The sequence below is a fragment of the Metabacillus bambusae genome, assembly GCF_017497975.1.
GTDB classification, from domain to species: Bacteria; Bacillota; Bacilli; order Bacillales; family Bacillaceae; genus Metabacillus; species Metabacillus bambusae.
The window spans coordinates 1-115343 of record NZ_JAGDEL010000022.1 but is presented as its reverse complement, the minus strand read 5'-3'; the positions used below and the strand labels follow the sequence as shown (position 1 = coordinate 115343).

General features: G+C 35.5%; 109 protein-coding genes, 1 pseudogene and 4 riboswitches (1 of these 114 running past the window's edge). Of the genes and pseudogenes, 11 read left to right on the top strand and 99 right to left on the bottom strand.

Annotated elements, in window-relative coordinates:
* Both I7822_RS22610 and gltC read right to left on the bottom strand, forming a co-directional pair.
* Nucleotides 1–188: the beginning of a DUF5667 domain-containing protein gene (locus I7822_RS22610; RefSeq protein ID WP_207981336.1), read on the bottom strand. The gene continues 1159 nt to the left of window position 1, outside the view; 188 of the gene's 1347 nt are visible here — the first part of the coding sequence; its start codon is at nt 186–188; the stop codon falls past the left edge of the window.
* Nucleotides 189–273: 85 nt separating this feature from the next.
* Nucleotides 274–359: riboswitch (cyclic di-GMP riboswitch) on the bottom strand.
* Nucleotides 360–516: 157 nt separating this feature from the next.
* On the bottom strand, nt 517–1422 hold the full coding sequence (gltC, locus tag I7822_RS22605) for a glutamate biosynthesis transcriptional regulator GltC (protein WP_207981335.1): 906 nt from the start codon (nt 1420–1422) through the stop codon (nt 517–519).
* 174 nt (nt 1423–1596) lie between these two features.
* Between gltC and gdhA the strand changes: the two genes are divergently transcribed.
* The gene (gene gdhA, locus I7822_RS22600) at nt 1597–2979 is read left to right on the top strand and encodes an NADP-specific glutamate dehydrogenase (RefSeq protein WP_207981334.1); all 1383 of its coding nucleotides are present in this window, start codon (nt 1597–1599) and stop codon (nt 2977–2979) included.
* Nucleotides 2980–3564: 585 nt separating this feature from the next.
* On the top strand, nt 3565–4026 hold the full coding sequence (ndk, locus tag I7822_RS22595) for a nucleoside-diphosphate kinase (RefSeq protein WP_207981333.1): 462 nt from the start codon (nt 3565–3567) through the stop codon (nt 4024–4026).
* 95 nt (nt 4027–4121) lie between these two features.
* On the opposite strand, the gene I7822_RS22590 is transcribed toward ndk, so the two are convergent.
* The 3 genes from I7822_RS22590 to I7822_RS30320 form a co-directional block, all read right to left on the bottom strand.
* On the bottom strand, nt 4122–4631 hold the full coding sequence (locus I7822_RS22590; protein ID WP_207981332.1) for a hypothetical protein: 510 nt from the start codon (nt 4629–4631) through the stop codon (nt 4122–4124).
* A 60-nt stretch (nt 4632–4691) separates the two neighbouring features.
* Nucleotides 4692–6743, bottom strand: a complete 2052-nt coding sequence (locus tag I7822_RS22585; protein ID WP_207981331.1) for a molybdopterin-containing oxidoreductase family protein — start codon at nt 6741–6743, stop codon at nt 4692–4694.
* 88 nt (nt 6744–6831) lie between these two features.
* Nucleotides 6832–6957: a hypothetical protein gene (locus tag I7822_RS30320; RefSeq protein WP_279382011.1), complete on the bottom strand. Its 126-nt coding sequence runs from the start codon at nt 6955–6957 to the stop codon at nt 6832–6834.
* A 68-nt stretch (nt 6958–7025) separates the two neighbouring features.
* Here I7822_RS30320 and glsA point away from each other — a divergent pair, with 68 nt between their 5' ends.
* Complete coding sequence (gene glsA / locus I7822_RS22580; protein WP_207981330.1) at nt 7026–7955, top strand: glutaminase A; 930 nt, start codon at nt 7026–7028, stop codon at nt 7953–7955.
* 299 nt (nt 7956–8254) lie between these two features.
* On the opposite strand, the gene tenA is transcribed toward glsA, so the two are convergent.
* Nucleotides 8255–8938, bottom strand: coding sequence for a thiaminase II (gene tenA / locus I7822_RS22575; RefSeq protein ID WP_207981329.1), 684 nt, complete (start codon nt 8936–8938; stop codon nt 8255–8257).
* 250 nt (nt 8939–9188) lie between these two features.
* A riboswitch (TPP riboswitch) is annotated at nt 9189–9297 on the bottom strand.
* A 352-nt stretch (nt 9298–9649) separates the two neighbouring features.
* Here tenA and ilvD point away from each other — a divergent pair.
* A complete protein-coding gene (ilvD, locus tag I7822_RS22570; RefSeq protein WP_307847852.1) occupies nt 9650–11332 on the top strand; it encodes a dihydroxy-acid dehydratase in 1683 nt (560 codons plus the stop codon).
* Nucleotides 11333–11485: 153 nt separating this feature from the next.
* Here ilvD and I7822_RS22565 read toward each other — a convergent pair whose 3' ends face one another.
* From I7822_RS22565 to I7822_RS22535, 7 genes are all read right to left on the bottom strand, one after another.
* The gene (locus I7822_RS22565; protein WP_207981328.1) at nt 11486–11659 is read right to left on the bottom strand and encodes a DUF2187 family protein; all 174 of its coding nucleotides are present in this window, start codon (nt 11657–11659) and stop codon (nt 11486–11488) included.
* 313 nt (nt 11660–11972) lie between these two features.
* Nucleotides 11973–12476 carry a DinB family protein gene (locus I7822_RS22560; RefSeq protein ID WP_207981327.1) on the bottom strand — a complete coding sequence of 168 codons (504 nt, stop codon included), beginning with the start codon at nt 12474–12476 and terminating at the stop codon, nt 11973–11975.
* Between the two features lie 515 nt (nt 12477–12991).
* The gene (locus tag I7822_RS22555) at nt 12992–13303 is read right to left on the bottom strand and encodes a DUF3892 domain-containing protein (RefSeq protein WP_207981326.1); all 312 of its coding nucleotides are present in this window, start codon (nt 13301–13303) and stop codon (nt 12992–12994) included.
* A 121-nt stretch (nt 13304–13424) separates the two neighbouring features.
* Nucleotides 13425–13838 carry a GNAT family N-acetyltransferase gene (locus tag I7822_RS22550; RefSeq protein ID WP_207981325.1) on the bottom strand — a complete coding sequence of 138 codons (414 nt, stop codon included), beginning with the start codon at nt 13836–13838 and terminating at the stop codon, nt 13425–13427.
* A 167-nt stretch (nt 13839–14005) separates the two neighbouring features.
* Nucleotides 14006–14221: a twin-arginine translocase TatA/TatE family subunit gene (locus tag I7822_RS22545; RefSeq protein ID WP_207981324.1), complete on the bottom strand. Its 216-nt coding sequence runs from the start codon at nt 14219–14221 to the stop codon at nt 14006–14008.
* 50 nt (nt 14222–14271) lie between these two features.
* Entirely contained in the window at nt 14272–16029 is a 1758-nt protein-coding gene (gene phoD, locus I7822_RS22540; RefSeq protein WP_372442206.1) for an alkaline phosphatase PhoD, read from the bottom strand.
* A gap of 389 nt (nt 16030–16418) precedes the next feature.
* Nucleotides 16419–16934 carry a GNAT family N-acetyltransferase gene (locus tag I7822_RS22535; RefSeq protein ID WP_207981322.1) on the bottom strand — a complete coding sequence of 172 codons (516 nt, stop codon included), beginning with the start codon at nt 16932–16934 and terminating at the stop codon, nt 16419–16421.
* A 216-nt stretch (nt 16935–17150) separates the two neighbouring features.
* Here I7822_RS22535 and dat point away from each other — a divergent pair, with 216 nt between their 5' ends.
* Nucleotides 17151–18017: a D-amino-acid transaminase gene (dat, locus tag I7822_RS22530; protein WP_207981321.1), complete on the top strand. Its 867-nt coding sequence runs from the start codon at nt 17151–17153 to the stop codon at nt 18015–18017.
* 103 nt (nt 18018–18120) lie between these two features.
* Here the strand turns inward: dat and I7822_RS22525 are convergent, their stop codons facing one another.
* From I7822_RS22525 to I7822_RS22485, 9 genes are all read right to left on the bottom strand, one after another.
* Nucleotides 18121–19476 carry an aspartate aminotransferase family protein gene (locus I7822_RS22525; protein WP_207981320.1) on the bottom strand — a complete coding sequence of 452 codons (1356 nt, stop codon included), beginning with the start codon at nt 19474–19476 and terminating at the stop codon, nt 18121–18123.
* Nucleotides 19477–19497: 21 nt separating this feature from the next.
* Complete coding sequence (locus tag I7822_RS22520; protein ID WP_207981319.1) at nt 19498–20964, bottom strand: CoA-acylating methylmalonate-semialdehyde dehydrogenase; 1467 nt, start codon at nt 20962–20964, stop codon at nt 19498–19500.
* Between the two features lie 144 nt (nt 20965–21108).
* The gene (locus I7822_RS22515; protein WP_207981318.1) at nt 21109–21324 is read right to left on the bottom strand and encodes a hypothetical protein; all 216 of its coding nucleotides are present in this window, start codon (nt 21322–21324) and stop codon (nt 21109–21111) included.
* A 45-nt stretch (nt 21325–21369) separates the two neighbouring features.
* Nucleotides 21370–22854: an NCS1 family transporter gene (locus I7822_RS22510; RefSeq protein WP_207981317.1), complete on the bottom strand. Its 1485-nt coding sequence runs from the start codon at nt 22852–22854 to the stop codon at nt 21370–21372.
* 152 nt (nt 22855–23006) lie between these two features.
* On the bottom strand, nt 23007–24425 hold the full coding sequence (gene hydA, locus I7822_RS22505; protein ID WP_207981316.1) for a dihydropyrimidinase: 1419 nt from the start codon (nt 24423–24425) through the stop codon (nt 23007–23009).
* A 13-nt stretch (nt 24426–24438) separates the two neighbouring features.
* On the bottom strand, nt 24439–25725 hold the full coding sequence (preA, locus tag I7822_RS22500; RefSeq protein WP_207981315.1) for an NAD-dependent dihydropyrimidine dehydrogenase subunit PreA: 1287 nt from the start codon (nt 25723–25725) through the stop codon (nt 24439–24441).
* Between the two features lie 29 nt (nt 25726–25754).
* A complete protein-coding gene (locus I7822_RS22495) occupies nt 25755–27119 on the bottom strand; it encodes an NAD(P)-dependent oxidoreductase (protein ID WP_243459616.1) in 1365 nt (454 codons plus the stop codon).
* Nucleotides 27120–27310: 191 nt separating this feature from the next.
* Nucleotides 27311–28201 carry a nitrilase-related carbon-nitrogen hydrolase gene (locus I7822_RS22490; RefSeq protein WP_207981314.1) on the bottom strand — a complete coding sequence of 297 codons (891 nt, stop codon included), beginning with the start codon at nt 28199–28201 and terminating at the stop codon, nt 27311–27313.
* Between the two features lie 747 nt (nt 28202–28948).
* On the bottom strand, nt 28949–29464 hold the full coding sequence (locus tag I7822_RS22485) for a DUF3189 family protein (protein ID WP_207981313.1): 516 nt from the start codon (nt 29462–29464) through the stop codon (nt 28949–28951).
* Between the two features lie 584 nt (nt 29465–30048).
* Between I7822_RS22485 and I7822_RS22480 the strand changes: the two genes are divergently transcribed.
* On the top strand, nt 30049–30603 hold the full coding sequence (locus I7822_RS22480) for a DUF3231 family protein (RefSeq protein WP_207981312.1): 555 nt from the start codon (nt 30049–30051) through the stop codon (nt 30601–30603).
* A 509-nt stretch (nt 30604–31112) separates the two neighbouring features.
* Here the strand turns inward: I7822_RS22480 and pepF are convergent.
* From pepF to I7822_RS22370, 22 genes are all read right to left on the bottom strand, one after another.
* On the bottom strand, nt 31113–32900 hold the full coding sequence (pepF, locus tag I7822_RS22475) for an oligoendopeptidase F (protein WP_207981311.1): 1788 nt from the start codon (nt 32898–32900) through the stop codon (nt 31113–31115).
* A gap of 380 nt (nt 32901–33280) precedes the next feature.
* Nucleotides 33281–33922: a HoxN/HupN/NixA family nickel/cobalt transporter gene (locus I7822_RS22470; protein ID WP_207981310.1), complete on the bottom strand. Its 642-nt coding sequence runs from the start codon at nt 33920–33922 to the stop codon at nt 33281–33283.
* A 160-nt stretch (nt 33923–34082) separates the two neighbouring features.
* Nucleotides 34083–34895 carry an urease accessory protein UreD gene (locus I7822_RS22465; RefSeq protein ID WP_207981309.1) on the bottom strand — a complete coding sequence of 271 codons (813 nt, stop codon included), beginning with the start codon at nt 34893–34895 and terminating at the stop codon, nt 34083–34085.
* Nucleotides 34892–35509 (bottom strand): urease accessory protein UreG, encoded by a 618-nt coding sequence (gene ureG, locus I7822_RS22460; protein WP_207981308.1) that lies wholly within the window; start codon nt 35507–35509, stop codon nt 34892–34894. The genes I7822_RS22465 and ureG overlap by 4 nt, the downstream gene beginning before the upstream one ends.
* A gap of 42 nt (nt 35510–35551) precedes the next feature.
* A complete protein-coding gene (locus I7822_RS22455) occupies nt 35552–36238 on the bottom strand; it encodes an urease accessory protein UreF (protein ID WP_207981307.1) in 687 nt (228 codons plus the stop codon).
* On the bottom strand, nt 36231–36677 hold the full coding sequence (gene ureE / locus I7822_RS22450) for an urease accessory protein UreE (RefSeq protein WP_207981306.1): 447 nt from the start codon (nt 36675–36677) through the stop codon (nt 36231–36233). Before ureE ends, I7822_RS22455 begins: the two co-directional genes overlap by 8 nt.
* A gap of 10 nt (nt 36678–36687) precedes the next feature.
* The gene (gene ureC, locus I7822_RS22445) at nt 36688–38394 is read right to left on the bottom strand and encodes an urease subunit alpha (RefSeq protein WP_207981305.1); all 1707 of its coding nucleotides are present in this window, start codon (nt 38392–38394) and stop codon (nt 36688–36690) included.
* Between the two features lie 2 nt (nt 38395–38396).
* On the bottom strand, nt 38397–38714 hold the full coding sequence (gene ureB / locus I7822_RS22440) for an urease subunit beta (RefSeq protein WP_207981304.1): 318 nt from the start codon (nt 38712–38714) through the stop codon (nt 38397–38399).
* A 30-nt stretch (nt 38715–38744) separates the two neighbouring features.
* Entirely contained in the window at nt 38745–39047 is a 303-nt protein-coding gene (locus tag I7822_RS22435; protein WP_207981303.1) for an urease subunit gamma, read from the bottom strand.
* A gap of 12 nt (nt 39048–39059) precedes the next feature.
* Nucleotides 39060–39761 (bottom strand): urea ABC transporter ATP-binding subunit UrtE, encoded by a 702-nt coding sequence (gene urtE, locus I7822_RS22430; RefSeq protein WP_207981302.1) that lies wholly within the window; start codon nt 39759–39761, stop codon nt 39060–39062.
* A 1-nt stretch (nt 39762) separates the two neighbouring features.
* Nucleotides 39763–40506: an urea ABC transporter ATP-binding protein UrtD gene (urtD, locus tag I7822_RS22425; RefSeq protein ID WP_207981301.1), complete on the bottom strand. Its 744-nt coding sequence runs from the start codon at nt 40504–40506 to the stop codon at nt 39763–39765.
* Entirely contained in the window at nt 40481–41485 is a 1005-nt protein-coding gene (gene urtC, locus I7822_RS22420; RefSeq protein WP_372442205.1) for an urea ABC transporter permease subunit UrtC, read from the bottom strand. Before urtC ends, urtD begins: the two co-directional genes overlap by 26 nt.
* A gap of 83 nt (nt 41486–41568) precedes the next feature.
* Nucleotides 41569–42471, bottom strand: coding sequence for an urea ABC transporter permease subunit UrtB (gene urtB, locus I7822_RS22415; protein WP_207981299.1), 903 nt, complete (start codon nt 42469–42471; stop codon nt 41569–41571).
* A gap of 132 nt (nt 42472–42603) precedes the next feature.
* A complete protein-coding gene (urtA, locus tag I7822_RS22410) occupies nt 42604–43848 on the bottom strand; it encodes an urea ABC transporter substrate-binding protein (RefSeq protein ID WP_207981339.1) in 1245 nt (414 codons plus the stop codon).
* Nucleotides 43849–44162: 314 nt separating this feature from the next.
* Complete coding sequence (locus tag I7822_RS22405) at nt 44163–44942, bottom strand: aminoglycoside adenylyltransferase domain-containing protein (RefSeq protein WP_207981298.1); 780 nt, start codon at nt 44940–44942, stop codon at nt 44163–44165.
* Nucleotides 44943–45018: 76 nt separating this feature from the next.
* Nucleotides 45019–45915 (bottom strand): AraC family transcriptional regulator, encoded by an 897-nt coding sequence (locus I7822_RS22400; protein ID WP_207981297.1) that lies wholly within the window; start codon nt 45913–45915, stop codon nt 45019–45021.
* A 204-nt stretch (nt 45916–46119) separates the two neighbouring features.
* Nucleotides 46120–47139 carry a Gfo/Idh/MocA family protein gene (locus I7822_RS22395; protein WP_207981296.1) on the bottom strand — a complete coding sequence of 340 codons (1020 nt, stop codon included), beginning with the start codon at nt 47137–47139 and terminating at the stop codon, nt 46120–46122.
* An 84-nt stretch (nt 47140–47223) separates the two neighbouring features.
* Nucleotides 47224–48630, bottom strand: coding sequence for a sulfatase family protein (locus I7822_RS22390; RefSeq protein ID WP_207981295.1), 1407 nt, complete (start codon nt 48628–48630; stop codon nt 47224–47226).
* 6 nt (nt 48631–48636) lie between these two features.
* Nucleotides 48637–49461 (bottom strand): sugar phosphate isomerase/epimerase family protein, encoded by an 825-nt coding sequence (locus I7822_RS22385; protein ID WP_207981294.1) that lies wholly within the window; start codon nt 49459–49461, stop codon nt 48637–48639.
* Nucleotides 49458–50480, bottom strand: a complete 1023-nt coding sequence (locus tag I7822_RS22380; protein ID WP_207981293.1) for a Gfo/Idh/MocA family protein — start codon at nt 50478–50480, stop codon at nt 49458–49460. The genes I7822_RS22385 and I7822_RS22380 overlap by 4 nt, the downstream gene beginning before the upstream one ends.
* 75 nt (nt 50481–50555) lie before the next feature.
* A complete protein-coding gene (locus I7822_RS22375) occupies nt 50556–50921 on the bottom strand; it encodes a sensory rhodopsin transducer (RefSeq protein ID WP_207981292.1) in 366 nt (121 codons plus the stop codon).
* A 223-nt stretch (nt 50922–51144) separates the two neighbouring features.
* Nucleotides 51145–52038 (bottom strand): helix-turn-helix transcriptional regulator, encoded by an 894-nt coding sequence (locus I7822_RS22370; protein WP_207981291.1) that lies wholly within the window; start codon nt 52036–52038, stop codon nt 51145–51147.
* Between the two features lie 117 nt (nt 52039–52155).
* Between I7822_RS22370 and I7822_RS22365 the strand changes: the two genes are divergently transcribed.
* Nucleotides 52156–52959: a phytanoyl-CoA dioxygenase family protein gene (locus I7822_RS22365; protein WP_207981290.1), complete on the top strand. Its 804-nt coding sequence runs from the start codon at nt 52156–52158 to the stop codon at nt 52957–52959.
* 96 nt (nt 52960–53055) lie between these two features.
* On the opposite strand, the gene I7822_RS22360 is transcribed toward I7822_RS22365, so the two are convergent.
* The 5 genes from I7822_RS22360 to I7822_RS22340 form a co-directional block, all read right to left on the bottom strand.
* Complete coding sequence (locus I7822_RS22360; RefSeq protein WP_207981289.1) at nt 53056–53883, bottom strand: carbohydrate ABC transporter permease; 828 nt, start codon at nt 53881–53883, stop codon at nt 53056–53058.
* A gap of 20 nt (nt 53884–53903) precedes the next feature.
* Nucleotides 53904–54851 (bottom strand): carbohydrate ABC transporter permease, encoded by a 948-nt coding sequence (locus I7822_RS29995; protein WP_207981288.1) that lies wholly within the window; start codon nt 54849–54851, stop codon nt 53904–53906.
* Nucleotides 54852–54925: 74 nt separating this feature from the next.
* Nucleotides 54926–56425 carry an ABC transporter substrate-binding protein gene (locus I7822_RS22350; RefSeq protein ID WP_207981287.1) on the bottom strand — a complete coding sequence of 500 codons (1500 nt, stop codon included), beginning with the start codon at nt 56423–56425 and terminating at the stop codon, nt 54926–54928.
* A gap of 174 nt (nt 56426–56599) precedes the next feature.
* Nucleotides 56600–57979, bottom strand: a complete 1380-nt coding sequence (locus tag I7822_RS22345) for a sulfatase family protein (RefSeq protein WP_207981286.1) — start codon at nt 57977–57979, stop codon at nt 56600–56602.
* A gap of 336 nt (nt 57980–58315) precedes the next feature.
* Nucleotides 58316–59428, bottom strand: a complete 1113-nt coding sequence (locus I7822_RS22340) for a GNAT family N-acetyltransferase (RefSeq protein WP_207981285.1) — start codon at nt 59426–59428, stop codon at nt 58316–58318.
* Between the two features lie 240 nt (nt 59429–59668).
* Between I7822_RS22340 and I7822_RS22335 the strand changes: the two genes are divergently transcribed.
* Nucleotides 59669–61030 (top strand): MATE family efflux transporter, encoded by a 1362-nt coding sequence (locus tag I7822_RS22335; protein ID WP_207981284.1) that lies wholly within the window; start codon nt 59669–59671, stop codon nt 61028–61030.
* A 238-nt stretch (nt 61031–61268) separates the two neighbouring features.
* On the opposite strand, the gene I7822_RS22330 is transcribed toward I7822_RS22335, so the two are convergent.
* The 6 genes from I7822_RS22330 to I7822_RS22305 all read right to left on the bottom strand — a co-directional run bounded on the left by I7822_RS22330 (nt 61269) and on the right by I7822_RS22305 (nt 67626).
* Nucleotides 61269–63392: a transglycosylase domain-containing protein gene (locus tag I7822_RS22330; RefSeq protein WP_207981283.1), complete on the bottom strand. Its 2124-nt coding sequence runs from the start codon at nt 63390–63392 to the stop codon at nt 61269–61271.
* Nucleotides 63393–63453: 61 nt separating this feature from the next.
* On the bottom strand, nt 63454–63684 hold the full coding sequence (locus I7822_RS22325) for a hypothetical protein (RefSeq protein ID WP_207981282.1): 231 nt from the start codon (nt 63682–63684) through the stop codon (nt 63454–63456).
* Between the two features lie 277 nt (nt 63685–63961).
* On the bottom strand, nt 63962–64291 hold the full coding sequence (locus tag I7822_RS22320) for a hypothetical protein (protein WP_207981281.1): 330 nt from the start codon (nt 64289–64291) through the stop codon (nt 63962–63964).
* Nucleotides 64292–64441: 150 nt separating this feature from the next.
* On the bottom strand, nt 64442–64687 hold the full coding sequence (locus tag I7822_RS22315) for an HPr family phosphocarrier protein (RefSeq protein ID WP_207981280.1): 246 nt from the start codon (nt 64685–64687) through the stop codon (nt 64442–64444).
* A gap of 445 nt (nt 64688–65132) precedes the next feature.
* Nucleotides 65133–65984: a sugar phosphate isomerase/epimerase family protein gene (locus I7822_RS22310; RefSeq protein WP_207981279.1), complete on the bottom strand. Its 852-nt coding sequence runs from the start codon at nt 65982–65984 to the stop codon at nt 65133–65135.
* A 208-nt stretch (nt 65985–66192) separates the two neighbouring features.
* Nucleotides 66193–67626, bottom strand: a complete 1434-nt coding sequence (locus tag I7822_RS22305) for a pyridoxal phosphate-dependent decarboxylase family protein (protein WP_207981278.1) — start codon at nt 67624–67626, stop codon at nt 66193–66195.
* A gap of 224 nt (nt 67627–67850) precedes the next feature.
* On the opposite strand from I7822_RS22305, the gene I7822_RS22300 reads away from it, so the two are divergent.
* Nucleotides 67851–68072 carry a hypothetical protein gene (locus I7822_RS22300; protein WP_207981277.1) on the top strand — a complete coding sequence of 74 codons (222 nt, stop codon included), beginning with the start codon at nt 67851–67853 and terminating at the stop codon, nt 68070–68072.
* A gap of 235 nt (nt 68073–68307) precedes the next feature.
* Here the strand turns inward: I7822_RS22300 and I7822_RS22295 are convergent, their stop codons facing one another.
* On the bottom strand, nt 68308–69561 hold the full coding sequence (locus tag I7822_RS22295) for a SpoIID/LytB domain-containing protein (RefSeq protein ID WP_207981276.1): 1254 nt from the start codon (nt 69559–69561) through the stop codon (nt 68308–68310).
* A 172-nt stretch (nt 69562–69733) separates the two neighbouring features.
* Between I7822_RS22295 and I7822_RS22290 the strand changes: the two genes are divergently transcribed.
* A complete protein-coding gene (locus I7822_RS22290) occupies nt 69734–70438 on the top strand; it encodes a DUF421 domain-containing protein (protein ID WP_207981275.1) in 705 nt (234 codons plus the stop codon).
* 272 nt (nt 70439–70710) lie between these two features.
* Here the strand turns inward: I7822_RS22290 and I7822_RS22285 are convergent, their stop codons facing one another.
* The 9 genes from I7822_RS22285 to I7822_RS22245 all read right to left on the bottom strand — a co-directional run bounded on the left by I7822_RS22285 (nt 70711) and on the right by I7822_RS22245 (nt 81707).
* On the bottom strand, nt 70711–70908 hold the full coding sequence (locus I7822_RS22285; protein ID WP_207981274.1) for a tetratricopeptide repeat protein: 198 nt from the start codon (nt 70906–70908) through the stop codon (nt 70711–70713).
* 66 nt (nt 70909–70974) lie between these two features.
* Nucleotides 70975–71223 (bottom strand): tetratricopeptide repeat protein, encoded by a 249-nt coding sequence (locus I7822_RS22280; protein ID WP_207981273.1) that lies wholly within the window; start codon nt 71221–71223, stop codon nt 70975–70977.
* 51 nt (nt 71224–71274) lie between these two features.
* Nucleotides 71275–75474, bottom strand: coding sequence for a DUF4062 domain-containing protein (locus I7822_RS22275; RefSeq protein ID WP_207981272.1), 4200 nt, complete (start codon nt 75472–75474; stop codon nt 71275–71277).
* Nucleotides 75475–75485: 11 nt separating this feature from the next.
* Complete coding sequence (locus tag I7822_RS22270) at nt 75486–76418, bottom strand: single-stranded DNA-binding protein (RefSeq protein ID WP_207981271.1); 933 nt, start codon at nt 76416–76418, stop codon at nt 75486–75488.
* A 103-nt stretch (nt 76419–76521) separates the two neighbouring features.
* Entirely contained in the window at nt 76522–77574 is a 1053-nt protein-coding gene (locus I7822_RS22265; protein WP_207981270.1) for a DUF4145 domain-containing protein, read from the bottom strand.
* Nucleotides 77540–78652, bottom strand: a complete 1113-nt coding sequence (locus I7822_RS22260; protein ID WP_207981269.1) for a hypothetical protein — start codon at nt 78650–78652, stop codon at nt 77540–77542. The genes I7822_RS22265 and I7822_RS22260 overlap by 35 nt, the downstream gene beginning before the upstream one ends.
* Nucleotides 78653–78872: 220 nt before the next feature.
* Nucleotides 78873–79439 (bottom strand): Pycsar system effector family protein, encoded by a 567-nt coding sequence (locus tag I7822_RS22255; RefSeq protein WP_207981268.1) that lies wholly within the window; start codon nt 79437–79439, stop codon nt 78873–78875.
* 104 nt (nt 79440–79543) lie between these two features.
* The gene (locus I7822_RS22250; RefSeq protein WP_207981267.1) at nt 79544–81016 is read right to left on the bottom strand and encodes a tetratricopeptide repeat-containing protein; all 1473 of its coding nucleotides are present in this window, start codon (nt 81014–81016) and stop codon (nt 79544–79546) included.
* A 271-nt stretch (nt 81017–81287) separates the two neighbouring features.
* Nucleotides 81288–81707, bottom strand: a complete 420-nt coding sequence (locus tag I7822_RS22245; RefSeq protein WP_207981266.1) for a hypothetical protein — start codon at nt 81705–81707, stop codon at nt 81288–81290.
* Between the two features lie 327 nt (nt 81708–82034).
* Here I7822_RS22245 and I7822_RS22240 point away from each other — a divergent pair, with 327 nt between their 5' ends.
* Nucleotides 82035–82793 carry an MBL fold metallo-hydrolase gene (locus I7822_RS22240; protein ID WP_243459621.1) on the top strand — a complete coding sequence of 253 codons (759 nt, stop codon included), beginning with the start codon at nt 82035–82037 and terminating at the stop codon, nt 82791–82793.
* A 59-nt stretch (nt 82794–82852) separates the two neighbouring features.
* Here I7822_RS22240 and I7822_RS22235 read toward each other — a convergent pair whose 3' ends face one another.
* The 34 genes and pseudogenes from I7822_RS22235 to I7822_RS22075 form a co-directional block, all read right to left on the bottom strand.
* The gene (locus I7822_RS22235) at nt 82853–84436 is read right to left on the bottom strand and encodes a TIGR02710 family CRISPR-associated CARF protein (RefSeq protein WP_207981264.1); all 1584 of its coding nucleotides are present in this window, start codon (nt 84434–84436) and stop codon (nt 82853–82855) included.
* Nucleotides 84437–84687: 251 nt separating this feature from the next.
* Complete coding sequence (locus I7822_RS22230) at nt 84688–84852, bottom strand: hypothetical protein (RefSeq protein WP_207981263.1); 165 nt, start codon at nt 84850–84852, stop codon at nt 84688–84690.
* Between the two features lie 72 nt (nt 84853–84924).
* Complete coding sequence (locus I7822_RS22225) at nt 84925–85221, bottom strand: hypothetical protein (RefSeq protein WP_207981262.1); 297 nt, start codon at nt 85219–85221, stop codon at nt 84925–84927.
* 379 nt (nt 85222–85600) lie between these two features.
* Nucleotides 85601–86395 carry a peptidoglycan-binding protein gene (locus I7822_RS22220; protein ID WP_207981261.1) on the bottom strand — a complete coding sequence of 265 codons (795 nt, stop codon included), beginning with the start codon at nt 86393–86395 and terminating at the stop codon, nt 85601–85603.
* Between the two features lie 391 nt (nt 86396–86786).
* Nucleotides 86787–87215: a bifunctional adenosylcobinamide kinase/adenosylcobinamide-phosphate guanylyltransferase gene (locus tag I7822_RS22215; RefSeq protein ID WP_207981260.1), complete on the bottom strand. Its 429-nt coding sequence runs from the start codon at nt 87213–87215 to the stop codon at nt 86787–86789.
* Nucleotides 87170–87793: a histidine phosphatase family protein gene (locus tag I7822_RS22210; RefSeq protein ID WP_207981259.1), complete on the bottom strand. Its 624-nt coding sequence runs from the start codon at nt 87791–87793 to the stop codon at nt 87170–87172. The genes I7822_RS22215 and I7822_RS22210 overlap by 46 nt, the downstream gene beginning before the upstream one ends.
* Nucleotides 87745–88530 carry an adenosylcobinamide-GDP ribazoletransferase gene (gene cobS / locus I7822_RS22205; RefSeq protein WP_207981258.1) on the bottom strand — a complete coding sequence of 262 codons (786 nt, stop codon included), beginning with the start codon at nt 88528–88530 and terminating at the stop codon, nt 87745–87747. The genes I7822_RS22210 and cobS overlap by 49 nt, the downstream gene beginning before the upstream one ends.
* A complete protein-coding gene (locus I7822_RS22200) occupies nt 88518–89051 on the bottom strand; it encodes a bifunctional adenosylcobinamide kinase/adenosylcobinamide-phosphate guanylyltransferase (protein WP_207981257.1) in 534 nt (177 codons plus the stop codon). The genes cobS and I7822_RS22200 overlap by 13 nt, the downstream gene beginning before the upstream one ends.
* A complete protein-coding gene (locus I7822_RS22195) occupies nt 89048–90133 on the bottom strand; it encodes a pyridoxal phosphate-dependent aminotransferase (RefSeq protein ID WP_207981256.1) in 1086 nt (361 codons plus the stop codon). Before I7822_RS22195 ends, I7822_RS22200 begins: the two co-directional genes overlap by 4 nt.
* A gap of 20 nt (nt 90134–90153) precedes the next feature.
* Entirely contained in the window at nt 90154–91107 is a 954-nt protein-coding gene (cbiB, locus tag I7822_RS22190; protein ID WP_207981255.1) for an adenosylcobinamide-phosphate synthase CbiB, read from the bottom strand.
* Entirely contained in the window at nt 91104–92570 is a 1467-nt protein-coding gene (locus tag I7822_RS22185; RefSeq protein ID WP_207981254.1) for an adenosylcobinamide amidohydrolase, read from the bottom strand. Before I7822_RS22185 ends, cbiB begins: the two co-directional genes overlap by 4 nt.
* Nucleotides 92563–93636 carry a FecCD family ABC transporter permease gene (locus I7822_RS22180; RefSeq protein WP_243459613.1) on the bottom strand — a complete coding sequence of 358 codons (1074 nt, stop codon included), beginning with the start codon at nt 93634–93636 and terminating at the stop codon, nt 92563–92565. The genes I7822_RS22185 and I7822_RS22180 overlap by 8 nt, the downstream gene beginning before the upstream one ends.
* Nucleotides 93599–94582 (bottom strand): ABC transporter substrate-binding protein, encoded by a 984-nt coding sequence (locus tag I7822_RS22175; RefSeq protein ID WP_207981338.1) that lies wholly within the window; start codon nt 94580–94582, stop codon nt 93599–93601. The genes I7822_RS22180 and I7822_RS22175 overlap by 38 nt, the downstream gene beginning before the upstream one ends.
* Before the next feature lie 153 nt (nt 94583–94735).
* A riboswitch (cobalamin riboswitch) is annotated at nt 94736–94930 on the bottom strand.
* A gap of 56 nt (nt 94931–94986) precedes the next feature.
* Nucleotides 94987–96063 (bottom strand): nicotinate-nucleotide--dimethylbenzimidazole phosphoribosyltransferase, encoded by a 1077-nt coding sequence (gene cobT, locus I7822_RS22170; protein ID WP_207981253.1) that lies wholly within the window; start codon nt 96061–96063, stop codon nt 94987–94989.
* Nucleotides 96064–96249: 186 nt separating this feature from the next.
* A pseudogene (locus I7822_RS29990) lies at nt 96250–96437 on the bottom strand (nucleotide-binding protein); the annotation flags it as partial.
* A gap of 22 nt (nt 96438–96459) precedes the next feature.
* Nucleotides 96460–97002 carry a cob(I)yrinic acid a,c-diamide adenosyltransferase gene (locus I7822_RS22160; RefSeq protein WP_207981252.1) on the bottom strand — a complete coding sequence of 181 codons (543 nt, stop codon included), beginning with the start codon at nt 97000–97002 and terminating at the stop codon, nt 96460–96462.
* A gap of 315 nt (nt 97003–97317) precedes the next feature.
* Nucleotides 97318–97522, bottom strand: a riboswitch (cobalamin riboswitch).
* A 123-nt stretch (nt 97523–97645) separates the two neighbouring features.
* A complete protein-coding gene (locus tag I7822_RS22155) occupies nt 97646–98050 on the bottom strand; it encodes a DUF1761 domain-containing protein (RefSeq protein WP_207981251.1) in 405 nt (134 codons plus the stop codon).
* 151 nt (nt 98051–98201) lie between these two features.
* Nucleotides 98202–98660 carry a DUF3052 domain-containing protein gene (locus I7822_RS22150; RefSeq protein WP_207981250.1) on the bottom strand — a complete coding sequence of 153 codons (459 nt, stop codon included), beginning with the start codon at nt 98658–98660 and terminating at the stop codon, nt 98202–98204.
* Nucleotides 98661–98801: 141 nt separating this feature from the next.
* Nucleotides 98802–99695 (bottom strand): phosphogluconate dehydrogenase (NAD(+)-dependent, decarboxylating), encoded by an 894-nt coding sequence (gnd, locus tag I7822_RS22145; protein WP_207981249.1) that lies wholly within the window; start codon nt 99693–99695, stop codon nt 98802–98804.
* A 62-nt stretch (nt 99696–99757) separates the two neighbouring features.
* Entirely contained in the window at nt 99758–101266 is a 1509-nt protein-coding gene (gene zwf / locus I7822_RS22140) for a glucose-6-phosphate dehydrogenase (protein ID WP_207981248.1), read from the bottom strand.
* A gap of 607 nt (nt 101267–101873) precedes the next feature.
* Nucleotides 101874–102050, bottom strand: coding sequence for a hypothetical protein (locus tag I7822_RS22135; RefSeq protein ID WP_207981247.1), 177 nt, complete (start codon nt 102048–102050; stop codon nt 101874–101876).
* Nucleotides 102051–102356: 306 nt separating this feature from the next.
* Nucleotides 102357–103526 (bottom strand): phosphoribosylglycinamide formyltransferase 2, encoded by a 1170-nt coding sequence (purT, locus tag I7822_RS22130; RefSeq protein ID WP_207981246.1) that lies wholly within the window; start codon nt 103524–103526, stop codon nt 102357–102359.
* A 373-nt stretch (nt 103527–103899) separates the two neighbouring features.
* Nucleotides 103900–105714: a LysM peptidoglycan-binding domain-containing protein gene (locus tag I7822_RS22125; RefSeq protein ID WP_207981245.1), complete on the bottom strand. Its 1815-nt coding sequence runs from the start codon at nt 105712–105714 to the stop codon at nt 103900–103902.
* A 208-nt stretch (nt 105715–105922) separates the two neighbouring features.
* Nucleotides 105923–106705: an enoyl-CoA hydratase gene (locus I7822_RS22120; RefSeq protein WP_207981244.1), complete on the bottom strand. Its 783-nt coding sequence runs from the start codon at nt 106703–106705 to the stop codon at nt 105923–105925.
* Nucleotides 106706–106722: 17 nt separating this feature from the next.
* Nucleotides 106723–108066, bottom strand: coding sequence for an acetyl-CoA carboxylase biotin carboxylase subunit (locus I7822_RS22115; protein ID WP_207981243.1), 1344 nt, complete (start codon nt 108064–108066; stop codon nt 106723–106725).
* Between the two features lie 18 nt (nt 108067–108084).
* Nucleotides 108085–109224, bottom strand: a complete 1140-nt coding sequence (locus I7822_RS22110) for an acyl-CoA dehydrogenase (protein WP_207981242.1) — start codon at nt 109222–109224, stop codon at nt 108085–108087.
* 61 nt (nt 109225–109285) lie between these two features.
* A complete protein-coding gene (locus I7822_RS22105; protein ID WP_207981241.1) occupies nt 109286–109945 on the bottom strand; it encodes a CoA transferase subunit B in 660 nt (219 codons plus the stop codon).
* 31 nt (nt 109946–109976) lie between these two features.
* Nucleotides 109977–110666: a CoA transferase subunit A gene (locus I7822_RS22100; RefSeq protein ID WP_207981240.1), complete on the bottom strand. Its 690-nt coding sequence runs from the start codon at nt 110664–110666 to the stop codon at nt 109977–109979.
* Nucleotides 110667–110702: 36 nt separating this feature from the next.
* Complete coding sequence (locus tag I7822_RS22095; protein WP_207981239.1) at nt 110703–112232, bottom strand: acyl-CoA carboxylase subunit beta; 1530 nt, start codon at nt 112230–112232, stop codon at nt 110703–110705.
* A gap of 41 nt (nt 112233–112273) precedes the next feature.
* A complete protein-coding gene (locus I7822_RS22090) occupies nt 112274–113185 on the bottom strand; it encodes a hydroxymethylglutaryl-CoA lyase (RefSeq protein ID WP_207981238.1) in 912 nt (303 codons plus the stop codon).
* Between the two features lie 29 nt (nt 113186–113214).
* On the bottom strand, nt 113215–113427 hold the full coding sequence (locus I7822_RS22085; protein ID WP_207981237.1) for an acetyl-CoA carboxylase biotin carboxyl carrier protein subunit: 213 nt from the start codon (nt 113425–113427) through the stop codon (nt 113215–113217).
* A 231-nt stretch (nt 113428–113658) separates the two neighbouring features.
* Nucleotides 113659–113820, bottom strand: coding sequence for a hypothetical protein (locus I7822_RS30855; RefSeq protein ID WP_504739661.1), 162 nt, complete (start codon nt 113818–113820; stop codon nt 113659–113661).
* Nucleotides 113821–113913: 93 nt separating this feature from the next.
* A complete protein-coding gene (locus I7822_RS22080) occupies nt 113914–114348 on the bottom strand; it encodes a YueI family protein (RefSeq protein WP_207981236.1) in 435 nt (144 codons plus the stop codon).
* Between the two features lie 60 nt (nt 114349–114408).
* Nucleotides 114409–115026: a YitT family protein gene (locus I7822_RS22075; RefSeq protein ID WP_207981235.1), complete on the bottom strand. Its 618-nt coding sequence runs from the start codon at nt 115024–115026 to the stop codon at nt 114409–114411.
* Between the last annotated feature and the right edge of the window lie 317 nt (nt 115027–115343).

Sequence of the window (115343 nt, the reverse complement as noted above, 5' to 3'; positions counted from 1 at the left end):
GAATCGATTGATGTATCAACTAATTGGTCTTGTTGAACAGTCTCTTCTATTAGAGAGTCTGTTTGTGATTCATCGTTATCAGCCAAAGCCTGTCCAGATCCAAAAGAAAAAGCGAAAGCCGATGCAAAAACACTTGTAGCAAGAACATTGCGAACATTTTTGATAATTGTAAAATACTTTTTTGACATTAAAAAAATCCCTCCAAAACAATTTTCTGTAAAGGAAGAATCTTGAACTAACTCTATTAATATTGAGTCTTTTCTCGATTCTTCATTTGGTAGCCCAGCCATCAATAGTATTGATACCTTAGATCTGTGACTTTGCGTCTCTACCTTTCAGTAGATTTGCCTTTTTCAAATGAGAAACGAAAGCTCAATTAATTCGTTCATCATTATTAAATTAAATATACATTAAAAATCAACGAATGAATATTATAATTTTTTTCCAGAATAACACTTTATACTTACTGTTTAATTAGTATCAAATTAATTTTAATAATTATCTCGGAATAATAAATTAATTTTTAAAATGATCTAATCTAGCAAAAAATTCTTGTACAAAATTGTAAAATAACTCTTCTGTAGGAAGTAATACACGTTGTTTCGGAGTGATGACTCCCACACTTCTCGTAACATTTGGTTCGATCAATGGAATTTTTACTGTTGAGCGTGGAATGTTATCAACTAATGTGACTTCTGGCATTAGTGCTACCCCAAGTCCCGCCGAGACTAGCCCTTTCAACGCATCAATATCGTCCCCTTCGAAAGCAACATGTGGTGAGAAGCCTAGCTCAGCACATGCATTAATAACGATTTCTCGAAAAACAGTGCCGTTTTGTAGTAAACAAAAAGGGTCATCCTTAAGTTCGCGCAACTTTATAGTCGACCTTTTTGCAAGCGGATGATGAATTGGCAAGAGGGCAACAATATTTTCCGTGAATAATATTTTACGCTTAATCTTCTTCTCATCCATTGGCAATGGACCAATTAAAGCAAGGTTAAAATCCCCTTTCACCACTCCATCTATTAAGTCGTGGTATAGAGCTTGCTTCAGTTTAAATTTCGCCTCTGGATAGTGCATACGAAATGCAAATATCACAGTTGGTAACGTATAAGCTGCCAAACTAATCGGAAAAGCTATTCGAATCGTCCCTTTTTGTGGATCTAGATACTCTTCAACTTCACGTGTCGCATCATCGATCACATTCATTGCATGTTTCATCCGTTCTAAAAACACTTTTCCAATTGGAGTTAATTTGACTCTTCTTCCTTCTCTAATAAACAAGTCAACACCTAATTCGCTTTCTAAATTAAAAATCTGTCTACTCACAGAGGATTGTGCCACATGCAGAGCGTCTGCTGCTTCTGTAACATGTTCTCGCATAGCAACTTCCATAAAATATCTTATTTGTCTAATTTCCACAGTTGTTCCCCCTGATCATTCATGCGTTAAACGCATTAACTTTATCGTTTCTTTATATTGATTGGATTATTATTTGATTATAAAATACAGCTTAACAGTAAATCTAACAAAAATTAAAATATTTCAGTCAATATACCATTTTTATTTATATTGACACATAGGAGAATGAGAAGGATGAAAACAATCGAAAAAATAGAACAATCATTTACAGATAATGTGAAAGAATATGTCGATCAAGTTTACGCAACTGTAAAGAAACGTAATCCACATGAAAGTGAGTTTCATCAGGCTGTAAAAGAAGTTTTTGATTCTTTAGTTCCTGTTCTCGCTAAAAATCCACACTACATCAAGCAAGCCATTCTTGAAAGAATTGTTGAGCCAGAAAGAGTCATCTCATTTAGAGTTCCTTGGGTTGATGATCAAGGAAATGTGCAGGTTAACCGTGGGTTCCGTGTACAATTTAACAGTGCTATTGGTCCATATAAGGGCGGTTTAAGATTTCACCCTTCTGTAAATGCGAGTATTATTAAATTTTTAGGCTTTGAGCAAATTTATAAAAACTCTTTAACTGGCCAACCAATTGGCGGCGGAAAAGGCGGAGCTGATTTTGATCCTAAAGGAAAATCAGATGCAGAAATCATGCGATTTACACAAAGCTTCATGTCTGAACTTAGCAAGTATATCGGTCCTGATATCGATGTTCCAGCTGGTGATATCGGTGTCGGCGCTAGAGAAATTGGCTATATGTTTGGTCAGTATAAAAAAATGCGTGGTGGCTTCGAAGCTGGCGTATTAACAGGTAAAGGCCTAGGTTACGGCGGAAGCTTAGCACGAACTGAAGCAACTGGATATGGAACAGTGTACTTTGTGGAAGAAATGTTAAAGGATCATGGCCTAAGCTTCAAAGGAAGTACTGTTGTTGTATCAGGTTCAGGTAATGTTTCCATTTATGCTATTGAAAAAGCGATGCAGTTAGGAGCTAAGGTGTTAGCATGTAGTGACTCAACTGGTTATGTATATGACAAAAATGGCATAGACCTTTCAACAGTAAAACGCTTGAAAGAAGTAGAAAACAAAAGAATAAGTGAATATGTAAACGAACATCCAGATGCTCATTATGTTGAAGGCTGTTCAGGGATCTGGACGATTCCTTGTGATATCGCTCTACCATGTGCAACACAAAATGAAATAGATGCACATGCCGCTGAGCTTTTAGTTTCTAATGGTGTGAAAGCGATCGGTGAAGGTGCAAACATGCCTTCTACACTAGAAGCAGTCGAGATATTCTTGAGAAATAAGGTGTTATTTGCACCAGCAAAAGCTGCAAATGCAGGTGGCGTTTCAGTCTCAGCATTAGAAATGGCTCAAAATAGTGCAAGATTGGCTTGGACATTTGAGGAAGTTGACGCCAAATTACATGATATCATGAAAAACATTTACAATGAAAGCATGAAAGCAGCTCAAGAGTATGGTGCACCTGGAAATCTTGTCGTTGGTGCTAATATTGCTGGATTTGTTAAAGTTGCAGATGCTATGATTGCTCAAGGAATAATTTAATTTATTAACTATTTTCCGCTATAAGCATTCTATATTGTTTATCTATTCAATGGATGAACTGAGAAATCTTAAGTAAACTAGGAGGAAATGTCCTCCTAGCTTTTTCATTGATAAGAATAGGCTTCTTCATCAAATTATCCTCTACTAAAAAAATACTTTCAAAACAGCATCTTCAATTCAAATTCCTATTTTAATGGCTATTTTCAAATTATTTTTTTGAAATATTAAATATACTTTTTTACGGTTATCCCCTACCTTCTTGCTCATATCTCTTCTTCAAGTAAGTGTTTATTAAACCTTCCAAAAGATTCTACTATTTTTATTAAAACCATCGATGAACTCTTTTCCCAGACTATATCCTGCTCTTTCTCCATTTTTAACAACAGTATGTAAAAAAGTAATTTGTAATAGATAGAGTGTTTTTTATTTATTGAATTCACTTAAAGCATGACTACTTTTTTCTAGCAACCTGTTATATAAATGAGAAAAATTGTCATAATGTATACTACAAGTTTTAAAACCATCCTAGTACTCTGATTTTTCGATTACTATGTTTCATTTATTTCATTTAAAGAGGTGATGAATATGCCGATACAGCGTACGTTTATTATGGTGAAGCCTGACGGTGTAAAGCGAGGTTTAATTGGAGAGATTATAAAACGTTTTGAGCAAAAGGGGTTCACATTGTTAAATGCAGAGCTTATGACTATTAGTCGTGAAAAAGCTGAATATCATTATATGGAGCTTCAGGATAAACCATTTTTTGGTGAGTTGGTAGACTTTATTACATCAGACTCTGTTTTTGCAATGGTTTGGGAAGGCGAAAATATTATCGAAGTTTCTCGGAGCATGATTGGAAAAACAAGTCCTTTAGAGGCACTACCTGGTACGATTCGTGGGGATTTTGCATGTTCCAAAGCGGAAAATGTAATTCATGGCTCAGATTCTCTTTTAAGTGCAGAAAGAGAAATCGCAAACTTTTTTGACCCACTGTCAATACGTCCTATAAATAAAGATTTTCCTTATGACGAACGTAAATCAGTTTGAGTAACTTACACAGGTGAAAAGTTTTTTTAATAATGTCTTTAGTTGACCACTTGTTAGGATTAGCCAACTAAAGACATTCTTTATGTTTATTTTTCCTAATACAAGCTAAGGGTTTGTAAGAGATCAAACCATTTCGTAACTGATTTTGGGAATTTCGTAATTTTCCCATCTTCCGATATAAAATAATTATTATCTTTCAATGTAATGCTAAACTCCTGACATATCTCATTAATTACATAATCCAATGTAACCGTATTGCCTACATGTCTGGAAGTAATATCATATTCTATAACATCTTTCACTTTCCCCCAGATCTCATCTTCAAGCTTATAAAGTTTATAGTAATCTAGGATATAACCAGTTGTACAAAGTTTTTCTACAATATTATCATTGTCTACACAATATATATTCGTTCCACAGAAATCACATTGAATTGTACCTACTTGACCATAACGTGAACCCATATGTTCATATAATTCAGGTAATTGTTTATTACATTTCACACAGAATATTGGCGTTATGCTTACATCCAATTGTGTACCCCACTTATCACCTCTCACGATTATGTTAATATTCCCATCATTAATTGCTTTTCTTATTCCCAATTTTTTCATTCCTTTCATTTTTATTTGAGATAAAAACGATAATAATAGAAAAAACTGGTTTTAAACCATTTCCTTCTGATTAATTACTTCTACATTTACACGGCCAGAAAAAAATGTAGCACCTCCACCCATATCGGAAACTCGATCTGGAGTTAAGGAATTGACTAAGTGTTTTTTACCCGTGAGGTCTGACCAAAGGCCTTGGCTTACGACTACTCCTGGTAAAACTTGATTGCCTACAGAAACTGTGAGCTCACATTCTCCACGATCATTCCAAATTCGGACAACCGTTCCATCTTCAATTCCTCGTTTATCTGCATCATGTTTATTCATAAATAATTTAGGTGCTTTTTCAAGTTTGATATGTTTATCATTATTAGAAAAAGTTGAGTTTAAAAAGTTATGATTTGGTCCAGGTACATATCGAAAAGGATAATTTGACTCTTCTAATAAAGGTGTATGGGTTGGGAGCCCCGGGTGACCATCTAATTCCATTTTTTTAGAAAATAACTCAATCTTACCACTAGGTGTATTTATATTTTTTAATAAATCACTTGTGTTTGCTTTCAGATAGCGATCTATTTTTAATTTCTCATAGCAATTGTCTGGTAAAAAAGGTGTCGATAAATTGCTTAAAGCTTGTTGAATTAATTCTTCATCTGAATCCTTAAATGCTTGTTCATCATATCCCATTGCTTGAGCAAGTAGTCTGAATACCTCTGTATTAGATTTACTTTCTCCATATGATGAAATGACAGGTTCCTGCAAATGGATATAGTGATGCCAGTAAGACGTATAAAAATCAGTATTTTCAAAAGCTGAAGTTGCAGGTAGAACGATGTCTGCAAACATTGCTGTTTCTGTTAAAAAAAGGTCGTGAACGACAGTGAATAAATCTTGTCGAGCTAATCCCTTACGCACATTAGTAGCATCAGGAGCCACAACAGCAGGATTGCTTCCATAAACAAACAATGAACGAATAGGCTCCACTTGTTTAAGCAATGCTTTACCTAATTGGTTCATATTAATTGTGCGTGTTTGTTTCTTTTGTAGATCAGGGCGTTGTAATGCATTTGTATTATGGGCTAAAAAGGCTGAATTAGATTTCAAAGCTCCCCCACCCTTCAGAGTCCACTGTCCTGTTAATGCAGGTAAACACGCAATTGTCCTAACAATCATTCCTCCATTATCATGATGCTGAAGTCCATTTCCAATTCTTATCATCGAAGGAGAGATCTCTCCGTACATCCGAGCTAATGTATAAATGTTCTCTACAGAAACTCCTGTAATATCTGAAACCATTTGTGGATCATAATTACTAACATGTTCTTCTAGCACTTCATAACCAACTGTATACACTTTTAAAAATGATCGATTAACAAGCTTTTCTTTGTATAAAACATGCATAATCCCTAATGCTAGCGCTCCATCCGTACCAGGGAGAATCGGAATAAACCAATCTGCCATTTTGCCAGTTTGATTTTTATGGACATCAATGACTACAATTTTTGCTCCGTTCTTTCTAGCCTTTTGGGCGATCGTCATTTGGTGCATATTTGTACTAACAGCGTTTATTCCCCACATTATAAATAGCTTAGTTTCCGTCATCTCCTCTGGATCAGTGCCGTAACTTCCCCCCATTGTGTAACTATAACCTTTCGAACCAGCAACTGAACAAATCGACCGGTCAAGTTGACTTGATCCTAAACGATGAAAGAACCGGCGATCCATTCCTTCTGCATTAATATTTCCCATATTCCCATAAAAACTGTAAGGTAGAATTGATTCTGATCCTTTTTCTGAGATAAGTTTTTTCCATTGATTTGTAATCGTTTCGATTGCCTCTTGCCAGCTAATTGGTTGAAATTTGCCCTCTCCCTTTTCACCAATACGTTTCAAAGGTGTCTTAATTCTTTTTTGATCATAGATTCGTTCACCCATGTTCCTCACCTTATTGCAAATATTCCCTTTGGTCACAGGATGATCAGGATCACCTTCAATTTTTACAATTTTTCCGTCTTTTTTATGTATTAGTAATCCGCATTGATCTGGGCAGTCAAGTGAACAGACAGATGGAACGACACCATTTTCTACATTAATATATGATTTCATAACTAGTATCCTTTCATGAAAAAATAGCTTTATAGATTATACCATATACATAGAACCAATCTTTTGAATGTTTTGAAAATCGATCGATTTAGTCAGCAGCAAAATTTACAGCACTTTCGTCTTGGTTTCTAGATGTTTGTTTTGAAGCAATTTGTTCTAAGCGTACAATTTTGATTGGCCAAAAGGATAAAGAATTGTAACTCCCCTTCCCCATCTTTAATATTACCCTTAATACAATGATATAAAAAAATAGTTTGCACATACTATAATCGGTGATGAATAATGCCTTGTCGATCAAGTGATGAATTAAATACATTAGTAACAACAGCAAAAAAGTGCACAAAAAGTGGAAAAGTTGCAGATTATATTCCAGCACTCGGAAAAGCTAACCAAGATGATTTGTCGATTGCCATACATTATCCTGACGGACGATGTATCTCAGCTGGATGTATTGAAAAGCGGTTTACCTTACAAAGTATCTCAAAAGTAATCTGCTTGGCCCTCGTTTTGATAGATAGAGGCTCTAATTATGTGTTTGAACATGTTGGTATGGAACCCACAGGAGACCCCTTCAATTCAATTGCAAAATTAGAAACAATGTCTCCCTCAAAACCTTTAAATCCTATGATCAATGCGGGTGCACTAGTTGTTACTCATTTGATTAAGGGGAATTCTGTTGAAGAGAGATTTCAACGTCTCTTATCTTTTATCCACAAATTGACAAACGATTCAACAATTAATTATTGTGAGGAAGTAGCACGCTCCGAATTTGAGACGGCACATTTAAACCGAGCTTTATGCTATTTTTTAAAGCAACATAATATCATTGAAGAGGACGTAGAGCATTTAATGGAGTTATACACAAAACAGTGTGCTATTCAAATGAACGTATTAGATTTGGCGAGAATTGGACTAGTTTTTGCGTTGGATGGAGTTGATCCTCTTTGCGGCAAACAAATAATGCCTCCAGATGTCGCTCGAATTTGTAAAACGTTTATGGTTACATGTGGGATGTATAATGCCTCAGGAGAATTTGCGATCAAAATTGGCATACCTTCAAAAAGTGGAGTGTCAGGTGGAATAATGGGTGCAGTTCCCGGAAAATTTGGTATTGGGATTTTTGGGCCGTCTTTAGATGAAAAAGGAAACAGTATTGCAGGTATAAAATTATTAGAATTATTATCAAAAAATTATAAGCTAAGTATGTTTTAAAATGGCTGTTTTTGCAAACTTTGTTGCTATATAACAAGTATTAGGGAATGGTTGACTTCCGTTCCAATCAACCTTAAGCAGTTTTGGTTTTAAAAGTAACAATCCCTTAGAAAAAAGCCTTAAGAAAAGAGTCTTTAAATTAAACCTAACTTTGAAACTCTCCTAAAGACCTATTCAGGAGGGTTTCAAAGTATGTATAATTGGTAATGCCATGCCAAAATTAAAATTAGAGTAATATGTGTTGTCACAAATAGCTCTGTTTAATCCTTTTTGCATGTTATGCTCTATATACCCTTAAATCAAATTTTTTCTATTGTTTTTTCAACTGGCCATTTCTCTAATTGATAGGCCATTTCCCAAAAAGCATATTCATATTCACTGCTAATAATAAAATGCTCTTTCATTCTTTCTCTATCTATATCTGTAACTTTATCAGCTATTTCATCAAAACGATCTATTTGTTCTTCCACAAGTGTTCTAAACCATTCTCCACCATAAGCTCCAATCCATTGTTGATAGATTGGTTCATCTGGCGTAGAGTCTTTCAACCTTTCACCTATTTCGTAATACAACCAATAGCAAGGTAAAATAGCTGCAATAATATCACCTAAATGTCCAGTATATGCTGCTCGGTACAGATGAGATGTATATGCATAAGCTGTTGGAGCTGGTTTAAAATTTATTTTTTCTTCCTCTGTTATACTTAAAAGTTTGGAAAAGTTTTTATGCAAGCCAAGTTCAGCCTCATACGTTCCTATAGTATGTGAGGCCATTCGATTTGTAGTATGTAAATCTAGAGCCTTTGAAGCACCTAATGATTGAACTCTAGCAAAGTGTGATAAATAATACGAATCCTGCATTACATAATAACGGAAATGCTCCAATGGCAAAGTCCCACTCCCAATCCCTTTAACAAATGGATGATTAAAGCTTGCTTGCCAAATATCTTCTGCTTCCTTCCTAACAATCTCTGAAAACTTCATTCTTTTACCTCCCTTTAGAAATCACATGAACATTAATCACTGCCCTAATTTCTTAAAACAAGGCTCTGTTAAAGCCCACTGTTGATTGGAACGCATACGTGAAGCCTCCTGCAGGAGGCTCACGGACCGCCCGCGGAAATCAACAACCAAGTTTAATTAGAGCGTAAAACAAATAAACCACATTCCTTTAACGTAAAGAAAGTGGTTTATTGGAACTTATATAGATACATAATATATATGTAAATTAACTTATTCCATTATTCCACTTCCCTACGCTGGCATAAACCAGATCAGGTTCAAAGAGTCTTAAAGTTTCACTTTAATCTCAGCCTCTATAAGAGACACCCCTAGTGAATCGATATTCACATGTAAATTCGTCCTTATCATATCATGCAACATTTTTATGTCAAGATTATTCCATAAACTCGTTCCGCCATTTCTAACTTTGTTCCAAACGGTAGAAGAGAAATGGTAAAGGTTATTTTTCATGTACACTTAAATACTATTTTAATATAAATGAACTCTCTATTATTTTCATTTTTGTTTATTTAAAATATTAACATTATATACAGAACTGAGAGATTGAGAAATATTAATTTTTGGTAGTAAAGATATCGTCTTTCATCTATGATAATTTTTTAAATAATGTTACAATAAGAAATATTAAAATTTTCAGAAGAATTTTAATTGAACTGTTAACTGGAGGGATTTATTTTGGCTGAACAACGTAGTAATATGATTAAACAAGGAATTGACCGTGCTCCACATAGAAGCTTACTTCGTGCTGCAGGTGTAAAAGAAGACGATTTTGACAAACCGTTTATTGCGGTTGTAAATTCATATATTGATATTGTTCCAGGACATGTACATTTACAAGAATTTGGTAAAATTGTTAAAGACGCAATCCGTGAGGCGGGCGGTGTTCCATTTGAAATGAATACAATTGGTGTTGATGATGGTATCGCGATGGGACATATCGGAATGAGATATTCATTACCAAGTCGTGAAATCATTGCTGATTCTGTAGAAACAGTTGTTTCAGCACACTGGTTTGATGGAATGGTTTGTATTGGAAACTGTGACAAAATTACCCCAGGAATGTTGATGGCGACACTTCGCGTGAATATTCCATCAATTTTTGTAAGTGGCGGACCGATGAAAGCTGGTACAGACAGTGCTGGTAATGCACTTAACTTAAACTCTGTTTTTGAGGGTGTAGGAGCATACCAATCTGGTCAAATTGATGAAGCAAGATTAAAAGAGATTGAGTCAGTTGCATGCCCTACATGTGGTTCATGTTCAGGAATGTTTACAGCAAACTCTATGAACTGTTTGGCAGAAGGTTTAGGACTTGCCCTTCCTGGTAATGGTACTATTTTAGCTGTTGCTCCAGAACGTAAGGAATTTGTTAAACGCTCTGCTAAACAATTAATGGAGCTTATTGAAAAGGATATTAAGCCTCGTGATATCGTAACTATCGATGCGATTGATAACGCATTTGCTTTAGACATGGCTATGGGTGGGTCAACGAACACTGTTCTCCATACTTTAGCATTGGCACATGAAGCGGAAATTGAATATTCATTGGAACGTATAAATGAAATTGCAAGTCGTGTTCCACATCTTGCAAAAATTGCTCCAGCATCCGACTATCATATTGAGGATGTTCATAACGCGGGCGGCGTAAGTGCAATCATCAATGAGGTTCTTAAAAAGCCAGGTGCTATTAATGGTGATTGTCTAACTGTTACAGGAAAAACATTACGAGAAAATGTGGCTGGAGCAGATATTTTGGACAAGAATGTAATTCGTCCTTTAGACAACCCACATTCTGAGCAAGGTGGTCTTGCTGTATTATTTGGTAACTTAGCTCCAGATGGTGCGGTTATAAAAGTTGGTGCAGTCGACCCAGCTGTCGGCGGTTACCATAGAGGTCCAGCGATTTGTTTTGACTCTCAAGAGGAAGCACTTTCTGGAATTATAACTGGTGAAGTTAAAGAAGGCGATGTTGTTGTTATCCGCTATGAAGGTCCTAAAGGCGGACCTGGTATGCCAGAAATGCTTGCCCCTACTTCACAAATTGTTGGAAGAGGCCTTGGAGCTAAAGTTGGTTTAATTACCGATGGACGTTTCTCAGGTGCATCTAGAGGTATTTCGATCGGTCATATTTCTCCAGAAGCAGCAGAAGGCGGCCCAATCGCATTTGTTGAAAATGGTGACATTATTGAACTGGACTTAAATAATCGTTCAATCCAACTAGAAATTTCTGATGAAGAATTTGAAAAACGCAGAGCTAACTGGAAAGGCTTTGAACCAAAAGTTAAAAAAGGTTATTTAGCACGTTATTCTAAGTTAGTTACATCCGCTAACACTGGTGGAGTTATGAAAATATAATTAATAATGAAACCTGCCAAAAGTCAAGTAATTAAAGGCTTTTGGTGGGTTTTTATTATTTTTTTATTGAACTGACAAAAAATCTCTAATCGTGAAATCAGAGGTTTTTTGTCCGATTTTTTTAATAAATACAGATTTAAACTCATCAAGCTTCTAATTTTTTATTTTGTAATTTTTATGATTAACAATTGTTTTAAGTGGTTCATCTTTTGCTGAAGTACCGTATTGAACCATAACGGAATTTTCCCTAATACCAGAAACAACACCTTCAATGGACTTACCTTCCCTTTTAAAGGAAATTACATCGCCAATTTTTGCAATGGCCATTCAATCACCTCGACTTATATAATGTCCAATATACCTGAAAAATACTTTTCTTCTTGTATCAATTTATCAGTAATTTTACTGATAAATCGGAATGATTTTCCATTAAAAAAACTATTGTTTGTGCTTTACAACTTAACTTTAATCGGAATGAAGAAAGGTATATTTGGAAAACTATCTATAAGGTTTAATCAAGATAAGGTATAAAAAGCCGCCCAGGTATATTTTAACCCTAGCCGGCTAATTCATGATTATTTAGTGTGTTGTATGACAGGATCTTCAAACTTTCAACTAGATGTTTAGAATAATAAAACTATTATAATGTAGGAGCTTCCATTCCCATTTGGCTCCATTCTTCTCTTGATGGTCCATACACTCCTGGAACGTTCAAGCCTGCTTGGCGCATGAGAACCGTTAGTTGACCACGATGATGAATGATATGCTTAATGAGTAGTGAAAGTGTTACAGCTTTTGGCATTTCCCTCCCAAACACATTTTTCATTTCACTTAACGATTGGTCAGTCCACTGCTGCTTTATAGCGTCACTAGTGTCGGCACTTACTCTTCGAAATGTCTCAGCGATTTCCATAGCTGAGGATGGTATGGAGTTTGAGTCTTTTATTTCTTCAACCGTAATACCAAACTCAATTAGCATTCCTGGTGTACTTGTTACAATATGCCAGGCAATTGCTCCTAAAGTACGGTCTTCAGGTGAAACCTCTTGTTGAAGAGAAGGATCAGTCAATGCATCCAATACCTTTTGCGTTGAAGCAGCCTCATGATTCCATTCTTCGATAAATTCAGTTATAGAAGTATACATATTTTTGCCTCCGTGTTCTGTTTTTTTAATTTTCTATTAACGTGCATAGTATAGCACTTTTTACCAAGATTACAACGTTCCTTTTACAAAATTTATAGTAAATTTAATGTTCCACTATTAAAAGCAGTTCACATAAATTCGATGAACTGCTACTATTATAAATCTTAATTTTATTGGCTTTTAAATGGTATTGTTTAGTTTATAGCTCACTCTACTTTACGATTGGCTGTTTTCGCAAACTTTGATGCTATTTCCCAAGTAATGCGGTGAGGTTGATTTCCGCTACAGATGCTCGTTTTCCGCGGGGCGGGCGGTGAGTCTCATCGGCGTAAACGCCTGCATGAATCTCACCTGTCCCGCTACTCCCGCAGGAGTCTCGCAATCCGTTCCAACCAACTTGAATTAGTTTTTGTTTTAAAAGCAACAATCTCTTAGAAAAGAGCCTTACGATTTATACTAGAAAGAGCCACTTCCATTGAGTCTATTTAAAACAAATTGGATCGGCTTAGTATTTATTAAAACTCTGGTAACGAATTCAAGTTATTTTCCTTGATTCCATCAGGTTCACTGCGCAATATATCACGTCCGTATTTATGAAAAACATCTACATGAGCTAGTTTTCCTGCCTTTGCTTCGGAAAGAGCTTCTAGATAATCTAACTCTCTCCCAGATTCTGTTTGAAAGCCAATTAAATCACCATCATCATTCTTTCGAACTGCTATTATTTTTTCTTGATTTGGATTGCTATTAGTTGCATTTTCTTCGTTAATCTCGTTTACATTTGATTGATTTTGATACTGATCATAAGCTTGCTTAAAACGGTCCATATTATCACCTCGTAATTTGTATTTCCTCAAGTGGTGTGTTTTATGCCACTTTTATCAAGTTCTTGTGTAGTCAAAAAAAAAAAACAAAAAGCTCAGTGAAATATTTTCTCCACTGAGCTTTTCATATAATGAGTGTCATACCTGGGGCATCAAGTTCTCTTTCCTCAAAGCCTAATTTTTTATAGAAATGCTGTTTTCCTTTTGCTGAAAAAAGTTGAATAGATTGAATTCCACTTTCTTTGCATTTCGATAATAGTTCTTCAATAATTTGTTTGCCTAGGCCTTGCTTTTGATAAGATGGATCAACCATCACATCGCAAATTAACGCTTGATAGACACCATCAGAGATCATTCTACCAAAAGCAATAAGTTGGTCTTGATCGTAGATTGAAATATGATACCAGCTGTTATTCGCTGCTTGATATAATTGTTCTCTTGTATAGCATCCCTTTTTACTTTTTATTAACCCACTTGCTTCATGAAGGTTGACAAATTGTTCAAATGTTGGAAGATTATCTGATATATAGGAATTCATTAGTATCACCTTTTAAGTATTTGATATTTTATCTATAACTATATTTATACAACATGATGAATAAAAATTCAATATTAAATAAAAATAGTATGTTAAATTTAAACGTATTTTCTTGGTTTGAATTTTTTCACATAAAAAATAGACGGGTTGCCCCGTCTACAGATTTATTAGGAAACTGCTGATTTATCTTCATTCTTTGCAATCGTTTTTAACTCAGGCTTTTTCTCTTCCTCTTCTGAAACTAATCCCTTTGTCGCGCTTTTGAATTCTGTTAGCGTACGGCCAAATGCTCGACCAATCTCCGGAAGCTTAGAAGGCCCAAAGATAATCAACGCTATTACAAGGACTAAAATTAAGCCAGGAATTCCAATGTTTGAAATCAAAAATATCAACTCCTAAATATGATTTATGTAATGTATGAAAAAATGTCGAATTAATGGTTTACCTTTTCTCGTTTTTTCTCCAGCTGTTTTTCATGTGCACGGCCATGCGCTCTGTTTCGGTCTTCTTCCACTTCCTTAGAAACTTTTACACCTTGTGGAATCGCATTTGCTTCCACTTCTTTTAATCCCTTTCCGTCTCTTTCATAAACAAAAGAAGCTCTTGTTGAAATGTCGGCACCCGGTTCTGTTACGAGTGGAACAACACGGTAATCAGCCTGCCATTTTTCCGGCGTGACTGTGCAGCGAACATAGCCACGATAATCGTTAAAGAATTTGATATGAGGATTTCTTGCTAAAATGCGGTCAGTATCGGCTCTTTTATCAGCACCGTTTCCACCAGATGTAATAGAAGTTCCCACAAACTCCGCCCCAACTATTTTAGAACTATTATTATTATAGTCAGTCATTAAATTAGATGCCCAACTTGCATGCACATCCCCTGTCAGGACAACCAAATTTTTCATGTTCTTATTATTAACAAAGTCTGTAATGCGCTGGCGAGTTGCTGGATAACCGTCCCATGAATCCATACTAAACGTTGGCGTTGTATCTGTGCCAAACCTTCTTTGAGCAAAGAAAATTTGTTGTGCTAAAACATTCCAATGAGACTTTGAATTTCCTAGGTTTCCTAGCAGCCATTCTTCTTGTTTTTTTCCTAAACTGCTGCGGTTTGGATCCAATGATTCTTCCGTATGGGCTTTCGTCCCGTCTCCGTTTGCTTGATCATCACGGTATTGACGTGTATCAAGTACAAAGAAAGCTGCTAAATTGCCATATGTAAAATCTCGGTATAATTGCATATCTGCCCCGTTTGGTAAAGATGTTCTACGGAGTGGCATGTGCTCATAATAAGCTTGATATGCTGCTGCACGACGTTTGATAAATGCTTCAACCGATTGTCCTTTTTCTGGGATAACATTTGCGTAATTGTTTTCTACCTCATGGTCGTCCCAAGTTACGACCCATGGAAATGCAGCATGGGCTGCCTTTAAATTCGCATCAGAACGGTATTGGGCATGACGGTTTCGGTAATCTTCAAGAGTGATAATTTCTGGACCACTGTGTGTTCGTACATTTCCTGTTCCTGCAACATATTCATTTGGGCCGTACTCATAAATATAGTCTCCAAGGTGAAAAACAAGGTCGAGTTCTTCTTTTGCCATATGTTCATAAGCTGTATAGTAGCCATGTTCATATTGTTGACAGGAAGCAAATGCAAATGTCATGCTGGCAATGCTCTCACCTGCTGTTGGGAGGGTTTTTGTTTTTCCTACTGGACTTAATTCATGACCAGTTTTAAAGCGATAATAATAAATCGTGTTAGGTTCAAGTCCATCAACCTCTGCATGAACTGAATGAGCTAGTTCAGGTCTCGCTATTTCAGTTCCTCGTTTGATAATATGACGAAAGTGCTCATCTTTTGCAATTTCCCATTTAACAGGTACTGATTGAAGTTGCATTCCTCCACCATTAAGTGGGTCTGGAGCAAGCCTTGTCCACAAAACAATACTGTCTGAAAGTGGATCACCTGAAGCAACACCGAGTGTAAAAGGATAGCTTTGGAATTTCGGTGCAGCATTAACCCTTGATTCACCTAACCCCATAGAATTAACAATTGTAAGCCCTAGAGATAGTCCTGCAATTTTCCCAGCTCCATGAAGAAAGTTACGACGATTAAATTCCTTCTTTTCAAAACTATCATTTGTTAACTTCTTAATTAATTCATCAATCGATCGTTCGGTCATTATCATTTTCCCCTCTCAAATAAAATCATGAATCGACATTTATTATAGGGATCTTTTGTTAATGAATAATAAAGAAATGTAAAGGGTTGAAGAAATGCACTTACGGTACATTGAGTAATATGTAACGTTTCTTTTTAATCAGTAAAAGATAATTGGATGAAAAAAGTATGGTAAATATACAAAAAAACTATTAATTACGATAAATAGTGACAATTCACCTATAGATTCAGGGTCTTATTAAGACTAGTTTTTTTAACATTTTCTTTAAATAAACATAACAATTATTTATAGGTAGTTTCGAACGATGGTGTAAACATGTTGAAAATAATTAACAGATAAAAAACAAAGGGCCATTTGGAGGTTCTTTCCCTTGTTAACCTTTTCTACACACCTTAGTATATTAATTTTACATTTAATACCATCAAATCCTCATCAAAATACTTCCCGTTAAATTTTAGGGCATTTCGTTCTACCCCATAAACCTCAAAACCCACTGATTCATATAATTTTTTTGCGGAATCGTTGTCAGATACAACTGCTAAGTTTATTTGTTCCAAACCATCACAATTACTTGCCTTTCTTATTAGTTCAAGCATTAGCGCTTTCCCTAAACCCTGTCCGCGACTTTTTGGCGCTACATACATACCGAATACATTCCCTTTATGATCAGTTTTAAGGTTATTTTCACGTATAAATGTAACCATGCCAACTAATGAACCACTGTCATCAAAAGCACCTAAAACAAATTTGTCCTTAGTTGGTTTTAATCGCTCTACAATAGTTTCTATTGAGAATCTCACTTCTCTCTCATATGTTGAGCCAAATGCTTCTGGATTGATTTTTAATGCATTCAATCGTAAGTTTTGGTACAACTGAGCATCAGACTCATTCAAAGTTCGAATATTCATTATCTATTTCCTCATTTCCTTTCGTTTCACTTTTTACATACAAAATTCTTTAAAATAATATTTAGAAAAAAGCGACTTTCGAACCAATTACTAAAAAAAATCATTCGAACAATACTTCACTAAAGATATAAGATTGTCTTTATGTTAAAATATAGAAATTGGTAATTGACTCTAAGTGTAAAAAAATTTAGAAACAAAAAATGGGAGTTGTTCTAGATGGAAAAAGTAATCTTTAATGGTAGCATAACAGAAAGATCACAATTAAATATTGACATAGAAGACCGTGGTTACCAATTTGGAGACGGTGTTTATGAAGTAATACGTGTTTATAATGGCTCATTGTTTACTGGAGAGGAGCACTTGCAAAGACTTATTAAAAGTGCTGAAAGTATTCAGATTAAAATTCCTTACTCGATTTCTGAAATGAAAAATCTGCTTTTGAAGCTTATAGAAGAAAATAATCTATACTTAGGAATTATTTATCTACAAATTACAAGAGGTGTGTCACAACGAAACCATTTGTTCCCGAGTGCAGATGTAGAACCGTCTTTTGTTGCTTATACCCGTGAATTACAGAGCCCTACTGAAGCGATGGAAAAAGGCGTAACAGCTATTACAGTGGAAGATATTCGCTGGCTTCGCTGTGACATCAAAAGCCTAAACTTACTGCCTAACCTGCTTGCAAAGCAAAAGGCATCTGAAGCAGGCTGCTTTGAGGCACTTCAACATAGAAGTGGTGCAGTTACGGAAGGTAGTTCTTCAAATGTTTCAATCGTTGCAGATGGCAAAATTAAGACACATCCAGCGACGAATCTAATTTTAAATGGCATTACACGACAGGTATTATTAGATATTAGCCGTAAAAACGGATTGGAAATAATAGAGGAAGCATTTTCGGTTGAAGAAATGTTACAGGCAGATGAAGTCTTCTTATCAGGAACGACAACAGAGATTATGCCGATCATCGAGATTGATAAACAAAAAATAGCGAATGGCCAACCAGGTCTAGTAACTAAGCAACTTCAAGCTTTATTTAATGAAAAGATTAAAGAACAATGTGGTTTGGTTTCTAAAACTGTATAATACTTATTTTCCCGGTACAGCTATGCTGTCCGGGAAAATGCTACTTACTTTTTATCTTCATTATTTTATTTACCTTAAGCTGTTTACTCGATCGGATATCACTTTATTTTATTTGATTGAGGGAATCGATTAATGTTTCAATGACATAGTTTAAATCATTTTCTTCAATAGTTAATGGTGGTGAAAGCGTCAATACATTATTAAAACCCGCAACAGTCATGCCATTCTTACCTATAATCACACGCTTTTCTTTACAGCTATTAATTACTTCGTTTACTTTACCGACATCTAGTGGGGCTTTTGTTTGCTTATCACTCACTAGTTCTATGCCAACTAACAAGCCTTTTCCACGGATATGACCAACATATGGGTGGTTTTTCAGCCGATTCTTTAAAATAGTTAAAAGGTTTTCACCAAGCTTTTGAGAACGTTCAAAGAGATTTTCTTTTTCCATAATCTCAATATTTTTTAATGCCAATGCACATGCAGCAGGATTTCCTCCAAATGTATTAATATGACGGAAAAATTCATATTGCTCAGTGCCTTTAAATGCCTCATATATTTCTCTACGAACTGCTGTAGCGGATAACGGCAGGTATGCACTTGTTAAGCCCTTTGCCATCGTTATAATATCTGGCTTTACCCCATAATTCATAAAGCCAAAAGGTTTTCCAGTACGACCAAATCCACAGATAACTTCATCAACAATAAGAAGTGCCCCGTGCTTTTCACACACGTTCTTAACACCCTTCATATAATGATCATTCGGTACTAAAATTCCCCCACCTGTAATTATTGGCTCCATAATCATGGCTGCAATTGTTTCACTTTGCTCCCAAGTCATGATTCGATCGACTTCTTTTACAGAGCTTAACTCTTGTGGATTTGTTATATGTTCATCATCATCACGATAAACATCAGGTGGTTTCACATGAAGAAATCCTGGTGATAAAGGCTCATATTTATATTTACGTTCAGCTTGACCAGTTGCGGCTAGTGCGCCCATCGAACTTCCGTGATAACCACGATATCTAGCGACAATTTTATAACGGTGGTGGTCACCACGCTGCTGATGGTATTGTCGTGCAATTTTAAAGGCTGCTTCATTTGCCTCTGACCCACTATTGGAGAAAAAGATAACATACTCTTCACCGAGCATTTCGTTTAGCTTTTCCGCTAATTGAATAGCTTTTACATGGCTTTGTGTTAATGGAAAATACGCCATCTCTTTTAATTGCTCATATGCTGCATCAGCTAATTCCTTTCTACCATATCCCACATTTACACACCACAAACCAGCCATAGCATCAATATATCTTTTTCCATCATAATCTGTTACCCATGGGCCCTCAGCCTTTGTTACTACCATTGTGTTTGCTGGGCTATATGGCTTCATTGAATGCCATACATGCTTTTCATCATTAGACAATAGCGCTTCCTGCTGTTCTGTACGTGACATTTTTATCCCTCCTTTGTTCTCTTAAAAATCAAAACGCGATGTGATCATTTTCTTACGAGTAAAAAAGTTAATCCCATCTTTCCCATTAACATGTAAATCACCATAGAAGGAATTTTTCCATCCTGAAAATGGGAAGAAGGCCATTGTAGCTGGTACACCTACGTTTATACCAAGCATTCCAGCATCTGCATCTTCACGGAATTGTCTAATTGCTTTTGCATCCTTCGTATAAATCGTTGCCCCATTCCCATAACGAGATTTACGAAGATGCTCTAATCCTTCCGCTAAATCTTTCGCACGAAGAAGACTTAAGACAGGTGCAAAGATTTCATCTTTTGCTATCTTCATCTCTGGAGTAACATGATCAAATATCGTCGGGCCTATGAAATTCCCTTTAGACATTCCATCCATTTCTTTCCGTCCATCTCGAATAAGCGAGGCCCCTTCTTGGATTCCTTTTTCAATGTAACCAACAACTTTCTCCATATGGTCTTGACGAATAACCGGGGTTAAAAGAACATCTTCATCCATCCCACTGCCAATAATCAATTCATTTGCCTTTTGACGTAGTTTTTCAACAAATTCATCATTCTCACCAATAATCACTACTGCACTACAAGCCATACAGCGCTGTCCTGCACTTCCAAACGCGGAGGCGATGATATGTTGAGTAGCTTTTTCAATATTGGCATCTGGCATGACAAAGTGATGATTTTTCGCGCCAGACAATGCTTGAACTCGTTTCCCTTCAGCAGCAGCTCTTTCGTATACATATTTGGCGACAGGCTGAGAACCAACAAACGATATGGCTGCAATGTCTTCATGTTCCAGTAGCCCATTCACTACATCATGTGCCCCATGAACGACATTTAGGATTCCAGCTGGTGCACCTGCTTCTGTGAACAGTTCCGCCAGTCTATTTGCTAAGATAGGTGTTCGCTCAGACGGTTTCAGTACAAATGTGTTACCACAAGCAATGGCAAGGGGAAACATCCATAGAGGCACCATCATTGGGAAGTTAAACGGAGTAATCCCTCCAACTACACCTAATGGATAACGAAACATTTCTGAATCAATCTCCTCAGCTATTCCTGAAAGTGTCTCTCCCATCATAAGGGATGGTGCACCTGCTGCGAACTCAACACATTCAATTCCACGTTGTACCTCACCATATGCTTCTTTATACGCCTTTCCATTCTCTTGAACTATTAATCTTGCTAGCTTCTCATGGTTTTTGGTTAATAAATGATGAAAGGTAAACATAATTCTAGCGCGTTTCGGTACTGGGGTATTCTTCCACGAGTGAAATGCCTCTTTTGCAGCTCTTACTGCACAGGCAACATCTTCTTTTGTTGAAATTGGAACATTTACAAGAGTTTCATTAGTGGCGGGATTTAAAACCTGTAATGACTTTTCACCCATGGAATCAACCATCTGGCCACCAATATAATTTTTCAACAAGAATGTGTCATTTTTAGTAAGAGACATCTTAATTCCCCCTTAGAGTCGTTCTATTCTTCTATTAATCTTCTTGAATGGAGATACTTCTTCAATCTTTATTTCTCTTTGCAAGGGCTTAGGAAAAAGGATCGGCCTTAAAAAGGCCCATCCTATGCTTGACCTTACTTGCATTCAGAGCTTTTGCTTCAACATGATAACTGAAAAATACTTTCTTGCTTCAGCGGTCAATATGTGTAGGGTTTCTGTCTCTTTTTCTTCATTTTCCCCTTTTTCAAATTGTAAATAAGCACCACTTAAATTTTCTAAAACCCCTTTTATGCAGTAGCCCTTTTGGATTAAATAATCTATTTTCTCTCTCTCAGTTAAATATTGTTGATAGTCAGACACCGTTTTCTCCCCCTACTCCTTACATACTAGTTCCTTCGCTATTTCTTAGGTTGTAACAGAAGGATCATCAGTAACTGGAGTATCTAATGATGAATCAACCGCAACATCATCAATCACCCAATCACGCCCAACTGAAAGTCCTAAATACTTTTCATCACTTGGATCTTCAATTTCAGCTTGCTTGTATTTAACAAACCACCAATATTTTGCTAGTAAATAATAACAAACCGCCCCTACGACGAACCCAACTAAGAACGAATAGCTAGGAACAAAATAGGATGAGACTGCTCCAGCGATCCATGCAATAAACCCTGCTACATTAACGCCATACATATATTTATATTGACCGTTTGATTCGTAAAGATCGGGTACATTTACCCTGCGTTTACGAATCAAATAGTAATCTGCAACAAGAATCCCAACAATGGCCGAAAGAATTCCTCCAATAAATAACAAAACTGGAATGATAACCCCGAACAAGTTCCAGGGTTGAACGATGGTTCCCACAATCCCTGCGGTCACCACTCCCGCCCAGAATGGAAATCTTGGTCCACCAACGTTTGAGAAAATAGTAGCTGCTGGAACAATATTGGCTGAAATGTTTGTTGACCATTGCGCTAACACGATCATAAGCAGAAGAATCCCTAATACAAATCCACTCGCTGCTTCTTGCAAAGCAATAACAGGATCATAGTTCATCACAGCAATATAAGCGACTCCACCTATAACTACCATAAAGGCTTGGGTTAACGGTAAAGCTATTAAATTACCAATTAATGCGTGTTTATTACGCTTTAACCAGTTTTTCTCGTTTTTAGGTGCTTTTATAAAGCGAGATATTGAAGGAATATCTGCTGAAAGAGTAGCCCAAAATCCCATGTTACTAAAAATTACAACTAAAAAAGCTGTAAACGCTGCTCCACCTGTCACTGGATTCTCAACCCAACTCCATACCTCTCTTCCGCCTGCAGATGCTGTATCTGATAATGAAACATACATCCAGCAAGAAATTAAGATAATAATCGGTGCTGCTAAATCTGCAAACCTCTCAACTGCTTTAATTCCAAGCGCTGTGTTAAATAACTGTAAAATGGCAAATAGCAAGAAACAAACAAACCAATTATCAAAGCCAGCTAAAATCGATAAGATTCCATTCATTGCTGTAGCTCCAAAATACGTATTTATCCCAAACCACATAGATGCTGCCAAGCCACGGACAACTGATGGTATATGAGTCCCGACTGTTCCGAATGGTGCTCTCATGTAAACAGGAAAGCTTAGCCCATGTTCAATCCCAATATCACCTGTTAAAGAGATGAAAAAACCAATTGCCAATGAACCAATGATTGTTGCTAATAATACAAGTGGCAAGGGTAATGAAATAACACCTGCACCACCAATTGCAAACGTTGCTAATACAACAACCATCCCTATCCACATAAAAGAATAACCTATTGGAGTAATCTTTCTATCTTTCTCTGAAATTGGCAATAGATCTGGTGATTTTAAATAAGATTGCTTCTTACTCATGTGAACACTCCCTTTTTCGTTTTAAAAATGGGTGATTTATATAAAACAATTGCTTGCCTTAAAAGAGCAAGCAATTTTAGGAGTTGTTCAGATCGATGAGTGCAACATTCTGTGGGATAACTATTATTAAAATTAGTCGAGATTACTTGTTGTTATATGGTTTGTCTTTCATCTTGATCTGAAGAACGTAGCATACCGTACTTAGCTCGTTTTAAATATTGACCAGAGCCAGGGGTTCCCACGAATTTCTTATTACGAACAACAAACTCACCTCGAACTAATACAGATATTGGTTCTCCTGTCACTTCCATTCCTTCAAATGCAGAATAATCAACAGCCATATGATGAGCTTCAACAGACAAGGTACGCTGAACGTTTGGATCAAAAATGACCAGATCTGCATCTGCTCCAATTGTGATTGTTCCTTTTTTAGGGAATAAGCCAAACAACTTCGCTATTCTTGTTGAAGTGATGTCAACAAATTGATTTAACGTAATTCTTCCTTTTTTCACACCTTCAGAGAATAAAATGGAAAGACGATCTTCAATTATTGGTCCACCATTAGGGATTTTTGTGAAATCACCACGACCAAGTTCTTTTTGCCCTTTAAAATCAAAGGAACATTGATCAGATCCTATTGTTTGTAATTGTCCTGTTTTTAGTGCATTCCATAACACATCCTGATTCCACTTTTCACGTAAAGGTGGTGACCAAACATATTTTGCCCCTTCGAAGTTTGGTTTTTCTAGATAGGTTTGATCAAGCACTAAATATTGTGGACACGTTTCTCCCCATACATTAAACCCTTTATTTCTGGCCTCTGTTATTTTCTGTACAGCTTCAGCACATGAAACGTGGACGACATATAATTGAGAACCAGCCAATCCTGTTAATGTCGCTGCTCTTCCAGTCGCTTCACCCTCAACTTCTGGAGGTCTAGTCAAGGCATGATAAATTGGGTCTGTATTCCCATCCTCCAATGCTTTTTTCGTTAAATAATCAATGACATCGCCATTTTCCCCATGAACCATTACCAAAGCACCTAGCTCTTTTGCAGCAATTAAGGTTCTAAAAAGCGTCTCGTCATCTGCTTGTAAGACATTTTTATAAGCCATAAATACTTTAAAGGAAGTGATTCCTTCTTCGTTAATTACACCATCTAGTTGTTTTAGTACCTCATCATTCATTTCACCGATCATTAAGTGAAAGCCATAATCAATCACTGCTTTGTCTTTTGCTTTATTATGCCATGTTTGAATAGATTGACTTAATGGAACCCCTTTGTTTGATAAACAAAAATCAATAACAGTTGTTGTTCCACCAAAAGCAGCTGCGATTGTACCAGATTCAAAATCATCCTTTGTAATCGTTCCGCCAAATGGCATATCAAGATGTGTATGTGGATCAATTCCTCCTGGAAATACATAGCACCCATTCGCATCGATGATTTCCGCTCCATGGGTAGGTAAATTCGTCCCGATCGCAGTGATTTTTCCGTCTTCAATTAAAATTTCTGCTTTATAAATATCAGTTGCTGTCACGATTGTTCCATTTTTTATCAGTTTTAACATACTTTACCCCCTGTTACTTTTTCACGATTGTAACTTCGCATCCAGTTGATTGAAGGACAGCTTGACGCTCATTCCATGTCATTGGTGGAAGTTCATTTGCAATCTCAACCATGTCAATCGCTCCATCTACAGGACAAACAATCGAGCATAAATTACAACCTACACAATCCTCTTCTCGAACCTTTAAATAATCCTTGCCATTTGGACTTTTCACCATATCTATACATTGATGTGATGTATCTTCACAGGCAATATGGCATTTGTTGCAGTTAATACAAACGTCGGTATTGATGCTGGCAACGACTTTATAATTAAGGTCTAAATTTCCCCAGTCTGAGAATTTTGGAACAGCCTTTCCAACAAGATCAGAAACAGATGCAATCCCTTTTGCATCTAAATAGTTATTCAATCCATCGATCATGTCCTCTACAATTCTAAAACCATGATGCATAGCTGCTGTACAAACTTGTACCCCTCTAGCCCCCATCAGCATAAATTCTACGGCATCCTGCCAATTTGACACTCCGCCCATACCCGAAATCGGCACATTTATCTGTGGATTTCTTGCGCATTCTGCGACCATATTTAAAGCTATCGGCTTTACAGCAGGTCCACAATAACCTCCATGGGCACCTTTTCCAGCAACGTGTGGAATCGTATTCCACGTATCAAGATCTACTCCAGCTAAACTATTAATCGTGTTGATCATACTCACAGCATCTGCCCCACCGCGAACCGCAGCTTCAGCTGTCACAGTAATATCAGTAATATTTGGTGTCAGCTTTACGATAACAGGAGTATTGGCTACTTCCTTTGCCCAATACGTTTGTTTTTCAACAAGCTCTGGCACTTGCCCTGAAGCTGATCCCATTCCCCGCTCAGCCATTCCATGTGGGCAGCCAAAGTTTAACTCAAGTCCATCTACTCCAACATCTTCAACACGTTTAACAATTTCATGCCATTTTTCTTGCTTTGGTTCAACCATTAATGAAACCACAATTGCATGGTGAGGAAATCGCTTCTTTGTTTCATAGATTTCCTTTAAATTCACTTCCAACGGGCGATCTGTAATCAGTTCAATATTATTAAATCCTGCCACTCGCTGTCCGTTAAAGCTAACAGCTGCAAAACGTGAGGAAACATTTAAAATTGGATCACCTAAAGTTTTCCACACAGCACCTCCCCAGCCTGCCTCAAATGCACGTTGCACTTGATAGCCTGAGTTCGTCGGTGGTGCTGATGCAAGCCAAAATGGATTAGGAGACTGAATTCCTGCAAGATTAATCGATAAGTCAGCCATTTCTCTCTCCCCTTTCAAATAACAAATGTTTAGACTGTTTTTACTTGACTTGTCTGTTTATGAATGGAAAGGGCTGTTAGCTTACCTTGCTGGGCCGCTGTTACAACCATTGCTTCTCCGTGGCCTTTTCCGAAAACAACATCACCACAGGCAAATACTTTCGGATTTGATGTTTGATAGGATTTTTTATCAACCTTTACAACACCACCCACGTGCTCTAAACCAAATTGCTCGATTAAGGATAAATGTCTTGCTTGACCGATTGCCTTAATAACAGCGTCTACTTCTATAACAAACTCTGAATCTTTTACTGGAATTGGTCGACGGCGACCATCATTACCTAATTCACCAAGTTCCATCTTTATGCATTCAATTCCTGTCACCTTGCCATTTACTAAGACAATTCTTTTAGGTGCCGTTAACCAGCGAAATTCTACTCCATCTTGTTTAGCAAAGTCATACTCAAAATTGTAAGCTGTCATTTCTTCCTGTGATCGTCTATATAAAATTTTGACATTATCCGCTCCTAGCCGAATTGAACATGTGGCAGCATCAATTGCCGTATTTCCGGCACCAATGACAGCTACTCTTTTACCTACAAATTCATTAGTTATTTCTTTTATTTTTGTCTCTTTTACAAACTGAATGGCGTCATAGACGTATTCATTGTTTTCCCCTGGAATGCCTATATTCGGTACATTTGCCATTCCAACTGCTAAAACAACGAAGTCAAAACTATCTAAGATCTCGTTTGCTGTAATATCTTTCCCTACACATGTGTTGATACGGATTTCTACATCTAAAGCTTCTACTTGCTTGACTTCCCAAAAAGAAATAGCTTGTGGTAATCGAAACGACACAATTCCGTACGTATTTAAACCACCTGCCGCTTCTTCCGCTTCAAAAATAGTCACTTTAAAACCAAAAAGGGCAAGCTCTCGTGCCGTTGATAACCCTGCTGGTCCTCCGCCAATAACAGCTACTGTTTTGCCATTCCTTTCTCCTGCTTGAAATAGCATTTGTTCATTATGAATCGCCCAATCTGTTGCATATCGCTGAAGGTTTCCAATCATAATAGGCTTGGTAGAATCATTAAGAACGCAAGCACCTTCACAAAGCTCTTCCGTAGGACAAACACGCGAACAGCTAGCTCCGATTGGATTAGCACTCATGATTGTCTTCGCTGATCCTTTTAAATTATCCGAAGCAATTTTTTTAATAAACGATGGAATATCTATTCCAGTTGGACAAGCTTTAATACAAGGAGCATCATAGCAATATAAACAACGATTTGCTTCTTCAATTGCCTCTCTCCTTGTGAGTCCTTGATGAAATTCTTGAAAGTTTTTTGGTAAGTCGGTTAAAGAAATATGAGAGCCTTTTATTTTGGTCAATACAATGCCTCCTTTTCTTTAATCAAGCAATCGTAAAGGGAGGCTGATTATAAGGCTATGACCATCCCATCAACATATACATATACATATACATATAAAGCTTTAAGAAGGCCATATACTAGCGGATAGTGTAGCCAAACCCTATATTTTTGTATCAGCCTCTCTATTTATTATGAGTTGAAATAATTCACTTAAGGTAATAATGAAGTCATTTCATTATATGTTTCAGGGCGACGATCACGATAGAATTGCCAGACATCACGGACTTCTCGAATTAACTTTTTATTCATTTCGCCAATGATCACTTCATCCTTATCACGACTTCCCATTACTACAAAGTCTCCTCGAGGATCTACTAAATACGATTGACCGTAAAACTCACCCATATTCCATGGCCCTTCATACCCAACGCGATTAATTGCTCCTAAATAATACCCATTGGCTACTGCGTGTGCAGGTTGTTCTAGTTTCCAAAGGTACTCAGATAAACCTGCAACTGTGGCTGAAGGATTAAATACAACTTCAGCCCCATGTAAACCTAGTAATCTCGCACCTTCTGGGAAATGACGATCATAGCAAATATAAACGCCAACCTTCGCATAGGCTGTGTCAAAAACAGGGTAACCAAGATTACCTGGTTTAAAGTAATACTTTTCCCAGAAGCCACAGCCTTCATTCCCCACTCCTACATGTGGGATATGTTGTTTTCTATATTTCCCAAGGTATGTTCCATCTGCATCAATGACAGCAGCAGTATTGTAGTATGTAGCAATACCTTCTCTTTCATAGATTGGTAGAACAATGACAACACTTAATTCTTTTGCAAGCTCTTGAAATAACCTTGTTGTCGGACCATTCGGAATTTCTTCTGCAGAGTCATACCATTTTGTATTTTGTTCAGCACAGAAATAAGGTCCATAAAATATTTCCTGTAAACAGATGATTTGTGCACCTTTTTCAGCAGCTTCTCTCACAAGTTTTAAATGCTTTTCTATCGCTTTTTCTTTATGAACCTGAATCGGTTCATGACCATCCACATCATTTGATGCTTGAATTAGACCAATTTTCACTAAATCTGACATATTTCATCCCCCTTTAGTAGCTTTTATATACAGTGTGTTCGCATGATAAAAAATGTATAAGCAGACGAACATCACATGTTTATTAATAGAAAAAAACCTAAACTAGATAAGGAAATTAATAACTTAATGATGATTTATAAAAGTGAAAAATAGAATAATACTAAAATGTTGGAAAGTGTGAAGTCTATTATTATTTTAATAGGTAAAAATAAGCTTTTCTTATCCAGGATGGAAAATCCTGTAACTACCTTACGTGACATAATGTAAAATAGAATAAAGCTTGCTTGGATGCCTTGTAGATAAATTACGCAGATTGAATTAAACGTTAATTGGAAAAGTGAGAGGGCAAAATAGGAATATTGATTGCTTGACCATTAGTAGCTGTAGTTGTAGTGACAACTTAAATTCGAACCTTAGAGACTGGTAATATGAGTAGTTTATTTTTCCTCTTAATGGAACTATAGCTATTATTTTAATATAGTCTACTGGGAAAATCGTGTAAAAATTGGTCGTCCTAATAAAGAAACTATATTATTTCAGAATAACATATAACAAGAAGAACACTTTCTTTCCCTAACACTAATACACTATATCTTAAATCACCAATTCAATTTCATTCAGAAAAGATGCTTTCTCAATATAATTAACTACAAATAAATCGTTCGACATGTATAAATGAACCTTTCATTTCTTTCGTTATTTTATCCATCAATAGCATTTTTAACATTGGTGAAAAATTAAAAATCATCACGCTTGAAAATTTTCATTCTCAAGCGTGATGATTTTTTCTACAGTCGTTTCTTTGGCAATTTGTTTTGTATTTTCAACTAACTGATAAACGTGTTCACAACATTGCTGTGCACCTTTTACAAGTAAAGGAACACCAATGAAATCAATTCCTAATCCTCTTGAGAAAAAACCCCCTATTGTCATAGCAAGAGGTACTGTTGGAGAAGTATTTGAGAAAATAATCTTTTCTTCAAGTTGATATCTATTCTGTAATAATAAACATATGTTTTTTAAAGCTGGTACAACCAACTTGGAAGATCTTCTACCGATAGTATAGACAGAATGGCCTTCATCATCTATTCCATGAAAAATTATTTTTCCTGCATCCTTTTTTGTTAATTTATTAAAGAAGGGAACAGCTAATATTTCTTCCTTTGTTAGCATTCTTGAAGGTGGTTTCAAAAGTTTTAGATGGTAGGCAGCTGCTAGTGATGTTGTATGTGTTCCACCATAATCATTGTAAATATAAATCATAGGATCATCCTTTTTTCAAGGTTCTTTTAAATGTATTATATCCATATGTACAATCATTTAATTTACCCTTAATAAAGAATAAAAGTTAATTTCTTAAGGCTGTTCTCGTAAACTTTGTTGCTTTTTACCAAGTAGTGCGGTGTGGTTGATTGCAGCCAGAGTTGCTCGCTTTCCGCGGGGCGGGCGGTGAGCCTCCTCGGCGTAAACGCCTGCGGTGTCTCTCCTGTCCTGTTGCACCCGCAGGAGTCTCGCAATCCGTTCCAATCAACCTGAAATAGTTTTTGTTTTAAAAGCAACAATCTCTTAGAAAAGAGCATTTCTTAAAAAAGATTACGACAAAGAAAGATTTGTAGATGATTCTTAAAAATCTCGACAAACTCGCTTTTTACAATATAAAACTTACTCCTATAAATCATAATTCTCCCCTGGTGTATATTAATGATGCTTTATTGTAATAATTCCCCATTCGTAGATAAAACTATTTAATTTCAACATTCCCTAATTTGTATTATCAACTTTTGAATAAAAAATCTTATGGGACAAACAATATAAAAAGTAAAGCTACAAAATCAGGAGGGAATCTCATGGTAAATGTATGGGAAACAGTTATGGATGCCATGAAATCAATGACAGTTCAAGATGAAGATCAACCTCTTCATGTCGGAGAAGTTATGGCATGTTGGATTTACTTGGCAGGTCTTGAATTAGCCAAAGTATCAGTTCAATCAGCTATAAATACCACGGATGATGATGAACTAAAAGAAATTCTTGAAGAAGATATGAAACTCGGGACCAGTCAAAGGAAACGACTCCATGATTTCATGATTAAGGAAGGAATTACATTACCTTCTTCCCCTGAAGATATGCCAATATCAGATTCTAACAGTATTCCTCTTGGTGTTAAATTAACGGATGATGTGATTGCAAACGAATTATCTTTAAAAATCATTAGTTTGATTATGAAAGCAGCTAGTGCCACTACTGAGTCTATTCGTACAGATGTTGGTTTATTGTTTGTTCAGTTTCAAGCAGAAAAAATCGCTTTTGCGACTAGATTAAAACATTTAATGCGTAAACGCGGATGGATTAAGATACCACCGTTTTACGTCCCACCTGGTTCTCAAAAACCATTAAGCTAATACTTTTATTGTGCTACCTTCGTAATGAAGGTACAAACTAAGCAGAGCAAAAACAATCTATATCCTTTGCAATATTAAGATTACATAAACAAACCTATAGAAAGGTTTGGAGTTTGTTTATTTTTTATCGTTTATGCATAATTCTCAACTTTTCGGCTGTTAGCTGCCATTTTGAAGAATAAGAAAAAGTATTATTACTAAGATGAGCAATTTTGCATACTTGTCCTTAAATTTTGTTCAGTTAGGTATAACAGGCTCAGAAACTACCAATATAAAAATAAAAAAGGATACCATCTGCAATAAGCCAAATGGTATCCCTTCAAACAATATCAATTTTATCCTTCTCCTCGGCCAAATGACTTGCTTTTATTAGTCTCAGAAACTAAAAATAACAAATGGTCAGAACCTCCAACATACTATATAGTTTCTTTAAAAAGTCACTATATAGTATGTTGGAGGTTAGACTTATCGGAGGTAACTCATTACAATTTTGTATCATTGATTTTTCTTTATAATCTCGAAAACTCATCTACCAAATCTCGAAATCGATTAAGTGAATTTTCAATTGGGTATGGAGTCGTTAAGTCAACTCCAGTCTTTTTCAACAATTCGAGTGGGTAATCAGAGCTTCCACTCTTTAAAAATTCCAGATATGAGTTCAATGTGGCTTGATCCCCTTCAAGAATCTTTGTTGCAAGATGGATCGCTGATGCAAATCCTGTAGCATATTTATAGACGTAAAACGGACGATAGAAGTGAGGAATTCGTGCCCAACCATATTTCACTTCATCATCAAATACAATTTCTTCACCATTATATTCTCTGAATAAAGCCTCGTAGATTTGATTAAAAACATCTACATTTAAAGGCAACCCCTTCTCTACCATTTCGTGTGTTTTCTTCTCAAACTCCGCAAACATTACTTGAGTAAAAAACGTGCCCTTAAATTGGTCTATAAAATGATTAAGTAAGGATTTTCGAATTTCAGGATTTGTTTCATTGTTTAATAAATAATTAATTAACAGTACCTCATTAACAGTTGATGCTACTTCTGCAACAAAAATACTATAACGCGCGGTAATTTGTGGTTGATGTTGTGAGCTTAACTTACTGTGAACACCATGGCCACATTCATGTACCAACGTAAATAAACTGTTTAAATCATCCTGATGATTTAAGAGAATAAACGGATGAACACCATAAATACCTAAGTTGTAAGCACCTGATCGCTTACCAGGTGTTTCCCTGACATCTATATATCTTGAATCTTTAAATTCTTTTAGGATGCTTATATACTCTTCTCCTAAAGGAGATAAGGCCTTACACATTGTTTCATATGCTTCCTCAAAAGTAATTTCCTGCTTTACTCCACTTACTAGAGGTACACTTAGATCATACTGACGAAGTTCATCCACTTTTAACTTTTCCTTACGAATCCTAGTATAATGATGATATGGAGCAATATTTTTTTTGGTTGTAGTAATGAGATTTTCATACACGTCTTTAGGTACATTATCACCAAATAACGCTTTTTCCAGCACTGAAGGATAATGGCGAATTTTAGCCAGAGTAACATTATTTTTTATAGCTGCCGAAAGTGTTGCGGCAATTGAGTTCTTTAATTGTAAGTAAGGCTTATAATATGCCTTATACGCTTCTTTGCGCTTTTCGCGGTCTTCGTCTTCAATTAATTTCGCATACATTCCCCTAGTTAACTCTACCTGTTCACCATTGTCATTTGTAACTTCTCCAAATTTAATATCCGCGTTATTCATCATGCCATATGTATGGCCAGGAACGGACATTGCTTCCCCTAATTGTGATAAAACTTCTTCTTGCTCTTTACTTAAAACGTGTTTTTTGTAACGGAATGACTCTAATAAATCATCTTCAAAATAAGTTAGGCGCTCTTCTTCAGATATGTATCCTTTTAATACCTCTTCTTCTAAGCTAAGCAAATAAGGCATGAAGAAGGAAGTTGCTGCACTAGCTTTCACATTAAGTTGTTTTGCACGATCTAACAAGGATTGCGCTTGTGTTTCCCTCGTATCCTCATCCACATTTAACATGGCAAATGCATATATTTTGTTCATCAAAAATGATAGCTCTTCACTTTGTTTGAGGTATTGATACAGGGAATGTCCGTTATGAATGTCACCATCAAATTCTTTTAACTTTTCTGCGATTTCTTCAATAAGCTTGTAATCTTCTTCCCATTTGCTCTGATCAGAATAAATATCTGCTAAATTCCATTTTTCATGGGTTGGTATCTCTTTTCTTGAAGTATATGTCTTCATTAAAAAACCCCTTTATCCAATTATTTATTACTATATATTCTAATTAAATCCTCTTTAATCCTTTATTATTTGGAGAAGAAAAATAGGCTTCATTTTTAGATAGTCATTTAGGGAATTAATTACTTACAATTAACTTTGGAACAACGTCTATCATCGAGGTCGATTTAATTTGAAGAATCCTTGATAGCAGTTTTAATTTGAGGGGGAGTATTTGTGGAAGTTTTATAAAATCGTTAGAAGGGAAAATGAGATCATTTTCCCTTCTAACGATTTTTCTACATATTCTAAAACCAACTTATCGGGTTACTTTAAAGAGTGATGGATAAATTGGTCATCAAAAAGAAAATCCCCACACTTTTCCTAACATACTTTGTTACTTGTTAAAACCATAATGCAAATAAACCCTCAGTTACTCCTAGATTGTATATATAAAAAATACCAAATACAGTACTAATGCCACCAGTTAGTTGCACGAGGTTTTTATGAATCAATAAGCGATCTTTTGCAACATTGAATGGGATTCCCAATAAACTAGTAAATAGCATCATTCCGATACATGTGCCAATGCCGAAGATGATAATATAAACTGCACCTAGCCATAATGTATCAATGGTATTCATAGTTAGCAGCACCATTGCCGAGCTTCCTGCTAATCCATGGATAAATCCAATAAACGCTGATTTTAAATATGTTTGCTTTTCAGAACGATGTTCATGAAATGTTGTCGTTCTAGATAAAATTGCTTTTATTCCTAAGTAAACTAACATGAAACCAACAAGCATCTCTAGTGTTAATGCCCACTTTTCTGATAAAGCAACTTTAAACCCTATAAGTAGTAGTCCCACAATAAATAATGTTGCTGTATGACCGATCCCCCAAAAAATACCTGTTAGGGACGTACTCCACAGTTTCTTTGTTTTACTTGCCATCGTTGAAACAGCAATCACATGGTCAGGTTCAATTGAATGCTTGATGCCTAAAACAAAGCCTATGCCTAATATCGTTACTAGATTTATATCCATGAATTTCTCTCCGTTCAATGCTAATCTTTTTATCTACAAATCACTAAATAATCACCATAATTTATAATTATTTCGCTCTGTTGATTGGAGCGAACACCTACATTAGAAATCAATCAACCAAGTCTAACAGAGCCAATAATTTAATGAGTATTGCTACTATTTATCCTTTTCTCCACTCAATGATTACCTCGTTATTTAAGAGTCCTCTTAATAAACTATCACATTTAGTAAAAAAGGATTCAATGATCGGTGTACTATTGGCTAATATTCTTACAGACATACCCTTTACGTTAAGTATGCTTATACCAAAACGAACCTTTTTATAACATATTAATTCTTCTCGTAATTCTTCAATAATGCGCTCATTTATTTGTGGATGGAGAAAAAACATTGTACCAATATGTGTATAGCCTTCTAAATACAACATTTTTTCAAGCTGTTCACACGGCTGTAATAGTTGATGATCAAAAACGGCTAATTCATCATCAACATAAATTTTCATCTTTGAAGCAACCTTTTTATATTGAAAATGTTTTCCATCCTCAGACCAGCCTGGTGTTATGATATCTGTATAATAAAATACTGCAGATGAACTCATGTACACATTTGTATTCTGAGTGAAATTTGCGTCTTTATAAGGAATTAAAGAATCTTGCTTTATATACAGTTCACTATTTGGTTTCAAAAAATAATCCATCGATTGGTTAACACCAAAACGAGGTGATTTATATACCTTTGTTGATGCTTGTGTTGTAAGTGCTAGCCGTGAGGATTCATGCATAATAACCTCTGTTTTGTATGTGTCCCCATCAACATAGCCACCACCAACATGGATAAGGGTTAGCAATGGAAGTCCTCCATCTAAATAGGTAGGTCGTGTTATTTTTAAGACTCCATCAAAAAAACTGTTTGTAATAACTGATCGATCCTGTTTTTTTCCTACCTCTAGTTCAAGGTAGCCTGTGTAAGTCATGCTTCAAGTCCAACCAAAAATGCTTCACGCTTAATCCAATTAACAACATCGGGAACTCCTGTACCATCCTTAAGGTTTGTAAAGATATAAGGTCTGTCTCCACGGGATGCAAGAGTATCTCTTCTCATTACTTCTAGGTCTGCACCCACATATGGTGCTAGATCGATTTTATTAATGATAAATAAATCAGATTTAATCATACCCTGTCCGCCCTTTCTCGGTATTTTTTCACCTTGGGCAACATCGATAATATAGATTGAAAAATTGACTAGCTCAGGACTAAACGTTGCAGCAAGATTATCCCCACCGCTTTCAACAAAGATTAAATCAAGATTAGTATGTCGGTCAGTTAATTCTTCAATTGCAGCGAAATTCATTGATGCATCCTCACGTATTGCAGTATGTGGACACCCTCCTGTTTCAACACCAATAATTCGATCCTCTGGCAGTGCTCCGCTCTTTATTAAAAATTGGGCATCCTCTTTCGTATAAATATCATTTGTAATGACCGCAAGCTCGAATTCCTCCATTAATTCACGAGTTAGTTTATCAACTAAGAGTGTTTTTCCTGCTCCAACAGGACCTCCAACTCCAATACGTATAGGCTCTCCCATTTGAATCATCCTTTCTTAGATTAATAGATTTATTAAGTGCAATTATGACATAAATAAACGTACTGATAGCTGTTCGTGTATCATTTGGGCAATTTCTAATCCTGGTGCTCCTGCGCCAAATTCATCCTCTGAAAGGTTCAATATCTCTTTAACTAGATCTGCTAAAAACGGTTGAATTTCTATTAAAAGTCTTTGACCATCAGTTTGACCTAAAGGTATCCCCCTTACCCCGTTTTGAATGAGTGAAGAGGTAGTAGAGAATAGGTAACTTGAAAGAGTTGTTGCTAGATCTATGGTTAATCCATGACAAATAATCGCAAAAACGATTGCGCTATGGCCATGGCTTTTTTTTGCTTTAATTCTAGATTCATACTCTTTAAGCAAACCATTGCTATATAATTGATTCATTACTTTAACTAACTGACGGCCGATTCTCTTAGTACCTTCACGAGTTTCTTTTGCATTTGTAAGAGCATATAATTCTTGATCAAGCTGCCAGCATGTTTCAATTTTATTTTCCTCTATTGCTTTAAACGCTATCCGACAAGCTAAGCCATCCGTATATTTACACTGCGAATGCAAGTATTGTCTAATAGCAACTAAAAAGGTTTCTTTATTTATCACTTTTTCTTCCTGTATGTACGTCTCAAGCCCAAATGAATGAGAAAACGCACCTGAAGGAAAATTCGAATCACATATTTGAAGCAGATGGAACAATTGATTAGTCATGAGAATGTCCGATATGTTTGAATGCTTCGTTCATTTTTCTTTTTTCTCTTGTAAATGGAACAGCAAGTTCAAGTAGTAATTTTTCAACTAAGTAATCATACAGGACAATCATTTCGTTATTTTCAAATTGTGCAGGAAGATGACGGTTTCCTAATTGATGAGCAATTTCTCCCATTTGCAAAAGACTTGTTGGCTGAATCACAATGACATCATCTTCAATTACACTTATCACAATTGAATTTTTCTCATCTTGAAAGAGAATATCACCGTCCTTTAGCTCTTTATTTCCCGTAAGGCGGATACCTAGCTCTTTTCCATGATCTGTTTTTACTCGTTGAATTTTCTTCAATAAATCATCACTTCTTAAATAAACGCGCTCAATATGAGCAGGTGTTTTTTCTGAATGTTTTACATTTCCAATAATTTTGTCAATGATCATTTCCTTCACCTCAAAATAAAAAGTATCGTTGTGCTAAAGAAACCTTTTCATCTGGTTCACATGTGATCAATTCACCGTTCACCTTTACTTCATATGTCTGTGGATCAACTTCGATTTCGGGTGTTTCACCGTTATAGATCATATCCTTTTTCGTTAAATTACGAATATCTTTTACAACACGTATCTTTTTTTGTAGACCAAGCTTTTCATGAACACCATGCTCAAATGCTGCTTTTGAAATAAATGTTAATGAAGTGGAGTATTTGGCTTTACCAAAACTTGCAAACATTGGACGATAGATCGCAGGCTGTGGTGTTGGAATAGAAGCGTTTGGGTCCCCCATAACACTCCAAGCAATCATGCCACCTTTGACGATCAATTCTGGTTTTGCACCGAAAAAGCCTGGATCCCAAAGCACGAAGTCAGCAACCTTCCCTACCTCAATGGAACCCACATAATCAGAAATGCCATGAGTAATCGCTGGGTTAATAGTGTACTTAGCGATATATCTTTTTACTCTTTCATTATCATTTTCTTCACCCGCAACCATCTCTCCACGCTGACGCTTCATTTTATCCGCTGTTTGCCATGTCCGTGAAATGACCTCGCCAACTCTTCCCATAGCTTGAGAATCTGAGCTGATAATACTAAACACGCCAAGGTCATGAAGAATGTCTTCAGCAGCGATTGTTTCTTTACGGATTCTTGAATCAGCAAATGCTAAATCCTCTGGAACAGATGGATCTAAATGGTGACATACCATTAACATATCTAAATGCTCAGCAATCGTATTGATTGTAAATGGTCTTGTCGGATTTGTTGACGATGGAAGAATATTTGGATAAGAAGCTGCCTTTATTATATCTGGTGCATGACCACCACCAGCCCCTTCAGTATGATAGGTATGAATCACACGCCCATCAATTGCCCGAAGTGTATCCTCTACAAAGCCACCTTCATTCAGAGTATCTGTATGTATAGCAACCTGAATATCAAACTTGTCGGCCACTGTTAACGCTTTATCAATATTGGAGGCTGTCGTACCCCAATCCTCATGTAGCTTTAACCCAATTGCTCCTGCCTCAATTTGCTCAATCAGTGCTTCTTCACTAGATGCATTCCCTTTCCCTAAAAAACCAATATTCATAGGAAATTCTTCTGCTGCTTTTAACATGTTATGGATATTCCACGCACCAGGTGTACAGGTTGTTGCATTCGTCCCTGTAGCTGGACCTGTTCCGCCACCAATCATTGTTGTGATGCCAGATTCAATCGCTGTTTGAATTTGCTGAGGACAAATAAAATGGATATGTGCATCAATACCACCTGCTGTCAAAATCATACCTTCACCAGCAATAACTTCAGTTGATGCCCCGATTACTATATCAACTTTATCCATTAATAATGGATTTCCAGCCTTACCAATCGCAGCAATGACGCCGTCCTTTACACCGATGTCTGCTTTATATATCCCTGTGTAATCAACAATTAACGCATTTGTTACAACAAGATCGACTGTCTCACTTCTCGTCGCTAATGGATGCTGCCCCATTCCGTCCCGAATAACCTTACCTCCACCGAATTTTACTTCATCACCATATGTTGTATAATCCTTTTCAACTTCAATAAACAGCCCAGTGTCCCCAAGTCTTACCTGATCGCCAACAGTTGGCCCAAACATATCTGCATATTGATGTCGAGACATTTGAAAACTCATTGTTACACTCCTTTATCTAGAAAAGCATTTGTTAAGTTGTTTAGACCAAATACCTTCCTTTCACCATAAAACGGTATAAGCTCAACCACCTTACTATCACCTGGTTCAAAACGTACAGCTGTACCAGCTGGGATATTCAATCTTTTCCCAAAGGCTTTAGTTCGTTCAAACGCTAGCAATCCATTAATCTCATAAAAATGAAAATGTGAACCAATTTGAACTGGTCGATCCCCATTATTTATTACCTCTATCTTTGTTGGCTGCTTTCCTACATTACATAAAATAGGTTCTTTTTTAAGCTTGTATTCTCCTGGTATCATGCTTTACCCTCTTCTCATTCATTCTTTCGATTATTGGATGGGTTCGTGGACCGTCACGAGCTTCGTGCCATCAGGAAAGGTTGCCTCAACTTGGATATCATGTATCATTTCAGGTATTCCTTCCATGACGTCCTCTCGTGATAAAATCCTTCTCCCATATTGCATCATCTCAGAAACAGATTTACCATCTCTCGCTCCTTCCATTACCTCATAAGTAATAATTGCAATTGCTTCTGGGTAATTCAACTTAAGTCCTCGTTGCTGTCTTCTTCTTGCTAAATCCGCAGCTACGACAATCATGAGCTTATCTTGCTCACGTGCTGTCAGCTTCATCTAATCTCCCCCTTATACTGCTAAATGCCTTTGAAGATCATCCTCATTAATTTCATTACAGTTACCATTCATCACCATTTGACCTTTATCAAGAATATAAAACTGATCCGCACAAGCTAACACTGCATCCAGATTATGCTCAACTAATAAGATCGACATTTCTTTTTCACTGGATATTTTCACTAAAACATCCTGGATAAGCTGTACGATATTTGGTTGAATTCCCTCCATTGGTTCATCAAGTAATAAAACCTTCGGATTAGAAATAATCGCACGTGCAATCGCAAGCTGCTGCTGTTGACCACCACTCAAATCCCCACCTTTGCGGTCAATCATTTCCTCTAAAACAGGAAACCATTGAAAAATCTCCTGAGGAATGGACGTTGACCGCTGTGATTTAGGAAGAGCTTCCATTCCTAAAAGAAGGTTTTCTTTTATTGAAAGATCTGAAAAAATCTCTCTTCCTTGTGGAACATAGGCCATTCCTGCCCTTGCCCGAGCCTCAGGCCTTTCCTTCTTCCATTCGTTTTCTTCAAATCGAATGCTACCGTTTGTAACAGGTATAAGTCCCATTAGTGCTTTAACTAGTGTTGTTTTCCCAACACCATTTCGTCCTAAAAGACCAACGATTTTTCCTTTAGGTAGTTCCAGATGTACATTTTGTAAAATCATGGTTTCATCGTATCCAGCTTGGAGATTTGATACCAGAAGCATATTATCCACTCCTTCCTAAATAAACGTTCTTTACTTCTTCGTTTTCTTGAATATCCTGCATAGCTCCTTCACAGAGCACCTTCCCCTCATGCATCACCACAACCTTCGTCGAAAACTTTCTGACAAAATCCATATCATGCTCCACAATTAATACCGAGCATGTTTTTGCAATATCTTCGATTAAATTACCTGTTTTTGTACGTTCTTCACCTGACATACCTGCAATAGGCTCATCTAAGAGCAAGAGTTTTGGTTCTTGAATCAGCTGCATCCCAATTTCGAGCCATTGTTTTTGACCATGTGACAACGATTGTGCGAGCTCGCCACGAACTTCATACAATCCAATCTTTTTTAATAACTCATCAATTTTCACTTTTTGAGAAGCTGACATTTTTGCAAATAAAATGGAAAACAAATTCTTTTTTTGCTTCATGGCAATTTCTAGATTTTCAAAAGGTGTCAATTGTAAAAAAATGCTCGGAGCTTGAAATTTACGCACAATTCCTTCGTGAACAATTTTCTGTTCAGGAAGTTTTGTTAGTGAAATGTTTCCATCAAAAATCACTTCACCATCGGTGGATCTTGTTTTTCCACATATGACGTCAAGGAGTGTTGTTTTCCCTGCCCCATTAGGTCCAATTAAAAATAAAATCTCTCCACTTTCAACTTGTAAATCAACGCCTTGAAGTGCCTTGAAACCAGAAAAATCAACCATCACATTACGACACGAGAGAATCGGCTGCATCCTTTTCCGCCTCCTTTTTCTCTTTTTTGAAGAAGCGAACCTTAAACTTCTCAACAATACCAACTAAACCATTTGGTAAATATAAAACGACTAAGAGAAATAATCCGCCCAAGAAGATCGTCCAGAATTCAGGATAGGTTTCACTTAAAAAGCTTTTAGCGCTATTTGTTAAGATCGCCCCAATTGCAGCACCTAAGATTGAATGCCTTCCTCCAATCGCTACCCATAATACCATTTCAATAGAAGGAATAATTCCCATCATTTCTGGTGTAATGATCCCAACTTGCAATACAAACAGTGCTCCAGCTATCCCTGCAAAGGCTGCTGATAATGCATAAATAAAAACTTTAAATATGGCTGGGTTATACCCTAAAAATCGAAGACGATTTTCACCATCTCTAATCGCTATGAGTAATCTTCCAAAGCGTGTTTTTGTTAAAATGAGAGATATCCCCATCACAATTGCTAATAAACTAACTGTTAAGAAGTAAAGAAAACTTTTTGTCCCTGGATCTGCTAACGGTACATGAAACACCGTAAAAAAGTTTGTTAAACCACTAGTTCCCCCTGTAATTTGCTGGCTACCAATAAATAATGTAACTGTAACAACAACTACCGCCTGTGATATTAAGGAGAAGAAGACTCCTTTAATTCGATTTTTAAACGTAACGTAACCAATAATCCACGCAATCAAAAATGGGAGTAAAATGGCAGAACAAATTGCAAAAATTGGATTTTTAAAAATAGACCATATAAAAGGAAGTTCTGTAATTCCATTCCACTCCATGAAATCTGGCACTCCACTAGTTGAAGCCTCAAGTTTCAAGTACATCGCCATACAATAGGCTCCTAATCCAAAAAAGACCCCATGCCCCAAACTCATAATTCCAGTAAAACCCCATATTAGACTTATACCAACAGCGATAATTGCAAAACATAAAAACTTAGCTAGCAAACCAATTCGAAAATCTGAAAGCATCAAGGGGGCAATTAATAGGAAGAGAAAAAACACCCCGTAAATGGTTCCTCGACTATATTTTTTTAACAATAACAGCACCTCCGTTAATCTAAAGCTCTCACCTTTGCACCTACGAGGCCAGTTGGTTTCCATTGTAAGAAAATGATTATTAATGCAAAAACGATTACCTTTGCAAATGTTGCACTTGTTGATAACTCAACAAATGTACTTAAAACCCCTAACATTAAAGCAGCAAAAATGGTTCCTTTTAATTTTCCAATACCACCTAATATAACGATCATAAATGCATCAACGATATAAGATGACCCTAATGTAGGACCGATAGAACCAATCAATGTTAAGGAACAACCAGCAATTCCTGCAAAGCCACTCCCTATAGCGAAAGCTGTGCTATCAACCCTTCTTGTCGAGACACCTAAGCAAGAAGCCATGTCACGATTTAATGTAACAGCCTTCATCCTTCTTCCCGAAGGAGTTTTATAAAGATATAGAAATAATAAGAAAATACATAGTAACACTAATGCAACAATAAAAAGTCGTTTATATGGGAATGTCATACCCGTTAAAGTAAGTCCACCGTTTAACCATTCTGGAGCAACAACTGCAACATTCGGTGCACCGAAGATCGAACGTGCAACCTGTTGTAAGATTAAACTCACTCCCCATGTTGCTAGTAAGCTATCAAGTGGGCGTTCATATAAAAATCGAACAACCGTCTTCTCCATTAATAACCCCAATAATGCTGCTACAAGAAAAGATAGTGGAATTGCTAGGATAAAATAATAGCCAAAGGCTGCTTTAGGAAGATATTGAATAAATACTTGTTGAAGAACATATGTAGTATAAGCTCCCATCATAATTAATTCTCCGTGAGCCATGTTGATAATATTCATAAGCCCGAATGTAATCGCAAGACCTAAAGCAATTAACAAGAGGATGGAACCGAGGCTAACTCCATTAAATAGTTGTGTTACGATTATCGACAAGGATGTTTCCTCCTTTTCAATGCGAATCCTTCTAGGAACTATTTTTTTACAATAGTTTCCCTTTTCGTTCTAGCATTCTAGTAATCTCTTGCAGAACGAAAAGGGGGCATATTACAAATATTTATAAATCCATTAATTAGCTTGTTGACTTAACCCTTCTGCCCAATCGTATGTTTTTAAATATGGATCTGGCTTGACTTGCTCACCTGAGTTCCACACTTCTTTAAATTGTCCATCAGCTTGCACCTCACCAATACGAACCGTTTTATAAATATGCTGTGTTTCACCATCAATTTTCACAACTCCCTCTGGAGCCTTAAACTCAACACCATCAGCTGCTTCCTTCACTTTTTCAACGTCGAAAGAGCCTGCCTTTTCCACAGCTTCAGCCCATAAATAAACGGCAATATACGCTGCTTCTATTGGGTCGCCGGTTACACGATCCTTACCATATTTTGATTTATAGTTTTCTACAAATGTCTTATTCTCTGGAGTATCGGTTGTTTGGTAATAGTTCCATGCAGCATAATGACCTACTAACACATTTGCTCCTATTCCTCTAATCTCTTCTTCTGCAACACTTACAGAAACAACGGGAATGTCCTTAGCAGTAATTCCTGCATCTTGTAGTTGTTTAAAAAACGCAACATTACTATCACCATTTAAAGTATTGAAGATTACATCCGGTTTAGCTGATTTGATTTTATTAATAATCGTGTTGTAGTCTGTGTGTCCAAGCGGTGTGTATTCCTCTGCAACAACCTTGCCACCTTTTGCTTCTAACTGTGCGTTTACAATCTTATTTGCTGTACGAGGAAACACATAATCTGAGCCAATTAAAAATATATTTTTACCTACGTTTTCTAACATCCAATCAACTGCAGGTACTATTTGTTGATTTGTGGTAGCTCCGGTATAAAAGATGTTAGGAGATTGTTCCATTCCTTCATATTGCACTGGATACCAGAGCAAACCATTGTTTTGTTCAACGACTGGAAGCATTGCTTTTCGGCTAGCTGATGTCCAACCTCCAAAAATAGTTGCTACTTTGTCCTGTTGGAGAAGTTTTCTAGCTTTTTCAGCAAAAGTAGGCCAATCTGATGCACCATCTTCTATAATAGGTTTAATTTGTTTTCCAAGTACTCCTCCAGCAGCATTGATCTCATCAATTGCCATCATTTCTGCATCACGTAAGGAAACCTCACTTATTGCCATTGTGCCACTTAATGAATGGAGAATACCAACAGAAACTGTATCTCCTTCTACAGTGCCGGAACTTGAATCTGATGTTGTTCTTTGAGCTGGTTTATTTGTCTGTGACGAACACGCTCCAAGGAAAAGCACCATCATCAGTAATACTAAAAATCCTCTTCTCATTCTCAATCTCCAACACCCCTTTATGTATTTTCAGCATTAGAATGTCATACATCCATAAAAACCCGTTACCATAAGTAACATTAGATGTAAGGAAAACTAACACCATCTACACTTCATATTATACATAATCTTCCTCTTTAAGCAAATTATTTTTTCAAATATTTCGAAAATAACCATTTTATAGGGATAATTACGACAAATTAGACAAAGAAGCGTTAGGTTTCCTCACAATACATCATAAAAACCACAAAAAAACTAGGCTTAAATTACGACCTAGTTTCTTCAAAAATTTATATTGTATTAAGTATGTCTCTTTAACATGACTGAGCTTTAAGTATGGTAAACTTGATGAATTTCTGTGATTCTTTTATACGATCAAGGTTCACACCATCATGCCAATCTTTAGCTTCTTCTATTAAGCCACTCCATTCTTGGAATATTTCCTGCGCCCAGCTTGCTGCATCTTTTTTTGATCCAACAATTCCATAATGCATCGTAAATAAAGCTCTACACATTGTAAGAATTGCATAGGCTTGATAAACACTAGTAGTTAATCGATGGGAATCTTCAAGCTGGGGTGCCCACCAATCCTTTAATGTATTCCTTTGCGCATTCCGTAAGTCATTTGAGGAAATGGGGTCAATAAGCATTTTCGGATTAGGGCCGGCCAACGTTATGCCTTTTTCTCTAATAATATATCTTTGTATTACCCATTCATCCCAATGTCCGTCTAAACCGAATGATCCATCTGAACGTATTACTGGATGAATAGCATTTGTTGGATCATAACGACGCAGTGCGATTTTATCAATATATGAGCCTTCAAAATTTGTTTTCCACTGCAAATCACTCAATAATATACGTGTATGTAAGGACTCTAGTTTAGATATTTTTTCTTTTGAAAGGGCATCTGTTGTCACAACGAGATAATCTATATCACTCCTGATTGGATCAAAGTCGAAAAGAGCAATTGAACCATGTAAATACATTCCCACAAAAGAATCTCCCAGAATGTTTTGTACATTCAATAAAATTTCTTCTAATAATTCATTAACATCTGAATAAGGGGTAAACTGTGAATCATTATCAATCAATTACACACCTCCCAGCTTAACATTTTAACGATGATGTTCAGAAACTTTTTTACGATCATTTGGCTATTAATCTTGATTAACCCATTGCTTTGTATTTACCTGGGGAACACCCAACAACTCTTCGGAATAGCCTACTAAAAAAAGCAGGATCATCATAACCGACCTTCATGGCAACATTAATTACCTTATCGTCAGACTCAATAAGTAATTGTTTGGCCTTTTCAATTCTTATATTGTGAACCATTTCCACGACTGTCTGTCCTGTTTCCTGCTTGAAAAGTCTATTTAAATGGCGTGGGCTTATGTTAAATAGATGACAAAGGGTCTGAATGGAAATTTTTTGATCATAGTTTCTTGATAAATAACCACATATACGTTGAATCAGTATATAACTATCATTTACAATCTTATAAGACGTACTGCTTTTCGAATTTCTTTCATTATAAATCCGCGATAACAGAATCAATAATTCTACTAATTGCAGTCGAATTAAGGTTGAAAAGCATGAATTCTCCTTGTTGTATTCGTACATCATTCCTTCTAATAAATGTGAAAATCTAATTGAATAATTCCCATCCAAATTTAGAAGATGATGAAACCGTTCATTTTTATCTAAAAATGGATGAATATAAAAATAATCCATTGACTGAGATACTCCTAGCTCCTTTAACCATGAATCTTGAATTAAACTAGGTAGAAATAAACAATTAATAATTTCTAATGTCTGCTCTTTTTCGATCTGAAAAGTGTGTGCTTCGCCAGGGTTTATTATAAACACGTCATTCGTTTTAATCGTATATGATTGTCCTTCAAATAAATGTTTTGCATGACCTTTTACTACATATACTAATTCAATGAATTCATGTGAGTGAACTGGTGGTATGTTTAAAGAATCGTGATGGAAGCGTTGGATCCAAAATGGAAATTCTTTTGTTTTCATATAGTCACAAGATTGATATTTTGTAGCAGTCATTTATGTTCCTCCCCTAGATAAAAGATATGAGTAAAACTTCTCTAGGTAGTCGAAAATAAATCTCGTTTAAAACTCTACATTCCAAATGCTTCTCAATACCCCAACATCCTGTCTTTGTCGGAACTTTATAGATAGTTCTCCCCCACCTATCTTCATTACTCCCAATTAAAATTAGGATAAAATTGAAACTCTAGTTGTAAGTGCTTACATTATTTTCTTGCCCAATAGCTTTGGTATTTCTATGACAGCACCGTTTTCATTCTGAGAACGAATTGCTGCCTCAATTACTTCTTGAGCTGCTAATGCATCCAAACCTGATCCAGCAACATGTTCTGGTTTGATTGATCTTTTAATATCACTAATAAACGAATTAATTCTATTTTTAAATGTATCGTTGAAGCCACTCACTCCATTTAAAACTGAATTACGAACAACCTTCATTTCTGAACTTTTATGTGGATAAAAGGTGAGATTTTCATAGACGTTATCAATGATCAATCTTCCCTTATTTCCTGCTACTTCACAATTTTCAATCGGATGATTATTATCCATATCATAACTACCAGTTAAGTGACCTACTGCACCTGATTCAAATTCTAGATTAATAGAAGCAGTTGACCAAACAGTTCTTCCAGGTGCCTTCGTCATAAACGCTTGCACACGGCGAATATCACCAGCAAAATAACGAATAACGTCAATTGAATGCGGATGAAGTGCTCTTAAATGGATCCAAGGGCTTGACTCATTTGGGTTACCAATTGTTAATTTCATATTTATGAAAAGCAGTGTTCCAAGATCTCCTTTATCAATCCACTCCTTCGCAAGATGAGCAGCCGGTACAAAGCGGTGATTAAGATTGGAGGCTAACCTAACATCTTGTAACCGAGCATACTCAACCATTTCCCTCGCTTCCTTTATGCAGTTTGATAATGGTTTCTCAACTAAAACATCGATGCCAGCTTCAATTGCTATCATAGCAGGTTCATAATGATGTGATCCATTTTCTTTTCCACCCGTAGCGATACTTATCACATCAATTTCTTCATCTTTAAGCATCGTTTTCAAATCCGTATAAGCGTTGATTTTACATTCGTTAGCTACAGTTTTTACTAATGCCTCATTGAGATCACAAACAGCTACTAATTGTACATCCTTATGTTCTTGATAATAGCGACAGTGGATTTTCCCGATATGATTCACACCAACGACAGCAGCTTTTAGCAAAACACTCACCCTTTCAATGTATAAATGCTTCGGAGAAGACATATCCCCGAAGCATTTATTTAGCTGAAGATGCTCTCTCCTTATTTATTTCTCTACTTGTTCTTCTTTTTCCTTCTCCTGTAGTTGCTGTGCAGTATTTATTGATCCGATATACATTGAATCATATGCTTCCTGTGATGTTTCGAATGGCCCTCGTTCCATCCCATGCCAATTCAAATTCGTGTACATTGGATTTGTCCGACCTGTTTCACGCTCACGTTTTGCTATATAAGCGTCCATTCTACCTAATAATAAATTGACGATTTGCGGTTCTTGATCTGCAATATTATTTAGTTCTTCAGGATCTTTAATAATATTGTACAATTCAATTTCAGGTTTAAAATGAAAATCAGGCTCAAGTGCACGTATTAGCTTCCATTCAGGAGTACGCCAGCCATGCTTCCGCATCCAAGTGCATTCTGTAATATAAAACTCTGACTCCTGTATAAACCCTTCAGCTTCCCCATTTATTAGGGGCATTAAGTTTCGTCCATCAAATGAAGTTTCTGACTTAATACCGATTAGATTTAATAGTGTCGGCATGATATCTTTTATGAAAGAAATATCGGAAAATCTTTTTCCTTCAGGTAATTTTCCAGGATATTTTAAAATTAATGGCACAACTAAATTATGCTCATAAAGACTATGGTGATCATACCAACATTGATGTTCATTCAAGGTCTCACCATGATCAGAAGTTATAATAATTAACGTCTCTTCCTCAATACCAAGAGATTCAACGGTTGTTAAGATGTTTTGAATACATGCATCCATATAGGCTATCGCACCATCATACTGTGCATCCACATAATTAGAGTCAGTGCAGCCCTCTGGAAGCCATGAGGTAAGGAAATCAGCAAAAGGTTTAAATTTCTTCATTTCATTTAATGATTCATTTGCAGGATCAAATTCATTTCCATCATAAAACATTCTTTCGTAAGGTTTTGGCGGTAAGTACGGTGAATGTGGATCCATATGTCTTAAGAATAAGAAAAATGGTTGCTCTTCTTCTGCAAGTCTTTTTAATTCTGGAATTGTAACATCATTTAAATTTTGAGCCTTTGGACAACGTCCGGAATCATCTGGTTGCCATGCTTCATAATCTAGATATTTTTGAAATCCACGTGCAGATGGATTTCCGGTAAACCCTACACATGTTGTGTTATAGCCATTTTCTAAAAGGAGCTCTGGTAGTGTCTTTACATGATCACCTAATGGACCACTATGTCTAAGTGCTACTACATCTGTGCCAAAGCAATCCATGCCAGTTAGCATTGAAGCATAACCAGGTGTAGTCGGGATACTAGGGCTGAAATGATTTTCAAATAACACACCCGCTTCAGCAAATTTATCGATATGTGGTGTTGTTAAACGATTATACCCATACGAACTCATCCGGTCTCGTCTAAGACTATCAATACCAAAAAGAATCACATTTGTTTTCTTTGCCATTATCTATTATCCTTTCTGAGCAAAATTTGCTTCTCTTGCACCTAATGCCTTTAAGCAAGCATTTAAATATCCATAGCTTTCAGCTGCAACAATGGAAACGTCGGCTAATGTGTGTTGGTTTGCTCCGATAACCTCCAAACAAACTGGACCAGAATAATGAGCGTCAACCATTGCTTTACAATAAGCGAAAAGATCAATATCTCCTCGTCCACATGCTTGATTTTGAATGTCACCTGGACCCTTCGTCCGCCCTTTGCAATCTCTTATATGAATATGTTTTACTCGTTCGATCACTCTAGCTAACTCTTCTTCTGGATTTTCATTCCCTCGATAAATATGGCTCGGGTCCATATCGATCCCAAACGCCTCCGAGGAAATCTCACTCATTGCTCGCAATGTTGTTGGTGTATTATAGATTGCATTTCCAACATGGGCTTTTACACAAAGTGTAACTCCATATGTCTCTGCCTTTTTCGATAAACGATAAAGGGTTTCAATAGATTGTTGAAGATCACCATCATCTCCTGATTTCCCACCAGGACCTACGTTTATGATAGGGATTCCAATTTCTGCTCCTGCTTCAAAAGCTTTTGTCAACCTATCTTCATCAAGTGATGCTACTTCCATTGAAAGGAATTCAAGGCCATTCGCTTCAACTATAGCTCTTAATTCAGGTGCTTGTTCCCTCCAGCGGTCTAATTCTAAATGCTCACACATTCCTTTAATTGCAGAAATTTCGACTCCATCATACCCACATAATGCAATTTGTCTTGCTGCAGTTGCAAAATCAAAATCCTTAAATAAAACAGAGTTTACACCAAGTTTAATCATTTTACCCCTCCTGAAATAAGTTCTATATCCTTCACATCAACAATTGTTCCTGTTTCAAATGACCTGATGGCAGCTTCGATAATTTGCTGAGCCTTAAGGGCATCATCACCAGATCCATCCACTTGATCATACGAGACCCCAGAAATCAGTTGATCTACAAAAGCATGAATTCGGCTTTTAAATGTTTCAGGGAATGATCTCATACCGCCAAGATAACTGTAGCTTTCTGTCTCAATGCTTGTTCGTGGGTAAAAGGTTAATTGTTCGCAAGCATCTTCAAGGACAAATCGGCCTTTAGAACCGACAACTTCACAAAGCTCAAGACCATAGCTTGCCCCGGCATCATAGCTGCCCACTAAATTTCCAATTGCACCATTTTCAAACTCAAGAATGATTTGGGTATTTGACCAGATTTCCCGTCCTTCACCCTTCATCATAAACGCTCCAACTCTTTTTACATCTCCACAGAAGTATCTAATGACATCAAAGGAATGTGGATGCAATGCTCTTAAGTGGAACCATGGTGAACTTTCAACTGGATTGTTAATCCACATTCTCATATTTATCATGTGAAGCTTGCCAAGACGTCCAGCATCTACCCAACCCTTCGCTTTCTCTGCAGCAGGTGTAAAGCGATGATTGAGGTTGACCGCATAGGGGATTTTATTTTGACTGGCAAGTTCAACCATTTGCCTTCCTTCTTCAACATTATTTGAAATCGGCTTTTCGCCAAGAACCGGGATTCCTGCTTTTAATAATTCCATTGTTGGCGCAAAGTGCTCACCACCGTTTTCTTCTCCTTTTGTACAAACACTTACAAGATCGAGTTTTATACCACTCGCAAGCATTTCACTTACACTGTAAAATGCTTTTCCACCAAACTTAGTTGCTGCGTTATCAGCCTTGATCTTAACGATGTCACATACAGCTACAATTTCAGTGTTTGGATGGTCTTTATATACAGAGGCGTGAATACTACCAATATTACCAACCCCGACTATGGCTACTTTTAAAGTCATTTTTTCATCCCTCGCATTTTTAATTATTTTCCTTAGCGTTTTTTATTGAATAGTTCATATAAAGTATCTATCTCTCTATTCTATTGGATAGCCCATTGTCGTAAATAGGGCAAGTGCCTCTTGAGAAGTATCTAATCGGCTATGCTGCACAATAATCGGCACAGTACTATCGACTTTAATCGCATAAGGCACATTTCTTGGAACTTTATTTCCATCACGATCTTTCAATTTGTCTAAACGAACATGATGAGTCCTTTTTGAACCACATTCTGAGATGAACGTTTCCATTGGTTCACGATCTTCAAAATAGAAGGTCAGTTGTATTTTTGCGTTACTTTCCGTTACATTCAAGACACAAACAGCCTCATGACTAATTTGATCTCCGGTGCTTTTCGGTTGAAGAAACCCATCTGGGATAATCCAAGTTTTTTTCCCTATCAATTCACATCCCCCCAAATCACTTAAATGTAATCGCTTTCTAGATTATTTTTTTAACAGATAATTCCTTGTTGGTTTAATTAAATAATAGCTAAAACCTTTAAAATCATCATTGCCCATTCTGCCACCTTAATGGTGGATTCGGCCATTTTCCTAAATTCCCTATATTCCTAACCTTTAAATCTTTGTCTTTAATTCCACAATACAATTTTAATAGAGATGTATTTTACGATTTAGACCTAAACCAATTTCGGTACTTGGATGGAGACATATTTGTATATTCTTTAAATGTTCGATTAAAATGACTTATATCTTCAAAACCAACTTCTGATGCAATGAAGATAATTTTTTCGTTAGTATGTGCTAACATATTTTTTGCTTCATTTATTCGGATTTCGTTGCGATATTCGATAAAAGTATGACCAGCAATTTCCTTGAATTTAGACGTGAAATTTGATTTACTCAACCCTGATAATTTACTCAGCTGTTCAAGTGTTAAAGGGCGATTATAATGATATGTGATAAATTTGCAGATTTGGTCTATTATTTCTTTGTATTCACAATCTATGATGATCTTTTGAGTTGAAGTATTTTCATAGTAACGACTTAATAAAATAAATAGTTCTAACATTCTTGTTTTGATCAGAATTTGATAGCCATTTTCCTTATGTTTATATTCTTGCGCGATTTTTTGTAGAAGTATCATCATTTCCGATTGTTGATAATATGTTAAAATCAAATGATCTTTGAAATGAACAGTCTCTCTTAAAAAAGGTTCAACATAGAAAAAAGATAAAAAAGACTCCAAATGAGATAGTGATTCTATTTCTTGTTTTAAGAATTTGGGTTGAAATAATAAATTGTATACCTTTAGATTTTCATAGTTTCCAACCTCAAATCCATGAATCTTTTCTGGTTCAATAATAAATACGTCACCCGCATTTATGGTAAAGATTTTCTCTTGGTAAATGTGGGAACCACTTCCCTCTATTACATACACTAATTCGAAAAATTCATGTGAATGCTGTTCAATTATTTCGTTACTGTTGATTGTATATGGAGCGATATAGAATAAGAACTCTTCACTTTCAAAAAACTCCGCTGATTGTAAATAAATCAAAAATATCCCCACTTCCCTGGAAGATTAACCAAGAATCTCAGCATATTTACCAAGATTAATAGAACTTTCCACAATACAATTAATTTTATAATCTACTTTTTGAAATGGGAGGTAATTATGAAACATTTGCTGAGTAAAAATCTACTCTCAGAAGATAAAATTACGTTTTACAGAGTAAATGGATTTGTTCAAATTGATAACGTTTTAAATCTAGAAGAAATTTCAGAATTAAGAATGTATCTTGATGAAGTGATGGATGAAAATAATGGGTTATCGATTCAAACAGATACAAAAGGTGGTGCCTACTATAAGGTGCTTAACCAACGAGTCAATACGTGGCGTGATCATGCAGGTATGGCAAGATATGTGTCACATCCTCGTTTTGCGAATATTGCCCTTCAATTAAGTGGTGTCAGTGGGGTCAGACTTTTTCATGACCATGCACTATTAAAAATGCCTGGTGATTCGAAACCAACTCCTTGGCACCAAGATTTTCCTTATTGGCCACTTAATAGAGAAACAAGTAAAAAGACACTTTCCATTTGGATTGCATTGGATGATGTAGATGAAAATAATGGCTGTATGATGTTTTTGCCTAAATCTCATGAGGTCGGGCAATTAAAACCGATTAATCTCGTTGATCCTGAAGATATATTTGACTACACGAAAAGCTCTGAGATACATGACAAAACACCAGTAATTGTAAGGATGAAAGCCGGTAGCTGTACGGTCCATTCTGGATTAACATTTCATCATGCTCATGCGAATAAAACAAATAAGCCCCGAAGAGCACTTGTTATTATTTACATGCCTGATGGAACGACTTATAATAATAAGCCTCATGTCATTACAGATCCTCTAAATTTAGCTAATGGTGAAAAACTTCAACACGGGATATTTCCCCTATTAGCTTTTAGATAATGGTTAATGTTCGTATGATTTTAGAGGCATCATTTATTCACATAATGATACCTCTAGTTTTAAAAATAGAAGTAATAAACTTCATGTTAGAACGTGCTAAATTTTCACTGCACCAGATGTTAACCCTTTCATGAATAATCGCATCGTAAATAAAAACAGGATTAGTAATGGTAAAGATGCGATGGTGTAACCAGCAAACATCGGTCCGTACAATGTTTGTGAAACAAATTGACTTTCGAATTGTATTAATCCCACTGTAATTGGAAATTTATCAGGGTTGCTCATTAATACAAGCGGCATCATATATTCATTCCAGATAGCAAGTAAATTCCAAATGGCCATGGTTCCTATAATTGGTTTTGATAAAGGTAGGACAATTTGCCAAAATACACGAAGCTCGCCGCAACCGTCTATACGTGCTGCCTCAAACAATTCCTCAGGTAATGATGCAAACGATTGACGGAATACAAATATTGTAAAAGCCTGACCACCTGCTGCAAATGCGATAATCAGTCCTAAATAAGAATCTAGCATTCCAAAACTTTTTATTAAGAGGAAAAGGGGAATTAACGTTAATAAGCCTGGAATCATTAATAACGCTACAACTGACATGTACAGGAAGTTCTTCCCTTTAAACCGCAACCGAGCAAATGAATATCCAGCTAAGGCTGAGGTAGCAATGATGATTAACACACTAGCAATCCCAATAAACACGGAGTTAAAAATGTATCCACCGATTGCTTCCCATGCAGTAGCATAATTTTCAAAATGTAATGGAAAGGTTATACCAAAAAAGTTACTATAAAATTGTCCATTTGTTTTAAACGAGGTAATAATCATATAAAAAAACGGGTACAGTGCGACAAAGGCTAACAAAATAAGCAATAGATGACTCCATATATCCTGCTTTATTGTTTTCAGCATTGTAATCTCCTTTCTGGTATTTATGCTTTGTATTCAGTACTTGGATTGATATATTTCATTTGAATCCAAGTTAAAATGAGAACGATTACAAATATAATCATTGAAACTGCCATTCCTAAACCAAATTCACCGTTTTGGAATGCAAGGAAATACATATAAAGTCCTGGTACATAAGATGAATAACCTGGACCTCCATTTGTCATAACGAGTGGTAATGTTACGTTTTGAAGTAATTGGATAACAGTAAGGATTAAAATTAATTTTACTTGTCCCATAACTAATGGAATCTCAATTTGAAAAAATCGCCTTACTTTTGTAATTCCATCTAGTTTCGCTGATTCATAAACACTTTCAGAAATAGACTGTAGTCCTGCAAAAAAGATTAATAGATTAAATGGAACGACAAATGGGAAGCCGACGAACATCAAAGAATATAGAGCAATATTTGGATCTCCAAGCCAGTTTTGGATAATTCCTTCAAGACCCAATGTTTTTAATAACGTATTAAGAACACCTACGTTTGGATCATAGATAAAACTCCAAATCATAAACATAACAATTCCTGGTACAACAACCGGTATAACAAATAATACCCGATAGATATACTGCATCCTCTTGCTTTTCAAATGAAAAATCATAACTGCAACAATTAATGGAACTAATAATTCGACAATCACTTTAACAACTGTCCATATTCCAACATTTTTCATTGAAATCAAGAAAATCTTGTCTTTGAATAAGCTTATATAATTTTGAATCCCAGTAAATTGTGGTTGATTGAACCCGTCCCAATTCGTAAATGAAAAACCGATCGCGATCAATGCAGGATAATACATAAATGTAATTAAAAGAATGAAGGACGGTATCAGCATTCCATAGCCGGATTTCCAATTAAAACGTAATTTACCTGATTTTTTATTTCTCTTTACTATTTCGTTGTTATCGATTTGTTGGACTGTTTCAGGCACATGCACCTCTCCTTTCATTTAGGAAAGCGGGTTATTTTAGAAGTATGTTCCTTTAATAACCCGCTCTTATTTATTTACTCATCCAAATATTCTGATAAATCCCAGTTATTTTGTTGTATAAGGGAATCTGCTGTTTTTTCCATCTCTGTATCAGCTACTTTAGCAAATTCCTCCAAAGTTGTTTCTCCAAGAATATAGCTTTGGAAAGCACGATAAATGGCATCTAATTCTTTCTTTTCTAGATTTATTCCTCCAAACACACTTTGTAATGGCTGATTCGCAAGATCAGATAAGCCACTAAGTTCTTCTATCGGCTTTGCACCTACGACAGTCGGAACATTTTCTCCTAATTCATTTACGATTTCCTCATTATGCTCAGGAGTTGTGATATACATTAACCAATCCACAATAGCTTTTTCCTTAGCTGGAGTTAATGAATTATTCGCTTGTTTAGATGGTACCGCATATTGGAAAGAGGAACTTGGGCCACCAATCGCTGCAGATGAATCAAAATCAGTCGCGAATTCTGAAACACCCTTATCAGGATATGGATTTTTAAAGGACGACCACTCAAAATCAGGATTCGCTGATTTTATTTGCTGTGATGCCCAAGAGCCATCGAAATACATTCCAACCTCACCTGTTAAAAAGGCAAGCATTGTTCCTTGTCCATTTGAATCACCACCTGTGAAGTCAGGCTGCCAATATTGTGAAAACTCCTTTAAGATTGGCCAAATTTCCATCCACTTTTCATTTTCTGATCCATACACTCCCTTTTTAATTGCGATAACCTGGTCTTGGTTGGTAATTCCTTCATTACCTGTATATCTTAAATCGTCATATTCATCTGCAAAGAAGTTAGTAAAGAATAATCGAGTTAACCATGTAATCCGATCCGTACCAGTTGGAGTTGAAGCGAGATTCCAAGCAAAGGGAATATACCCTGCATCTTTTAACTTTTTGGATGCATCAATAAATTCGGACCATGTTTTTGGAAGCTCCTTAATACCGGCTTTTTCAAATGCTTCTACATTATAGTAGGTAGCTGTTCCAACATAATCACCATTGATTACATACGTGCTTCCATCTGCAGATTTCGTATCAGAAATAATTTGTTTATTTAATAGTTCATTCCAAGGTTTGTTTTCAACATAAGGATTTGGCTGATCTAAATACTTTGACAAATCTGTAAGTGTACCTTTTGCTAAAGCTGTGTTTGCATCATACCATTGAGACCAAATGATATCTGGGAGCTGTCCACCTGAAGCTTTTGTTCGAACCCATGTCATATAATCCTGATCAGCAGGCAGGCCTTTAATGAATTCAATTTTAACGCCAGTTTCCTTCTCGTACTCTTCAGCTAATTTTTTTAACACAGTTGCTGGCTTTTGGTTTGCATTTAATACCCGGTTCGGACTATAGGTACCAGCATACATTTTAATTGTTCCTTTAAATTCTTCGTCTGTCTCCTCCGTTTCTTCTGGAGAAGAGCTTGGAACGATACATCCTGATAACAATGATGTCATTAGAACAGCGATAAATGATATAATCCATAATTTCTTCAAGCTTTTCATCTTCTTAATCCCCCCACTTTTTAAAAATTCTCACCTATAAAAAATAAGTGCTAAAAATGATTAGTAAAACTTATGAAAGATCAAGATGAATTTACACTTTTCGACAAATGATTCAGAATATTCAGATATATTAATTCATACTTCCTGGAATTGTAGGAAGCATTGTTATAAAGATTAATTTCTAACATGTAAATCAATTTTTTCTCGCCTTGGATTTGCTTTCCATTCATCCCAAGTCAGACCGTAATCATGGAGAACTTTTTCAATCCTTTTTCTAAAAGGTAAGCCCTCTTCTCTCAGCACCACTTTCAATGGATCCTCTCGATCTCCAAGTTTCGATTCTACCCAATTATCTAACTTATTTTTGTATTTTTCCACTTGCTCAGGTAGAAGTTCAGCAAGATTTGTTTCTTCATTTGGATCAATTAGTAAATCATACAGCTCACAAGGAGGTCTAGTAAAAGGACCCGAATCATATGTTTCAATGTATTTATAACGTTCGGTGCGGATACCTCTGGATGCTTGCCATGCACATTCGCTTAAATAAATATCTGAATGAATAGGATCTTTTTTCCCTTGAATGTATGGCCATAGACTTTTCCCATCTAGTTCGTCTGGGATTTCTAAGCCAATTGATTCTAAAATCGTTGGCATCAAATCAGCATGTTGTACTAACTGATTGATTCTTAAACCTTCTGGAATCATTCCTGGCCAACGGATAATCAGTGGAATATGGACAGTTGCCTCATATAGGCCACAATGATCCCAGTAAATATCATGCTCTGTTAAGCTTTCACCGTGATCTCCAACTAGGATTAGCATGGTGTCTTCTTTGATTCCTTGTTGCATTAAAAACTCATCTAAATCTTTAAGCATATCGTCTAAATATCTAATCTCAGCATCATATAAAGCGTTTACATAATTTGAATCAGTAATATTACCTAGCAAATCATAATGATGATACTTAAAAAACGGATATGCCGGATGATTAAATGCAGATTCCATACTTTTATTAGTCGGGTCATAGGGGTCCTGATCAGATTGATAAAACTGTGGGATATATTCTTTAGGTGGTAAATAAGGCGTATGTGGATCCCAATAGTGAAGAAAAAGAAAGAAATCTTCCTCTTTATGCTCTTTTATCCATGGCTTTGCAAGATCATTAATTGATTGACCATCAATCCACCTTGTTTTGCCAATCGTATTCATGTAGTATTGATACCCTCTAGCAAACCATTCCTTTAAATGATATAAATTATCTACTGCAGCAGTAGTATACCCAGCTTTTCTAAGTATTGTTGGAAGCCACTCATTTTCTTTAGGTAAATACGTTGATGGCGATCCATGGGAAACAACTCCTGTTGTTAAACCGACCTTCCCAGTAAAAATACTCGTATGAGCAACTTCTGTTGGAATATCGGACGCGTAAGCGCTTTCGAATATTACCCCCTGTTTTGCAATTTTATCAATATACGGGCTAGTGGGAAGCTGGTAACCATAGCATCCTAGTCGCTTTGCCCTAAGTGTATCTAGTGAGATAAAAATTATTTTCACTATTATCCCCCCTTTTTTGTGCATTCTAAAAGAATGTGTTACTTCTATTCTTCTATATTTATCATACTTTTTAGCAAGGACAAATTCATGGTCGTTAAGGACATGTTATTGGTGGATTCAGCCAAATGTGTTGAATACTTGGTAGGAAAGGAGTAAGCATAGATGTGAAGGAAATAAGTAGTTATATATAATAGAAAGGTCAAATGAGCATTTAAAAGTTTTAGTAAAGGATTCAAAGTCTGGCAAGAGAAGAGAATACCTCATTTGCACCATTCTCTCCTCTTCCTTTGTTGATATTTTGCGTAAATTCTTAGTCATTTAACCTCTAAATCTTTTTTATATAAAATTCAAACCAGCTGTATATGGAAAGGGTATTGGGAATATATTCCCAATACTTTTTTGAAGTTCCAAAATTTCAGAGTCATTTGATTGTGAATCAAAAACGAAGGAAACAAAATCCTTCACTTGTAGTGTTGTTGTCATGTTTGAAAAGGTTACTTGAATATGTTCACGATCGGTATATTTACATTCAAATGATTCTAGGTGTCTGGATTTTATATAAGGATTTAGTTGCTTTAAAAATCGTTTAGGATTAATGATATAAACGGTCCCTTCATTTTTTTCAAGAGTAAAAGTTGAACCATTCAATTCATTTTCCAATAAATGTTCATGCCAAGGGACTGCAACTTCTATTTCTTCCAACTCATATGCTTTGATTGCATAGGATAATAAGTGTTTAATCTCGTTTGGTTTACCTGCCCACTCAATCATCTTCCCCTTTTGTTCTTGTCTTTTACGATGTGGTACCCCGAGGACTAAGAAGCTACTGACCTTATTATCCTTTTCAACGATTAAGGTTTTATGTGTTAGATTCAAACAACTAGCATAAGCTTCAGCATGGATCAATGATTGTAGATCTGACACACTTTGATCATATGTAATAAGTCTTCGTTGAGCAATTTGATTCATTTGGAACAAATCTTCTTTTCGCATTTCTCTAATTTGACTTTCACTATTTTTATGAACATTTTCAAATTGAACATTAAATTTTGATATATTTCCGAAATGACAACAGTTTACACGTGTGTATAACGATCGATCGCCTGATACAAGAAGAATTGATGCATCTGAGCAATCTAAAAAATCGAATACTCTTTCTAAAATTTGACTAGCAATCCCTTTTTCTCGATAATCCTCTGCTGTACAAACAGAACCTAGTGAATATACATTTAGCCTCGCTTCACCTATTTTTATTATAGATGGTACTAACCCCATAAAAGAAACTAACTCTCCATTGTGAAATGCCCCAAACGATTGTCCAATCGAACTCTGTGAAAACATAAATGGGAACGCCTCTCCCATCGACTTTTGTTCATGATTTCGAAATGTTTTATCTGATAGCTCAATCGCAGCTTGTCTTTCATGTTCTTCTAATTGACGAATTTCCATCTTAACATCCCCTTATCCTAGTTTTCTAGAGTTACTAAAAAAACTCACTTCTCTCTATAATACTATAATTCAACCTTTAATTTGACAACGTTTACAAATATTGATAGACAAGAAACAATTTTGTCATTAAAATAATTATTACTATGAAAATAAAAAGAACCTTTATTACAATCATTAGCTATCTGAAGGTGGTTTTAAATGTTTCATAAATTTCTATAACATTGATTAGGGGATACAAACATGTTAAAAGACTGGAAAAAGATTTTACTGCTTGCAATTCCTTCAATCGCATCATTTGCATCTATGACTCTTACAGGAACAATAAATCTGATCTTGGTTGGTCAACTCGGTGCACTTGCAATTGCGATTGTCGGGGTGTCAAATATTATTATGTATAACGCATGGGCGATCTTTTCGGGAATAGGTCATACAGTCAATTATTTAGTCGCTCAAAACTTTGGATCAAATACGATGAAAAAAGGTGTTGAGCGCACCTATATCGCCTTTTATTTATGTACAATTGCATGTGTAATCGTTTTTCTTGTCGGTTTATTTTTTCCGGGTGATATTTTTAAAGTAATGGGAAGCTCAAGCGAAATGATTGATCAAGGAAAAGATTATTTAAAAATTCGATTTTTCGCTATGATTTTTTCAATCTTCACCTTTGTTTTTCATGGATTTTTCCGAGGAATTGGTGACACAAAAACACCAATGATTAGCTCTATCATTGGAAACTTGATTATGATTTTTTTAACTTATGGTCTAACGTACGGGAATTTCGGATTTCCAGAAATAGGTCTGTATGGCGCAGGGCTTGCTCTGTTTATAGGTGAGGTTGTTACCTTTCTGTTTTGTGCCTATGTTTATTTCATCCGTCTTCATGCCAAGTTTGAAACGCGCACAATTGTAGCCTTTAATCGTTCTGAGTCAAAACTCATTTTTGGAGAAAGTTCTAAACTTGGGATTCAGGAGTTTTCAATGAGTATGGCTATGTTTGTTTTTACTGCATTTGTGACGAGATTAGGTACACATGCTTTGGCTGCAAATGAAGTAGCCTTAAGCGTCATGAGCCTTGGATTTATGCCGGCGTTTGCCTTTGGATCAACTGCAACCATACTTGTTGGTCAGGAAATTGGTAAAGGCAGCGCAGTTGAAGGAAGAAAGGCTGGTACAAATACAGCAATATTAGGATCGATTTTCCTCTTTATTCTAGGCGTTATCCAGTTTTTACTCGCAGAACCGATTGCTAAAATTTATACGGATGATATCATGGTTTACCAGCTAGCCTCTAGATTAATCATGATTTCTGCGTTTTTACAGCTTTTCGATGGACTATTAAACTTCTATGCTGGTGGACTTAGAGGAATTGGAGATACTTCATTCCTTTTAAAAACATCGCTCATTTTAGGTTGGTTATTGTTTATTCCTTTAAGCTACGTCTTGACGTTTGTCCTTGAGCTATCAAGTGTTGGTGCATGGATTTCTTTATATACGTATTTAACTGTGTTTGGTGTTAGTGTTATGGTTCGGTTTTATCGCACTGATTGGAGTTTAATAAAGTTAAAAACAGTTCCAACTGAAATCAAAGAAAATATAGGTTAAATCATTTAAGTTAGTAAATATTGAATTTTAACAAACAAGCCAGGTCACTAAGAAACTTGGCTTGTTTTATTTTAGTTAATGCAGTATTCTCTATAATTGTTGTTTTCGTACATATCCCTACTTCTAGGATTTAGCCTGTCCTTGTGCCCTTTTCACTATTTATTGATATTCTCTCGAAATTGTTTGTCGTTAATTAAAGCAACAAACTTTTCAGTGAAGTCAGTAATAAAAATCCAAGTTATTCATTTTTATCTTTTTTTTCTTTTTCCTTTTCTTTTTCCTTTTCTCGCTTTTTATTTTCCTTTTCGATTTCCTTTTCTCTCTTTTTATTTTCTTTTTCTCTCTCTTTCTGTGCTTTCATTTTCTCTTTTTTGGTATCTTCTTTTTCATGTTGATTGTTATCATCATCTTTTTCATCTTGTTTCTTACTTTTTTTATTTTGCTTATATTTGTTTCCAAGTAATGCTAAATCAAATTCTTTTATTGACATTTCATTCTCAACTTTAGTTAGAATTTCTTTAAAAATAACCGTCGCAGTTCCACTACTAGACGATGAAAGATAATGATTTTGATCAGTTTTGTCATACCCTAACCATACAGCTCCTACAACTTGAGGGGTGTATCCTACAAACCAATGATCTTTTGCCCCATTATCTGTTGGAAAAGAAAGTTGAGTAGTACCCGTTTTTCCAGCGATTTCTCTACCAGTAATCTGTGCTTTTGATCCGGTTCCTTCTTTTACCACACCTTTGAGCATAAATGTCATTTTTTGTGCGATTAAAGGTTCTGTTACCTTTTGTTCCTTTTTTTTCCACTCTCCAAGTATTTCGCCATCCGCGTTTTCAATTCGTTGGATTGAATGAGCCTCTACCATTACTCCATTATTTGGGAAAGTAGTAAACGCTTGTGCCATTTTTAAGGGAGAGGTTCCTTCATTCATCCCACCTAAAGCCAAACCAGGAATGCGATCCTTTTCTTCTAATTTAATCCCAAAACGTTCTACTGCATTGGCTCCAACTTCTATACCAATCTTTTGTAGCAATGAGACTGCGGGAAGATTATAGGAGTGAATAACAGCGTCATACATAGACACTTCGCCACGGAATTGTTTATCATAATTTTGAGGTTGATATCCATCAATATTAATCGGTTTGTCTTCTAACCTATCATAAATATCATAGCCTTGTTCCAAAGCAGGAGTATAAACTGACAAAGGCTTCATAATCGATCCCGGCTGTCTTTTTAATTGTGTCGCTCGGTTAAACTGACGGAAGGTATGCTCACCTCGTCCACCTACAAGTGCATTGATTTCTCCAGTAGAAGGATTGATAAATATTGCTCCACTCTGAATCAATTGATCCAGCTTACTCTCTGGGAAAAATTGATCATCTTTATAAACTTCCTCAACTGCATTCTGAATGGAAGGATTGAGTCCTGTATAGATATGAAGTCCACCAGAAAGTACTTCATTTGGTGTTAGCTGATATTTATTAATTGCTTCATCAATAATATGATCTACATAATGAGGATACTTTCCTTTGTATTCTTTCACCTCATTCGTTGCTAACTTGATATTTTGATCCCTTGCTTCTTCAAAATCACTTTGGCTAATATGCCCTTCACTTTTCATTAATGACAAGACAAGATTTCTTCGTTCAATTGCTTTGTCATAATTTTTAAATGGAGACAGATTAGAAGGTGCTTTGACCAAACCTGCAAGTAATGCTGATTCACTTAAGGTTAGTTGACTTACATCTTTTGCAAAGTATGTTTGAGATGCCCTCTGAATCCCCCAGGCACCTTCTCCAAAATAGATTTGATTTAAATACCGTTCTATAATCTCATCCTTTGTATAAGTGCGTTCAATTTTTTTGGTTAGAATTAGCTCCTTAAACTTTCTTGTATACGTACGCTCTTGAGTTAGAAATGCATTTTTAGCTAACTGTTGTGTAATCGTACTTCCTCCAGCGACAACCCCCCCACTCGTTACATTCAAAATCATCGCTCGAGCAATCCCCAAATAATTTATCCCATGATGGTGATAAAAACGCTGGTCCTCGGTTGCTACAAAAGCATTTATCACATCTCCTGGAATTCTCTTTATCTTTACACCGTCGATAGTAGAATTTGATATCTTACTTGCTACCTCTCCCTTTTGATCATAGATAAACGTTGGCTGTGGAAGAGGCTCATCTAATTTACTTACATCACTAGTCCAAATGAAGATATTCAATATAAATAAACCAATTACACAGAATACAAATACTAATAAAATAATCTTTAATAGAAAGTTTTTGGGATATTCACGGTTCCATATCCTCTTTAAGAGTGTTCGTTGCTGTCTATTCTTGAATCTTCCCATTTTTTGTTACGTACCACCTTAGATAAAATCTATTTAAACTATATTTTTAAGTTTATTCTAGTTAATTAGCTATTTCATACGTATTATTTTCAAAAATACGTACATATCGGATGGAAGAAGTATGAATAGTTTCATATGCTTCATTACTTTTCACTGTATAAGTAGTACTATTAGCAACTCTTTGTAATACTTGTTCTAAAATATCCTTAGCGTTCGTATCTGATTGTTCTGTTATTTTCTCCCACTTCACATCCGCTTCGAGAGTATAACAAATACTGAATTCTTTTAACACAATTAAATGCCCCCTACATTGTTTATCTGATCAATCGCTTCTCTTTTTACGATTGGAATTACATACACATTTTATATACTTTATTAAATTTCGATAAAATTTGCTTAATTAAGGGGGTTAATTAGAAAATTTTTATATAAATTTGATACAAAAAAAAATCAACCCAATTTTGAATTGATTTTTTTCGTATTCCTTTTTATTTAAGCTAATGATAAAACAAGCCATCATCGTCGTCTGCTTGATTTAATAAGGTTTCCAATTCGGTTATAAATAACATCTAGTCTTCATTTAACTTTGTATTAGGGGTTTTAGGTATAGCAAGTTCTTTATCTTTATCCCGCTCCTCTATATTCAATTGGACATATAAAGGTTCTGCTACCCCTTCTAAAAAACCTCTCCAAATATGTAAGGAATTCTCTTTCGAACCTTTTATTATTGGTTCCTTTTCTGAAAAAACAATTTCCTTCCCATATCTCTTCTCTAAGCCTTCTACAATAGATAGCCCATCTGAAAGAGCATCAAAAATCGAATCAAAATAAGTTTTAGGATTTCCCATTACTACTTGATTAATGGGATCACCTACCTCAACCGAATAAACGATTGCCATGCTTTCACCTCAATTATTTTAACTTCTTTCCATTTTTCTCGATAAAGCATCTTTTTAAACTTTATGAGCATATTTTTTCTGTTACCAATAAAAATGGCAAAAAAAGCACAGCTGCATTCATTACAGTTGTGCTTTAATACCTTCAATCTATTATTCTCCCAATGTTGATTGGAGAGCTTCTATTGCTAATTTAGAATCATGCCCTTTTGCATACAATCTGATGTTTCCTAAAAAGTCATGAAGCTCGCTTGTACTTAAATAGCTTTTAGCATTTAATGACTTTTTTCCAAACTCAATTAAGATATAGCTTTCAAATTGGTTTGCTTTTGAAACTAAACTGATGATTTTTTTATGATCTATTTTGTTTTTAAGTAAACAGTTCACAGAAAAATTCACTTGAATCTCCCTCCCTCATAAACAATTTGTAAGACATATCCATATGGAGTATTTAGGTTTCCTAATGTCAACATGTGAGTTATGAATGATAATCAACTATTCAGAAACAAATTTGATTTAAAGGAAGATGTTTTATAAGAAAGGGCAAGTAATAGAATCACCTAATCAGTCTAAGCTCCATATGAGCAATGAGAATTATTCGTATTCTTAGCATACTACCTGTTTTTTTTAGTTACTACTGATATGTAAAGTTATATAACACACAATTTGTAAGTTTTCTATTTTTTTCGTAAGAAATAGTTACATATACAGGCTATATATAGAAAATTCAATAAAAAATACAACGCCTATTTAACGACGTTGCTTTCTTTAACTACTATTTATCTTTACAGTTTCACCAATCTTATGGATTACAAAGATAGCCTGTCTCTACAATATTCTTTATCTACAATTTTGTTCTAATTTCTTTATTACAGTATTGCTCAACAACCGTTTTAATTCGATTGATTCCATCCCACAGATTCCCCGGTCCATCATACACTAACGTAATCGGACCATTATAATCACTATTAGCTACAAGGTCTAATGATCTTTTATACTCCTCCGAATCGATATGACCCTCTTTGTCATAGTTCGCTTTTGCATGCACTGATTCTGCATAAGACATAAGGGTTTCAATTGAATGATATTTATGTTCAGGAAGGAAGTTTCCAAAGTCAACAGTTAAGCCAATTTCACCTTTAGAGGAATTCAGTAATTCCAAGCAGTTTTCTTTTGTGGAAGCAAGTTGTTTAAAGTTTTCAGTTACTACTCTTACCCCTTTTGGCTGTGCATATTCTACTAATTGTCTAAAACCCTGTTTCGCTAATTCTAAAGCTGTTTTGTTCCCAGGATTAGCTTCACCTGCAATCACACGAACACTTTTCGCACCAACAGTTGCTGCAACATCGATCCATTTCTTTATAAATTCGATGTCAGAGTTTCTTCTGTAAGAGTCTTCATTGCTAATATCACCATAATCAACTAAAAGACAATGGAATGTAATTCCTGACAATTCAAATGCTTCCTTAAGTTGTTGTAAATATTCAGCTTCTGTGCTCGGAAAATGAAAGTGACAAATTTCTAATGAACGAAAATTTTGTCTAGCTAATTCAAATGGTAATTCTAATAAGGTGATATTTTCAGGTTGTTCTTCTACCTTTGTTTGTTGACTTTTTTGGACTTCATCCCAATAAGTCCAATTTAATGGTCCAAGCTCTCGGTGAAGACTCCAAGTAGTTAATGATAAATATGGCATTTACTAAACCTCCTTTATACGTTATATGTAAGTTCAACGAGAAAGCTTTTTGTTCCTTCTTTCTAATTAAAAAACGTGAAAACTATTTTCAGTTCCACGTTTTTTCGCTTCCCAAGGGCGATCCGGGATGCTAACCTTTTTTTAGCGGCTAATTGCCTACTATTCAAGCCACTCGAACATTCGTTATTGAATTATTTTAAATAAATCGTCAGCTTTTACTTAATTCCACACCATATTTTTCAAGACGAAGGATTGTTTTTTCAATATCATTTTGTGTAGTTCGAGGATTAATTGTACACATACGTAGTACAACCTTACCGTCTAAAACTGTTGAACTTAATAATGCATATCCTTCTTTAATAATTTCACTAATAATTTGTTCATTTAGCCTATCAATCGTGCCTGTATCATAATTTAGTTGGATATAACGGAAGGTAACAATCCCAATTTGAGCAGGAGTAACAATTTCCCAACACGACGATTCGCGTAGCTTCTTTTCAGCGAATTCAGCCAGAGTTATTCCTGTTGTAATCGCATTTTGAAACGTTTGAATGCCAAAATATTTCATCGACATCCATAATTTTAGTGCTCTAAAGCTTCTTGTTACTTGTATCCCATACTCACTAAAATTTATTTCTTGCTCTATTTTACAGATATCTCTTAAACAATCAGGAGTTATTCGGAATGTGTCTTTTAAGTATTTACGATCTCTTACAAGTACACATCCAATTTCATATGGTTGAAACAACCATTTATGTGGATCTAATACCAATGAATCTGCCAATTCAATTCCTTTTAGAAGGCTCTTACTTTTTTCGCTTAATAAAGCAGGTGCTCCATATGCTCCATCTACATGAAACCATAATCCTTCTTTTTCACAAAACTCTCCTATTTGTTGTAATGGATCAATCGCACCACTATTCGTTGTGCCGGCATTGGCAATAACACAAAATGGGATTTTTCCTTCTGCTCGATCTTTCTTGACTTCCTGTTGTAATCTTGGTAATGCAATACGAAACTGTTTATCTGTTGGTATTATTTTTATTTGCTTTGATTTAAAGCCGAGTATACCTAGTCCTCTGATAATTGTTAAATGGGTTTGATCTGATGTATAAATAACTGTATTCTCAGTTTGATCTAGAAGTTTTATATGACGTGCTACTGCTAGTCCTGTCAAATTTGCCATTGACCCACCGCTCACAAATAATCCTCCTGCTTCTTCTGGAAAATCATAAATTTGACGCAGCCAATCAATCGTAACCAATTCAATGTTTGTAACACCTGGTCCCATTGATGACGCTCCTGAAAATATATTGAGTCCTGATACTAAAGTGTCAGCCATTATGCTAATAAAATTATTCGGACCAGGAATATAACCAAAGAAGCGAGGGTGGTCAGCATGTGTTAAATTGGGTAATATATCTGACTCAAACTGATCTAATAAATGAGTATGACAATTACCATGTTCTGGAATGGATTCGTTACGAAGCTTCTCTAATATTTGAAAATCTGTTTTTTTAGCTATAGGTTTATCTTGTAAGCTTTCCATGTGTTCTACAATCATATCAATTACCCGGTATCCTAACTCCTTCATATCTTTGGGTGAAAGGCGTAAATCATTATTTACATCTTCATTTGTCATGAGTACTCTCACTCCAATATTATAGTTAATACATTATATTTATGTATCATTGGATTGTACTACTCCAGAAATTCCTCGACATTCAACACAAGCTGGATATCTACAGCAATACAATATAACCGAACTCCATGAATTTTTTCATAAATAATCATGTGAGGTAATATTCTTTTGATTTTCAACAAAATATAGTAAGGTCTGTTAAAAATGTTGGGAGGAAGAAGGTATTGAAGAATTTTAGATATTTAATAAGTAGAGAATATGAAGCAGATAGTATTGCAGAAGATTTACGTTTACAATTGGAAATCAATCGTTTTAATCATGTAAATGTTAAATCTGTTACAATGCGAAACGAAGTTCTTGTCCAAGTTCCTGATGCAAATGATTCCATTGAAGAGGTTGTTGAAAATTTCATGCACAGCTACCAAACGGGAATAATACTAGAATAATCAAGTGAATTAAATAAGGACCAAAAATAAACACCGTTCAATAAATGAATGGTGTTTTTGTACAAATTGATTTTGTATTATGCTTTAGAAGAAGTTTTTGACCATTTCAGAGGTATTTTCACAATTCAAACATTGGTAATAAATAGATAATATATCTTCTGTCACTTGATGTTTTGTTTCTTGAGCACAGTTCTCACAGTATTTTTCTTCATAAACTCCCATTCAAACACCTCCGTTACTTTGTAAATGTAGTTATTAATGTTCCAGGATAATAAAACTGGATAATCTCTTTATATGATTTACCCGATTCTCCCATGAAATTTGCTCCCCATTGACTCATCCCGACACCATGACCGTAACCTTTTCCTTTCATTGTATAAATATCTTCGTTACATTTGAGGGAGCTTATCAAATAACTTTTAAACTGATTTCCACCGATCATCGGACGAATCTGATTTAGTCTAACATCATCAAGTGTGAACTGTTCGAATAATACAGTACCATCTATTAATCGATGTAAAAACTCTACAGTGATTGAACCTTTATCCGTCCGTTTTGAATTAAGCTGTTGTTCTGATAACTCAAATCTAGGAATTGATACTATTTTTATGTCACCTGGATAACCATTATTTTGAAGCCACTTCTTCATAGATAAAGTGATTTCTTCATCCTTTTCCTTTACATCATCCCACCAATTTGAATTGTCCCAATTGATGTCATTCATCGAAATTTGTGTTCGATGAATCGTAAATTCCCATGGGTGTGTCGGATCAAATGGATCCTTTTTTATCGGAAAATAAGACATTGCCTCCCCACCCCAAACATGTGCATTATTCTCGGTTACACCACCATTACTAGCAGAATAAAATGCGTCTATTAAGTGATTATCGAATGTTATTACCTCACTACTTGTTTCCTCTACTGCTTTCGTAGTGTTCTCATTCCAATTATATCCACCGTATACTTGAAAATGAATCGTATCATCCATTTCTTCCTTAGTATGTGAATAAGCATACGTACGTGCAGCTAACGATTGTGCTTTCAATGCTTCTTGATGCCAAGATGGAAAGACTTCAAAAGGCACTACACCCTTTAAATAATCTTCTATAGGTAGTTGATTAATTGGTCGAATTACGTTTTCTTCTATTCTAAATTCCATTGCACCTAAATAAGGTCGATTGTTAACATAAATAGCATGATCACGGTCATAAGTTTCAGGAAAAAGAACTAAAGAACCATTTAACTTTTGTTTCTCACCTTCCCCATGCAAATACAATGAATCATTCTTCACTGTTACATGATAATCTACCCCTTCTTTTAAGGAAAGAGTAGGGTCAAGTGTTTGATAGCCTCCTTCTAGAAGAATATTTAATTTGTCGGTATCTCCTATATAATTAACTAACTTCACTTTTATCATTTCTTCTGCTTCAAATTGTTTTGGAAATAAAGTTGTAAATAGAATGGCGATTATTAGAAAAAAGTATCTCATATTCCTATAATTCCGAGTTGGTAAAGGAATTATTCATCGACGAAATCACGGGGATTGACAATTTTTCTTTCATTTAATACATATCAACTTTTCGAATGGAAAGAATAAGCAATTAGTAAACGATATTTTTTCTAAGAATATAGGTGTTTGCGAATACAGGAAGTGAATTTTAATGGATTTCATTAGTAGTCAAGAATCACTTAGCGCTCTAGAGTGGGCTTTACGAGCAGTAGTAGCGTTTTTCTTTTTATTAGTAATAGCAAAAATAATGGGTCAGCGTTCGATATCACAGCTGAGGTTCCTAGACTTTGTTATCGCTTTACTAATTGGTAATATTATTGCCCATCCTTTGTCAGATGAGCAATTAGAGTTAAAAAGTTCAATGATAACGATGACGGTTATAGTACTTTTATATGTTACTGGAGTATATTTGAGCTTAAAATGGAATGGGTTAAGAAATATCTTTGATCCTCAACCTATCCCTCTAATAGAAAACGGGCAAATTAATTTTAAAAATTTAAATAAAGCAAGGATTACAGTTGATATTCTTCTATCTGAATTGCGAAAAGAAAAAACGGATGATATTCAAAAAGTAGTACTTGCATTTTGGGAACCTGGAGGAACGATATCGATATTTTTATATCCTCAGTATCAGCCAATTACACCTACTGATTTAACACTAGCAATAAAGCCTTTTGATTTTCCTAGGACAATCATAAAAGAGCGTAAAATTGTTTACGATGTGTTACAACATCTTGGTAAAGATGAAAAATGGATATTGAATAAACTTAAAACAACCCACAACATACATGTAAAGGATGTATTACTGGCGACTATTGATTCTAGTGAAAATTTAAAGGTATTCTTGTATAAGTAATCGTTTGATAATATAAAAATGCCTGAAAAAGCACACTTGCTTATAAATTAGCAGATGTGCCTTTTCCTGTAGTACCAGAAAATGATAAAATTGGATACCGTTTATTCATTCTACTCCAGCGCTAAATCAGAAGTGATTTTCACACTTCTCTTTACATTACTAAACAGGCGCATATACTTTTATTTAATAGCGATATCGATTAACTAACCTATTTACATTTCTAAAAGTACTTTTCGATATAGCTGTGGGAGATTTTCTTTTTCAATTAAACCTTATATATATATTTCCATTTCCTTATTAACTGGATTATCAGAACCTATACGTGCTTTACGTGTTTTGTATGCCTCTAAAAATAAATCCATCGCTTCTTTCATTTGCTTATTTTCATATTTTAACTTGGCCATTTCGTACAAACATACTGCGGTAAAATCATTATCAACACCAAGAGTACTTTTACTACTTTCGATCACATTAGCAAGAGTTTTACCTGCTATTTTAATATTTCTTCATTTTTCTATATAATTTCCCGATATTTTTTAATGCGTGTAAATTATACGTATGGTTGATTTGCTGACTTTTTCTTGGATTTTATTAGATTGTAAAAGTAATAGTTCTGCTTCATGATATCTGCCCATATCACATAAGGTTTCACCAAGGTAGCTCATAATATAACCTGTATTAGGATGTTCTTCCCCTAAAGTATTCTTATAGTTTTCTAATGTAAATTCAAATAATTGTTCAGCTTCTTTGAATTTACATTGCTGTACAGAGCTTTGTATTTTCATTTACAAAGCTCTGTACTTTCATTTAACAATCTACACTTCGTTAAAAGGGAATTAAAATTTTAATCTCTTCCAAATTTCCTCTTCGCTTGTTGCTTCCTGCATCTTATCAATAAAACTAATTGAGATGTCTACTAAATTGCTTGCATTCTTAATTTTCTTATACTTCTGTTTAAGCCATTTATAAAATTCAATAATTGCTTGTTCATGTAAAAGTTGTTCGGTCTTTGCTACTAAATAGAAATGATTCGTCTTATTATGCAAATAATCTAAGTGGTCTGACATTTCATGCAAATTATTATGGTCAACACAAATAATATATTGTATGGATGAAGTGTTTTTTATTTCAACTATTTGCCTCTCCTCATCAACAAGTACATGATTATCATTTAGATAGTCTGGCTTTAGGACTGCAACTATTGTATCTGTTATCCGTTCCTTTTCAAATAAATCAGCGGTTTTAACAGATTCTTTTTTAGAATGAACTTTATTACTAATTTCTCCTGTCATTTCTAAAATTCGATCCAACCCAAAGTCTGATACTTTATAGACCGTTTTAATTTTTCCTTCGATTCTATTTTTAAATGAGAAAATTAAGGCTTTTTTCTTTAAAATATATAATAGCTTTTGTAATTCCTTTTTAGTTACATGCTCTTGATCATCAGAATTCACTAAATTTATTAATGGTTCAAAGACGATTTCATCATTTTCTTCAATGATTTTTAACACAACAACTTCCAATGGAGAAATGCTATGCAAATCCATAAATTCTTCATCGTCATGCTCAGGACCATTTTCTATAATTTGTTTTATCTTCTCCTGCTTGAGGAGTGTGTGATTTAAATTTTTCTCATCTAGTACCTTTTCTTGACATTTCTCATATAAGGAAAGTGCTTTTTCATAATCAGCTTTCATAGCAAAAATGTTAGCTTGTTCATAAAGCGCTTGACAGTAACCCTCTATAAACTCTAATTCTATTGCTAATTGTTCTTGCTTCAAATTATAATCTAATGCTTCATCCAATTTCCCAAATCTTTTTAAAATCCATGATTTCATACCATAGGAATAAAACAATCCTCGCTTAATTTCTAAACTCTCACAAATTTCTTCCTGTTCAGTTGTATATTCAAGGGCTTGATAAATTTGTCCAAACTGTTTTGCTATCATTGCTTTATTACCAAGTGAAATTTGTAAGCCCATCAAATAACCATGTGTTCTACAAATTTTTTCTTGTTCGTTTAACAAATCCAAAGCTTTATCGTATTGATTTTTATTTTTTAAGATAAATGCCTGTCTACCGAGACATTCTTGTAAAGATAACTTATTATCTAGTTCTCTACAAATCTTCTCTTGCTTTTTTAACATGTTCAAAGAGCTCTCAGAGTTTCTTGGTAGTAATCTAGCAAGTAAGCCGTAATTAGACTGTAAGCCATCTTTATGATCGATATAATAACAAATTAATTCCTGCTCTCTAAGAATTGCAATAATTGCTTCTTTATTCGTAGGACTCTTCTGATAAAGTGTAGCAGCTTGGTTACTAAGGCAGTCTTGTAGATCTTTCATATTACCGATGCTTCTACTGATTTCTTCTTGAAGCTCGAATAATTCTAGAGCATCGTCTAATTTATTTTGCGCCTTAAAAATTAATCCCCTTTGGCCAATTGCTTCTTGTAAACCACCCTTATTGTTCGTTGCCTGACAAATTCTTTCTTTTTCATTAAGTAGTTTTAGACCTTCCTCGTAATCCATTTGATAGTACTTAATTCTCGCTTGATTACCTATAGATTGCTGTAACCCAAATTTGTTATCTAATTCAAACCTACAAATTTCTTCCTGTTGTTTTAGAAGGAGCATAGCTTGGTCATACTCTCCCCAATACGTAAGAATCTCCGCTTGGTTTCCTAATGATGACTGAATCATCTCAACTACATTTTTTTCTCTTGCTATCGTCTCTTGCTCTTTCAATAGCTTCATAGCTAAATGATATTCACTTTTCATTCTGTATAGGTTTGATATGTTTTCTTGACATTTAAGTAGATTACTTACTTGCCCATGCTCCTCAAAATAATTTCGCATATAATTTTGCAGAACAAGCGCTTCATCAATATATTTTCCTTCTAAAAGCTTGGCAACCAATTTTATTTCTTCGATTTTAAACAATTCTGGGTAATCAATTACCTGTCGATATGCCTTTAGCATCGTTAATTCTTCTGTAAAGTTTTGTTTCCAAGGTTTTGTATTTTCTTCGATACTAGCCCAGTAGGATTTAAGCATAAAAGGGTCATACTTCCATAAAGCTAGTAAGAAATTAAAATCTTGAAATAAGTGAAAAAGCTCTTTCCATTCCCCAGCTTTTGTCCATTGCCATGGTAACTCTTGGAGCACGCGATTCTTTAACGTATCCTTTTCTTTAGAAAAATACTCTGCAATCTTTCTATGGTTTGCTTTTCTAGCTTCTTCTGAAGACAAGTACTTCTTTTCTACCGCATCTCTAAAAAACTGATGGAATAAGCAAATAAATCCAGTATTCACAACAAGATTGCTTTCCATTGCCAAATAAAATGGTGACCAAATTGAACTAGCTACCTTTTCCTCCTCTGTACCAAGTAAATCAGAAATTTCAGATTCAGATAAACCTACACGTGCTCCCCATAATAAAGAAAGCGCATCTTTAACCAATCCTTCTTTCTCGTGACCATAATCTGTTTCTATCCGCTCTATTTTCTTTAGAAATAAATCCTCAATTGATACCGAGTTAACATAACTTAAAACCTTTTCATATAAGCCTTTATCTCCATCTACTCGGATTTCATCTAGTAAGGTACGAAGAAATAAAGGATTACTACTTAGTGGGTGATATAGGATTGATTCTAAAATATGTTGTTCTAGATTCTTTCCAAATGCTGAAAAGTAGTTATTAATAATTAATTTTCTTTCTTTTTCAACAAGTAAATCTAACTCTAAAATAGTCCATTCGCGATTAATAAATTCTTGAAGCTCTTCACCTTTGGTTGTTGAGAGGATTAAACGGATATTGGCTGGTATTTTTGTTGGCAACCAAAATAAATCCTTCGATTCTGAGCTGTCAGTTAAATTTAATTGATCAATAGAATCAAGAACGATAATTACTTTCCCATGTTCAGCTGCAAGATCTAGAGATAATGCAAAGGCTTCTCTTAGCTCATCTAATTCAAAAGGAATCTCCATACCTAAATGAAATTTTCTATTTAACTCCATGATCATTCTTCTCATTAGATTAGAGATATCACCATTAACAGAACCAGCACCAATAAAGTGCATAATTGTAGGAATGTGGGTTCCCTCTAAGTTTTGAGCTTGATTCAAAGACCAATAAGATAGCAAAGAAGACTTACCTGAACCAGAATCTCCAGTAATAACTAATGGAGAATTGTCATCTTTATATATGTACTCTGTCATTTTTTCTAAATACTTTTCTCTGCCAACAAAGAACTTTGCTTTTGTTAACGCAAATGTTTCATGTTCATTTGCTCTTCTTTCTAACTCATCTTCTGGGATATGCTTCGGAAACAATTCATCAATAAGCTTGGACATATCAGAAAACACCATATTACCTAGCTCTTTTGAGTCAGAAAAATTTTCTCCAAGGTAATAGCCACTATTTCTAATTCTATTCTTTAAATTTTCTAGCTTGCCCTTTCTCTCACTTAATTCTTGTTCAATTTCCTCTTGAGATAAGTATTTTGCTGTATCACTTTCTATCGTTTCAAGAAAATCTACATGCTCTTCTTCACTAAGGGTATTTATGTAATCAGGACTTCGGAAATAAAAAAAGGCATTCATATGTTTGTTTTCATGTAAAAGCGCCCCCTGTAGAATTTCTAATTCTGTTACGGACTTTCCTACATGCTTATCTAACCAAGGATATTTCTGGATTAATTCAGATGATATTTCAGGAATCCAACCATATCTTTCACCTAGTATCCCAATAAAAAAAGGAAGACAGTTTTCAATTTCAGCTAAGCAGATAGGTAAAACCTGTCCATCAGCGCTTTGCTCATTTGTAACCCCCCAACGTAAATCAACTTCACTCCAATTCACGCCTCGTTCTTCACACATCTTTCTAAGTTCAGGGAATGTATATTTAATTAATTGATCTCGCTCTTTTTTCATATCCTTAAAAGTAGAAGATATAAACACTCTTATTACTCTATTCTTTTTAATTGCCTGAAAATCAACCTTATCCTTAACAGTATCACCTAAATAGAAACTCATCGAATCAATCCTTACTTATATTTATTAGATAAAGTGTAATTTGAAATTGATATTTCTCTTGTAGTAAATGTTTTCAAGATGATTAACTTCTTTTTATTACCTGATAGAGTTTTTTTTCGAATACTTATTTCCTTCGTATAATCCCTGCTCTGCAACCGCCCTTTTAACGAAATACGATCATTTACCTGAATCTCTTTACTTTTTGATAGTTTTTCATATTCCCAAATAAATGCATTACTGTAAAAGGTTCGATTCGGTAAAATTGTGCTTTTTGTTTCTACATTTATTGAAGTACTATAGTAGTTTGAGCGATTTTTGTAGCTATTTTTCTTTGTAACTCTTCCAGTTAATTCAGCGATATTAAGATCACCCTTATCGATATTTAACGGGACTTCCAATTTCTCATATCCTTTATCAATAATTACTTCATAAGCTACATGTTGGGTTTCCTTATAAAGAATCATATCCTTATCTATTCGATAGACATATTTGTCTTTACTTTCACTTGATTTCTGGCCATTTTCAAGAAATAGTGAATCCTTAGGTATAGTAGGTATTAAACCAGTATCAATTAAGTGAGACCATTCAACCATTTCCCTTTTTTTGTTCATCGGTACTTGCCTGCTAGGAACATTTTCAAATAAATCCACATAATTTGTAACCGCGTTTTCTAGCTGTTCATTAACTGCATAATTATCAATTGTATAATTTCTACTTTGAAGCTCACCTATTACTTTTAGTCGATCACCGTTTTTAAACTTTTTATGAAATTCCTCGTCATTAAATACAACAATTGGAACAAGATCAAATTTTGGTTCAATTTCATTTTTTTTCTTTCTACGAAACACTTGTAAATCAAACGTTACGATAGGATTAGGAATATATTTACAGAAATTAGCCATGTTCATTATCGTTCCTGTTAATGTAATTTTATTTTTATTCATTAGTTCCTACTCCTTTTTATTTTTCAATGAGCTCAAATCAGATTCCTCTGAAATATTTGTTGCTATGAAGATCAGCTAACATTAAATTTAGGTAGAAATTTGATTATTCTAGAACTCTATTGAGCACAAGTATTTCTTCATACTTGATAAGCAGTTTCTTCAAAATAAATAATAAGATTTTTAAATCCTCAGCAATGATCTTATCTGTTCCAAAATTTGGTCTAGAGCGATGTATGGATGTATTTCCAAACGCTTTAATCTGATACAAACATTGAATAAAGATCGGATCAATATTGCCATTTTTCTTGAGAGTTGAAATATTTGTATCAAATGACACATCATAATGATTTGTTATCAATTCGCATAAAGATTCTGCAAGCTTTCTACTAAAAGCAGCAACGATTTCAGGACTTATCTGATCACGATTTAAAGCATTTTGAAGTGGGATAAGTGTATCATGGTAAACACTTTCCTCTTTCGGAAAACTATAAATAAGCCCCAAAATATAGTATCGTAATATATTTATTTCATTTTCTTTTGCATATACTATGCTCCTACCTAAAGAGTACTCAATCGCTTTGTTCCAAAGTTCTACCTCGTCATGGTGGAAAACATAATAACGGATTGTATTCGTGTGTATTGATTTTTTTAACCACTCGACAGCATATTTGATCAATACTTCTGCAGCTTCATTATAAATCCCATTTAGGCCTTTTCGTAATAACACTGGAAAAGAAACCGATTCAAATTTATATCCAGTAAGTTCTAAAGAAGTTAAAGCTGAAAACAATCCTTTTATTAAGCTTTCGTAAATCGATCTGTTAATTGCTTTTCCTTCTTCTAGCTTAGAGTGAAGAATAAGGATCATCCTTTTATCTAATCCTTTATTAGTAAGGGTTTCTACTAAACTAATATATCCACCGTTTTCAAGAAAAAAGACTGGTTTTTCCTTTATAAAATCTACATCAAAATGTATATTTAATAAATCGACAAAGTCCCCTGTTGTTTCTCCGTATTCATTTTCATATGAGTTTACTACCATTAAGTTTCCGTCATCTAGCAATAAATCTCCTTCTACTAGAAAGAAAGAACGTTCACCATGGTTCGTTTCAATTATGACCCTATTCCTTAGAGTATTTTCCTTTGACGTTTCCACAAACTTTCTCCTTCGTTTTATCTTGATAAAATTGTTTAAAAAAATCGCTGTATAGAGTCAACACTCTATGGAGAATTGAAAGAAATAGGATGATTTCGTCCATATTTTTTGATAAATCTGAAGAACGAAAGTAATTTCGATCCTTTAGTTGTCTTATCATGATGAGGTAATTAAAATACCAATCTGAAATAGGTTTTTGCCTTTGTAAACTTGCAACCTCCTGATTAGTCAGTCTGAATGTAGAAATTGAACTTGGGATAGAGACCTCAGGTAGTTTATAGAGGTCTTTTAATAATAAATTAACTAGCTCATCAGCTTTTATTAAAAGATGGTTATAATTAGTTTGAGTATCCTTTATAAGTTCTTTGCTTATTTCTATTAATATATTTTTAAGTACTGTTCTATCTGTATATGGAAAGCTATCAATTAAGCTAACAATTTTTACTTTAGTGTTTGAAATCATCTCTTTTGTATTTGGTTGGTTTACATGATTTCTTGGGAAAAGAGTGTTCATTGCACTTTCCCAAAACGGAACATCCTCTTCAACATTGACATAGTACTTAATTGTTTTTGTCGTATCTGTATACTTTAAGTATTTTACTGCATTATGTATTAAAGTTTGTAATGATCCCTTATATTCATTAGGATCAAGCCCTTTTTTCCCGATAACGGGTAAGGAAATTTCCTTAAAAGAATATCCTTCATATACTAAAGCTGCCATTGCCGAGAAGGTAGACTGTATAATTTGATTAAACTCTTCATTTCCAATGACTGACCCTTCAAGTCGATTTAGATGAACAGTTAATATGTGTTGCATTGGATGTTGAATAAATCCAATAAATCCACCATTATCTAATGGAATTATTTTTCGTTCGGCATATTCTACAAGATTTAGCTGTTTTTTAATAGAATTGAACAATTCGCCATCGTTGGAATTATAGACTGTTGTAACCAGTAAGTCGGTGTTAGCAGATAGTAAATCTCCATATAACAATTCAAAATACCGATCACCATTTCTTGTATCAAGTATTAATTGTTGGATAATTTTTGCTTGTAATTGAAAAATATCTTTACTCATGATATCTCCTGAAATTTTTTTAGTTTGAATGAATGATTGAAATGGTACAAAAATTTATAGTAATAACAAAAGATTAAAAGATAAGTAATACTTCCTAGTATAATTATATTAGCACCCATATTATTCATCAAGATTTTTACATAAATAAGGGTCATTTTACTTATTAATATTCAAAATAAAAGTGGCTTAGACGATTTCCTTATGTCCATGCCACTTGATTTTAGAATAATAGGATTAGGGATAATACTGATAAAATAACAAATCCGACCATACTACTTAAAAAGGCATAATGTAATAGGTTGAATTTTCGGGTCAGAATTCGAGCTTGAAAATAGTTGTTTTCCATTGAACGTTTTAGTAACTCTTTTACCTCCATCGCTTCAATCGTTTCCACATATTCGTCTAATTCCATTTCATTTATGTTCTCCCAATAAATAATCCCTTTTTTCTTTCTGTTTAATTTCTTAGGGAAAACGACATAAACGGATAAGATAATACCTTGTATTAGAAAGGCAAGCCCTAAGACATATAATAATTTAATATAAGTAGTCGTTTCAGTGGAAAAAAAATCAAATGCAAATTTTGCAATTAATCCGTTTACAGCAACTAATGCACCAGCCTTTGTATCAGCGAATCGGATTGAATTATTTAAGTACGTGTTTTGAGTATTAGTAAAATTTAATTTAAAAAAACCTTCTCGTTGGTGTAATTCAACTTTTACTTTCCCATCACTTATTGCATCTTCTAATGTCTCTTTTTGTTCCCTAAGAGATAGTTGGTCTTCCATTAATCATAATCCCCCTATAAAACTCCATATAAATCAGTGGTTGCAGCTCTCACATTTTATGAAGAAAAGCCCTATGCTTAGCAAAGCAAAGCTGTAGGACATATTTAACTTAATCTATCTAATAAATTTTTAATATATTCCTGTTCTTTATCCGTTGGTTTTTTTATCTTTTCACGCTTATTCATAATTTCGATATAACTTTCAATTTGATCCTTTGTTGCATGTTTTTCAAAGAATTTCGGTTTGTGTTGTGCAATTGCCCGAGTCATTCTGTTATATGCGAATTTGAACTCACCTAAAAGCAATTGTGTTTCTGCAAGTGTACTATCGATCCACCAGTCCTTACCGGTATCTTCACTCCATGTATTAAAAATATATGATGATAAATGCCATCCATCTGAATGTCCAAGAATCTTTTGAATATATGCAGCATTTATAGCTGGATAATAATCCCCCTGTTTTCGAAAGGCTTCGAGATAAAGATGCAATGATTCAGTTAACATTTCAGTATCTAAATGGAATTCATCATCTTTATTCGTAAAGGCCTCCCTTTTTAATTGAGCAGCTAAACTACAAATCGTATCATTATCTTCAGGGTTAGACTGGAGTAAACCATAAAGAATTTTCTTTGCATCCACATACTTTTTGTTTTTCGATAGACAATGCGCTTTTAATTTCAATATATCTGGATTTTCTTTTAATGGAAAAATCTCAATCTGATCTTTAATTACTTTTCTCCATTTTTGAGCTTCTTCGATTAGTTTAATTGCTTGTTCATATTCCCCAATATCAATATAGACTCTTGCAAAAGCAATTAATTGAGGTCCAGATTGCTGATCAATTTTATTAATTTCAAGATGTCCATTCAAATGATTCAAAACTTCTTCTTTTGAATTCATTTGTTTAAGTTGACTAATGATAGGAGCTTTATTTGCAGCTTTAATTTCGGCATTAACATCTAACTGTGAAAACAGATCATCCAACGTTTTGTTTTGTTTTTTTATAAATAATTCATTAATATTCCAAGCTTCTTCTTTAATATGAAAGAGTCGATAAAGATGAATGATACCGTGATTTTTAGGTAAATCCCATTCAAGTAAATCATGAAACCCAAACTCGTAATAGGGGTCTTTAAGTTTTGCCCCATCTTTTTCTTCAATGAACATACGCTTAAAATCTTCGCTGACGTATATTTCTCCAGGAAACGTAATCGGTTCAATTCTTGCAGCAGTATTCACACTTTTTCCAATAACGTTTTCAGTATTGTTTAACATAGGATCATTAAAAATTAACATGTTACCATGATGACCCGCAATTCTCGGTTCTAGTTGCAATGATCTATTTTTACGAAAAAAGTCTCTATAGGTGATCATAAGATTAACAGCATCTATACCATCTTTAAATACAGCCACTAGTGCATCTCCCCATGTATTCCAAACTCTTGCTTTTGTTTTATATTCAGAAAGCTCATGTGATAGTGGCCGTAAAGTATATTCAAAGGATTCAAATCCTTCAATCCCCATACTAGAAAACCCTTTTAAGTCTGCAAATATAATAAATCCATTAAAATCTCTCATGATTAATTATGTACCTCCAACTCTTGTTAACTGTAAGTACCTTTTTTGTAGGGAGTTATGTAAATCAATTTTGCATTTAATACAAATTGTGTATATTTACCTATTTTAAATTGTACAATAATCTTACTTATATGTGAATATATTTCCCTATATTCATAGACCGAAGCTTTTAATAAACTGATAGTTTTTTAGCGATTAATGATATATACAAAAAAAAGAGATCTGAATAACTCAGATCTAAGTAGAGAAATTAACAATATTCAGCTATTCATTAAATAATAATATACGATTGTTCAAAAACTTTTCCATCAACTGCCCACATTTTGTCAGGTGATTCCATCACAATATAGTAACCAGGTTGAAAATCTAATATTTCCCCTTGAGCAGTTTTTACTTCTCCTTTAAAATCTACCTTATACACATACACAATTTTTTTCTTTTTTTTGTACATATTAACACCTGTCTCAAAGTCAGGTTCGTAATCATTAAATACTGTTGCAGGAATCGGGTATTTTTCCCCTTTAATCCCTGAAATTATGTAATCACCTGGACTTGCAATTTGATTTTTATTTTCCCATGTACTGATGACTTTTTCACTTTGTACGGGACCTTCAATATGAACAGAAACTGGTTTCTTATAAGCTTTTTTAGCTTTATTAAAAATTTCTAGTGCAATATCGTTAATTCTCATGCTAGCTCCTCTCAACCCATTGCTCTAATTATATGTAAAAGAATCCGCCTTTATTTTATAGCAATTATACTACGTCTATAACATCTGGCAAAAACCTATAAACATAAAAAGTTAGATAATCCTTGGAATCATCTTGGCGTTATATTATAAGTAAAATACCTTTAATTATTTAAACAAATAAGTTAATTATTATTATACACTTGACATTTCTATATTTACTAGCTTATTTAAGAAAATTATTTAATACCCTTTACCGCTATTATCTGCTTCAAACCACGTATATTAAACAATTTAATCGTCACAATAGGAGGTACTTAATTGATTATTATGCCACTTGGTGTAGGAGGAGCATTTACATCTCGCTTCTATCACAATAACTACATTTTTGATTTAAATGGGATTACACTGCTTTTGGATGCCGGAACAACATTACGGGATAGTTTAGGAGCATCTGATATCGAAGTATGTGATATTGACTATGTTTTCATCACACATTTTCATTTTGATCATGTTGGAGGATTAGAGGAATTACTGATGAAACGTTACTGGAGGTTTGTTGATAATGAACACGCACCTTTAAAATTAAATGTAATCGTACATGAGACGCAGGTTAATCTTTATCACATGCTTTTACAACCAGGACTGTCTAATCAAGGATTAACCCTTAACGACTATTGTGAGTTTATCGTTTTACCAGAAAGTAATTCCCTTCATTTAAATGGATATGAAATTTCACTAACTGACATATCCGATTTACACGTAAAAGGGATGAAGAGTTTTGCCGTAAAAATACTAGAAACGAACAGTAAAAAAAATATATTATTTACATCAGACATAAAGTTTCTTACTAATAGTAATTTTATAGAACAAATAAATGAAAATACATGTGCTATTTTTCAAGATATTAGCTTTACAGAAAATCAAGCACATAGTACTTTGAATGAGGTTTTATCATACTATCCGAAAAGATTTCATAATAAAATTTATGCTATGCATTATTGTGATGATATTGAAAGCTACACTTATGTAATTCAACAGGCAAATATTAATATTACAATACAAGGTAAGCCTATATTAATTGAATAACGAAAAAGGAGGATCTTAAATTAAAAGATCCCTCCGGATAACTATAAAGTAAAACGATATTACTTTAACGTAACACTTTTTGAGATATATGGGAATTTGAATTGATTTAAATAAGAGATACAATCACCATTATAGAAGTTTTGATCTTTCTCTACATTCCAGGCTTGCATTAGTAGCCGTTTCATTGTTTTTTCAAAGCCATCAACTTCTTTTTGGGTCAATATTTTTATTCCATGAGCGAAAATACTTTCATTTCTAGTATTCACCTGTGCAACGATTTGTTTTAAGTCTTCCCCTTTAAATACGGGATCACCTAAGACACATAAAAAGATTAATCCATTCATTAGTGAAAATTTATTCGGTATATTCTCGATCATTCTATAATTGGAACCATATACCTTTTGTCCTATGTCATTCATTCCATTAATAAGATCTTTGTTCATAAATGGTAGTAAAGGAGATAAATAGTCAGGTAGAGATTCATTTTTTTCTTGCTGGTCTTCAAATAGATGTGCTATTTCCACATTACCTGCATCGATTTTAAGTAGGACTAATCTTCTCTGAATGATCATTTCGAATATTCGATAAAACAACAAGGTAGCCATGTCATTTCTTCCTTGCAGCTTTCTTCTTTGTGCACATTGCCAAAAATTCGCCAGAATCGTCCACGTTCTTTCCTGATCATTTAAAGTCTCTTTTAATTTACCATTCTGATAAACTACTTGAAGTTCAGTTACATTCGCTAATAGAGATAAATGCAATTTAACTTCTGGTAGGAGTGAAGTGAGAAGTTGACGTTGGACAATCATCTCATTCACCTTTGATAGTGATTTTTCAGCTTGTTTGAAATCAAAGTTATCATAGTAGTTAAAGGCGTTTGATGCATATAGAAGAATTTCATATTTCCTTGGATCTCTCGTTCGATTTAACAAATCACTAAAGATTGAAGAAGCTCCTGTAAAATCATAACGATTAAATTTCTCAATTCCTTTCTCGGCTTCATAGTCCCCGAATACATTTAATGGATTTTCCAGCTTTACAATTCTTTCTGTGCCTGGGAATGGCTTCCTCAACGAATCTATATATATATCATGATCCACATATAAAATATCAATATTGCTATATACACCAGAAATGGCCAGATTACTCCCCATAGACTTCTTGCCACCTGTAATATCTATTGCGGTTAACTCTAGGTTCTGTTGTATCTCAGGACGAACGATTATTCTCTTCACTTCACCATATATTGTTTCAGACGATTCGTCTTCTATAGTTATGACTTCAAATTCGCCCCAAGATAAATTCACTAATTTTTGTAATTCTGCTAATTTTGAACGAGATTTAGGGGTCACGATAAAAAAAACATATTCAGGTTGAAAGGCATTAATGAGGAGTGCAATTGGCTCTGGCGAGAAACCAACAGTCGAAATTAAATATTTATAGGAAGATAAATCCCCTTCCTTAATTCTTTCCTCGATTTTTCGCTTGAAAATCATATTCATTTTAGGAAAGAGATTTGTTCTGTAATAGGCAATTTGCTCTTCCTTTGGTGTGCTAATGTAGTTATTTACTAGGTTAATATAATCCTCTGAAAAATGATGCTTAGCAATTACCTCATTAGAAATGTTTAGCCCTGATAACACAATGCAGCCTCCTTTTCATTAAGATATTATGAAATATGTACTACTACCAATATACTTTTTCGATCCTTAATTATATAAGTAACAATTAGTGTAATAGAAAAGTCCCATTACTTCAACCAAAATCATGTAGTCTTCTTTAAATTAACCCAACTATCAAAAGCAAAAATAACACCGTTTCTCTGGCAAACGGTGTTAAAAAATTTTATAAAGTCATTAACAAAAGACATTAATAACATTGTTCAAAAAATATTCTATTCGACCTTTTTACCAATTTCATGTTCAGGTGATGTTCTGTTTCCTGTTGAAGTTTCATACCCAACCTTGTATGTTGGTTGTTTTGATTGTTTTAACGAATCTGGCATTTTATATTGTTCCAAATCATCTTGAAACTGCCTTACGCTTGGATTCTCTTCCATTTTTACACTCCTTCTTCATTTTAGAAATTCTCCGTAAAAGAAATATGGACTAATTGTCTCTCCTTATTATCCTTATGATGTCTCATTACCAATACCTGATATTGGTGAACCAGTAGATGTATGTTGAACCACCCATTCACGTGTTGTATCAGCAATATTTGACCAGTTTGGAATCATGTTCGAATGTTCTTGAATCCAACTCATGCAATATTGCGGATCAATGCTATGCTGCTCACACTCTGATAAAAAAGACTGAACTGTCGTTGCATTACAGTTCTCCCAAGTTCCACAGGTTGACCGCCATATTTCTTCCATCTTTTCTTGGATAGAATCAGTTGTGGAATGATTTACATTATTTTGATTGGTCATTTTGGCACCTCCAGAAACTATTAATGAAACACATAATTCATTATGTCCAAAGTGTAAAAAACCATGTAAGAATAATCAATGCAGAACATAAATACTGAATTTTAACACTTTCTGTTTCCTATAACCGAAAAAGCAGTGACATTCAAATTGTTGAATGATGCCACTGCAATTTGTTCATTTTTAGAGGAACTCTCAAAATAAGGTTTAAATAATCTAAAAAAAATACATCCCTATTTATTTAAACTCAAGAGAGATACCAGGAATAAATACGATCAATCATACTACAAAAGTTAATAGGATTAAGAATGGTATACTGTGTTTAATAAAGTTTTCAATTTTTGTTCCTGGAATTGATCATGTTGTAAACATGATCGTACTACTAATCAATCAACCTTACCTTTACTTCTTTTCTTCCCCATTTTAATGCGGTATTTTCCGTTGCAAAAAATACATCTATTTCATTTCCAGAAATACCTCCACCAATGTCTGCTGCAATAGCTGTACCGTATCCTTCAACTTCAACAGTTGAACCTAATGGTATTACATTTGGATCTACAGCAATTACATTTCCATCAGGATATTTTTTTAAGTCTATTCCTAATTTTGTAATACCTGAACACCCATTGCAACTTGCTGTATAAGCTGTGCTTTCTACAGTTAATTCTCTGATCTGATTATCTACTTCTGTTGCTTTTTGGTTTAATTTCTTAAATGTTTGTGGACCAGCTAAACCATCTGGAGTTAGACCGTTTTTTTGTTGGAATTGAATAACAGCATTTTTTGTACCACTCCCGTAGATTCCATCACTCGTGCCATTATATAGATTCCAAGCTTTTAAAAGTCGCTGGAGCTTAACAACCGGCTTCCCCATATCTCCTGATCGTAGTACTTTTATTTTGTTAATCGTTTGAGGACCAGCAATACCATCAACTTTTAAGTTTTGTTCTTCTTGATATTCTCTAACTGCTTCCTCTGTAATTACTCCGTAATAACCTGTTGCGGTATGATAGGGAAATTCTCCTTTAGCAAGTAAGTATTCTTGTAATTCGATAATATCATTATGTACCATTCCTTCTGATAATGTTCGATCACCTAAGGCTGCTTCACCTTTTGAGGGAAAGAACAATCCAATACTCGTAAATACAAGTATTGTAAAACCCCATTTCATTTTCATCAAAAGCTCCTCCTTCTTTATCATCCAAACAATACGAAGGAGCGCTTAAATTTCTTAGGTGTTAAGCTATTTTTCCTAATATAGACCTATAAAATTTACTATTTTGAAAATAATAGAAATTATTAATGACCTTTACCTTAAGCCTTACAAGAAGTGAGGTGTGGTTGATTGCAGCGAGAGTTGCTCGCTTTCCGCGGGGGCGGGCGGTGAGCCTCCTCGGCGTAAACACCTGCGGGGTCTCACCTGTCCCGCTATTCCCACAGGAGTCTCGCACTTCCGCTCCAATCAACCTTCAACAGCTTTCGTTTTAAAAGCAACGATCTCTAGAAAAGATCCTTACCTTGAGAACCCTTTCACTGGGATTGTAAATGGGTCTTGTTAGATTCTCTTTTTATTTTATTGTTTTTACTAAACCATGCCAGCAATATTGTACAGTTTTAGCTTTAGAAGCGGCATGCTGTAGCACCCACCCAGCTACGTCCCGGATATTTCTCTCCTCTGAAGTCAAAGGTACAATACCTCTTCCCATTTCTAACATAATAATGATGATAGGCTTACCATTTAGCTTCTCACATTCACATATCTCATCAATCAGTTTAAAAAAGTAATCCCTTACTTCATCCAAACCCGGTTGGGATGATAATTCTTTCTTAATCCATATTTCCCAACCTTCTAAAACAAGGATTGCACTCGAATGATAAGGATTTCTCCAATTTCTCAACAAATGATCATCATACGCACTATGCCAGGTTATCTCCTGATATTGCTCACGAATTAGTTTTCTTTTTCCTGAATAGGCACCACCGACAACGAGTTGCAAACCCATTCCCCCTTTTGCTGCTGAAGTGACAAGTGATAAGCTTTTGCATGTTGTATCGTTAATTCCCAGAAAGATTTCGTTTGCGCAAATTTTTTCAAGATAGTTCGGATTACGCCACCATGGGTAAGGATAAGTACCTTGCTATTATGATCTTTATTTTGTGTAAGTAGATCTGTCAGAAAGGCATTAATTCTATCATTTAACTGAATTAGAGTTTCCCCGCTTGGAGGAGCTTTATATTCCCAATTGTTTAACCAATCTTGATAGCTTACATCTCCTTTTAGCATCTCATAGGTCTTACCTTCCCATTTTCCAAAATCAAGCTCCCTTAACCTAGAATCTAAACAAACGAGTTTATCTCCTATTAAATACCTAAATGTTTCTGTACATCGCTTAAGATCACTAGAATAATAACGATCAAAAGGAACATCCTTAAGGGAGCTTCGCAATGGATTTAATTTATAAAGCTCATGATCTACTAATGGTTCATCTGTATGACCTAAATATCTTCTTTCATTATTCCACCTTGTCACCCCATGACGAACCAAATATACATCGATAGTATGAAAAGCCCCCATAATTCCCCTCCTTCGATTGAAGCACCAAGAAGATCTCCATTGATGCCTTTAAAGTTTTTTAAGATCCAAATACGGAGGAAAAAGTAGTATATTAAGTATGAAAAGAAGAGCAATAGCGTGTATGGAAAAACTAGTGTAAAAAGGAAAACGATTGTAGTGCCAATAATCACCTCACGGCCAGTTAGCTGCTGCTTCCATTGATAGGCAAGCCCTTCCTGCTTCATTACTGGAAGGTAATATAATAAGTAAAGCGGGATTAATCGACTGAATGCTGGGATCAAAATAAGAAAGTACAGTAAGGGTTTCAGTTGATCTGTCTGAATAACCCCATAGACGAATGCTACTTTCCAAGTGAGATGAAAGATGGCGGTAAGGACAGCAAAGCTACCAACTTGAGGATCTTTCATGATTTCAAGCTTTTTCGTAAAGGTAGCATTTGAACCCACCGCATCGGCCACATCCATTAATCCATCTAAATGTAATCCTCCAGTTAAAAACACCCATATAGTCACGATCAATAGTGCAATCATCCATCCAGGTAATACCGAATCTGTGATTGAAATGGCTATAGCTAAAATACCTCCCATGATTAACCCAACGATCCCAAAGGAAGTAAGTGCCCCTCTTATTGATTTTTTTTCCCAAGGACATTCGATAGGAATCGGGATACGTGTTAAAAATTGCATGGCTAAAATAAATCCTAATATGTAATGCTTCATCATGATCAGCCTTTCCATTTAATCGGTATTCCTGCGACGACTTGATAAACTGATTCTGCTTTAGAAGTAACTAGACTGTGAACTTTTTGAAGCTTATAGATGTATTCGTGGATAAACAAATTGTCACTTTGGATTCCTTCGTTAACATCATTTGAGACAATGATTAATTCCAGTTGATTCTCCTCAGCTAGTTTAATCCATTTTGAAACTTCTTCTAAAATCATCCCGATATCGGTCTTTCCTTTATATAACATGTTATTTATCCAAACAGTCAAACAATCCAATAAAATGACTTCCTGTTCCTTTACTGTTTGTAATACTCGTGTTACTTCTATAGGTGCTTCAATTGTATGCCAAATTGATTCTCTTTCTACAATATGCCGAGTTATTCGATTTTCCATTTCACAATCGGTTCTTTCTGCAGTAGCTATATAAAGTAATGTCTCTTTTCGACCAGCTTTTTTGAATAATTCAAGGGCATAATTTTCTGCAAAAGAACTTTTACCTGAACGAGCACCACCAGAAATAAACGTTATCATTGCCTGTTTCTCCAACTGCGTAACGTTTGTAGTAAATAGTTATTTTCAGCCTCAGTTCGAACTGCTAATCGTAAATAGTTGCCATCAAGACCATTAAAGGTATGAGTATGTCGTGGAATAATGTTATTCTCTACTAAATAAAGAAATAATTGTTCAGTATCTGCTTGTTGATCAAGATCTCTTAATAAATAAAAATTTACAAGAGTGGGAGAATAATAGAAGCCTAATCTTGAAAGCTCGGCGGTTAAAAGTTTTAGCTGCCTTTGTAACCAAGCTTTTGTTTCTTCAATAAATAAATGCTGAGTAACTAAACAAGGGAGTATAGAGGTTACAATGCCATTTACACTCCAAGGTATCTGACTTCTCTTCAATTGGAAAATCATCTCTTCCCTTGCAACAACATAACCAAGTCGCAAACTAGGAATTGAAAAAATTTTAGTCAATGATCTCAGTAATACAAAGTTTGAAAAATGATCAATAAGGAACGCTAAGTCAGTTATATGTGATGGTAAAAAGTGAATAAATGCTTCATCGATTACAATCGTTGTTTGACACTCGATGCCTTTTTCAAGAACTGCCTTGATGTCTTCAATGTCGACTAAAGTTCCTGTTGGGTTATTCGGACGACATAAAAAAACCACATCTACCTCTTCTATTTTGCGTATAACCTTTTCAAGCGGAAAAGAAAAATGATCCTCTTGTTGAAGAGAAAGATGGGATACAGATAATTGAAATACGTGACAAGCTCTTTCATATTCAGAGAATGTAGGTTCGATTATTAACGCCTTTTTCCCAGCAAATTGTTGGGCAACTAGGAAGATCGCTTCAGAGCCTCCATTTGTTAAGAGAGTCTGTTCTTGCCTTACCCCTTCATGAGTAGCAAGTAACTTAGTAGCTTCTTGGTAATCGGGATCAGGATACTTTTCGAATTGGTTAAACGCTTCTTTAAAGCTCTCTTTTAAAGCAATTGGAGGTCCTAATGGATTAATATTTGCACTAAAGTCAACATATAAATCATCTTTATTAATTCCTTTTAATTCTAAAATTTTCTTCGGCTGCCCACCATGCTCTGGCCACTCCATCTTCACCACACCTTTCTTCTCTATAGATTCATATGAACTAAGAATAGTATAAGGACAAACATAATCCATGCACCATGCATGTAAATAATCGTTTTTTGAATATCTTTAGGCTGAAGCATACGTGTATGGTTGCCCATTTCTGCTCGGTAGGAAACAACTCCTTGGTAACGATTCTTTCCTCCTAAAACAACGCCTAACAGCCCTGCAGTCATCGCCTCTGGCCAACCACTATTCGGACTTGGGTGCTTTTTAGCATCCCGAACTGTTACAACAAAAGCATTCCACTTTTTTGAATTGGGAACGAACCATGAAAAAAGCCATATAAAGATTGCAGTTAACAGAGCTGGTATCCAATTCAATACATCATCTAACCGAGCTGATGCCCAACCAAATTGTTTATATTTTTCATTTTTATAACCGACCATTGAATCTAATGTATTTGTTGCACGGTATGCCATCGCTAGTGGTGCACCACCAATCAGTGCCCAACATAATGGAGCAATGATTGCATCAACAGTGTTTTCAGCAACGGTTTCGACAGTACCGCGAACCACTTCATCTGTGTGCAGTTCTTCCGTATCACGCCCAACAATAAAGCTTAACTTTTTACGAGCTAAAGACAGATCCCCATGTAACAGTGGGATCGCCACTTCTTTGGCTGCTTTATGTAATCCCTTCATAGCAATTGTCGTAGAAATAAGATACATTTCCACAAAAAATGTAGCGTAAGGATGGATATAATTCACAATTTTAAGTAGAAAATAAACAAAGATATAGGTCCCACCAACAATTGTTATAGTTAGAAGCATTCCTTTCAACTTGCGAAACCTCTCCCTATTCCACATCTTTTCAAGAAAGCTTATCGCTTTTCCCATGATGATTACAGGATGTGGAAGCCACCTTGGATCACCGATAAGTAAATCAATAATAATCGCCGTAATGATCATATAAAAATGCATAGCAAAGACACTCATAGTTGCTGTTCTCTTTGTTTTTCATATTTTTGCATAGCTTTGATCATCGCTTTATAAACAGACATACCAATCCCTTTCCCAATAACAGTTCCAGATCCTGCATATGGTGTAGGCTCACCCTTTTGAGTTGCTGCAATAAGTGTGCTATCTGTAGATGTTCCTGTGGCAATTGTACCAGTAACAGCATCTTTAATATGTAATTCAGTGAAGGCTTTCGTCTTTGCTTCTGTGACAGATTGAACGGCATTTACTAAAGCACCATCAGTTAAATGAGCATCAATAAAAACCATAATATTTACAGTTCCGATTTGATAGCCTTTATTACTAGAGGAAGGTTCAGTAATATCAATTGCATTTCCAACACCCGCAGTTATGACTGTTAGTATTTGAACCTCTTCATACGTTTCTTTTATGATACTCATATCTTTCAGGTTCACTGCTGTCATCATCCCAATCGTGCCATACTCAGAAATATCAGCTTCTCTTAACCAGCAAATAATATCCTCTTTAGGATTTGAACAGTTATAATCTTTTTTGACATGAAAATTACAAAAGTTTTTGGCCCACTGCAGGCCTTCTCCTAAAACACCGTTTGAGATTGTTCTTAAAGGATGGTGAAATGTAAGATGGATAGATTGATCAGTTTGTTTTAACTCATATTCTAGTCGAAGGCTTTCTTTTTTTACTTGGTTAGGAATAACCGTGATTTGTGGTTTTGGGATAACCGGGTGAAAATTATTCTTAATCCCTACTTCGTATACATCACTTAGCTGATGTTCATTTTGTAAGAGAGACAATTCACCTGTCTCAATTAATTTTCCACCATCAAGTAAGCCTATCTTATCTGCAAATAGAGCGGCTGTATTTAAGTCATGTAAAATAGCAACAATCGTTAAATGATGCTTCCTTTGATATTCCTTTAAATGATCCAGCATCCTAACCGTATGTTTTATATCAAGATGGTTTGTAGGTTCATCTAAAAATAGGATCTTTGGCTCCTGTGCAAGAGCTTTAGCTAATAAGACTCTCTGCTTCTCTCCACCGCTTAGTCTCTTAAATGGTTGTTTTCGAAACTGAAATACATCGGTTTGTTTCATAACCTTATCCACTATTTGACGATCTTTTTTAGAAATATGTTTTAATAATCCTTTTTGGTGTGGATAACGTCCTAGCATAACAATTTCTTCCACATGAAAATCGAATTCAACCTGGGGTTCCTGTGATAAAACGGCTATGATCTTAGCTCTTTCTAAGGCTGAATAACTATGAAGTGATTGCTCAAAAATAGTAATCGTTCCTTTTTTTATTGGCAATACACCTGTTATTAATTTTATAAGTGTTGTTTTTCCACTCCCATTCGGACCAATAAGCGCAAAGAAATGACCGGTCTCGATGGTAAGTGAAACATCCTTTATAATTGACGTTTTTTCATACCCTCCAGATAATTGCTTAATGTCAATCATATAATCCCCTTCCTAGTCGTTCTCTAATTAATAGTAGAGCAAAGACTGGTGCACCAATTAAAGCTGTTATCACCCCAATAGGTAGTTCACTAGGTGAAATAATTGTCCGGGCGATAAGATCGGCAAGGATCAAATATCCCCCACCAACCAACATTGATAAAGGTAGGACATGTCTATGGTTTGGTCCGATTAATAACCGAACAAAATGCGGGATAACCAATCCAACGAAACTTATTGATCCAGATACAGAAACAGCTGCTCCTGTTAGTAAGGATGCTCCTATGATAATATAAATCTTTCCCTTCTGAACGTTTACTCCTAAATGTTCAGCTGATTCTTCACCTAAAGCAAATGCATTTAACTCTCTAGAACGGATTATTAATAACAAAGCACCAATAAGAAAGAAGGGAATCATTAGCTTGACATGACTCCAGCCTCTCATCCCTACATTCCCCATTAGCCAATATAAAATTTGCCGAATATCTTCACGTGAACTTAAGGCAATGATAAGTGAAATAACAGCTCCTATGAAAGAACTGACTATAATGCCAGCAAGGATAATCGTCTCAATTGAAAGCCTTCGATTGGATAGGTGGGTCACAGCAAAAACAATAAACATAGTGCATAGTCCACCTAATATAGCGATAACTGGTAATGTATAGCTACCTAGAAAGGTGATGGTAATTTGAAAATATAGAACGATAACTGCACCTAAAGAAGCACCTGAAGAAACACCGATCGTGTACGGATCTGCAAGAGGATTTCGTAGTAACCCTTGAAAGGCTGCCCCTGCTAATGATAGTGCTGCACCAACAAAAAACGCCAATAAAACACGAGGGAATCGAATTTCCCAAATGATCGACTCTGCTGTTTTGGGAATTTCCTCGCTAAATATCTTTATTCCGGCTATTTTTGTAGCTAATACATCCATGATTACTGTAATTGGATAATGAACACTACTAATAAATAAACCAAGGAGTGCTGTACTTAGCACGAACACTCCACATATTAGATACATCCATACGAATTTATTTGTCAAAGATTTCCGGATAAATAAGCTTTGCAAGCGTCTCAACCCCATCAATTAATCGTGGTCCTGGTCTTGTAACCGTATCATTATTTACATCAAAAACTTGTTTATCTTTGATAGCAGGCACTTCTTCCCAGCCAGCACGGTTTAATACACCTTCAGCTGGATTTTCAACATAATATCCGTATGTTGTAATAATAACATCAGGATTTAATGTTACAATTTCTTCTTCGGTCATTTTGACCCAACCTTTTTGTTCACCCGCAGTATTGGTTGCATTTATTACTTCTAACATCTCATGCATAAATGTATCTTGACCTGTTGTAAAAATGTCTGGTGCTGGTGAAACTTCTACCCAGACAGCTTTCTTTTCAGTAACAGCTTTTGCCTGCTCTTTTATTTCAGCTAAACGATCCTTCATTTCTTTGACAATCGTGTCAGCCTCTTTTGTCGCACCTGTAACTTGACCAATTAAAGTAATCGTATTGTATACATTTTCAAATGATTCCGCACTTCCTATAACAATGACATCAATACCAGCCTCTTTAAATTGCTTTAAAATATCGGGATTGTTTTCATGTTGGAACTCTGTTACTAATGCAAGACCAGGCTGTAGAGCCAATATTTTTTCGACATCTAATTGTTGGTCACCTATTTTTTCAATCTTCTCAACATCTGGAGGATAATTACTGTAGTTATCTACACCAATAACCTTATCACCTTGCCCTAAAGCAAATGTTATTTCTGTATTACTTGGAATAACAGATACAATTGTTTTAGGTTCTGATTCAATTGTTACTTCTTCACCCGTTCCGTCGGTAACTGTTACTGGAAAGGTAGCTTTGGTTTCCCCTTCATTTGTTGCTTCAGATTTCAAAGTAGTTTCCTTCTCATCTGTTGCTTTATCTTCTGCATTTCCACAAGCAATTGTGAATACGCTGATCATCATTACCATGATGCTTAGGAAAAGCCATTTCTTCATTACAGTTTTCATTCTTACCACTCCTATTCATTTTCGCACAAAAAAACGCCTATTCACGTGGAAAAGGCGATAAATGCATAAAGGAAATGGTGATTTACAATGTAAATATCAAAAGACACCAGCATTATAAAGCCATCCTTTTCCTCGAAGGATACTTTTACAAAACAATAGGCAGGTCTCCTGGCTAACGCATCATCATTATAGCTAACCCTTCCCATATCATTTATACAGTGGGTGTTTTTAGCTACATTCAACGTTTACAGTGGCGGGACCGCGTTGGACTTTCACCAAACTTCCCTATTATCCTCAAAATCTTGTCGTTTAAGGACCTATTGTTGAATATTCGTTTTTTTGTGACATGCATTATTATAAAAGAAGAAATAGTATGTGTAAATGAATTTTCACTAAAATTTGGACGATTGACTTTCAGTTGCAATGCCTGCTGATTGAAAAGTCGCCATTTCCTTCATCATTCTTGTTGCTGCTTCAAATAATGGAAATGAGAGTGCGGCTCCTGTTCCTTCCCCTAATCTTAAATCAAGATTTAATAGTGGCGATTTATGTAAGTATGATAGGGCATGGATATGACCTTGCTCTTTTGACATATGGCCAGCAATCAAATAATCGTTTACCTTCTCCTCTAGAACGACAGCTAATAGAGCAGAAGCTGTACTAATAAAGCCATCCAGGATCACTGGAACTCTTCGTTCAGCAGCTTTAATAATAGCTCCTGTCATCCCCGCAATCTCTAGACCTCCTACTTTTGTTAGAATATCAATTGCATCTGTTCGGTTTGGTTTTCTTTCTGATAATGCTTTTGAAATGATTGAAACCTTATTATTTCGAACCTCATCAGAGATTCCTGTCCCTAAGCCTACTACTTCCTCGACTGAACATCCAGTTATAACCGATACAATTGCACTAGCGGTTGCCGTATTCCCTATTCCCATTTCACCAACGATTATGCACTTAGCACCTTCTTCGATCATTAGTTGGGCCATATCCATTCCCACAATTAAGGCTTGTTTCGCATCTTCCTCTGTCATAGCATTTTCATGCGCATAGTTATTCGTACCATATTTCACCTTTTTATTAATCAACTCGTTATGGTTAATATCTTCGGCTACCCCAATATCAACAATTTTAAGAAAAGCATTTATTTGTTTTGCAAATACATTAATTGCTGCACCTCCATTTAAGAAGTTGTAAACCATTTGGGTCGTTACTTCTTTTGGATAGGCAGAAACCCCCATTTCACTAATCCCATGATCGGCAGCAAATACGATAATACCCGGAGGTGTAACTTCAGAAAATACTTGATTTGTTATACCGGAAAGCTGAATTGCCAGTTCTTCTAATTTCCCTAAGCTTCCGATCGGTTTTGTTAAAGAATTCACATACTCTTTTGCTTCTTGCATTTTTACGTCATTAAGATTTTGAATAGATTGCAAAGTCTCTTGTATTTTACAATTTGTAATCATTTTTTAATCTCTCTTTCTTTGTGCGTATTGAGCCATTATTTCAAATAGGAATTCGATATCAAGCGCGTTACGAACATGATCAGCTAGGCGGTCGAAATCTTTTTTTTGGGTGTCTTCAAAGGATTCTCTTTTCAGAATAGGCTGGAGGCCGTTCTTTTCACGAATATAATTTAAAAATACACCTCTAAATTCGTCTACATTACGAGATGGCCGTTCCGTAACCGCGGTATGAAAGCTTGTGTCTATGTAATCTGGACCACATTTAAAACCTTGAACATTGAGGCCTCTTTTTTTAGTGCAGCCATTAAACCAATTGTAAACGTAGTTTTGCCAACTCCGCTTGAAACTCCTGCAATGACTAGACGTTGTGACAAAGCTCTTCCTCCTATTCGAAAACTAGAATTCGATTCCTTTTACTGCTGGTATACCTTCGTCATAATAATGCTTTTCTACATCTACGACTGAAACTAAGTCTGCCAATTCTTTTATTTCTTCCTTTGCATTTCTCCCAGTAATGACAAGATGAACATGTGGTGGCTTCGTTTGAATAAGCTCTTTTACCTCATTGATTGGTAGAACGTCATCAATTGGAAATGAATCGATCGCAAGTGCGTTATTCAGTTCATCTAAAATAACTACATCATATTTACCAGACATAACTGTCTCTTTTGCTACCTTCCATGCTGACTCTAGTGCATTTCTATGAACCTCCGGAGTTTTTGTCCATGTAAATCCCTCACCAAGCTGAATCATTTCAACACCTAACTTTTCTAGTGATATTTTTTCTCCATACGATCTTCCTTTTGACTTTATAAATTGTAGAAACTTTACTGAAAATCCCTGACCAACTGCTCGTACTGTTAGACCAATTGCGGCTGTTGTTTTACCTTTACCATTACCTGTAAAAATGAGTGTTAATCCTTTTTGTTTTTCTTCCACCTGAGATTCCCCCTACCAATTTAATTAACAAAAGCGCAAGCGCCTTGATCAGCCTCAGGCAAATAAGATGATTTAGAATAGAAGGCGTTCTTTGCCTTCAATTCTAAATTAGCTTATGACCTCGAGGGGCTAGGCGCTGAAGCTGGATGTCGTGCGCTTATCCACAGTTCAAGAATTTTATAATTTCCTAAACTAGAACAAAAAAACGCCTATCCAATAAGGAAAGGCGAGAGTTTAAAAGAATAGGAGTTAATTCGAGTGTCCTCTAATTAATTTCTCCTCTTATTCTTTCAATTCCCTTTTCCTCGAAGGTTACTTGATCTGGACAAATAGGCAGGTCTCCTGGCTTACACATCCTTGCTTTCACAACCCCCTTCCCATAACATGTGTTACAGTGGGTTTAGGTTATGTCGCTCCGTGATTACAGTGGCGGGACCGCGTTGGATTTACACCAACTTCCCTATTATTCTTACCATAGTTATTTTCAACAATGGTAAGAACCTATTTGCTACTATTCGTTTTTTTGAGTCTACGTAATTATAAGAGAATTGTTAAAGCTTGTAAACGACGATCGGTCCATTCTCTTGTTTAAGTATCCTCTTAAGTACTGGTTATTTCTTGTTGAACATGTCTATTTACTAAATTACATCGAACCGATGATAATGCCTGCTATGAGGTAAGAGACAAGATGGTATCCTATCGTTATTAAATATAAACCTATCCCTCTATTTTCAAATAAAAAGTTCATACCAATTTTCGCAGATATGCTAATTCCGATTAATAAACCAAGGAACATTCCTGATAAAATCGTTTGTTCGCTAATCATCGTAAACAGAATTGACAATACGAACACACCACATAATGCAGTTAAGGCTGTCAAAATATATGTCATAGGTCCTCCCCCAGACATGTCTTCCTCTTTTATACCTATTTGCTTTATCCATACATTTCCGAACAATATAGGTGAATACCATAAAAATCCAATAACCATTGTTGCTAGTGTTGCTAGTAGAACTGCTAAATAATTGATTTCTGTAAGGTCTACCATTTATTTTATCCCTGCTTTTCTTTATACTTGGCTCTGTTAAACTTGGTTGTTGATTTTCGCTGCAAGTTCTCTTTCCGCTCCAATCAACAAGTGTGCCAAACAACAGTGAGCTTTAACAGAGCTTAATACTTATTAATTTTCATCTTAAACCTTACTGATCTGTACGTATTTTTCCTTTTTCCGTAACAGCAAACTTTCGTGTCATCGACTTAATATTTTCGACCTTCCGAAAACGCAGAGCTGACCAATCCTCGTCGATAGCGATTTGTCGAACAGGCTCGTAGCCTTCAATGGAAAGCATTTTAGTTACACTTTCACGACTGCAATCTGACCCTTTGTAAAGCTTTGATGATTTCTTAGGATAGCAAAGCCAAAAGAGAGCATCTTCTTTCACATTGGCTTCAGCGCTACGAGCTAATGTTTGTAGTTCCTCATTCGAGGTTCCGAAGACTTGTACAAAATCATATCCATCATTCCCAGCTTTTATATGTATTTCACCTTCAAACCCAGTAATAACTTCATCGTATGCTTTTGGTGCATTTATAATTAATACATGTTGTCCCTTGTCTTTAAATTGTAGTTTCTTAATAACCGGATGAATATCTGACATTTTTATTTCATTCCTTTCTTTTCCTCTTACGATCTAAATCAATATAATCTTTCTATTTATATTATTACATAATTCTTTAATCAACATTAAAAAAACCAAAAAAATAAGAGAGTCAAAAGACTCTCCAATGAATTCTTTATTTCACTTTTTCTCAACAGCATGTCCACCAAATTCATTTCGTAAAGCTGCTACCACTTTTCCTGTAAATGTATCATTTTCCAAGGAACGATAGCGCATTAAGAGAGACAGGGCGATTACAGGCGTAGCTGCTTGTAAATCTAATGCAGTTTCAACCGTCCATTTCCCTTCACCTGATGAGTGCATGACTCCTTTGATGTCTTCCAATTTTCCATCTTTTGAAAATGCACTTTCCGTTAACTCCATTAGCCATGAACGGATAACTGAACCGTTACTCCAAACTCTAGCTACTTTTTCATAGTCATACTCAAATTCACTCTTTTCTAAAACTTCAAATCCTTCACCGATCGCTGCCATCATGCCATACTCAATCCCATTATGAACCATTTTCAAAAAGTGACCACTACCAGATTTCCCTGTATATAAATAACCTTTTTCTACAGCGGTATCACGGAAAATTGGTTCAACAATCCTCCAAGCCTCTGGATCTCCACCGATCATATAATTTGCACCATTTCGAGCACCTTCCATGCCACCTGATGTACCTGCATCAAGAAAGTTTACCCCGAGTTTTTTGAATTCTTCCGAACGGCGTATTGATTCCTTATAATGTGAATTACCAGCCTCAATTACAATATCCCCGGCTGTTAAGAATGGGGTTACATCGTTAATTAAAGAATCTACAACTGAATGTGGAACCATAATCCATAGTACTCTTGGCTTTTCTAACGATTGAACCAGTTCTTTTAAACTTAATGTACCTTTGGCACCATACTCTTTAATTTCTTCAACCGCACTTGGATTTATATCGAACGCAACAACGTCGTGATTGTGGTCAAGAAGATTTTTGCTAATGTTTAATCCCATTTTCCCTAGACCAATGACTCCTACCTTCACATTCTCTACCTCCTAGGTTAAATTCGAGTGATATCAAAAAAGAAGAATTGTTTCTTTAAACATTAGGTTTCTTCAGTGGAAGCAATATTTGATAATTCATGAGACCTTTTGTCTAACCACCAGCCAAATCCGTCCTCTTCAAGTAATCGATGAGAAGCATCTGGTCCATAGGATCCTGTAGGATAAATATGAAGAGGAACAAGATTTTCGTCAAATGCTTCTAGAATAGGTTGTACCCATTTCCAAGATAGTTCAACCTCCGTCCAATGAGCAAAGAAAGTAGCGTCTCCTTCAAAAGCATCTATTAATAAGAGTTCGTATGCTTTTGGAACATCGTCCTGATCCGCTGAAAATTCGATATTTATCGGCTCGATCTTTCCATCCTTTAATGGATTTTTACTATTTAATTGTAAAGATACTCCTTCATTTGGGTTAATTCCAATGATTAATAAATTTGGTGTCGGTTCCTCATTTTGATTTACATATAACTCTTTTAAATGATTTTTAAATTCAATAACTATGCGTGTGGACTTATTCTTCATTCGTTTGCCGGTTCGAATATAAAATGGTACACCCTTCCAAAAAGGGTCATCTATCCACAATCGAACTGCTACAAACGTATCATTTTTAGATGATGGTGCAATTCCAGGTTCTTCTATATATCCAATAACTGATTTACCATCAATTTCACCTGGTCCATATTGACCTCGAATAACATCTGAATGAACATCTTCTTTTTTCAATGGACGAACAGATTCAATGATTTTCTTTTTTTCATTTCTAATATCTGCTGCAGTAATTCGTTTTGGTAAATGCATGCTTGACATCATTAATAATTGCATCATATGGTTTTGAAACATATCCCGAATTGCGCCAGCTTTGTCATAATAGCTTGCTCTTTTTTCTACTCCTACTGTTTCACTTGCAGTAATTTGAATATTGGCAATATGTTGATTATTCCACAGTGTTTGAAATATCGGATTTGCAAATTCTAAAGCCTCCAGATTTTGTACCATTGGTTTACCTAGATAATGATCAATCCGATAAATTTCCTCTTCCTGAAAGGTAGTGCTCAACTTCTCGTTTAATTCTTGGGCTGATTTTAAGTCATGTCCAAATGGTTTTTCAATAATAAGACGTTTCCACCCTTTAGTTGAGCCCAATCCACTTTTTTTAATATTCAAGGCAATGACATCAAAAAATGTTGGAGCAACGGACATATAAAACATGCGATTCTCAGGAATATTCAATTCCTCTTCACGAAGTTGAATAAGTTTAAGTAATTTTTTGTACTCCCCTTCATTCGTCACATCTAATTTACAATAACGAATTGATGGAAGAAATTCTTTTACTTTTGAAAAATCATTTGACCCACCTTCAGAAAATGTATGTACAGATTGTTCAATATGCTCGTGAAACTCCTCATCTGATAATTCAGTTATACTTACTCCAATGAAAGAAAATGAAGGAGGCAATTTCTGATCAACATAAAGACTGTATAATGCGGGGATAATTTTTCGTTTAGCTAAATCCCCTGTAGCTCCAAATAAGACAAAGGTCATAGCATCCATTTAGCTTCCTCCAGTTGTTGAAATCAGATTCTTTCCTTTTTATCTTAATGTGTCCAATTGAGCACTTATTATTTTTAAAATCTATAACAACATAGGGAAAATCAACTTAGAATGAATGATGATACTAAATCTTTATTACAGGAATACAGGAGTTAAAGAAACTGAATATAAATTCCAATTAAACGATGTGATAATAAAAATTATGTAAACTTATGAAATACAACTCGAAAACATTTAAAAAAACTCATAAAAAAGCCTGTTTTCTAAGAGATTGTTGCTTTTAAAATAAAAACTAATTCAGGTTGATTGGAACGGATTGTGAGACTCCTGCGGGAGCAGCGGGACAGGGTGAGACCCCACAGGCGTTTACGCCGAGGAGGCTCACCGCCCGCCCCGCGGAAAGCGAGCAACTCTCGCTGCAATCAACCACACCGCATTACTTGGTAAATAGCAACAAAGTTTGCGAAAACAGCCTAAAAAAAGAGCCTAATCACAAATGATCGATTTACAACCATTTTAGTGTTAGGCTCTTCTTGATTTATTTCCACCACATTTTAAATATAATTTAAGTAGAACTTTTTGTTAACATGATTTCAGTAATATTCTATTAACTAGACTTTAACCACTTAAAAAATCCAATCGAACCTTTTCCTTCACATGTTGAACATGTAATGACACCCTCACCAGAACATGAATCACACTTGTGATTACCAAAATCAAAACCTTCTCCAGAACAGTTTTGACAGTTTATTAATCTACTACCATCACAGCTTTTACACGTCATGTGGTTCCCTCCTGCTTCTTCTGATTAAGGAGCAGTATTTAACTACAAAATGAAGTTACTGATCTGAATTCTTTGGATTTATGCTCCCATATAAGTATATTTATTCAGGAGGTATCTTATGATTTTACCAAGTTACAAATAAATTATATATTTATTACAAGAGAGCAATTTGAGGATCATACACCATTTATTATTATCTAAATGGACTTCTTTTAACTTTTAAGTCCATTCAAATATTCTAACGTAATATGACATAAAAACACAAAAAATCGATAACGGTGTCTAAATCTGCGCTTCCCTGGGAAATTAAATGTGATTGTTATTGTTTATCGTTAAATAATCGAGAGCATTTTTAGCCTGTTTTTTTGCTGTTTCAACGGTTTCTGCTGTAGATAAGGTAACTGCGATTCTACGACCAACTTTTGTTACAGGTTTTCCAAATACTCGCACCTGTGTATTTGGTACAGCTAGAGCTTGTTCTAATCCTTCGACTCTATATTCATTCATTTCTTCGATTGCTTTTAATGGACGACTTGCTCCAGGTGTTACAAGCGTAATTTCAGGAATTGGAAAGCCCAATATAGCTCGTATATGGAGAGCAAACTCAGATAAATTTTGTGTCACTAGTGTAACTAACCCTGTATCATGCGGACGTGGGGAGACTTCGCTAAAATATACCTTATCTTGTGCAAGGAATAGCTCTACACCAAATAATCCATAACCACCTAGCTCATCTGTAATCACCTGAGCAATTTTCTTTGCCTCTTTAATTTGTCCCACAGTCATTTGATGTGGTTGCCATGATTCAATATAATCTCCATCCTTTTGGATATGACCAATTGGTGCACAAAACTTTGTTCCATTGACCGCACGAACGGTTAACAGTGTGATTTCCGAATCAAATCGAATGAATTCTTCGATAATGACTCTTCCGTTTTGCACTCTTCCACCCTCCATTGCTATTTTCCAACATTCCTCAATTTCTTCTTCAGAGTGGCAAACACTTTGTCCTTTGCCTGATGAACTCATAAGTGGCTTAATTACGCATGGAAAACCAATGTCTCTTGTAGCTTGCTCAAATTCTTCATATGTATCAGCAAATTCATATTTAGCTGTTGGTAGCTGTAATGTTTCTGCAGCAAGTCTTCTAATCCCTTCACGATCCATCGTTAGTTTTGCTGCTCGTGCAGTGGGGATCACTTGAAAGCCTTCTTCTTCTAATTTGATAAGTTCAGAAGTAGCAATTGCTTCTATTTCTGGAACAATTAAGTCAGGTTTTTCCTTTTCAACAATATCCCTTATTTCCTTCGGATCGAGCATATCGATAACATAACTCCGATGTGCTACTTGCATTGCTGGTGCACCTTCATATCTATCAACAGCAACCGTCTCAACACCAAGACGTTGAGCCTCAATCATAACCTCTTTTCCTAATTCACCTGACCCTAGCAATAAAATCTTCTTTGAATTAAACATGCGTCATATCCTCTCCTTCTATTTATCGATATTATAAACGAACAATTAATAAATAAAAAGAAATTTTATTCGTATTTTACATCTTAATATCACAATTATCAGCGAATTTCTTTTAATATATGGTCTGTTAAACTTGGTTGTTAATTTCCGCTACAGGCGTTCGCTTTCCGCGGGCGGTCCGTGTGCCTCCCGCAGGAGTCTCACGCCTTACAACTCCAATCAAACAAAGTGCTAAAATCAATAGTCAGCTTTAACTGAGCCTAATATATAACCGACATACGTTAATTATTTATCCAAAATAAAAGAATTTTATTAATAAATGAAAAAAGACAGACAGGTATCTTGCTAAACCCATGTCTGCCTAGATTATTTTTCAGATAAAGCTGAGTGTGGATCCTATCTTATTTATATGATCCATATCTGCCCATAAAATAAAGAAGTGATAAATTGTGCCCTGGATTTGAATAGGTTCTGGGTATTTAACAATTAATGCTGCATGCCCCTTCATTTCCTGTGGCTGATCCTGTGAAGGGTAGATAAAACACGCATCTTGAAATTGAATCTTGCTTTTATTTATTGTTGGTTGAGACCCATATGGCATCAATTGATGAAATGCTTCATTATGACATACCTCATCAATATTTGAACTACTGGAAATTGCAGCAATTTGGAAAAAGCCGTCTAGTCCTTCAAATCTTTCGTCCCCAACTTGTTTCCAACTTGCTGGAAAGGTTAATCGAACCTTATATACGTCGCTTATATAGGTCTTCCACCGATCGCTAATTTGTTTAGGAGACCATTGTAAGGAAGTGATCTGAACACCTTCAACTAAGCGAATGGGAGCTGGGTGCTTAATATCTACAACCCACATTTCACTGGCAATTCCTTGTTCATTACAGCCAGAAAGATAACCAATTTTTCTACTATCAGGCGACCATGTAATAGGTGTTGCATAGCAATCAGATATAGCCCATGTGCGATCATTTTCTCCTTTTTTTCCAGAGGACCTAATTAGTGAAAAATATCCCCTATCTTCATATGCAGTTGCACTATATGCAATATTTTTCGAATCTGGTGACCATTCAGGAAAGTAATTTTTCGCTAGTGGACCACCTTTCACTTCACTTGTCATTCCTGTTGAAATGTCAACTGTATGGATAATTGATATACTTGCTCCTGGTGTTGTATAAAGTGCATATGCTCCATTAGGTGATAAACGAACATTGTTTAACCGTCCTTCTGTGTTCCTCGTAACTACCCGCCTATCGTTTCCATTTTTACGAATTCGGAAAAGTTGACTAGTACCAGAGGAATCAGGTGCTTGAAAAAGTAGTTCCTCACCATTCGGAAACCATTCAACATCTGAAGCACCAGGTGCGTTAATTCGATCTACTTGATGTGTACTAATATCATACAAAACAATGTTCGCATTTTTAATATAAGCAAGCTGGTGATTGTTTGATGACCAGTCTAGATGGACACCTTCTCCTTCTTCGAACTGATCAATTTTAGCAATATCTCCACTGTCTAGATTAATCACATAAAGAATAGCGTTTTTTCCAACAAAAGCAATGTTTTTACTATCCAATGACCATACAGGAACAGAAAAACGATCACCTAAACCGTTTGTAAGCTGAACACTCTTGCCATTGCTAGGGTTATATAACCAAATATCATCATGACTCCCTCGATTTGAATTATAGGCAATCAAACCACTTACAAGAGGCGGAGAGTACGGGATTTTAAGTTTCATTCCAGGGTAAATGACATCGCTTTTGAGCTGGTTAACTAACCTTATTGGTTCAGGGTTTATGGTTCCCCCAACAACAACATTAAAACGTTTGGCAATTTGATAAAGCGTATCTCCTGGATAAACAATATAATATGGAACGCCAGGTGGTACCTTAAGTAACTGGCCTGGATGAATCATATAGGGGGGCTGAAGCGCGTTTTCTTCCACAATTACAGCTTGTGGAACACCATAAAATTGAGATAATTGAAATAGTGTATCACCTTTTTTAATCTGAGTTACATTGACACCCGGTGGAATCGAAAGCTGTTGACCGATATAAATCGTATAAGGTGGAAGTAAATGGTTTGCAGCAATAAGAGAATCGACCGGTAGCTCCCATCGTGTCGCAATTTGATACAGTGTGTCACCAGAGCGCACGGTGTAAAATACTTGCATGTTAATCCCTCCTAAACAATCAATCTAATACTTTTTATGGTTAGGTTGACTATAGATTATTGGGATATCTTCGGGCGCTTTCTTCAGTGACAAGTAAGAATAATCTTATATCATTAAAGTATATACATTCTCCAATAATGCATATTCCATTTTTATAACTTTTGAGGATAACTTATAGCTAATTCATTTTGGAGTTACCCCATTTTTATTATTCACCGACGAAATTAGGCGACCGTTTTTCCTTAAATGCTTGTAGACCCTCTAATCGATCTTTCGTTGGAATTGTTAATTCATACGCACTTTTCTCAATCGATAGTGCCGTATTTATATCAACATCATAGCCTTTATCAATCGATAGCTTTGCTTGTTCCACAGCAATCGGCGCATTCCTAACAATCTGATTGGCTAGATCTAATGCCTTATTTATCAAGGATTCAGCCGGAACCACATATTCAACTAACCCAACTTCTTTCGCCTCTTTCGCATCGATTCTTTTAGCAGTATATATTAACTCTTTTGCTTTCCCTTTTCCAATTAATCTTGGTAACCTTTGTGTTCCACCTGCACCTGGAATAATACCGAGCGAAGTCTCTGTTAAACCAAACTTCGCCGCTTCTGTAGCAATTCGGATATCACAGGCCAATGCTAATTCTAGCCCTCCACCAAATGCGCCACCATTCACTGCTGCAATGACCGGTTGTGGTAATGCCTCTAGTTCATTAATTGTTTTTCGTATCGTCTCAACTGTCCTTCGCACTTGAGTCATGTCCATTTCTGCTCGTTCTTTTAAGTCTGCCCCTGCGCAAAATGCTTTTTCACCAGTCCCGGTGATTATGATACAACGAACAGATCGATCAAATTTATATGAAAATATTGCTTCTTGTAATTCTTCTAACAAGTGAAGTGATAATGAATTTGCTACTTCTGGACGATTTAAAGTCAAAATTGCAATTTCATTCATCAGTGTAGAGATTAATACTGGTTTACTCATCCATTACCCCTCCAAGTTCAACGTTTATTTATGAACTTATCAACAAACCCTGTTGTTGCTTGACCAGAAAGGAAAGCAGGATGAGCTACAACTTCTTTAAGCATTGGGATATTTGTTTTAATTCCTTGAATATGGTAGTTTACTAGTGCTTTTTGAAGGATATCAATCACATCTTCGCGTTGCTTTCCACTAACAACTAGCTTTGCAATCATAGGATCATAAAAAGGTGTAACAACTGATTGGTCATGGATACCCAGTTCATGGCGAATACCTGGTCCCTTTGGTAAGTCTAATTTATTTATTTTTCCAGGTGATGGATAAAAGGTTTTAGGATCCTCTGCATAGATTCTCACTTCAATCGCATGACCCTCCCGTTTTATATCAATCTGTGAAAAATCCAATGAACAGCCTGCAGCAATTTTCAGCTGCTCGGCAACTAAATCTAATCCAGTAATTTCTTCCGTAACTGGATGTTCTACTTGGAGACGAGTATTCATTTCGAGAAAATAGAAATTTTTATTCTCATCAACCAAAAACTCAAATGTTCCAGCGTTTTTATAGTCAATTGATTTTGCAGCTCTGACCGATGCCTCACCCATTTTTACACGAGTAACCTCATCAAGAAACGGTGATGGCGCTTCCTCAACAACTTTCTGATGGCGTCGCTGTATTGAGCATTCACGCTCCCATAAATAAACAGTATTTCCAAATCCATCTGCAAGGATTTGAATTTCAATATGTCTTGGATTTTCTATATATTTTTCCACGTACATTGCTCCGTCACCAAAAAAATCATTTGCCCGTTTTTGATTTCCTTCATATACTTTGAGAATTTCCGTTGCATTCCTAACAATTTGCATCCCAATTCCACCACCACCAGCTGAAGCCTTGAGCATGACAGGGTAACCAATACTTTCTGCTACCTTCACCGCTTCTTCCGCATTTGCTAATGGATAGGATATTCCTTCAACAACTGGTACACCAGCTTGTTGCATTGCTTTGCGTGCTTCAATTTTGCTACCCATCCGAGCAATAACATCAGGAGATGGACCAATAAACACAATTCCCAATTCCTCACAACGTCTTGCAAAATCAGCATTTTCAGAAAGGAGACCATAGCCAGGGTGAATTGCCTCTGCTTCACTTAGTAGAGCGATTTCGAGAATTTTATCGGTGTTTAAATAGCTCTCAGCTACTCTTGGCCCACCTAGTAAACAAGCCTCATCCGCGATTTTGACATGAGGTGCATCCTTATCAGCTTGTGAGTAAACCCCAATCGTAAAAATCCCCAACGACTTGCACGTTCGCATAATGCGCACAGCAATTTCTCCACGATTAGCGATAAGAACTCTTTTGAACATAGCTTTACTCCCTTCAAGTTAACAGCCTATTTGGCGTGCAATAACCATTCTTTGTACCTCTGATGTCCCTTCACCGATTTCTAATAGTTTTGCATCCCGAAAGAATCTTTCCACCTGATATTCCTTCATATAGCCATAACCTCCATGAATCTGTATCGCCTGATCACATACCTTCATACACATTTCTGATGCAAATAATTTTGCAATAGCCGCTTCCTTTTTAAACCCTTTTCCTTGATCCTTTAACCATGCTGCTTTATAAACCATATTTCGAGCTAATTCAATATTCATGGCCATATCAGCTAATTTAAATTGTATCGCCTGAAATGCTGACAAGCTTTTTCCAAATTGTTTTCTCTCTTTAGCATATTGGAGCGATTTTTCATAGGCTCCTTGAGCAATCCCAACAGCCATTGCTCCGATTCCAATTCTTCCGCCATCTAACGTAGCTAAAAACTGCTTATATCCATTTCCTTCTACACCAAGAAGATTCTCTTTGGGAATGCTAACATTTTCCAAAACTAATTCAGCCGTATTTGAGGCATGAAGGCCCATTTTTTCATAATGATCATTAATAGTAAATCCATGTGCATTTGTAGGTACTAGAAAGGCGCTAATGCCATTGGTCCCCTTTGACCGATCGGTTACAGCTGTAATAGCAAGATATTTTGCATAGCTTGCATTTGTAATAAAGCATTTAGAACCTGTTATTACCCAATGGTCTCCATGTAGAGATGCCGTAGTTTGAGTCCCTCCAGCATCTGACCCTGCATTTGGTTCTGTTAAACCAAAGGCACCTAAATACTCACCCGTACAAAGTGGTGTTAAATATTTCTGCTTTTGTTTTTCAGTGCCAAATAAATGGATCGGTGCTGCTCCTAATGAAATATGAGCAGAATAGGTGATACCAGTAGAAGCACACACTCGACTTAGCTCTTCTACCACGATTGTAAAGCTGATTGTATCTGCTGCACTCCCACCATATTGTTCTGGAAAAGGCAGACCCATGATCCCAAGCTCTGCTAATTTTTCAAAGATTTCCTCTGGAAATTTAGCTGTTCGGTCTCTAGCGTCTGCTTCTGGAGAAACTTCTTCTTCAGCAAAATCATGGATCAACTTACGAATCATTTCCTGCTCATTTGTCAAATCGAAATTCATCCTTTATCAATCCTTTCTTTAATCGCAATGAAAAGATTAAATCAGTTGACAATGGTTGTCATTAAAAAGCATCCAGTTTTACATGTTCATCTATGATCAAATCGGGTTCAGTCGTTGCTTGAATATCTTCAACCGTAAACCCTTTTGCCACTTCGATTAGCTTCAGGCCTATTTTTGTAACATCTATAACAGCTCGATCTGTAATAATTCGATCTACAACACCTTTTCCAGTTAAAGGTAACGAACATTGTTTTACTATTTTTGCTTGACCCTTTTTGTTTGTATGTTCCATAATCACGATGATTCTTTTTGCACCATGAACAAGGTCCATTGCCCCTCCCATTCCCTTAATCATTTTCCCTGGAATCATCCAATTGGCTAGATCACCATTCTCTGAAACTTCCATTCCACCTAAAATCGCAACATCAATATGATTGCCACGGATCATGGCAAAGGATTCAGCACTATTGAAATAACTAGCACCGCTCAAAGCCGTGACCGTTTCTTTTCCAGCATTTATCAATTCAGGATCTACTTCAGTTTTTGTAGGGTATGGTCCAATTCCTAACAATCCATTCTCTGATTGAAGGACAACCTGCTTTTTTTCAGAAAGATAGTTTGCTACAAGGGTCGGCATCCCAATTCCTAAATTCACATAATCGCCATCATGAATCTCACATTCTGCTTTTATAGCAATCTTTTCTCTACTATTCGAAGACATATTAGACCTCCTTCACGAAAGTTTCATGCTTTTAATCACGAACAGTTAGACGTTCAATTCGTTTTTCTTGTTTTCCAACAACTAGTTTCTGAACATAGATACCTGGTGTATGAATTTGATTAGGAGGTAGCACACCTACCTCTTCTAGTATTTCGACCTCTGCAATTGTTGTTTTTCCAGCAGAGGCCATCATTGGATTAAAGTTTTGCGCAGTTTTGTTGTAAATAAGATTTCCGAATTTATCAGCCTTCCAGGCGCGGATTAAACTAAAATCAGCAGTAAGGGCTTCTTCTAATAAATATTCCTTGCTATTAAAGACACGTGTTTCTCGGTTCCGGCAAATCGGTGTTCCAACACCAGCTGGTGTAAAAAAGGCAGGAATCCCAGCACCACCAGCACGAATTTTTTCAGCCAAAGTACCTTGTGGAATTAGTTCAACCTCGACTTCTCCGTTTAATACTTGACGCTCAAACTCTTTGTTCTCACCTACATAAGAAGAAATCATTTTTTTAATTTGTTTATTTTTTAAAAGTAAACCTAATCCCCAATCATCAACACCACAGTTGTTTGAGATCACTGTGAGATTCTTTACACCAGAGTTACAAAGAGCTTTAATTAAATTTTCGGGGATTCCAACAAGTCCGAAACCTCCAACCATTATTGTCACACCGTCTTTTATTTCTCTTACTGCTTCTTCAAATGACGTTAAAATTGACTTCATACCATAGATACTCCTTCCTGCATCATATTCTTTGTATTAAACTGGATAAACAGGGTGCTTTCGATGTGTAAATACTACGTACTTAGACATATAAGTATCGAAACGTGTGAGTAGTTCGTTTCGAAGCGAGTTTGCTGGGATGACACCGTCAATGATCATTTCTGAGGCTAGTCGATAAATATCGATATCTTTTCGGTACTCTTCTCGTTTTTGTTCAATGAATGCTGATCGTTCTTCCTCAGGTAATTCAGCAATTTTATTTGCATAAACTGCATTAACGGCAGCTTCAGGACCCATAACTGCAATTGATGCACTAGGTAAAGCAAGGCAACAATCTGGTTCAAAAGCCGGACCTGCCATCGCATAAAGTCCAGCACCATATGCCTTACGAACAATAATTGATATCTTGGGAACAGTAGCTTCGGACATAGCAGAAATCATTTTTGCCCCATGACGTATAATTCCAGCTCTCTCCACCTTTGTTCCGATCATAAATCCTGGAATATCTGCTAGAAATAACAATGGGATATTAAATGCATCACATAATGTAATAAATTTGGCCGCCTTATCTGCAGAATCGTGGAAAAGAACACCACCTTTCATTCGCGGCTGATTGGCTATTATACCGATTGACTGTCCATTCATTCTACAAAACCCAGTAATTAATTCAGGAGCAAATAATTTTTTGATCTCAAAAAATGAATCTTTATCAATGATACGTTCGATTAAATCCATCATATTAAATGGGGCATTTTGATTTTTCGGGATGATTTCTTCTAGTGTTTTTTCAAAATCTTTAGGGGTTACAGCTTCTTTTATTGGTGGTTTTTCTGAAAAATTGGCAGGAAGATATGATAGATATTGACGGGCAAGCGTTATTGCTTCTTTCTCAGAATTTGCTAAAACATCACCACAGCCTGATACGGAGCAATGCATCTTTGCTCCACCCATTTCTTCGAGGGAAACTTTTTCACCTATCACCATTTCAGCCATTCTTGGTGATCCTAAATACATAGACGCATTTCCATTAACCATAATGACAACATCACAGAAAGCAGGGATATACGCTCCACCTGCTGCAGAAGGTCCAAATAAAATGCAAACTTGTGGGATTTTCCCGGAAAGTTTGACTTGATTATAGAAAATCCGTCCAGCTCCACGCCGACCAGGAAACATCTCAATTTGATCAGTTATCCGAGCACCTGCAGAATCAACGAGATAGATGAGTGGAATGCTAAGTTTTTCTGCTGTCTCTTGTATTCGAATGATTTTTTCTACCGTTCTTGCGCCCCAGGAACCTGCTTTAATTGTCGAGTCGTTAGCCATTATACAAACTGTTTGACCATTTACTTTACCCATGCCAGTGACTACACCGTCTGCAGGTAAATGCTCCTCCATGCAATTTGCAAAAAGTGCATCCTCCACTTGTAAACCATCATCAAAAAGGTATTCTAACCGCTCACGTACAAAAAGCTTTCCTTTAGTTGTATTTTTTTCATGGTATTTTGAAGCACCGCCCTTTTTAATTTTTTCTACTCGCACTTGTAATGTTTTTTCGAATGACAACGTGTTTCCCCCCTATTCTTTTGCATATAGATTGCTAGATTCTAATTAAAGTTAATTTTCCCTTGGTTAGCTTGAATGTTATGACTTAACAAAGGTCGACCAATTTTTTCTTGGATATATAAAGCCGCTTTATCAAGCTTTTGTTTGTTTACACCAGTTAAAATCCCCATCCCATCAAGCATGTAAATAAGATCGTCTGTTGCAAGATTACCAGATGCTCCAGGTGCATAAGGACAGCCTCCGAGTCCACCGATGGAGCTATCTATTGTCGTTACACCCATTCCAAAGGAAGCGATTACATTAGCTAGCGCTGTTCCTCGTGTATTATGAAAGTGCATAGCTAATGACTTTGCTGGAAATTTTTTTAATAATACAGATAAAACTTCTTGGACTTGTCTAGGATTCGCTACCCCGATTGTATCTCCAAGTGATAATTCACAAATTCCCATATCAAACAGTTTCTCTGAGACATTTACAATTGAATGAATCGATACATCACCCTCATATGGACAACCGAACACGGTGGATATATAGCCCCGAACTGACTTTCCTGATGCATGTGCTTTTTTTACAACTTTCTCCAATACAGGGAATGTCTCTTCTATGGATTTATTAATATTTTTTTTATTATGAGTTTCACTGGCAGACATAAATACAGAAACCTCATCAATATTTGCTTCAATCGCTTTGTCTAGACCTTTCAAATTTGGAACAAGTGCAGCATATGTTACACCATCTACACGTTTTATTTTTTTCGAAACTTCCATAGCATCCGCTAATGTTGGAATCCATTTTGGATGAACAAATGAGGTAATTTCAATATAGGTTAATCCTGAATGTGATAATTGATTGATCCAGTTTATTTTTTCGTTTGTCGCAATAAATATTTTCTCATTTTGTAACCCATCACGGGGCCCAACCTCCTTAATCGTTACAGCTTCTGGCCACTTCATGCCATACCCCTCCGGTTTTTTAGAGTATTCTACTCTAACTCCATTAACACATCACCATCGCTGACAAAGTCACCTTCATTTATTTTTATTTCTTTCACTTTGCCACTTGCATCTGCTACAATAGGGATTTCCATTTTCATTGATTCTAAGATTACAACGTCTTGATCTTTTTCTACTTGATCTCCAGCCTGAACTAATATTCTCCAGACGCTACCCGTCATATTCGTGACTATCGTTTTCAATTTCTAGCCTCCTTAAAGATATCAATAAGAAAAAATATATACCTATTAATATACTATTCCATCTAAAAGCTACTTATAATCACCATTAAATTTTTGCATTATTTAGACTTTATAGCACCGTGAATTAAGATTCCAGAAACTAATCCGTTGGAAGGTTTTTAAAAACATCAAAAAAGCCAACACGAAATCGCATTGACTAATATTCTCAATCTATGATTTTTACAAACCAGCTTATTCTTTATGACGGCAGTTTTTGCAAACATCAATAAGTTGATTTGTTTCCGTTCTATGTGGATATAATAACTTAATGCCAGTCTTTCCACACAATGGACATTTACCTCGTCCATTTGAAGGTAATTTATTTAAGCTTTTCCCCCGATACCTCTTGGCCATATCCATCCATCCCTATCTGTATTATGCTTTCTCTTTATTTAATGATGGAATGGCATTTAAATTGTAGGCATTTATTTCGTTTGTACAAAAATATTAAAATAATTTTTTGAAAAAATGAAATAAGTAATGATCATCTTCTTGTTCTTCCTCTAAAGTATCTTTTGGTTTCTCTATGTAAATGTCCTCTTTGTTTATTGCATAATCATATGCTAAAACTAGACCAAGTTCAGAATCATATTCTTTGTTTGTGGAAATTAAAAATTTCGATCCGATTTGATTAGCAAGCTTAATATAATCTGACAAATAGTTGTAATTCATTGTTCCGTTCAAAAACAACGTTGCTTCTATATTTTTCTTCATTAGTTCTTCAACTTCTTTATATGTACCCTTTTCCCTTACTTGTTGTTTTGTCAAAACCACCAAAACACGTTCCCTTAATGTGCCTAGAAATTTACGTCTTTCATCTGGTTTTATTTCTCGAACACCGTGTATCCCTTGTTTGATATAGTCATCAATGTTTTCACTCAAGGTCAATGCCCCCAATTTTGATTCTTTTGTAGAATTATATTTATTGGTAAAAAATATTCATCAAATCGATTCATACTCATTCACCACTTCTAATTCCCTCGATTTAAGTGGTAGCTTGTAGATAATGTCTAAGATCCTTGTTCCAATAAATTGACAAATTACTGCATACAAGATTATTGTCCAGTCAACGACAACTCCTGTTAGTACTAATAAAATTCCGTTAATCCAAAATAACGACTTCCCCGGTGGAAGGCCTTTTGTTTTTGACAAAATTAAAGCTAATATGTCCATCCCACCTGAAGAAGCACCCATTCGAAACAATATTCCTATTCCTACTCCAAAGACTAATGAACCCATAGTAAGATCCAGTAAAACATTTGAAATGGGCTGTTTGATTAATGGCGTAATGAAATTGATTGTAGCAGAAGTTACTGTCACACAATACATGGTCCAAATTACACTACTTATCCCAAGCCATTTTACTGCAGCAAGTAATAAGCTCGCATTTAAGATCCAAAGTGTAAACGCAAACGGTAAATGAAATAGGTAATTTACCACAACACCTACACTGGCAGCACCACCAGAAGGGATAAAGTGTGGAAATAAAAAGGTCGCCATTGCAACACCTTGTATTGTGGCAGCGATTCCGAGGATTATGCTTTTCATAAGGATGTTCATTAAAAGATCTCCTTTAATTTGATAGTTGTTTAATGAGTAAGTTAGCAATTATTTTCAAGAACGATCCATCTATACAAATTATTTTAACATAACAGGATGATAATATTACGATGTTGTAGCTGCTAAATAGATTTCGTATATATCGCTTTTCAAACAAAGACTAGCTATCAAATAGTAATAGGAGGTTAAATTAATATGGTACCTATAGAAAGGACACTTATAAAAGAGTGTTTCATCTATAGGTATTTTTTTATATACTTTAATTTCAAGATAATGGGGATTAGGGGACAACATGAGTAAAATAACATTTTCAACTA

Coding starts and splice junctions, on each gene's coding strand:
- gdhA (WP_207981334.1), top strand. CDS start 1,597: ATGAAAACAATCGAAAAAATAGAACAATCATTTACAGATAATGTGAAA.
- ndk (WP_207981333.1), top strand. CDS start 3,565: ATGCCGATACAGCGTACGTTTATTATGGTGAAGCCTGACGGTGTAAAG.
- I7822_RS22585 (WP_207981331.1), bottom strand. CDS start 6,743: ATGAAATCATATATTAATGTAGAAAATGGTGTCGTTCCATCTGTCTGT.
- I7822_RS30320 (WP_279382011.1), bottom strand. CDS start 6,957: ATGGGGAAGGGGAGTTACAATTCTTTATCCTTTTGGCCAATCAAAATT.
- glsA (WP_207981330.1), top strand. CDS start 7,026: ATGCCTTGTCGATCAAGTGATGAATTAAATACATTAGTAACAACAGCA.
- tenA (WP_207981329.1), bottom strand. CDS start 8,938: ATGAAGTTTTCAGAGATTGTTAGGAAGGAAGCAGAAGATATTTGGCAA.
- I7822_RS22565 (WP_207981328.1), bottom strand. CDS start 11,659: ATGGCCATTGCAAAAATTGGCGATGTAATTTCCTTTAAAAGGGAAGGT.
- I7822_RS22560 (WP_207981327.1), bottom strand. CDS start 12,476: ATGTATACTTCTATAACTGAATTTATCGAAGAATGGAATCATGAGGCT.
- I7822_RS22555 (WP_207981326.1), bottom strand. CDS start 13,303: ATGGACCGTTTTAAGCAAGCTTATGATCAGTATCAAAATCAATCAAAT.
- I7822_RS22550 (WP_207981325.1), bottom strand. CDS start 13,838: ATGAATTCCTATATATCAGATAATCTTCCAACATTTGAACAATTTGTC.
- I7822_RS22535 (WP_207981322.1), bottom strand. CDS start 16,934: ATGAATATTCGAACTTTGAATGAGTCTGATGCTCAGTTGTACCAAAAC.
- dat (WP_207981321.1), top strand. CDS start 17,151: ATGGAAAAAGTAATCTTTAATGGTAGCATAACAGAAAGATCACAATTA.
- I7822_RS22525 (WP_207981320.1), bottom strand. CDS start 19,476: ATGTCACGTACAGAACAGCAGGAAGCGCTATTGTCTAATGATGAAAAG.
- I7822_RS22520 (WP_207981319.1), bottom strand. CDS start 20,964: ATGTCTCTTACTAAAAATGACACATTCTTGTTGAAAAATTATATTGGT.
- I7822_RS22510 (WP_207981317.1), bottom strand. CDS start 22,854: ATGAGTAAGAAGCAATCTTATTTAAAATCACCAGATCTATTGCCAATT.
- hydA (WP_207981316.1), bottom strand. CDS start 24,425: ATGTTAAAACTGATAAAAAATGGAACAATCGTGACAGCAACTGATATT.
- preA (WP_207981315.1), bottom strand. CDS start 25,725: ATGGCTGACTTATCGATTAATCTTGCAGGAATTCAGTCTCCTAATCCA.
- I7822_RS22490 (WP_207981314.1), bottom strand. CDS start 28,201: ATGTCAGATTTAGTGAAAATTGGTCTAATTCAAGCATCAAATGATGTG.
- I7822_RS22485 (WP_207981313.1), bottom strand. CDS start 29,464: ATGATTTATATTTACAATGATTATGGTGGAACACATACAACATCACTA.
- I7822_RS22480 (WP_207981312.1), top strand. CDS start 30,049: ATGGTAAATGTATGGGAAACAGTTATGGATGCCATGAAATCAATGACA.
- pepF (WP_207981311.1), bottom strand. CDS start 32,900: ATGAAGACATATACTTCAAGAAAAGAGATACCAACCCATGAAAAATGG.
- I7822_RS22470 (WP_207981310.1), bottom strand. CDS start 33,922: ATGGATATAAATCTAGTAACGATATTAGGCATAGGCTTTGTTTTAGGC.
- I7822_RS22465 (WP_207981309.1), bottom strand. CDS start 34,895: ATGACTTACACAGGCTACCTTGAACTAGAGGTAGGAAAAAAACAGGAT.
- ureG (WP_207981308.1), bottom strand. CDS start 35,509: ATGGGAGAGCCTATACGTATTGGAGTTGGAGGTCCTGTTGGAGCAGGA.
- I7822_RS22455 (WP_207981307.1), bottom strand. CDS start 36,238: ATGACTAATCAATTGTTCCATCTGCTTCAAATATGTGATTCGAATTTT.
- ureE (WP_207981306.1), bottom strand. CDS start 36,677: ATGATCATTGACAAAATTATTGGAAATGTAAAACATTCAGAAAAAACA.
- ureC (WP_207981305.1), bottom strand. CDS start 38,394: ATGAGTTTTCAAATGTCTCGACATCAATATGCAGATATGTTTGGGCCA.
- ureB (WP_207981304.1), bottom strand. CDS start 38,714: ATGATACCAGGAGAATACAAGCTTAAAAAAGAACCTATTTTATGTAAT.
- I7822_RS22435 (WP_207981303.1), bottom strand. CDS start 39,047: ATGAAGCTGACAGCACGTGAGCAAGATAAGCTCATGATTGTCGTAGCT.
- urtE (WP_207981302.1), bottom strand. CDS start 39,761: ATGCTTCTGGTATCAAATCTCCAAGCTGGATACGATGAAACCATGATT.
- urtD (WP_207981301.1), bottom strand. CDS start 40,506: ATGCAGCCGATTCTCTCGTGTCGTAATGTGATGGTTGATTTTTCTGGT.
- urtC (WP_372442205.1), bottom strand. CDS start 41,485: ATGCTTTCAGATTTTCGAATTGGTTTGCTAGCTAAGTTTTTATGTTTT.
- urtA (WP_207981339.1), bottom strand. CDS start 43,848: ATGAGAAGAGGATTTTTAGTATTACTGATGATGGTGCTTTTCCTTGGA.
- I7822_RS22400 (WP_207981297.1), bottom strand. CDS start 45,915: ATGACTGCTACAAAATATCAATCTTGTGACTATATGAAAACAAAAGAA.
- I7822_RS22390 (WP_207981295.1), bottom strand. CDS start 48,630: ATGGCAAAGAAAACAAATGTGATTCTTTTTGGTATTGATAGTCTTAGA.
- I7822_RS22385 (WP_207981294.1), bottom strand. CDS start 49,461: ATGATTAAACTTGGTGTAAACTCTGTTTTATTTAAGGATTTTGATTTT.
- I7822_RS22380 (WP_207981293.1), bottom strand. CDS start 50,480: ATGACTTTAAAAGTAGCCATAGTCGGGGTTGGTAATATTGGTAGTATT.
- I7822_RS22365 (WP_207981290.1), top strand. CDS start 52,156: ATGAAACATTTGCTGAGTAAAAATCTACTCTCAGAAGATAAAATTACG.
- I7822_RS22360 (WP_207981289.1), bottom strand. CDS start 53,883: ATGCTGAAAACAATAAAGCAGGATATATGGAGTCATCTATTGCTTATT.
- I7822_RS22350 (WP_207981287.1), bottom strand. CDS start 56,425: ATGAAAAGCTTGAAGAAATTATGGATTATATCATTTATCGCTGTTCTA.
- I7822_RS22340 (WP_207981285.1), bottom strand. CDS start 59,428: ATGGAAATTCGTCAATTAGAAGAACATGAAAGACAAGCTGCGATTGAG.
- I7822_RS22335 (WP_207981284.1), top strand. CDS start 59,669: ATGTTAAAAGACTGGAAAAAGATTTTACTGCTTGCAATTCCTTCAATC.
- I7822_RS22330 (WP_207981283.1), bottom strand. CDS start 63,392: ATGGGAAGATTCAAGAATAGACAGCAACGAACACTCTTAAAGAGGATA.
- I7822_RS22320 (WP_207981281.1), bottom strand. CDS start 64,291: ATGGCAATCGTTTATTCGGTTGAGGTAGGTGATCCCATTAATCAAGTA.
- I7822_RS22310 (WP_207981279.1), bottom strand. CDS start 65,984: ATGCCATATTTATCATTAACTACTTGGAGTCTTCACCGAGAGCTTGGA.
- I7822_RS22305 (WP_207981278.1), bottom strand. CDS start 67,626: ATGACAAATGAAGATGTAAATAATGATTTACGCCTTTCACCCAAAGAT.
- I7822_RS22295 (WP_207981276.1), bottom strand. CDS start 69,561: ATGAGATACTTTTTTCTAATAATCGCCATTCTATTTACAACTTTATTT.
- I7822_RS22290 (WP_207981275.1), top strand. CDS start 69,734: ATGGATTTCATTAGTAGTCAAGAATCACTTAGCGCTCTAGAGTGGGCT.
- I7822_RS22280 (WP_207981273.1), bottom strand. CDS start 71,223: ATGAAAATACAAAGCTCTGTACAGCAATGTAAATTCAAAGAAGCTGAA.
- I7822_RS22275 (WP_207981272.1), bottom strand. CDS start 75,474: ATGAGTTTCTATTTAGGTGATACTGTTAAGGATAAGGTTGATTTTCAG.
- I7822_RS22270 (WP_207981271.1), bottom strand. CDS start 76,418: ATGAATAAAAATAAAATTACATTAACAGGAACGATAATGAACATGGCT.
- I7822_RS22260 (WP_207981269.1), bottom strand. CDS start 78,652: ATGAGTAAAGATATTTTTCAATTACAAGCAAAAATTATCCAACAATTA.
- I7822_RS22255 (WP_207981268.1), bottom strand. CDS start 79,439: ATGGAAGACCAACTATCTCTTAGGGAACAAAAAGAGACATTAGAAGAT.
- I7822_RS22250 (WP_207981267.1), bottom strand. CDS start 81,016: ATGAGAGATTTTAATGGATTTATTATATTTGCAGACTTAAAAGGGTTT.
- I7822_RS22245 (WP_207981266.1), bottom strand. CDS start 81,707: ATGAGAATTAACGATATTGCACTAGAAATTTTTAATAAAGCTAAAAAA.
- I7822_RS22240 (WP_243459621.1), top strand. CDS start 82,035: ATGCCACTTGGTGTAGGAGGAGCATTTACATCTCGCTTCTATCACAAT.
- I7822_RS22230 (WP_207981263.1), bottom strand. CDS start 84,852: ATGGAAGAGAATCCAAGCGTAAGGCAGTTTCAAGATGATTTGGAACAA.
- I7822_RS22225 (WP_207981262.1), bottom strand. CDS start 85,221: ATGACCAATCAAAATAATGTAAATCATTCCACAACTGATTCTATCCAA.
- I7822_RS22220 (WP_207981261.1), bottom strand. CDS start 86,395: ATGAAAATGAAATGGGGTTTTACAATACTTGTATTTACGAGTATTGGA.
- I7822_RS22210 (WP_207981259.1), bottom strand. CDS start 87,793: ATGGGGGCTTTTCATACTATCGATGTATATTTGGTTCGTCATGGGGTG.
- cobS (WP_207981258.1), bottom strand. CDS start 88,530: ATGGAAAGGCTGATCATGATGAAGCATTACATATTAGGATTTATTTTA.
- I7822_RS22200 (WP_207981257.1), bottom strand. CDS start 89,051: ATGATAACGTTTATTTCTGGTGGTGCTCGTTCAGGTAAAAGTTCTTTT.
- I7822_RS22195 (WP_207981256.1), bottom strand. CDS start 90,133: ATGGAGTGGCCAGAGCATGGTGGGCAGCCGAAGAAAATTTTAGAATTA.
- cbiB (WP_207981255.1), bottom strand. CDS start 91,107: ATGAGTGTCTTTGCTATGCATTTTTATATGATCATTACGGCGATTATT.
- I7822_RS22185 (WP_207981254.1), bottom strand. CDS start 92,570: ATGATTGACATTAAGCAATTATCTGGAGGGTATGAAAAAACGTCAATT.
- I7822_RS22175 (WP_207981338.1), bottom strand. CDS start 94,582: ATGAAGAAATGGCTTTTCCTAAGCATCATGGTAATGATGATCAGCGTA.
- cobT (WP_207981253.1), bottom strand. CDS start 96,063: ATGATTACAAATTGTAAAATACAAGAGACTTTGCAATCTATTCAAAAT.
- I7822_RS22155 (WP_207981251.1), bottom strand. CDS start 98,050: ATGGTAGACCTTACAGAAATCAATTATTTAGCAGTTCTACTAGCAACA.
- I7822_RS22150 (WP_207981250.1), bottom strand. CDS start 98,660: ATGTCAGATATTCATCCGGTTATTAAGAAACTACAATTTAAAGACAAG.
- zwf (WP_207981248.1), bottom strand. CDS start 101,266: ATGGATGCTATGACCTTTGTCTTATTTGGAGCTACAGGGGATTTAGCT.
- I7822_RS22135 (WP_207981247.1), bottom strand. CDS start 102,050: ATGACGTGTAAAAGCTGTGATGGTAGTAGATTAATAAACTGTCAAAAC.
- purT (WP_207981246.1), bottom strand. CDS start 103,526: ATGTTTAATTCAAAGAAGATTTTATTGCTAGGGTCAGGTGAATTAGGA.
- I7822_RS22125 (WP_207981245.1), bottom strand. CDS start 105,714: ATGCAAGTATTTTACACCGTGCGCTCTGGTGACACACTGTATCAAATT.
- I7822_RS22120 (WP_207981244.1), bottom strand. CDS start 106,705: ATGAGTAAACCAGTATTAATCTCTACACTGATGAATGAAATTGCAATT.
- I7822_RS22115 (WP_207981243.1), bottom strand. CDS start 108,066: ATGTTCAAAAGAGTTCTTATCGCTAATCGTGGAGAAATTGCTGTGCGC.
- I7822_RS22110 (WP_207981242.1), bottom strand. CDS start 109,224: ATGAATTTCGATTTGACAAATGAGCAGGAAATGATTCGTAAGTTGATC.
- I7822_RS22105 (WP_207981241.1), bottom strand. CDS start 109,945: ATGTCTTCGAATAGTAGAGAAAAGATTGCTATAAAAGCAGAATGTGAG.
- I7822_RS22100 (WP_207981240.1), bottom strand. CDS start 110,666: ATGAAGTCAATTTTAACGTCATTTGAAGAAGCAGTAAGAGAAATAAAA.
- I7822_RS22090 (WP_207981238.1), bottom strand. CDS start 113,185: ATGAAGTGGCCAGAAGCTGTAACGATTAAGGAGGTTGGGCCCCGTGAT.
- I7822_RS30855 (WP_504739661.1), bottom strand. CDS start 113,820: ATGGCCAAGAGGTATCGGGGGAAAAGCTTAAATAAATTACCTTCAAAT.
- I7822_RS22075 (WP_207981235.1), bottom strand. CDS start 115,026: ATGAACATCCTTATGAAAAGCATAATCCTCGGAATCGCTGCCACAATA.